The organism is Ensifer sp. ENS10 (genome assembly GCF_014852025.1).
GTDB lineage: Bacteria > Pseudomonadota > Alphaproteobacteria > Rhizobiales > Rhizobiaceae > Ensifer.
Genome location: NZ_JACVAS010000008.1, coordinates 57672 through 163171, shown reverse-complemented (window position 1 = coordinate 163171; position 105500 = coordinate 57672). Strand labels below are relative to the sequence as shown.

The following is a 105500-nucleotide window of genomic DNA, read 5'->3' as shown; positions in this document are numbered from 1 at the left end:
TACGGCGTTTTCGGTGTCTTTGCCATCATCGCGCTCGCCTTGAATATTGTCTTGATCCTTGCGACGCTTTCCGTGTCGGGGGCGACGCTGACCCTGCCGGGGATTGCCGGCATCATCCTGACGATCGGCGTCGCGGTCGATTCGAACGTGTTGATCTACGAGCGCCTTCGCGAGGAGGTTCGTGGTGGCGAGCCCTTGCTCCGCACGATCAACAACGCCTTCTCTCGCGTCTTCAGCAGCATTTTCGACGCCAACCTGACGATGCTGATCGCCAGCGCCATCCTGTTCTACCTCGGTTCCGGGCCAGTGCGCGGTTTCGCCGTCACTCTCGCGATCGGCAGCGTCACGACGCTTTTCACCGCCTATACGGTGACCCGTCTGATCGTGAAGCGTTGGCTTCGGCAGTGGAAGTCGGAACGCCTGCCGAAGGGCATTCGAACCGGGCGCTTCAGCGATCTGGACATCCGTTTTATGCGGATCCGTAATCCGGTGTTCATCCTGATGGCCGCCTTGTCGGCGGCCTCGGTGCTCCTGCTTGCGGGTATCGGGCTCAATCTGGGTGTGGACTTCAAGGGCGGCTCGATCATCGAGCTGCACTCCAAGGGCGGTCCCGTCGACGTTGCCGACCTCCGCACCCGCCTCGACGAGCTGAACTTTGGCGAGGTCCAGGTCCAGCAACTGGGCTCGGGCGAGGATGTGCTGGTGCGGGTTCCGTCTCAAGAAGCGGGCGACAATGCCGAGCAGACCGCAGCCAGCGTCATCAGGACGGAGCTGGCCGACGAATACGACTTCCGCCGCGTCGAAGTGGTTGGCCCGGTTGTTTCGAGCGAGCTGACGCGCGCGGGAACGCTTGGGCTCGCAATCTCCTTCGTGGCGATCCTGCTCTATGTCTGGCTGCGTTTCGAGTGGCGCTTTGCCGTCGGTGCGATTATCGCAACCGTGCACGACGTGCTGCTGACGATTGGGTTCCTGGTGCTGACGGGCATCGAGTTCAATCTCGGCAGTATCGCCGCCGTTCTCACCATCGTCGGCTACTCGTTGAACGATACAGTTGTGATCTACGATCGCATTCGCGAGAATCTCGGCCGCTATCGCCGCATGCCGCTTTCGGTGCTGATCGATACGTCGATCAACCAGACACTCTCGCGCACGATCCTGACGGCGCTGACGACCATTCTGGCGCTCGCCGCGCTCTATCTCTTCGGCGGCGGCCTCATTCGCTCATTCAGCATCACCATGCTGTTTGGTGTCGTCGCCGGGACGATCTCCTCTATCTATATCGCCGGCCCGATCCTCATCCTCTTCGGGAAGCGGACCGACCACATTCCGGGGGACGAAAACGCGTCCGGCGCGGATACGGGTGCTGCCGGCGCGGCAAAGGGTACAGTTTGAAATGCCCAAGGGTATTGAAATTCGCGAAGCGCATTTTCCGGGCCGCGCACCGATCGATGCCTATGGCAACGGCGGCTTTCGCTTTGCGGACATGTCGCATCGCGGCTCGATCCTGATGCTGCCCTCGGGCGTCTATGCGTGGGACGTGGCCGAAGGCGATCCCCTGGCCGTCGAGAAATTCCTCAGGGTCATCGATGAGGCGAAAGACATCGAAGTACTGCTGGTTGGCACCGGTAAGGACATCCGCCCGCTGCCCGCAGACCTGAAGGCCGCGCTGCGTGCCGTCAATGTATCGTCGGATCCGATGAGCACCGGGGCTGCGGTTCGCACCTACAATGTGATGCTGGCCGAATCGCGTGCTGTCGCCGTCGCGCTGATCGCTGTCTGATCGGGCATTCGGGGAAGACGACGTGCAAGATATTTCCGCTCAGATCCTGGCCGACCTCAGGGATACGGACCGCGACCGCTATCTCGCCTGCCTGCTTGCCCCCGCCGACAAGCAGCGCTCGCTCGCGGCACTCTATGCGTTCAACGCGGAAATCGCGCGAATTCGCGATCTCGTGCATGAGCCGATTCCAGGCGAAATCCGCATGCAGTGGTGGCGCGATCTCATCGGCAACGATGCAGCCTCCGGTGAGGGGCATCCGCTCGCCGAAGCGCTTCTGCAGTGCATTCGCGAGCACAGGCTGCCGGTCTCGGTCCTGCAGAACATGATCGATGCCCGGATCTTCGATCTCTATGACGACCCCTTGGAAGACCGCTCGGCGCTCGAAGGTTATGCCGGCGAGACCGCTTCGGCCTTGATCCAGCTCTCGTCGCTGGTGCTCGACCCGCAGAATGCGGCCAAATCGGCGGAAGCCGCTGGTCACGCCGGTGTGGCGCAGACTGTCGCCGGCCTCCTGATGCTGTTGCCGCTGCATCTGAGACGCGGCCAGGTCTATTTGCCGGCAGAACTGCTGCGCGCGACCGGCCTTGATCGGGAAACGCTTATTGCCGGCAAAGACAGCGACGGTATCGGCCGGGCGATTAGGGCATTTTCTGGGTTCGGGCGGGATCATCTGGCCAAGGCACGGGCTCAGATGGCGGCGATCTCGCCGTCGAATTTTCCGGCGTTCGTGCCGCTCGCGCTGGCCGAGCCGATCTTCGATCGCGCCGAGGCGGCTGGCGCTGGACTTTTAAAGACACCCATCCGGCCGGCGCAATGGCGGCGGCAATGGTGGATGTGGCGCGCCGCTCGGCGGCGTCGCTTCTAGGGCGGCAAAGCAGACGCGCTACTTGTTAAGAACCCGATGCGTTCCGCGTCGGCGCGCCCGACGGGACGCCAAATTGGCACAAGCCTCGTAGTCTATAGAAGCGGTTTATCGGCGTCATGCCGAGCGAAGGGGAGCGCCCGCGGATGCTTTGGTTATTGCTCATCGCCGTCATTGTTCTGGCCGGCGCATTCTACATGTGGATGAACGCTCGTGCCGAGCGGGATTGGGACAATCCCGATGCAGGTTCTGCGATGGTGGAATTCGGGCGCGCATTTCCGGATGAGGCGATCCGGGCACTGCATTCCACCGCGGATCGGAAGGCGATCTTCCTGAGGCTGCACGACGGCAAGGCGGGCTTCATCCAATCGCATGGCACGCACTATGTCTGCCACGTCATCCAGCCTGGAAAGGTCCGGGTGAACAGCTCTGAGACCGGCCGTGGGCTGATCGTGCATTTCCCCGACTTTGCCTATCTGGACAATGCCTTCGAGTTCCAGAACGCCGGCGAGGCGGCGGAAGTTTCTCTCTGGCTGCTCGGCAGTTTCAACCCGAAATCGGAATTCACGCAGCCCAACTCGGAACTGTCCCCTGCAGCGCAGTCGAGCGAGTAGCGACTTCACAGTTCCATTCAAAAGAAACGGCCCGCTGGCGGTATCACGAGCGGGCCGTTTCGTTGTTCTGGTCTCATATTCGCCGTCAGGCGGACTTGCCGAGCCATGCGGCGCAATCTGCGAGCGCACGCGACGCCGTTGCCTGCTTCTTGGCAGCGGCCTTTTCCTTGCCACGGAAGCGCTTGGCGCCCTCCGGCTTGGTGATTGCTCCCGGATCGAGCGGCGGGAACAGGCCGAAATTGACGTTCATCGGCTGGAACGAACGTTTGCCCGGCTCATCGTCGGAAACGATGTGCCCGCCGGTGATATGGTTCAGCAGCGCGCCGAAGGCGGTGGTCGCTGGCGGTGCGGCCAAAGTCGCGCCCTTGCGCTCAGCGGCGGCGAAGCGCCCGGCGAGCAGGCCGATGCTGGCGCTCTCCACGTATCCTTCGCAGCCGGTGATCTGACCGGCAAAGCGCAGGCCCGGGCGCGACTTCAGCGTCAGCGTTCGGTCGAGCAGCGTCGGCGAATTGATGTAGGTGTTGCGGTGCAGGCCGCCGAGGCGTGCAAATTCGGCATTCTCCAGGCCCGGGATCATCCGGAAGACTTCCGCCTGGGCGCCGTATTTCAGTTTCGTCTGGAAGCCGACCATGTTGTAGAGCGTGCCAAGCGCGTTGTCCTGGCGCAGCTGCACGACGGCATAGGGCTTGACCGTGGGGTTATGGGCATTGGTGAGGCCCATCGGCTTCATCGGCCCGTGACGCAGCGTCTCGCGGCCGCGTTCGGCCATGACCTCGATCGGCAGGCAGCCATCGAAATAGGGCGTACCTTCCCATTCCTTGAAGCCGGTCTTGTCGCCGGCGATCAGCGCGTCGACGAAGGCGTTGTACTGCTCCTCGGTCATCGGGCAGTTGATGTAGTCTTTGCCGGTGCCGCCGGGGCCGACCTTGTCGTAACGCGACTGGTACCAGCAGACGTCCATGTCGATCGTCTCGGTGTAGACGATCGGCGCGATGGCGTCGAAGAAAGCGAGCGCATCGGCGCCCGTTTCCGTGCGGATGGCTTCTGCAAGATCGGGTGCCGTCAAAGGGCCGGTCGCGATGACCGCGAGGTCCCATTCCCTCGGCGGTAGGCCGGTGATTTCTTCGCGCACGACCGTGATCAGCGGATGGGCCGCAATCGCAGCGCTGACGGCGTCAGAGAATCCATCGCGATCGACGGCGAGCGCGCCGCCGGCCGGAACCTGGTTGGCATCGGCGGACTTCATGATCAGCGAGCCGGCAAGGCGCATTTCCGCATGCAGAACGCCGACCGCATTGCTGGTCGCATCATCCGAGCGGAACGAGTTGGAACAGACGAGTTCGGCGAGACCGTCCGTCTTGTGCGCATCGGTGCCGCGCACGCCGCGCATCTCGTGCAGTATGACCGGGACTCCGGCCTCGGCGATCTGCCAGGCAGCCTCCGAACCGGCAAGGCCGCCGCCGACGACATGGATGGGAGAATGGGAAGAGGTGTCTTTGCTCATGGGCGGCTTCCTATCACGGCTCGGCCCTTCGTTCCAATGTCAATAAACGAAAACGGCGCCCGGAGGGCGCCGTTTTGGAAGTCAGTTCGAACCGTTGAGATTAACGGAAGGAACGGGCCGCAATGTTGCGGATATCGTAGCGGGTGATGCCGATATCACTGAGAGCGTGGTTCGACAGGTTGCCGAGCTCGCTGACGGTGCGGCGGTAGTTGATCCAGCTTTTTGCGATACGAATCGGGTTCATGACTTTTTCCTCAAGATCGGTTTGTCGCGACAGCCATCTGTCTGCGTCGTTGAGGTTCTTATACGCTTGTCTAATTAGAAGGTGGAGTGCAAAGAAAATGCAGCTGCTATGCATTTGTGCAGTGCATCGCCGCATAGATGGGCACCGCTTCAAAAGGTGGCATCAATTAACGATTGATTAAAATGCGGATCACTACGCTCTAGTGTTTTGTTTTTCATATGTTTTTGGAATTGGAGCGCGAGCGGTTGCAATGCGTGGCACGAGGGTGGTGCTCGCTGCTCGCCGGCGAGGTGGGCTACAGCATTTCGCACGTGCGAAAGGGCGGCGGTGACGCCAGAGCAAGAGGCAAAAGAAAACGCCCCCCGGAATGAACCGGAGGGCGTTTACTGGAGGTCGGTCGCGCTTGAAGCGCAGCCTGAATTACTTGATCGCCTGGCGAGCAACGTAGGGGATGTCGCCGCGGCCGATGCCGAGGTCGCTCAGCTCACGGTCGCTCATGCGGCCGAGTTCGTTGCAGGTCTGACGATACTTGCGCCAATTGTTGAAAGAACGTGCGAGGTTCATGATCCTATCCTTTCTAGGGTCGTGTGCCAGCGCTCATCTCTCTTGCTGGCCGTCATCTGATGGTCTGGAATATAATCGTTTTGAGCAGAAGTTACAGAGATAATGCTGCATCGCACCCATGCAGCACGTGCAAGCCTGAGCGCGGCGGACAGACGTCGGATGGCGTTCGAAACGCATCTGCAATCAGGTTCTGATGATTGAAGCTTTCGACCCAAATCGAGGGCCGGAAAACAAACAACGCCCGCTGGGGGAGGAGATCCAGCGAGCGTCGCTTTGTTCTGATCGGCAACCGGGAGGAGGAGTGTCGCCGATCCAAATCGAGGGGCGCTGGGAGGAGGAGTGCGCCGCCCCGATCGATGAGTTGAAGATAGTATGGAGTCGGGCGGAAGGGTAGCGCTGATCCAGAATGGCACCTATGCATCGAGTGCATGGCTGCGAGCGAATACAGAGAAAGTGTGCACGAATATTGTGCAATTGCGCAAAGTCGGAGATTTTCTTGCTGGGGGAGGGCTGAAAACAATAACGCCCGCTGGGGGAGGAGGTCCAGCGAGCGTCATTTGAAGTGATTGGCAACTGGGAGGAGGAGTGTTGCCAATCTGATCGGAGGAGCGTTGGGAGGAGGAGTACGCTCGACCGAATTCTCTCGGGTTTTGCCCGGGCCTTTCTCAGTAAACTGAGGCGGTTGGCCGCTTCCGCCGGCGACCGTCTGGCTTCATGCCGTCGTTCGCCTTTGATGATTTGAATATAGGGGCTTTAAATCGATTTGTGCAGTGCAATATCCGCATGGAAGATATGCGCATCGCGCAAGCCGTTCATCAGTCTCTTTCGGCTCGGGGCCTCAGTCGCGACAGAGCGATTGTGTTTCCGCGCCGATACGTGGTTAGCTGGTGACGCAACGGGATCATTTCAAGCATTGGATTCTTAGGGCTGGGGGCAGGATGTATCGCGCGCGTCTCGAGCGAGACTTCAAACACTGGATCGACAAGGGGCTGCTGCAGGAAGATGCCGCGCGCGCCATGCTTGCCGAGTATGACGGACGCGAGTCGACGTTCCGGGCAGGGCGCGTCCTGCTTATGCTGGCGGCCCTTCTGTTATGCGCATCGATCCTGTTGCTTGTTGCCGCCAATTGGGAGGAACTGCCGCGCCTCGCGCGCGTCGCCGGCATCGTCGCCTTGATCTGGGGCTTCCACTTCGCCGCTGCCTGGCTGATCCAGAATGGCAGGACGACATTTGCCGCCGCGGCGCTGGTTCTGGGCGCGGCGGCCTTTGGCGGCGGCATCGCGCTCATCGGGCAGATGTATCATTTGTCGGGCGATGCGGCGGATGCAGCGCTGCTCTGGTTCGTTGGCGCCTGCCTTTCGGCGCTCGCGTTTCGCTCTGCAGCGATGGCAACGGCCGCTGGCGGGCTCGCTTGGTTCTATTTCGGTACCATGTTGACGGAAAATGGTTTCAGCACGGCTTCTGACTGGCACTTGTGGTCCGTGCCGGTTCTGGCCGTGATCGTCGTTCTTCTGGTCCGCTTCACGGAGGCGGGCAGGGCCCGGCATCTGGCCTATCTGCTCGTCCTTTCCTGGCTCGGCTGGCTTTATCTGGATAGTCCGTCACTTGCTTTCGCGGTCGGCCTCGCAGTCCTCGGCCTTGCGGCCTTTCTGGCGGCGACCCTGCCGGGTTCGCCCGTGCGCCAACTTGCGCTCGAGGCGGGTTCAGCGCCCGCTTTCTATTCCTTCGCGCTCGCCCTGCTTGGTTTCACCGGACTTCAATACGAGGCGGTTGGGGTGACGACGGAGGTCGCGACCGGAACAGGCACGCTGTTGGTTGCGCTCCTGGGCATTGCGCTTGCCGGTGCGCAGAACGGGGCGGTGCGTTATCTCGGTTACATCGCCTTTGCCGGCGAGCTTCTCTATCTCGCCTTCGAAACCTTGGGATCGATGCTTGGCACATCGGGCTTCTTCCTGATTTCGGGCCTGGTCGTCGCGTGCATCGCCTGGCTGGTCATTCGGATCGAGGGGCATATGGCGCGAACGCGCCAGGCGGAGGTTTCTCAATGAACAGTGGTGCATCGACCAGACGTTGGCTGAACCCGCTGCTCGCCGCCCTGCTTGTGGCCGGCGTCCAGACGGCGGCGCTCGGTTACATGATCGAAAGCAGGGCTTCGATCCTCAGAAGCGGGCGGGATGTCCTTCTGAAGACCGTGCCCGTCGATCCGCGCGACCTGCTCAGAGGCGACTACGTGATACTGAGCTATGATATTTCAAGGTTGCAGCCGGAACTGTTCAAAGGTGGACTTCCGACACAATCGGGCGAGGTGATGCTCTATGTTCGGCTGGCGAAGCAGCCAGACGGGTTCTGGACGGCGACAGAAGCGTCGTTCCAGCCGCTGCCGGTGACCGGCGACAGCGTCGTGCTCCGCTCGCTTCCATTCTCCTACTATCCGTCGCCGTCGCCGTTACCCTTGACCGTGGACTATGGCATCGAGCGCTTCTACGTGCCGGAGGGCGAAGGGCGCACATTGGAAGAGGCGCGCAATGCCGAGGCGCTCTCCGTCAACATCCGCGTTGATGGCAAGGGCAGAGCACAGATCCGCGAGATCGCGGTCAATGGCAGCCCGGTCTATGAAGAGCCCCTTTATTGAAGCTCCGCGAACGCGCTCCGATCCGTCGTGGAATTCCGCATTTTCCCTTTGATCCCGTGAAAACGAGTGATATAGAGACGCCGCGCTCGGGAAAGCCCTGAACTTTCAGCATGCCCATTGTATCCGCGGTATTCCGCTGGTTGGACTTGCGGAAATACGGTCAGGCGGTGCGATTGTCTGAACGCGGGTATGGTGAAATTGGTAGACACGCCAGATTTAGGTTCTGGTGCCGCAAGGCGTGGGAGTTCAAGTCTCTCTACCCGCACCAGACAGCGATCGCGCCTAAAGTCCGGATTCTGCGAGGATGAAGGGGGCTGGAGTGCCATTTTGCTTGCAAAACGGTTGCAGAACTGCGTAAAGCCACTCCCGGCAAATGGATCGGCTCACGTGCTCGCCAGACCTTTCGAAGGGGAAGAGCACAGTCAACGTGAAATGAAGGTTTGAACATGCAGGTTATCGAAACGCTCGCTCAAGGGCTGAAGCGCGAACTCAAGGTCGTTATCCCGGCCAAGGACATGGAAGCTCGGATGAACGAGCGCCTGGCCGAAGTGAAGGACCGTGTGAAGATCAACGGCTTCCGTCCGGGCAAGGTGCCGGTTGCGCATCTGAAGAAGGTCTATGGCAAGTCGATCATGGCCGACCTCGTCAATGAGATCGTCCGCGAGAAGCCGACCGAGATCCTGTCGGGCCGCGGCGAGAAGTCGGCGACCCAGCCGGAAGTCGCGATGACCGAGGACGAGGCCGAAGCCGACAAGATCCTCAATGCGGAAGCTGACCTCGAGTTCACCGTTGCCTACGAAATCATCCCGGCGATCGAACTCAAGGACGTGAGCGGCATCAAGGTGACCCGCGAAGTCGTCGAGATCGCTGACGAAGAAGTCAACGAGCAGATCCTGAAGATCGCCGAAAGCGCCCGCAGCTACGAATCGAAGAAGGGCAAGGCCGCCAACGGCGACCGCGTCACGATCGATTACCTCGGCAAGGTCGACGGCGTAGCCTTCGACGGCGGCAAGGACGAAGACGCCGAGCTGGTTCTCGGCTCCAACCGCTTCATCCCGGGCTTCGAAGAGCAGCTCGTTGGCCTGAAGGCCGGCGACGAAAAGACCATCACTGTCAACTTCCCGGCTGACTACCCGGCCGCAAACCTCGCCGGCAAGGAAGCGACCTTCGACATCACCGTCAAGGACGTCGCTGCCGCCCAGGACATCGAAATCAACGACGAACTGGCCACCAAGCTCGGCCTCGAATCGGCTGACAAGCTGAAGGAAATCGTCCGCGGCCAGATCGAAAGCCAGTACGGCAACCTGACCCGTCAGAAGGTCAAGCGTCAGATCCTCGACCAGCTCGACGAACTCTACCAGTTCGAAACGCCGGAGCGCCTCGTCGAAGCCGAATTCGAAAACATCTGGCGCCAGATCAACACCGACCTGCAGCAGGCCGGCAAGACCTTCGCTGACGAAGAAACCACCGAAGAAGAAGCCCGCGCCGAATACCGCAAGCTCGCCGAGCGTCGCGTTCGCCTCGGCCTGGTTCTTTCGGAAATCGGCGAAAAGGCCGGCGTCCAGGTCAGCGACGACGAACTGCAGCGTTCGCTGTTCGAACAGCTCCGCCAGTTCCCGGGCCAGGAAAAGCAGATCCTCGACTACTTCAAGAACACCCCCGGTGCTGCCGCTTCGCTGCGCGCTCCGCTGTTCGAAGAAAAGGTCGTCGACCACCTGCTCGGCGAAATCTCGGTAACCGACAAGACGGTTTCCAAGGAAGAGCTGACGGCTGACGACGAAGAGGGCGAAGGCAAGGCTGCCAAGAAGGCTCCGGCCAAGAAGAAGGCCGCTGCCAAGGCTGAAGCCGCCGAAGGCGAAGAAGCCGCCGCTCCGAAGAAGAAGGCTCCGGCCAAGAAGAAGGCCGCTGACGACAGCGCCGAGTAATCGGACCGAAGCCTTAGGAATCAAAAAAGCCCTGCCGCTTGCGGCAGGGTTTTTTTCGTTTGAGGGGCGTCGGTGACGTCGCCGTCTCAGCGGCGTGGCGAAATGGCCCGGCCGATGTCCAGGAGGAGGGCGCGATGGTCGGAGACTTCCGGCCGTTCGACGACATCGAACCGGGCGACATCAACCTCGCCACTCACGAGCATGTAATCGGCAAAGCGGCCGCCCTTCAGATAGTGCGACGTCCGAGTATCCGTGTGGCCACGGGAAACGACCAGGTCAGTCAGCCCTAGCTCTGCGAGCACCTGAAAGGTCACGCTGTCCGGGAGCACGTTGAAGTCACCGCACACGACAAGCCGCTCATCGCCCGGCCAGACCTGACGGATGAGGTTTACCAGCGCGTCTGCCTGCGCGTGCCGTGCCGGTGTGTCGTTCTTGCCGCCGATCTCCCGTAGGCCATGCATCTGGGCGATGGTGATTGCCGTGCCGGCATCATGGTCGAACAGGCGGATGCAATGGGCATTGCGGGCACGTGGATGTGGCCCCCAGCCCTCGGATGAAAAGCTGCCATGCACGAAGCCGAGCGCCTGACCGATGACGGAATGGGAGCGTCGGACGAAGGTCGCGAGCCCAAATTCCGAGGCCACCGGCCTGTCGCCGTCAAAGAGCGTGCCGCGCGCCGTCGGGCAGAAGCAGCCATCATGCCAAGGAAGTGCTGCCGCGATCTCATCGAAGAGGTTGGCGCGCTGCGGCAGTTCGACATCTGTATCGCGATAGGTGAGCCATTCGGCGTCGGTCGTCGGCGACCGCGCGATCTCCTGCAGACACAGGACATCGGCGTCGACTTCCGCCAGATATCTCATCAATGGGGAATGGAGCTTGCCGCCCCAGGCATTGAGGGAAAGGATGCGCATGGCGTTCATGTCTCTTCATCAGGAGCGGCAAGGCTACCCGATTCGCTGGCATGGTGGCGTGCACGCAATCTTGAACGGCGCTCTGGGCGATAGGTGACAAAGCGGTATTGCTCGTCACCTATCGAATTGGATCCCTTTGACTGCCGTTGTCGTCGTTTGATGCGTGCTCAGATATGTCGCTAGCGGCTTACGCTTTCGGCAGTTCCTGCTTGATCTCGCCCATGCGGTTCCAGGCGTCGAGGCCGGCAATCTTGTAGGCTTCGGCAAGCGTCGGGTAGTTGAAGGTGTTCTCGACGAAATACTCGACCGTGCCCTTGAGGTTCAACACAGCCTGACCGATGTGGACCAGCTCGGTCGCGCCTTCGCCGATGATGTGCACGCCGAGGAGACGGCGGGTCTTCATCGAGAAGATCATCTTCAGAAGACCGGATTCGAGACCCATGATGTGACCGCGCGAGGTCTCGCGAAAACGGGCAATGCCGCATTCGTAAGGGATGCCGCGTTCCTTCACCTCTTCTTCCGAAAGGCCGCAGGTGGAGATTTCCGGCACCGCGTAGATGCCGTAGGGGAAATACTTCTGCGGTTCCATGGCAATCGCGCCGACAGCAACGCGAGCCGCAATGCGGCCCTGTTCCATAGAGGTCGAGGCAAGGCTCGGGAATCCGACGACGTCGCCGGCGGCATAGATGTTCGGGACCGATGTCTGGAACGTCTCCGGATTGACCTTGAGCCGCCCGCGGCTGTCTGCCTCGAGCCCGGCGGCCGGCAGGTTGAGCGTATCGGTTGCCCCCATGCGTCCGGCGGCGAAAAGCACCATGTCGGTGACGATCTTGCGGCCATTGTCGAGCGTCAGCAGGACCTTACCATCGTCGAGCCGCTCGACCGTCTCGGCCTTCTGTCCGAGATGCAGCTTCATGTTGCGATCGCGCAGCTGGTAGATGAAATCCTCGACGATCTCCTTGTCGATGAAGTCGAGCATCGTTGTCTTCGGGTCGATGACCGTCACGTGCGTGTCGAGCGCGCTGAAGATCGTCGCATATTCGATGCCGACGACGCCGGCGCCGATGACGACGAGCGAACGCGGCAGTTCTGCGATATCGAGCAGTTCGTCACTGTCGAGCACGCTCTTGCCGTCGAAGGGCATGTAGTCCGGACGGAAAGGCTTGGTGCCGACGGCAAGCATGATGCTGGTGCCTGAAACAAGCAGGGTCTCGCCGTCGTCCTTGACGACCTCGAGCGTGGTCGGATCGACGAAGCTTGCCTTGCCGCGCATCTGCTGCACGCGGTTACGGGCAAACTGGTGTTCGAGGACCTCGACCTCGTGATTGAGGGTGATGATCAGCCGTTGCCGGAGATCGTCGGCGCTGATCTCCTGCTTGACGCGATAGGCCCGCCCGTAGAAGCCCCGCTCGCGCCAGCCGGAAAGATTGAGCGCCGTCTCCCGCAGCGTCTTGGAGGGGATGGTGCCCGTGTGCACCGAAACGCCGCCGACGCGTTTTCCCTGTTCGATGACGAGGACCTTCTTGCCGAGCTTGGCGGCCTGGATGGCGCCGCGGCGGCCGGCGGGCCCGCTTCCGACGACGATGAGATCGAACTGAGTCATGGGCATTTCCGTTTGAAGGGAAGAATCGTTGTGCATCGCAAAAACTCTCGCTTGCAAGCGTCTATACCGTCAATGGCACGGTTTAATGAAGTGGTTTTCATAGCCGAAACAGCTGGATGAGAATATAAGGGAATGTGCGTATGCTTGGCTTCGTTACGACATGCCGGGCCCATCGGTGTCGTATTTGCCTGGGAGGGTGGCGATGGGATTGGAGCTGACGAACAGGGCGGTGCCGCAGCCTGACGACGAGGGCGTCATCCGGCAACCGGACCATCGGCCGGGTGTCGTTGCGGCGGCGGTCTATGAAAACGGCGTAAGGGTACGCGATATCGGCATCGAAGATGCCGGCAAATGGCGCTCGCGGCCGGGCGCGGTGGTCTGGATTGGGCTGCATGAGCCTGATGCGGAACTGCTGCGCCAGATACAGCAGGAGTTCGACCTGCACGACCTGGCGATTGAGGACGCCTGCAAGGCGCACCAGCGGCCAAAACTAGAGATCTATGGCGACTCGATCTTCGTCGTGGCGCGCACCGCCCACATGGTTGGTGACGAGATCGCCTTCGGCGAGACCCATCTCTTCGTCGGGCGAGGTTATGTCGTCTCGGTCAGGCACGGTGCGTCCACGTCCTACATGGCGGTGCGTCAGCGCTGCGAATCTTCCCCGGCAGCACTCGCCCATGGCGAAAACTATATCCTCTATTCGATCCTCGATTTCATCGTCGACAACTATATGCCGGTCATCGAGGCGATCCATGAGGAGGTGGAGGAACTGGAAGATCGGCTGTTGCGGGAGCGACTGGTCAAGGGTGACATCGAACGACTCTACCTGATGCGCCGCAATCTTCTCAGGTTGCGCAATGCCGTGGTGCCACTCGTCGATGTCTGCCGCCGGCACGAGCACATCGATCTGCCAGGCATGGATGCGGCGCTGCAGCCGCTGTTCCGTGACGTGACGGACCACGTGCGCCGGGTGCAGGAGGATATCGATGCGTTGCGCGAGGTGCTTGCCTTTACCTTCGAGGCGAGCCTGATGGTCGGGCAATCCGAACAGACGGAAATTTCGCGCAAGCTGGCGTCCTGGGCCGCGATCCTTGCCGTGCCGACGGCGATAGCCGGTATCTACGGCATGAACTTCGACGATATGCCGGAGTTGAAGTTCCGCTACGGCTACTTCGTCGTGCTGGCGGTGATCATCGGTTTGTGCCTGACGCTCTTTCGCTTCTTCCGTCGCGCGAAGTGGCTGTGAGAGCCGGCGCGCCGTTAGAACAGGCGTAGGCCCTTCAGGCTGACATGCCCATCCTTGCCGATGATGATGTGATCGTGCACGGCGATCCCCAGCGGTTTCGCCGTTTCGACGATGAGCTTGGTCATGTCAATATCGGCGCGCGACGGCGTCGGGTCCCCGGACGGATGGTTGTGCACGAGAATGATCGCGGTGGCGGAGAGTTCGAGTGCGCGTTTGACCACCTCGCGCGGATAGACAGGCGTGTGGTCGATCGTACCGGTCTGCTGCACCTCGTCGGCGATCAACGTGTTGCGCTTGTCGAGGAACAGGATCCGGAACTGCTCTTTGGTTTCGTAGGCCATTGCCGCGTGGCAATAATCGATGACGGCGCTCCAGGAAGAGAGAAGGTGCTTCTGGCGAAGCTCGCTTTTCAGGGTGCGATGGCCGATGGTGGAGATCAGCTTTAGGTCGAGGGCAACGGCCTCGCCGATGCCGTTCACCTCCTGCAATAGCGCAATCGGCGCGCCGAAGACGCCGGCAAGCGTCCCGAAACGGCTGATGAGCGCCTTGGCGATCGGCTTGGTATCCTTGCGCGGGATCAGCCGAAACAACAGCATTTCCAGGATCTCGTAGTCGGCCAGCGCCGCGTCGCCGTGCTCGCGGTAACGCGCGCGCAGCCGATCGCGATGGCCGTGATAATGCGCTTCGGGCGCCGGCGCCTTCTTGGCCGCCGGTCCGCCGTCCAACTGCAATTACGGGAAAAACGTCCTCTCGTCCGTCGATGGCGTTTCGTCGCCTTCAGGGGAGATCGGACGCTTCTTCATGCAGCGCCGACGTTGTTGGGACCCCGCTTGAACAGGCCGGCCGGCGACAGCGTGAAGATCTCGCACCCCTCGGCGGTCACGCCGACCGTGTGCTCGTACTGCGCCGAAAGCGACCGGTCGCGGGTAACGGCGGTCCAGCCATCCGAGAGCACCTTCACATGCGGACGGCCGAGATTGATCATCGGCTCGATGGTGAAGATCATGCCCTCGCGCAATTCGGGGCCCTCGTTGGCGCGGCCGTAGTGCAGGATGTTCGGCGCGTCGTGGAAAAGCTTGCCGACGCCGTGGCCGCAGAAATCGCGCACGACCGAGCAACGTTCCGCTTCGGCATAGGTCTGGATCGCCTCGCCGATGGCACCGGTGCGAGCACCCGGGCGTACAGCGGCAATGCCGCGCATCAGGCTTTCATGGGTGACATCGAGCAGCCGCTCGGCCGCGCGCTTGATCTCGCCGACCGGATACATGCGGCTCGAGTCGCCATGCCAGCCATCGACGACATAGGTAACGTCGATATTGACGATGTCGCCCTCGCGTAGCGGCTTGTCGTTGGGGATGCCGTGACAGACGACGTGATTGATCGAGGTACAGGAGGACTTCGTGTAGCCGCGGTAGTTCAGCGTCGCGGGCAGGGCGCCATTGTCCATGCCGAACTCGAAGACGAAGCGGTCGATCTCGTCGGTCGTGACGCCCGGCTGAACGCGCGAAACGAGTTCGTCGAGGCAGCGCGCCGTCACCTGGCAGGCCTTGCGCATGCCCTCAAAATCTTCCGGTGCGTAGAGCCGGATAACGCCGGTGTTTTTGTAGGGGGCCGACCCTGCCTCGATGTAAGTCACCATTCCAAAGCTTTCATTTGTTCCAAGTCGGATTTCATAGAGCAGCGAGGGCGCCTTCGTCCACTGCCATCAATCCGGTCGGACGGATTTGCGTCGGCGATACCTGACATTTGATCGCATAGGCCTCGACCCCACGCGCCATGGCGCGATCGAAGGCTTGCGCATAGGCCGGATCGAAATCGCGGCAGATTCTCAAACGGTCGCAGTCGCCGCGCTGCACAAGATAGATCATGACGGCGCGGTGACCGGCTGCGATCATGTCGCCGAGTTCGTCGAGATGTTTGGCGCCGCGTGCCGTCGGGCTATCTGGAAACTCCGCGAGACCGGGCGTGCGACTGAAATGCACGTTCTTCACCTCGACATAGGCAAGGCCTCGATCGGCGTCGCTGAGCAGGATATCGATCCGCGAATTGCGGCCGTATCTCTGTTCCCGCGCGAAGCCTTGATATGTATGCAGATCGGAAACGAGGCGCAGTCGAATGGCTTCTTCAGCGAGTCGGTTCGGCAAGCCGGTATTGATCCCGACCAGTGTGCCGTCGGCTTCGACGATTTCGAGCATGTGACGGTATTTCCGCGTCGGGCTGTCGTGTTCCGACATCCAGATGCGCGAGCCCGGCGTCGTCAGGCCTCGCATCGAGCCTGTGTTCGGGCAGGAGCCGGTCATGGCGGTACCGTCGGGCTGGATCGCATCGAAGAGAAAGCGCTTGTAGCGCTGCACGAGGGTTGCCTGTGCGAGCGGCGGGTCGAAGATCAAGACATGTCCTGCAACTGTTTCATGCCCGGGCGCGAACGTACGAGCCCGGCGCTTCCTCGAGCGAATTCAGCGGGCCGCCGGGCTTGCGGGCCGGAACGCGTCTCTTGTCGAGCTTCTCGATCCATTGGTGCCAATGCGGCCACCAGGATCCCGGCGTTTCCTTCGCAGCCTTGAACCAATCGTCAAACTCGCCCTTGGGCGCGCCTCCGGTCCAGAACTGATACTTGCCCTTGTCCGGCGGGTTGACGACGCCGGCAATGTGACCGGAGCCGGAAAGCACGTAGGTGACCTTGCCGCCGAAGGAAGAGCTGCCGAGGAAAACCGACCGCGGCGGGGCGATGTGGTCTTCCTTGGTGGCGAGATTGTAGATCGGGATTTTCACGTCGCCGAGCGACACCTGCCGGCCCGCCAGCATCATCTCGCCCTTCGAGAGTTTGTTCTCGAGGTAGCAATTGCGCAGATAGAAGGAGTGGTTGGCGGCCGGCATCCTTGTCGAATCGGAATTCCAGTAGAGCAGGTCGAAGGGCAGGGGATCCTGCCCCTTGAGGTAGTTGTTGACGAAGTAAGGCCAGATCAGCTCGGAGGCGCGCAGCATGTTGAAGGCGGTCGCCATCTTCGAGCCGTCGAGATAGCCCGTCACGCTCATGTTCTGTTCGATCTGGCGAATCTGCTCCTCGTCGACGAAGACCTTGAGATCGCCCGCATGGGTGAAATCGACTTGCGTGGTAAAGAGGGTCGCGGAGCGAATGCGATCGTCGCCTTCGGCGGCATGCAGCGCGAGGGTCGCCGCAAGCAAGGTGCCGCCGACGCAATAGCCGATAGCATCGACTTCGCGCTCGCCGGTCGCCTGCTCGACGGTATCGAGCGCAAAGCCGATGCCTTCGCGCGCATAGGCTTCCCAGTCCTTGGTTGCGTGCCGTTCATCCGGGTTCACCCAGGAGATCACGAACACCGTGTGCCCTTGGTCGACGGCCCATTTGATGAAGGATTTCTGCGGGTTGAGATCGAGAACGTAGAACTTGTTGATCCACGGCGGGCAGATCAGCAACGGTCGCTTCAGCACGGTCTCCGTCGTCGCTTCATACTGCAGCACCTGGCAGACGTCGCTTTGGGCGATGACCTTGCCTGGCGTGATCGCGATATTCTCGCCGATCGCGAACTTGCTGGTATCCGTCTGCCGCAGTTTGAGGTCGCCGCGGCCGGCGGCGACGTCCTCGGCGAACATCTGCATGCCCTTGACGAGGTTGGCGCCGTTCGATGCGACGGTTTCGCGATAGAGTTGCGGATTGGTGGTGACGAAGTTCGTGGGCGAGAGCGCGCTCGAAACCTGGCGTACGTAGAAAGCCGCCTTGTGCTTGGTGTGATCGTCGAGCCCTTCGGCGTCCTCGACCATGCGCTCGGCCCAATCCGACGTGACGAAATAGGCCTGCCGGATGAAATCGAAGAACGGGTTCTTCACCCAATCCTCGTCGGTAAAGCGCTTGTCAGTGCGCTGGAGAGCCGCAGGCTCCGGCATTCCGACGTCGCCGGACATGCGGTGGAGCGTCCGCGACCAGATCTCGAAGAAGCTGCCCATCAGGTGCGTCTGCGCTTCAAGCGTGCGCCGGGGATCGGAAAGCCAGTACTCGGAGACCTTGGAGAGCGTTTTCACCATGTCGGTGACGGGTTCGGAGAAGACGTCCGATTTCTGCCCCGATTCACGCGGCGCCAGCCAGGCGGAGGCTGCCTTGCCGAGTTGCTCCATGGCGCGGGCGAGGTTGACGGCGAGGCTTTCCGGGTCCTTGACGATATAAGGTTCGACGGATTTGGGGTCGAATCCCGTGAAGCCGTCCTTGCCAGCGGTGCCTTCCGTTTTCCTCTCTGCTGTCACCCGGCGTCCTCCACAGCATCTTGTTTGTTTTGTATTTTTACATTCTGCCCGAAAATGATTACAAGGGCTAGCGCATCGTCGCGTGTCAAAACAGAGGTCGTCTTCAGTATGCTTGCCGTCGGAAAACAGCGTTCCATCACCTGGCTTGCCGGGATCGTTCTGCTAGGTACGCTTGCAGGCTGCAACAGTCAGAAGACAAACTTCGAGAACTATCCTTCGGTCTATGGCCAGAAGCCGGCCGCAACGACGCAGATGACCAATGAGGAGGCGGCCGACATGCAGGCGCGCCTGACGTCGCTTGGCGCTGCGCGCAAGTCCGGCGCGATCTCGGAAGCCGAATATCAGCGGCGCCTGAAGGAAATGCGTGCACTCGCCGAACAGCACGGTACCGACACGCTGAAAGAGATCCAGAATTAGCGCTTGCCTTTCCGGTGATTTGGACGCAAAGCGTTCAATGGCCGCATGGACGGCCGTTCACCACAGCGCACGGTTTCCCAAGGCTTGAGCCGCTGGCGGGAGCGTGCGCCAAATGAGGTTTGGAGATGGAAGAGTTTCACAAAGTCCGGCGTTTGCCGCCCTATGTTTTCGAACAGGTCAACCGTTTGAAAGCAAGCGCGCGAGCGGCCGGTGCTGACATCATCGACCTCGGCATGGGCAATCCGGATCTTCCCACTCCGCAGTCGATTGTCGACAAGCTCTGCGAGGCCGTTCAGGACCCGCGCACGCATCGTTATTCGTCGTCGAAGGGCATTCCCGGGCTGCGTCGTGCCCAGGCCGCCTACTACGCCCGTCGCTTCGGCGTCAAGTTGAACCCGGATACGCAGGTCGTCGCCACCCTTGGCTCCAAGGAAGGCTTCGCCAACATGGCGCAGGCGATTACCGCGCCCGGCGACGTGATCCTGTGCCCCAACCCGACCTATCCGATCCACGCCTTCGGCTTCCTGATGGCGGGCGGCGTTATCCGTTCGATCTCGGTCGAACCCGACGAAACGTTCTTCGGGCCGCTGGAACGCGCCGTGCGGCACTCGATCCCGAAGCCGCTGGCGCTGATCCTCAACTATCCGTCGAACCCGACGGCGCAGGTGGCGACGCTCGACTTCTACAAGGACGTAATCGCGTTCGCGAAGAAGCACGACATTATCGTGCTTTCCGATCTCGCCTATTCGGAAATCTACTTCAACGACGCGCCGCCGCCGTCGGTCCTGGAAGTTCCGGGCGCGATCGACTGCACGGTCGAATTCACCTCGATGTCGAAGACATTTTCGATGCCCGGCTGGCGCATGGGCTTTGCCGTCGGCAACGAGCGGCTGATCGCGGCACTGACGCGGGTGAAGTCCTACCTCGACTATGGTGCGTTCACGCCGATCCAGGTTGCCGCCACACAGGCGCTCAACGGCGACGGCAGCGACATCGCCGAAGTCCGCAACATCTACAAGCGCCGTCGCGACGTGATGGTCGAAAGCTTCGGCAAGGCCGGCTTCGACGTGCCGCCGCCGGCAGCGACCATGTTTGCCTGGGCGAAGATCCCGGAAAAGTTCCGTCATCTCGGTTCGCTCGAGTTCTCGAAGCTCCTGGTCGAGAAGGCTGATGTGGCAGTTGCTCCGGGCATCGGCTTTGGCGAGCAGGGCGACGACTACGTGCGTCTCGCTCTCGTCGAGAACGAACACCGCATTCGCCAGGCGGCGCGCAACATCAAGAAATTCCTGTCGACCGCCGACGAGACGATGCACAACGTCATCTCGCTCAACGCGCACAGGTGATTGGAGCGGGATGAGGAAAAGTGTACTCGGTTTTCCGCCCGCATCCCGCTTAACTTATGATCCAAGACGGGCGGCGCGCTTCGTGTGCGCCTCCTTCCACGCCGGCACCGCGGTTCTCGCGGCTCGCCCTCTACATGTTAGGAAATGGCTATGGCAGATGCCCTCAAAATCGGCATTGCGGGCTTAGGTACCGTCGGTGCCTCGCTCGTGCGAATCCTCCAGGATCGTCACGAGATGCTTGCGACAACGTGCGGGCGGGCAATCGAGACCACGGCCGTAACCGCGCGCGACCGCAACAGGGATCGCGGCGTCGATCTTTCGAAGGCGACCTGGTTCGAAGATGCCGTTTCGCTGGCGCGGGACGCCGATATCGACGTCTTCGTCGAGCTGATGGGCGGCTCGGGCGATCCGGCCTATTCAGCCGTCAAGGCGGCGCTTGAGCGCGGCATTCATGTCGTGACCGCCAACAAGGCGCTGCTTGCTGCCCATGGCATCGAGCTCGCCAAGATCGCCGAGGAGAAGGGCGCGCTGCTTAACTACGAAGCGGCGGTTGCCGGCGGTATCCCGGTCATCAAGGCTCTGCGCGAGTCCATGACCGGCAACACGATCTCGCGCGTCTACGGGATCATGAACGGTACCTGCAATTACATCCTGACGAAGATGGAGAAGGAAGAGCTTTCCTTCGAAGCCTGCCTCAAGGAAGCGCAGCGCCTCGGCTATGCCGAAGCGGATCCCGCATTCGACATCGAGGGCAACGACACGGCGCACAAGCTGTCGATCCTCACGAGCCTTGCCTTCGGAACGGCGATTGCGGCCGACGACATCTATCTCGAAGGCATCACCAACATCTCGATCGACGACATCCATGCGGCAGCCGATCTCGGTTACCGGATCAAGCTTCTGGGCGTCGCACAGCGCACCGACAGCGGCATCGAGCAGCGCGTCCACCCGACGATGGTGCCCTATGATTCCGTCATCGCGCAGGTCGACGGCGTGACCAATGCGGTCGCAATCGAATCCGACATTCTCGGCGAATTGCTGATGGTCGGCCCCGGTGCCGGCGGCAATGCAACCGCCTCGGCGGTGCTCGGCGATATCGCCGACATTGCGAAGAGCCGTCCCGGCGCCCAGCACGTTCCGGCCTTCGGCCGCCCGACCCATGCGCTGCTTCCCTACAAGCGCGCGCAGATCCAGAGCCACGAAGGCGGCTACTTCATCCGCCTGAAGGTCGTCGACCGCACCGGCGTTTTCGCCAGCATCGCCACCCGCATGGCGGACAACGGCATCTCGCTGGAATCGATCATGCAGCACTCCAAGCAACTCATGGAAGGCGGCGAGCCGCAGACGATCATCCTGGTGACGCATGCGACCTCGGAGCATTCCGTTCGCGATGCCATCAAGGCGATCAAGGGCGAGGGTTATCTCGTCGGCGAACCGCAGGTCATCCGCATCGAACGCCCGAAGGCGAACTGAGGACGGCATAGACCTCAGGCAGCAAGGCAAGTCGGCGCGTAGCGCTGGATTGCCACCGATAGATTGGAAGCCTCGTCGTGCAAGCATGCCGGCGAGGCTTTCCTATTTGGGCATTTCAGGCGGGCGGTGCCGAAAACGGGCGAGGAACGTGGATCTCTGTGTATGCCGTTCCAAAAACGGTCACGATTTTCGGGGTTATGCGCTAAGAAGCGATAAGCGCAGGCGGGTGGACGAGCATGGATGAATTGGTGGATCCGGTACAGCGGGCCTTTCTCGGCGTCGAGCAGTCGATCAGCGGCCAGCGCTGGGTGTCGCGCCTTGATCAGGCCGGCCAGAACCGGGCGCTCGCCATCAGCCAGGTCCACGGCTATTCCGATCTGCTCGGTCGCGTGCTTGCCGGCCGCGGTGTCGTGCTTGACGACGCGGCGAGCTTCCTCGATCCGACGCTGCGGTCGCTGATGCCGGATCCCGATTCGCTCACCGATTGCCGCAAGGCCGCCGATCGCCTGGCAGTGGCCATCAAGCGGCGCGAAAAGGTCGTGGTCTTCGGCGATTACGACGTCGACGGTGCCGCCTCTTCGGCACTGATGACCCGCTTCCTCCGTCATTTCGGCATCGATGCGGAGATCTATATTCCCGATCGGATATTCGAGGGCTACGGGCCGAATCCCGCGGCCATCGAACAACTGATCGACAACGGCGCCGAACTTATCGTGACCGTCGACTGCGGCTCGACGAGCCATGAAGCGCTCGCGGTGGCGGCGAAACGCGGCATCGATGTGGTCGTCATCGACCACCACCAGGTTGGCTCAGCGCTGCCGGCCTGTCATGCGCTCGTCAATCCCAACCGGGAGGACGATCTTTCCGGACAAGGACATCTCTGCGCCGCCGGCGTCGTCTATCTCGTTCTCGTCAACACGCTGCGCGTTCTGCGCAATGCCGGCGATGTCCGTGTTGCATCCTTCGATCTGCTGGCCCAGCTCGATCTGGTGGCACTGGCGACCGTCTGCGATGTCGTGCCGCTCAAGGGGCTCAATCGGGCCTATGTCGTCAAGGGACTGATTGCCGCGCGGCACATGGGAAATGTTGGGCTCGCGGCGCTGCTGAGGAAGGCGGCGATCGGCGGTCCGGTCACGCCCTATCACCTGGGGTTTCTGGTGGGGCCACGAATCAATGCCGGTGGCCGCATCGGCGACGCAGCGCTCGGCAGCCGCCTTCTGGCGATGGACGATGCCGGAGCGGCGGAAAAGATCGCTGCGCAGCTTGATGAACTCAACCGCGAACGCCAGGCCATGGAAGCCGCCATGCTGGCCGAGGCCGAGGCCGAGGTTCTGGCGGAATACGGCACCGGCGAGGGCGCCTCGGTGATCGTTACAGCGCGCGAAAACTGGCACCCCGGCATCGTCGGGCTGCTCGCCGCCCGCATCAAGGAAAAATTCCGCCGGCCGACCTTTGCCATCGCCTTCGATCCGAATGGGCGCGGCACCGGCTCTGGCCGTTCGATCAATGGCTTCGACATGGGCAAGATGGTCCGGGCGGCCGTCGATGGGGGCCTGCTGGTCAAAGGGGGCGGTCATGCGATGGCCGCCGGCCTCACGGTGGAGCGTGCGAAGCTCGGCAAACTCCGGCAATTCTTCGAGGAGCGTGCGGAATCTGCGGTGCGCGATCTCGTCGCCATCCAGACGCTCAAGGTCGATGGCGCGCTCGCCGCCTCCGGCGCGACGCTGGAGCTTATCGATCTCCTGGAACAGGCCGGCCCCTATGGCTCGGCGCACCCGCAACCGGTCTTTGCCTTCCCGCAGCATCGGCTGCGCGACAGCCGGCAGGTGGGCGCTAACCACATCAAGGTGACGCTGGAGGGCCAGGACGGCAGCCGGCTCGACGGCATAGCGTTCCGGGCAACGGAGACGCCACTCGGCGATTTCCTGCTCGCGAGCCGCGGCACGTCTATTCATGTGGCAGGTTCGGTCTCGGCGGACCTTTGGCAAGGCCAGCGCCGCGTGCAGCTACGCGTCACGGATGCGGCGAGGGCCCTGTAACCTCGCCGAACAGGAATCGCTCAGATTTGAGCGGCGGCTGGTGCTCTTGCGAGCAGGGATTGGCACGCCCAACGGGACTCGAACCCGTGTTGCCGCCGTGAGAGGGCGGCGTCCTAACCGCTAGACGATGGGCGCCCATGCTTCTGACTGATGAACTTGCAACGCAGTCTTGCGGCCGTGAGCAATTCAGCTGCGGATATTATGCTTTTTCAGCGCAAACGACGACATAAATCCAACTGCATCGCTCCGGCGACAAGGTCGCGAGATTCGATCGAAAGTGAGCCGCAAGCGCAAGTTTGCTGCGTAGCTATATTGGAGATGTGGGGGAGAAATTCAACACAGTGGCACGCCCTAGGGGAGTCGAACCCCTCTTCCCAGAATGAAAATCTGGTGTCCTAACCGATAGACGAAGGGCGCACTCGCTGTGTGGGCGCCTTATAGCCAGCGACTCTGGATACCGCAAGCGTCAATCTCAGGTTTTTTGTGCTTTTCCTGTTAAAAAACGGCGAGAAAAATTCGGCGCCTGAAGGCCGGAATCGGAGACGTGTCCGAGGCAGGAAATCACCGTTTCAGACGAGGAAAATATCGATTTTCATGGGGGAGGAGATCAACACAGTGGCACGCCCTAGGGGAGTCGAACCCCTCTTCCCAGAATGAAAATCTGGTGTCCTAACCGATAGACGAAGGGCGCACTCGCTGTGTGGGCGCCTTATAGCCAGCGACTCTGGATACCGCAAGCGCCAATCTCAGGATTTTTGTGCTTTTCCTGTTCAAAACAACGAGAAAAATCCGCGGACTAAATGACCGGATTGGAAGACGTCGGCGACGGGAAAGATCGCTGTGTCAGGCGGGAAAATCAGTGATTTATGTGGGGGAGGAAGCTCAACACAGTGGCACGCCCTAGGGGAGTCGAACCCCTCTTCCCAGAATGAAAATCTGGTGTCCTAACCGATAGACGAAGGGCGCACTCGCTGTGTGGGCGCCTTATAGCCAGAGGATTTGAGAACCGCAAGCGGCAATCTTCATATTTCTGTAAAAATTCCACAGTCGCGAGCCGAAGGGTAGATTCCTTGGAATAATCCATGGAAACAAGCGGTTGGCTTCAGCCCTTGCCGCGCCGGCAGCGCCAGTTCCAATCTCGCTGAGCGCCGATGTCGATATGGACCGACTCCGTATGGCAATAGGTGCCGACGCCGCCGCGACCGGGAACGCTGCGCAGGAATTCGGCAAGATCCCACTTGCTGACGCCTTGGACCTGGATGTCTGCTGCCTCGCAGCGGGTATGCAGCGACTGCTTCGCCCGGTTGACCTTGATCGGCCTGAGGCCGGAGGTCACCATCACCTGCTTGCCGTAATGCGTTTCCACCTTCTTCAGCATCTGCATGAGCTCAGGCTTGAAGCAGCCGGCATCAACCTTCTCGGTCTGCAGGATCAACCCGCTCGGGGCCAGCCGTGCCAGGCCCGACAGGGATGCGACCTGAACCGGCGCGCCATCGTCGTCGTCGCCGAGATGTTCCTCGTGCTCGAAATTATAGAGCGAAGTCAGCTTGACGCCCGGAAGCGTGTAGGCGAGGGAGGCCGTCTGCGGCCGGCTCGCGTTGCTGGTGGTAATCGTCTTTTTTTCCGCTGGTTGCGCGGCGCGCAGTGCTTCCTGCTGTTTTTCCTTGCGTTTCCCGGCAAAGAGCGTTGCGAGTGTCCAGGTTTTCGGCGCTTCCTTGTCGCCGTCGCTTTCCTTTGCCTCCGCGGTCGCCTGCATCGGTTCCGCGATCGCCACTTCAGCCGCGGCTGGCGCAACCTCTGCATTGGCCACGGCCTGAGGTGCAGCCGATTTTTCGCCGCCGGCGGCCGCCTCGGCGCTGAGCGGTACGGGGACGGCTGCGGGAAGGGCGTCCGGCGCCGGAGCGGGAGCGTAGGCTGCGACCGCCGTGTCTGCCGGCGCAGCGGTGGCCTCGTTCGCGGCACCCTGTTGCGGCGTCATGATGGGCTGAGGCTGTCGCTGGGTGCCGCTGAACAAGCTGTTGGTGGTTGCGTTCATGGCGGGCTGGCCCGCCGGCAGCGGCACAGTTCCATTGGCCTGCGGCTGGGTATTCGGCATGCCCTGCGTCGCCGCTGCCTGTCCGTAGATGCTGGAAGAAGCGGCACGCAGGCCTGTGTTCTGCATCGTCAGGGACTGGGCTTGCCCGGAATCCTGCGTGGTGGCGGTCTGTTGCGCCTGCGGATCGCTGCCGAGCGCGGCCACCTGCGCATCCCGGACCGTGCCTTGCTCGGCCGATTCGGCCGCCTGGGCCGCTGTCTGTCCCTCAAGGCCCAGCCCGGCGGTGACGTCGTTGTCGGCAACGGCCGACACGCAGCCGCTGAGTGCCAGGAGTGAGACGGATAAAGCTGCCGCGCGCGCAATGGCAGCGAGCACTGCGCCCTTCGTATCCGGATGTTGCAACGTCCTATCCCCGCTCTCCGTGCATGACGGGCGAAACCTTCGCCTTGTCGTGCATTAAGTCTCAGTTCCGAAACATCGCTCAGAACAAACAAACTCATGTTTCTCGCGGCGGTCCGAAAGAACGCCACGGGAAAAGATCAGGCCAAGTACAAAGGGGGTCGCCGCCACGAGACATCGCGGATAGGACCCGGCATCAACGTTTCGCGCGAAAAAATACTCAACGACACGCGATTTGTAAACCGGCGCTAACCTTGAGCCCGCATGTTGCACACATGCAAAGGCCCGGATCGACCGGGCCTTGGATCATTCATTGCTGCTGCTGATCGGCGACTCGGCCATGCCAGCCGGTATGACCGGCCACATAGGGGCATCCTCGCCAGTCAGAATTGCGCGGGGCTTACCATGCGCCGGTATTGGCCATCGAAGCCCAGGGCTCCTGCGCCGGACGGTTCTCGCCCTTCTGCAGGATTTCGATCGAAATGCCATCTGGGGAACGTACGAAGGCCATATGGCCATCGCGCGGCGGGCGGTTGATGGTCACGCCATTGTCCATCAGATGCTGGCAGAAGCCGTAGATATCGTCGACCTCATAGGCGAGGTGACCGAAATTGCGCCCGCCGGTGTAATCTTCCGTATCCCAGTTGTAGGTGAGTTCGAGGCAGGGTGAGAGTTCTCCGCGTGCGCGATCGATGTCGCCGGGGGCCGCGAGGAAAACGAGCGTGAAGCGGCCTTTCTCGTTCTCGTAACGGCGGATTTCGGTCAGGCCGAAAAGCGTGCAGTAGAAGTTCAAGGCCTCGTCCAAATTCTTGACGCGAACCATCGTGTGCAGATAGCGCATTGCAATGTCCCTGTTTTGCAGAAGATGGCGTATACTGAGCCGCCAGCAAGCCAGAGGCAAGGCTGCGTCCGCATATTAGATCTCGGCCAAAATATGCCGAGGGTCTTGCGTATCCGCGGCGGGACGATGTTATTCTGGTCAATAAGAATCAGTTAACCGTATCGGTAGTCGCGCGTAAACGAGGGGCTGGGAGAGAATGGCGGATAGGACATCTTCAAAAGACGTCATGCATGGTGACGACTTTGGCAGTGACGCTCTCGACCTCATCGAAATCACGGGCGTGATCAAATGGTTCGACGTCGCCAAGGGCTTCGGGTTCATCGTGCCTGACAACGGCATGCAGGACGTGCTGGTCCACGTGACCTGCCTGAGGCGCGACGGTTACCAGACGGTTCTCGAGGGCGCGCGCGTCGTGGCTCTCATCCAGAAGCGCGATCGCGGCTACCAGGCGTTCCGCATCCTGTCGATGGATCAGTCGACCGCCGTACATCCGTCTCAGCTTCCGCCGGTGCGCACCCATGTGCAGGTGACGCCGACCAGCGGCCTCGAACGGGTCCTGGTCAAGTGGTTCAACCGCACCAAGGGCTTCGGCTTCCTGACGCGCGGCGAGGGGACCGAGGACATCTTCGTTCATATGGAGACCCTGCGGCGCTTCGGCCTCACGGAGCTTCGTCCGGGACAGGTTGTCCTGGTGCGCTTCGGCGATGGCGAAAAGGGCCTGATGGCCGCCGAGATCCATCCGGACGGCCCGTCGCCGACGAGCCGGTCGCACTGATGCTCGCGGTACGAGATCTTTCCGGAAAAAGCGCCCTGGTGGCGCTTTTTTTGTTGTTCGCCTTTGCCGCTGCGGCTTTGGCGGAGGTTGAGTTCACCACGGACAAGATGCGGCTCGTGACCGCCGACAGGAAGGTGCACGAACTGACCGTCGAGCTTGCCGTCGATCCCGACCAGCGTGAGCAGGGACTGATGTTCCGCCGGTCGATGGCGCCGGATCACGGCATGTTGTTCGATTTCGGTGAAACCCGCCGCGTGATGATGTGGATGAAGAACACCTATCTGCCGCTGGACATGCTGTTCATCGACAACAAGGGCGTGGTGCGGACGATCCGCCAGGGCGCCGTCCCATTTTCCGAAGCGATCATTGATTCCGGCGAGCCGGTCGCCTTCGTTCTCGAGCTCAATGCCGGCACTGTCAAACGCCTTGCTATTCGGGCCGGAGACCGTCTTGAAGGCGCTCGAATCCCGGGGCGATGATCCCGGGGGAGATGATCACAAATCGACAGCTGGCATCCGTTGGCCTTGTAGTTTGGGCATCAGCGCCTAAATCACCTGTATCGAGACGAATCGATCCTTTCGATGACGACTGCAAAGCCTTTTGGGCAGACTTCAACTTAATAAATTGCTAATATTCTGCCGAAGACGACAGGAGGCATCTGTGATGGTCCGGAGTGTGGTTGTTGCGATCGTGGCGGCCGCTGCGTTCGCGCAAAACACGATGGCGGCAGACCTGACGCCGGCGCTGGAGCCGGCGCCGGTTGTCGAAACGCCGCCCGTTTTCGTATGGACCGGCGGGTATGTCGGCCTTCAGGGCGGTGGCGGCTGGCTGAATGGCGATTTCAGCGCGCCCGGCGGCAGCGGTTCAGAAGATTTCAACGGCGGCTTGCTCGGTGCCTTTGCCGGTTTCAACTATCAGCAGGGTGATTGGGTCTACGGCATCGAGGGCGATGTCAACTACAACTGGAATGACAAGAGCGTCGATGTTGGCGGAACCTCCGCCGAAGTCGGCACCGATGTCTCCGGCGCGATACGCGGACGCGTCGGCTATGTGCTGAACGACAAAGCGCTGCTTTACGGGGCAGGAGGCTGGGCGGTCACCCGCGGCTTCGTCGATGTGCCCGGAGCCTCGAAGGAGAAAGAGACCTTCAACGGTTGGACGATCGGCGCCGGTGTGGATTATTCGTTCACCGACAACGTCTTCGGGCGCGCCGAGTATCGCTACAACGACTATGGCGACAAGGACATCGGCGGCGTCAACGTCGATCTCGATCAGCAGCAGTTCACCATCGGCGTCGGTGTAAAATTCTGACCAATGCGCAGGCAGCGCCAGCATCTGGCCGCCGCTTCCTTGATTCGTTCATGCAGGCTGCAATATTCCCCCTGCGCGATCGGCAATTTCGCCTCGATCGCCTTCGTCCGAGAGATCGAGAGCCACGCGGAGACCGTCCCGGATGGGCCGTTGCAACGCCTTGCGTGAGCCGGACAGCAGCGTCAGCCGTCCTGCTTCCTCAAGCCGGACGAGCCTGTTGCGCGACAGGCCGAGTTCCGCCGACAGCAGGCGATCCGCCCGCATACTGACTGCCAACGGCACCTCAAGGACGATCTCAAGATGGGTACAGACGTCCCGCGGTCGAGCGACGACGCGCCTTGTCACATGGCAAGCGGCGAATTCTTCGATCCTGTCGGTGCTTCGCCGAAGGCCCTCGACGTCGAACGAGACCCGGCGAATCCAGCGCGGGTCGTTGTTCTGAAGCGCATCGAGCGTTTCAGGTGCGATGTCGCGGACATACTGCCGCTCGAAGATCGGGCGATTCCAAGTGTCGTCGCAGTCGGCGCAGCGATAGATCAGCCAGGCATCCAGCCGCCGGCCGTTGGCGTTCAGCCGCGTCTTGCGGCTGCATTCGAATGGGCGCGCGCCGCGGCAACGGCTGCAGGCGAGCCAGGGGCGCGGCGCGGCGTGTGGTTCAATGGTCCACAGGACCGTCAATGTGTGAGACATGTCGTCTGGTTCTTCCAATAGGAAGTCCATCGAGACGACGGTTTGAGTACCCGTTCCGGGGACGCGGTCTGGCAGCGTTTGTAGGTGATGGTTCCGCCTGGTGGTGTTGCACCGGGCTTGAGATCGGCAATGCCATTCCGGTCTCGAATCGTCACCTCAACGAACGCATGAAATATCATACCGGTAGCGTCGGGCGCTATCGGGCGTACGGGGTGAAACTAGCGAGACCGGATTTTACAAAGGCAAAGCGAGACTCCAGGAGAGCGCGATTGTGGCTGCGTGCCCGTTCTACACCGCGGCGTGTGCCGCGCAAAGTGCGGAGTTGACATGCCTACGCGCCATGGTGGCTTTTTGCTCGGAATAGGTGAAATTTGGCCACAGGCAATTTCGCTCAATAGGAGTAGTATGAGGCATTACACCTCCAATCTGGAGCGGCCTCTGCATTGGGACGGCCGCTTCTTTTTTGGACGGCGTAGCCGTTCTTCCTCAGCCGACGCGGCCGAAACTCAGCTCCATTGACGTTGAAGCAGGAGCAGTCACTGAGGAAAATGACGTGACGCGGTTGCGACCGCCGCGCTTGGCTTCATAGAGCGCCGCGTCTGCCCTGTTGAACAAGTCCTCCCACGACCCTTCGTTGCCGCCGGCTGCGAGGCCCATGCTGACACTGAGCGCTATGTGTTGCTCGTTGCCGATCACCACGAGTTCTTCGACGGCGCGACGCAGGCGCTCGGCGATGAAAAGCGCCTGCGTTTCGCTGGTCTGCGGCAGGTAGAGGCCGAACTCTTCCCCGCCAAGGCGGGCGAAGCAATCGCCCTTTCTGAGGTTCTTCCTCATCAGATCGGCAAAGGCGATCAGCGCCTGGTCGCCGGCTTGGTGGCCATAGCGATCGTTGATGCGCTTGAAGAAGTCCAGATCCATGACGATGAGGCAGTCGCCATGCCAGTTTGATCCAGGCAGTTGCGTGAGAAACCAGCGTCGGTTGCGCGCGCCGGTCAAGGCATCGGTGTCGGCTGAACACCTGAGCTCGGCTTCGGCCCTCTCCTTGACGAGGACGAGCGCAAAAAGGGCGATCGCGAAGTGGCATATGATCGAGAGGAAAAAGGCGTAGGTGGTGGTGATCGGTATGACGCCCGGCTTCACAAGACCGATCACCACGGCAAGGCAGAGGCTGGCACCGACGGTCATGGCCGCCGCAAACAGCGCGCGTACCGGCAGCGGCTCCCTGTTGCGATCGGCGATGACGGCGAGGGCGGCGGCCGCCAGAAATGCAAAGGCGGTGGCATTGAACACACTGGCGCGGATGTAGTTGACCACATGGAAATGCGTGGCAAGACCGATTGCTGCGCCCGCGGCCGGTATCGAAAGTGCCAGCCAGTCCGCCTTGCGTCGCCGGCCAGCGCTCAAGCGGCGCACACCGATCCAGAACAGCGCATAACCGCCGATCCCGAGCGTGAAGCTCGAAAGCGTCCACAGATAGGCCGGCAGCAGCTGCTGTTCGCCGTAGCCGGCGAGCGTCGACGCAAGAGCTAGGAAGAAGAAGCCGCTCGCGAGAATTCCGAGACCTTCATCCCGCGGCGATTGCCAGCGGGCATAAAGAAAGCAGAACGCGCCGACGAGGAACGACGATTTGTGAAGCAGCAGAACGGTGGTGAGATCGAGTTGGGTGTTCATGGAATGATGCTCGGGCGGGCTTGGGAGGCTGGCGCGGTGCAGTTGTGCACCCTTGGCTCTAGCCGCAATGGATTTAGCGATTACTAAACTCGAATGACAGACCGACACTTTTGTCCCATTTCGGGACATTTCTGCCTGCCACGGACTGTGGGTGGGACGAATGCAGGTTTCATCAGTGTGGACGTCAACGAAATTACATGTTGCAGCCCAAGGGCGAAGCGTGTATCTCCGGCGCCGTTGGCACGGAGTGTAGCGCAGTCTGGTAGCGCATCTGGTTTGGGACCAGAGGGTCGGGAGTTCGAATCTCTCCACTCCGACCATCGTAACGCCGAAGGTGGCGTTCCTGATCTCCCTGCGTCTTTTCACTTCGTCAGATATTGCCTTTTGGGCACTTGTTGAACGGCGACTGCAGGGCCGTGTCAGCGGAACCTGTATCCCGCGCGGTCGTCTAGCCGAAAAGCCGAATTTATCCGGCCAAAAGTCATTCCGTTTTAAATCAATCTGCGTTATGGGATGACGGAATGCTGGCGCCCGTGAATGTTGCCAGCGAAAGTATGGAGCCGTTCGAAACCATGTCCGCAAAGATCTATCGTCCAGCAAAGACCGCCATGCAGTCTGGCAAGGCCAAGACGAATCTGTGGGTGCTGGAGTTTGATCAGGAAAAGCCGCGCACGATCGACCCGATCATGGGCTACACCAGTTCCGGCGACATGAAGCAGCAGCTGCGGCTGACCTTCGAAAACGCCGAGCAGGCCATCGCTTATGCGGAGCGCAACGGCATCGAATACCGCGTGATCGCGCCGAAGGAAGCGACGCGCAAGAGCGTGTCCTATCCGGACAACTTCCGTTTCAACCGGATGCAGCCCTGGACCCACTAAGTCCTCCGGTCGCATTCGACGGGCGAAGCCCGGGACGGCCCCTTAGCTCAGTTGGATAGAGCACCTGCCTTCTAAGCAGGTTGTCGCAGGTTCGAATCCTGCAGGGGTCGCCAAAAAATTCAAGCACTTAGCGGGTGTTTTTGAGGTTCTACTATGATTTCGCGGGTTTGGTTTGTCCCTGCGCTGACTGATTGGGTCATTTCGCTGGATTTGATTTGGGCATTTCTTCCCAACGCCTATTTTCTCAGGCAACTGGTTTAGCCTGATGGTAGCTACTTAACCCAAGTGAACGGTTTGAATCGAGCGGGTTTAGCCGCGGTCGCCGTCGGTTGGTATCCAGCTAAAATCGCCATGTGGTAGTTCAGCGCACTAACGAGGTTGAGGTCGGTATTCGCCGCTGAATTTCCAGCATCGTCTATCATCACCTGCCGGAAGCTATTCCTTATGGTGTAGATGCCATAACTGTTATCGGTTCTCATACCCATCGCGGCTAGCAAGGCGTCGGCCGAGCCCATTTCGACGAAGAGCTTTCGCGATACCCATACCTTTTTGTCTCTGTCCGAAGCGTGGATGAGCTTGAGCGTTTCTGTCGCTTCGAGTCTGGCAGGCTTGTGTGGGCGACCTGGACCCGTTTTAACTGCGATCTGCTCCGTCAGAAAACCTTCGGCGATCGCAGTGATTATGTCGTAATCTGTATAGGAATAGACCACGTTACCCGCCTGGGCCGTATCGTCTATTTCGATGAGAATGACACCGCCGCCTCTGCCGCATTCGACGGGGTCGCGAAAATACTTTTCGCCTACATCTACTGTTGGCCACAGCAGACCTGCGTTGATATCCCAGCTTGCCGTGGCGGCACTGGCGAGAACAGCCTTTGTCTGGAACCAACGAGAAACGTCCTCGTCTTCGACGACTATATCAAATCCATCGCGATCAACATCTGGCTCGTACAAGTGCAGATGGTATCCGTTTCGCGCCGCCGCGATCTTGATATCGAAAGACAAGCGACTGAAAAATATTCGCTCACGTGTGGTCTGATTGACGGGAGCGGCAAAAAAATCGCGAAGATTCTGGCTCTTGTCCAATTTAGTCTCCATCTTCCAGACGGCGCTCAAGCGGAAGCACGTGCGCTGTGGCGCTCAATTCGCCGTCCCGAACATGGCTTGCACAAACTTGTCTTTCTCTGCCGACTGGGCGGGCGAATTCCCTCTTGCAAAGACCAGTGTCCTCCAGGCGTCACGCCCTTTGACCGCGATGGTCACTTCAACAATGCTGTCGGTGTATTTTACCGATTTTCCTGTCGCCCTGAGCGCAGGCATACCTTGGACGGAGACTGACCTCCACTCCGTATCAATGCTCACATCCGAGGCGACTGCCGCCTTTATCGCGTCGGCATAAGCGGCGGCCTGCACCCCGTCAGACGGAAACCGCTCGTAGCCAAGGATTGCCTCAGCGAGCAATTCGTTGGAGGCAAAATAAAACGCCCGCCCGCTGTTTGTCTTCATCTCCTGTGCCTGCCAAGTCTTCCCTATGGTAGCCGTCTTATCCGTAACCGGGTTTAACCAGGCCTGCGTGGCGTTGAGATTCGTCTCCGCCTTCTGATCTTCAGCCCGCAAGATAACATTGCCCGTAAACAGAGCGCTCACGACGACGATGCTCGCGGCCAGACGCACTTTCGACGGATTGGCTATGATTTCAGGATTACCTTCGTCGTAGCTGGCAGCCTTGCCTGCTGCAAGCAGTCGGTATTGGCGGACTTGCGTGAAAAGCGCGACGAAAGGGATACCAAGCCCAAGTCCAGCGACCCAGACCTTGAACTCTCTCGAAAGATAGAACCCAATCCGACTATGACCTTGGGGGACAACAACGCGCACACCGACGACAGCCTTCCCAGGTGTGGTGCCGACAACAATCATGCACAGAGCTAGAAATAGCGCCACGAGCGGAAGCAGTAGAACGCCGAATAGAACGCCGTTCATCGTAACGATCTGCAGGTAAATGTCCGGAGCGTATAGGACAGCCCAAAGGCCTATTCCGAATCCGAACAGCGGGACGAAGATGAGGTTGTCGATGAACCTCGCCCAAAAACGTGGCCAGGGTCGTGAGGCGATTTCGACACCTGGCCTCACAACAGGTGGGTCAAAAATGGGTGATGGCAATTTCGGAGGTGATGCGACGGGTAGCGGCGGAGGTGTCGAGAATGCCTTTGACAGATCGGGGTGATCGGCTGCCCGTTGCCAAGCATCCATGCCCTCGTGCCAAACAAAAGTCTCTCTATTTATCTGGCCGCTTTTTATTAGCCCGCGTATTTCATCATCATCAACAGGGCCCTTTTGATCTTTTCCTGCCGCATAGTACCAAACGATCATATATTCCCCCATCCGCTAGGCAAAGACGTAGCAAGGTTAGAAAGCAGGGTAAAGTTGTACCAGGCACGCCAGCCGAATCTTGCGAGTAAAAAATCGCTTTGGCCGGGGCAAAACTATTTAAAATTGCGACGGTGCTCGGATTCGAGCGGGGGCGGCAAGCGGCTACAACTGGCTTCCTCCAGAATCATTGCACCGCACTTGACATTTCCAAATTTGTTCACTATCCGTTCTTTTTAGTAAGCCAGTGTTCGATTTTCCGCGAGGTTGTCATGCGTATCGCGAGACACATCATATCTGGCCACAGTTCCAGGCCGACGGCTTGGGGATGGGCCTCTTACATAATATGACGCCCTGGTCAGGGTCTTGAAGGAAGCGCCTATTCGCTGACCTAATTCGAGACTCCCTATTCCAATACCCCAACCCGTTAGTACTCCAGTTACCCTATCGCGCGAAGTGCACCAGATCGGTGCACTATTCGCCCAATTTCCCGCGCCGACCCCCTATGCAGCGCCGGCGGAATCTATATGAGCACGGTCACTGACCGCAAAGGAGCCCAGGCATGAACCGGATATGCATACAGACCAAGTAATTAGCTGGACCATTTAGTCCGCTGGTTGCCCACGTTTGTATGTGTCGTCTTGTTCCTAGCCAAGGAGGGCTCCATGCATTTCGCACGTCAGGTTTCCCGCCACATTAAGCTCGATCGCGCAGGCCTCGGTTTCCTGAGCTTGCCCGCCATCCGTCATCCGCGCACCTTCGGCCAGGCCAACCGCATGGCTGAGATCGGCTCGCCCGAAGCCGGGGACGGCGGAATAACGCGGAATCGTCGTAGGAACGACGACTAAGACGACCTTCTGGAACGAGCCGGTGGCCACGCATGCGGTACGCAAGCCGCCTGCGACGCACGCCAAGACGCTCCGCGGGTCATCGGTCTTCCGCAACACGGTCCTCTTTCACGAGAGCGATCTCGAGCGTCGAGTCTCCACGTACCTTCAGCTTCGCAAGGACCTGAAGGCGATCTACTCCCAGTATCCCGTGCTTCTCTACCGCGATGCCGATGGTGTCTGGTGCGAGCACATCTGCGACTACTGTGTCGTCTTCGAAGATGGCCACATGGTTGCGGTTCCAGTTAAGCACGCCCGCAAAACGGCGGCGATGCGGGACCTCATGGCGCGCATCAAGGCCGAAGGCTACCTCCGCAAGAACAAGAACGGCACCGTGACCGCGGGGGCCGTCCACGACATCCGTCTCATGACGGAGCGCGAGGCCACCTATGGTGCCTATGAGAACGCCATGCGCATCATGCGTGCCCGTCGTATGCGCGACGACGACGAGTATGAACGCGCCCTAGCGATTGTTCAGACCCTGAGCGGTTACTTCCGCTTCGGAGATTTGCTTCGCAACTGCCGCGATCACGCCGCCCGTCGCACAGCGATCCTTCTGCTGATCGACGACCGGGTCCTCGTACCTGAAACGCCGGGACCGATCGACGACCTGACCGTGATGGTCCGGCGGTAGCCCCAACCCAAGCCTTCCTTCCGTTGCCCTTAAAGGAGCCAGCCATGACGCACGCCTTCCCCCTTCCGCACGTCTTCAACTACGCCATCGTCAACATGGGTCGTGACGACCGCTACTCCGACCAAAACGTCAATTGGTTGCCCTTGCACCGTGACGCGGACGGCTACCGCTTCCGCAACGAAAACGACGGTGAACACGAGGTATTCATCCCCCATCGCGACATCTACGCGCGGCTTGCCAGCGGAGCCGCGAAGATTCGCTACAAGCACAACACCCCCGAGAGCCAGAAGCTCCGTGCGATCTTCGGTGAGCAGACCTTCGAGGACATCGTGGGCAAGCCGCGCGCCCTCGCGTTGTTCCGTGAAAAGCTCATCGAGCGGTTCGATGCGGAACGCCAAAAGCTGGGAAAGAAGCCGCGATGGTCGAAGGAAACGTTCGAGGCGAAGCTCCGCGGCTGGCGCAAGGAAATCCTGGCGGAAATGCTGGGCCTTGAGGAAGAAGACGAAACCCGCGCCGACCAGATGGTCGAGGTGAAGGCATTCCCGACGCCGTCGGTGAAAACCTTTCGCCGCGACTACAAGCGCTATCACGAGAGCGGCGAGCAGGTCCTCGGGATCGTTCACCGTCATCATGGGCCTGGCTTCCACCTGAGGGCCACGGACAATGAATCGCTCGCCTTTGCCTACGAAGCGGCGCGCGGCTACATTTCGCCGCTCAAGCCTTCCATGGCGCAGGTGTACCGCAACTACCAAGAGGCACTGGCGAAAGAAAACGCCGACCGCCCGCGCAAGCTTCTGAAGATCACGCGAAGCAAATTCGAGTCGATCATCTCCAAGTTCGATGCCTTCGATAAGTGGGACGGCCGCCATGGCCGCGCGTCGGCTCTCAAGCACTTCGGCATTGCCAAGAGGGGCATCAGCGCACTCCATGTCGGCGAGCGCATTGAGATCGACTTCTGGAACGTCGACCTCATGTCCCTCTTCGTCGAAACCGGCATGTGGGCGATGCTTCCGCCTGCGTATCGGGCAGCAATCGAAGGCAAGCGCATCTGGTTCGTGGCCGCGATCGATGTCGCCACCCGCTACATCCTTGCCTTCCGCGCCAGCTTGAACCCCAACGCGGTTTCCGCCGTCGCTGCGATCCGCATGATCATGACCGACAAGCGTCACATCTCGGAGTTTGTCGGCGCGGAGACGCCGTGGTTCGCGTTTGTCCAGCCGCGTGACGTCTTCAGCGACAACGGCAAGGAGTTTGCCAACGGACGGGTGGAATCCGTGATGCGATCCGGAGGGATCACGTTCAACCGTCCTCAGGCAGGCAATCCCAAGGCTCGCCCCTTCATCGAGAGCCTGTTCCACTCGATCGGCCCTTTGATCGCAAGCTACTTCGAAGGTCGGACGTTCGGTTCGATCGCCGAAAAGGGCGACTACAATCCCGAGCATCATATCAGCCTGCAGGCGGACGAGGTCGTCAGGCTGTTCACCTTCGCGATCTGCGACATCTACCACAACAAGCCGCATAGCGGTCTCGGAGGGGCTACCCCACACAACGCCTGGATTAGAGCGGTCCAGGAACACGGCATCGAATTCCCGAGCCAGGACCCTGAGCAGATGCTGCACATCTTCGGTGAGCGCTACGAGCGTCGCATCGGGGAGTACGGCATCCCCTTCATGGGAGTGCCTTACGGGAACGAGGAACTGCACCGCCAGCGCACGAAATACGGCCAGATGGCTTTCGAGATCAAGGTCGATCCCGAGAACCTCGAACACATTGCCGTTCGCGGCGACAAGGGGTGGTTCGTTGTTCGAAACATGGTCGGCCTCGACCGTTCCGTGTCGCTGGCTGAGTGGATTGCAGCCCGCCGCGATATCCGCCGTCAGAACGCTACAGAGGCGGAAGCCGGCTTGGAAGCGATGTACCGGGCCATCAACCGCCTGCGTAAGAGCGGGGAAGCCGCGGCGCTGCGGGCAAACCTGACCGCGCGGCACTTGGATGCGAGCCACTACGCGATCCTGGAAAATGATCTGTTCGGTTCCTGGGAGGCTGTTCGCTCGGCAAGCACGCCAGAACTGATCCAGGCATTCGAAACGCCGGAAGACCCGCTCCGCGACGGATCGGTCTCTGAATCCCGTGCCATCCCCGAATTCCACGCGGCCCGCGAACGGGACGCCAGGAAGAACAAGCGCCGCGAGGCAAAGGTCGTCGAGGAGACGCCTGCCGAGGTCGCATCGTCTGAACCTTCAACCGACAACTACTACGAGGAGTACTGAGTATGGAAAACGCTACGAACGTCATCGCATTCGACGCGATTGCAGACAAGAAGGCCGAGGTCTACAGCGGCTACATCGAACACGCGCGCGACACCCGGTTGGGCACGATGCTGCGCGACCTGGTCGACAACGTGGAGGCTTGCCGCCGCGGCGTAGGATCGCGTCGGCGCGCCCTGTTCCTCATCGGAGCCTCAGGCAGCGGTAAGTCTTTCGCACTCCGCCACCACTTCAGCCAAACGCCGGAGTTTCAGCCGCGGGTAAACGAATATGGTGAGACGGTGCGGCCGCTGCTGAGCATCGAGGCACCTAAGCCGTGCACGTCAAAAGACTTCGCTGTGGCGATCCTTGATGCAATCGGGGTGCCGTCGAAAGCCAAGATGACTGAGGGCCAGCTTTTCGCAACCGTGAAGACCCAGCTTCGCGAGCGCGGCATCGTCTATCTCCACGTAGACGAGGCCCAGCATTTGATCCGGCATCCCAGCGCTCGCGCGATCCTCGACGTCCAGGATCGCCTCAAAAGCCTGATGCAGATCGACGACTGGCCGTTGCATACGCTCTATTCCGGGATGCCGGAACTCGCCGAGCTCCTGACGGGCGATCAGCAGTTGGCCAACCGTTCGATGGTGATGCGCTTCATCCCGCTGAGCCTCCCCGGAGACAAGGCCAGCATCAAGCAGGTCTTGACGGACATCGTCGAAGGAAAGTGCGGCCTCAACCTCTCCGAGGAACTCCGCACCGATGACTTCCTCGGCCGTCTGTGCTCCGCCAACAGCGGCTGCTACGGGAAGATCATCGAGGCGGTCCAGGCGGCGTGCTTCCTCGTCATGCACAAGGGCAAGGGGACGGTTGATCGCCGCGCCTTCGCCCATAACTACCAGCGTGACAGCGGGTGCCTTCCGAGCGATAACGTCTTCACCGCCGCGCGCTGGAGTGAAATCGATCCCGGCAACGCGCTGGCCGACTTGGCCAGCGCTGGCAAGGGAGGCAAGTGATGGTTCTGCCCGTAACGCTTCCCTATCACCACGACGAAGCGGCGATCGATCTCGTCGCCCGTCTTGCCGCCGCTAACGGGTATTCGTCGCTGCGGGAGTTTCTCGCACATACGGATACCACGGCCAATGCCATCGTTCATGGCGAGACTGATGCCCTGTCGCTGGTCAGCGAGTGGTCTGGGGTGTCAGTCGCACGGCTAAGGCAACTATCCACGGTGGCAAACGGCCCTGGCGGCACATGGCGAATGGGCTGCGCGACGCTCAGCAAGGACATGCGGCCGGGGCGAGTACAGCGCTTCTGTGCCCACTGCGTGCTGGAGGACAGAGCAAACGGGACGGGACGCTTGGCGTCCCGCGCCTATCGCCGTGCATGGTGGTCGATCCGCGGTATCGAAGGATGTCCAGTTCACGGACGCGCGCTGACGGAAGTGGCTGTCGACGCCACCGGCGACGTCCACGACTTCCCTCAGTTCGTGAATGCCAATCTCGGATTGATCGAGGACGCCGCGGCGACTTCTGCCCCGAGCAGTCAGCCGCGATTGGATCGGTATCTTCGCGACCGGGTGTTCATGGAGGGCGGAGAGGGCTTCCTCGACGAGCTCGACGCACACGTCGCGGCCGAGTTCTCGCGCTATCTCGGTGACTTCTTGGCCCTCCGCGATGTCAGGGCCTGGATGCACGAGGGGAGCGATCTGCGTGAATGGGGCTTCAACCTCGCGGTAAAGGGGGAAGAGGAAATCCGACGCGTTTTTGCGGACGTGATCGATCACAAGCGGCCGACAACCCATTATGCCGAGTCGTTCGTGGGGCCGATGATCAAATGGCTCCGCCGCAACCTCGACAAGGGGGCATATGGACCAGTCATCGATCTCGTGCAGGACATCCTCGAGTGCAACATGCCGTTTGGAGAGGGGCAGACCATTCTCAAGCCGGTTAAAACCCGGCACATCCACAGTGTGAGCTCTGCGTACGCCGAGTTTGGTCTCACCGAAAATCGGATCAGAGCCTTGATGAAGGCAAATGATCCGGATTTTCGGGATGGTCTTTCTGACGCCTCCACGTACTTCGATGCCGCCGCTTTGCGGCCGATCCTTCAAGCGGCCCGCGACACGCTGAATAGCAGGGAGGCGGGAGAAGTCTTGGGCGTCAGCGAAGAAATGGTACACGGTCTTTTGGGTGTCGGCATCCTGGAGCAGGTCGAGGTGCGGGCCGACGGCGAGCGAGCCTTTGTCAGAATCCCAAAGCGTGCCTTGGACCAATTGATCCAAGCTCTGACAATGAAATCGGAAGGGGTGAGTAATGCGGAGGGATTGCTTTCGCTTTCCTCGGCGGTTCCTGTCGTTCGTCGTCCGTTTCACCGACTTGTCAAAATGGTCCTGGATGGAAATATCGACGCGTTCATCGTTTCTGGGGGCGGACCTATCTTTGAACGGGTCCATATTTCTACGCCCGCATCAATGCCTTCAAACGCCCGAAGAAAACAGAGAAACGGGAACGCCTTGTCCGGTGGAGACGACGAACTGATGCGGCTCAAGGAAGCCGAACTCGCGCTCGGGACAACGACCATCACAATCGCGGACTTGATCAAGCGCGGTTATCTTCGCCAACAGACCGTTCGCCGAGAAACTGGACATGTTGTGAAGTTCATTGAGCGGAAGTCCTTGGCAGAGTTCCATGCGGCGCATGCTTCCCTGACGGAGATCGCCAAATCTCGCCAAGGTTACAGGGCCACCATCAAGGTTGAATTGGAAGACGCCGGACTTTCTCCGATCTTCGAACCCGAAGGTTTCATCGCCCGCTTCTACAGAAGGTCAGACTTGGCTCGAGCCGGATACGAGGTCTGACGAAACCTGCCAAACAATCCCGTAAACCCGCTCCGGCGGGTTTTTCTTTGGCTTGCTTCCGAATGTGCCCAAATCAAATGCCGCGAGATGCCCAAGATGTTTCGGAGGGCCTGAAAATTATCCAATGATTTCAATGAATCATTTGGGAAAAGGGACAAACCAAGACCGCGCAATCATACTAGACCCCGTTTACAGCTTTCCCATAGCCGTTTACAGCATTCATTCACGTGATGTTCTTTTCCATCCGCAGAATGACCGCATCGCTGGTCTGCTGATCCGTCGCCAGATAGTGCTTCTCAAGCACTCTTCCTACCTCTGCAATCGAGTGCCCAGTGATCGACGCGATCTGTTCTGTCGTCGATCCTTCCCGCCGCCGTTCGGTGATGAACGTGCCGCGCAGGTCGTGAAACGTCACGCCCTCAATCTGGACACCATCGCTCTCCTTGTTCAGCCTGGCACACTCTTTCGCCCATGACGTTTTGAAGCCGTCCTTCGTCCATGGCCGGCCGCGAGAGTTGTTCATGATTCGCATCTTGTCCTTCGGCAGGGCGTCGATCATGGCTTTGAGCTTGCTGTGAACTTTCACGCGAACTCTCTTTTTCGTCTTCCCTTGCTGAAACGACAGGTGCGTGCCGTCGTATTGCTTCCATGTGAGGGATAGAAGATCACCTTGACGTTGCCCGGTGTGGATCGCCATTTCGAAGGCAAGGAGCATATGAGCCTTGGCCTTGGCCCGGAACAGCGCGATCAGTTCCGGCGTCCAGACGCTTTCCTTGCGAGATCCCGTGTAAAGCCGGTTGATTCCGGTGCATGGGTTCTTCTCGATCGTCTCTTCGTCAATCCCGAAGGTGAAGACCCGGGAGAGGGAGAATAGCATCTGGTCGGCTTTCCGCGGGTTGGCGGAAAAGGTGTGATGCCATTTGCGGATCATCGCCTTCATGCCGCGCTGCTGTGTGAGCTTCAGCGGCAGCTTCGGCCATTCCTTGCGGATTTCCTTGAACGAATGCTTGTGGGCGTCCTGGGTCTTCTCTGCCAGCGCGGAGAATGCAGGGCTCTTTTGGAAGGTGTCTATTAGGTCGTCGAGCGTCTTCACCTCTGCAGGGGCGCTCTCGGCGCGGTGCTTCAGTAGCTCTGCAGCGAACGATTCGGTGTTCGGTTCGGCCTCCATCTTCGGACCGCCGCGCCAGGCGTAGTAGTGGACGCGGACCTCTCCGCTCGCCAGCCGGCGCTTGACCTTATGAATTCCTTTGAGCTTCACGAGCACGTTCTCGATCTCTCCACGCCTGCCAATCCGCCAATGATGTGAAGTCATCAGGTTTCAGGTCAACCGTAGCAGGCTTGGAGGTATCTTGGATATCTGGTGAAACGCCGACGCGTTGGCCGTTGACCTCGATCCAAACCGTGACGCCCTTCGACTTGGCGACGTCGGCCATTCGCTTCAGGTCGGCCGCCTTGATTGCTGCTCTGGCCGTCATTCCTCGCCTCCTTGAGTATGGCGTTGGCGGGGCGCGCTCCACGGAACAAGAGGTGTAGCGTAGGCCAGCATCAAGGGATGGCGCGGCTGCCCGTCTAGCGCGATGCCCCAGCACATGGGCCGGGCTCCGGCCTTGGCCAGAACATCCGCGACAGCGAGCCAGCGATTGCGCAACGGCTTCGGAAGCTTCGAGAGCGGGCCCCACGCCACGATATGGATATCGGCGTCGGTTACGGCTTGTGCGATATAGGCATCATTCTCCGGGCCCACTGGGTCAGTAGCCGATCGAAGCGCTTTCACGTCCTTGTCTACGAAGGCGTACTTGTTCCAGACTTTGACCTTGCTGGCTCCTAGGCGGACGGCGAAGCCATCGACTTTGGTCATGGTCGAATCGTTGTTCTCGTCGTCGGCATTGGACGGGTTGACCATCCCGAGCGATATGACTGGGCCGCTGCCACCGAAGTCATGTTCAAGAAGGTAGCGATACAGGCCGCATTCGGAGAAAACCGCGCGCCTTGTCATGAGAAGGTCGCTCATCGAATGATTTCTCCCGTTCTGCGGTCAACGACCGTTCCATCCATGCAGCGCTTGAACCGCGGGTGGGACAGGCTGGATTTGGGTTTGGCGATGCCAAGGTGCTTCTTGCGGGTGCGGGCGATCTTGGATTTGACCTTCATCTCGACTGCCGTCTTTCGACGGTGCGGCTCTTTTTTGGCCGGAAAAAGATTGGTCTCGCGATGCTCGCCGCCGAGGATCAAGGCGACCTTGTGGTCTAGATCCCACTCGTCGCGCACAGGATCGATCTTCTCGCCGGTCAGGTGGCAGATGCCGCCCTCGCGGTCGAAGACGCGCTGGCGGACGCGGTCGGGCACCTTCTGGTCATCGTGTTTGGCAATCCATTCGGGGACGCTGCGCATCAGACAGCCTCCCCAAGCGGAACTTTACCGACGCCAGCCGGTTCACCTGGCAACCGGAAAGGAGCCAGATGATGAGCGAACCGAAACACGAAAATGCCACCGACGAACCGATGCCCGCACCCATCGAGAGGCCACGGCCGCCGGAAATGGATTTCGAACCGATTCCGTCTCCAGACTTGTCCGGAGCAGATGCCGACGAACGGCAGGCCGATCAGGGCCGGGTGCCGCCCGTTCCAAGCCGCGATGAAGCCAATATGGAACCGGATGAGGCCCTGCCGGAGGACACCGAAGAGGAGATCCTCGACGACGACCCGGGACGCGAAAAGACCCGCTTCGACGAAGAGGTGCCGAAAAGCAGCCGATAGGCGGTTTGCGGGACCGGAGAAGTGCATATGTCGGTCCGTCATGCTGCACCTGCCTTTGCCTTGGCGATCATGCGCTCAAGTGGTGACAGGTGATCCTCGACGGCCTTCGCCTTGAGCGGCGGTAGGCCGAACTTTTCGAGATACTTGCGCGAGTGCTTCGCCCAGACCTTCTTGCCCCAGCTCGTTTGGGCGAACAGACCAGGCCGAGCGGCGCGCAATGCCTTTTTGCGCGTGGCTAGATCAGCGTCAGGCGCAAGACTGCGGTGAACCTCGCCGATGACGTGAGAGGCGGTTTTCTGCCAATCGATCATGCTGCTGCCTTCGCTTTCGGTTCAGACCAAATCACGTGGTGACGGGCTCCAAAGGCGAAGATGATCTCGATCAGATCGGTCATCTCTTCCTTGGAGAGGTCAGATGAGGAGGTGCCTAGTGGGACAAAGCCGGTCCCGTCGGTATTCGGCACAAGGCGAAGCTGGTCATGTTTCTCGCGGCGCAACGCGTCCAACATGACGAGCTTCCAGTCCTCGGGGGTGAGTTGCTGGCCGTGCCAGGCAAGCTGCAGCGACAGGTCGGTGAGCATCGCCCACATGCGATCGTTCTGCGGCGTCGTGCGCTTCGGTCCCTTGAACTCGACGCGCGTGTCGACTGGCGCGCGCATGATCCAGTCGATCGCCTTGCGGCGGAACGTTTCGTTCGCCAAAACCAGAAGCGCGCGGCCCATGTCAGCCTCCGTTCAACGGTGCGAGTTGAGCGAGACGACGATCGCGGATAGCGAAGGCCGTATCGATCATGTCGGCGTGGCCGTTCGTTTCGAGCACGGCCGGCGCGTCGAAGTCGTTCCAGATCTCGGCGACGTCGGTTTCATCCTTGGCGCCGGCGAGACCAGTCTCGATCTGCTCGAGGAAGTCACCGAGGTTGAATTCTTGCTCCGTCGGCTCGGTGACCGGAGCGGTTTCGACCGTTTCGGTGGCCTTGGCTGGCGGGGCAGGAGGTGCCGGAGGCTTCGGCGGAAGTGCCGGCTTCTCTGGCGTGATGTCGCGCATCGTCTCGACTTCGTCGATCTCGCGGACCTCGAACTCGTCGCGGATACCGCCAAGGACGTCACCGAAGAGTTCGCGCAGGCAGTAGCCGGCGGCGCGCCAGGCAAGCATGCGCTGCGGAAAACGAGCCCAAGGCGTATCGTTGGGGACGTCCTTCCAGACTTGCTGGTTGTTCTCCCAGACCTTCCGCCGAACCGTCGGGCTCGACGGCCAAAGGCCAGCGCGAACGGCGTCATCCTGGCTGAACTCGACGCGCTTATCTTCTCCGGTGTCGAGACGCTTGGCCTCGCAGAAGCCAACCATCTTGCCATTGCGATCTTCGCAGCCGGTGCGCAGATACGCGACCTTGCCCGACATGCGGACGACGTTGATCAGGCCGTCGCCGTAAAGCGCCGGCTTGCCGTTGATCACCGTGAAACTGCGAAGGCTCACCATCGGCTTCAGGCCAAGCTCAGCGCCGGACATGATAGCGACGGCGACCGCCGCCGCTGCATCATCGCCCTCAAGCTTGCCGATCAGCGCCGCCGGAGCGAGGCCAGAGGCGACCACCGCTCGCGAGATCCGCATGGTCTCTTCGAAGGTCTGAGGCACGATGGCGAGGACATTGCCGCCGCCAGTCAGAGTTGGGACATGACTGTTCATGCCTTCTCTCCTTCGACTTCCGGCTCGACGACGCGGACGATCTTCTTCTGGGCCATTTCGGATTCGGCCTTGATCGCCATGACCTCGACGGTGGTTTCGCCGCGGGCCGTTTCGACGATGACCTTGTCGCCGACGTTGACGACGAGGCCTTCGGGGATGAAGTAGTCGTAGGTCTTCTCGTCCTTCTGCCATTTGAACTTCACGGCGGCGACGGCGGGCGAAATGGTGGTTGCGTCTGTCATCAGGCGGCCCTCTGCTCTTCGAAGCGCTCAACACCGTCGAGCTCGACGCCGGCGCGGATCGCGCGGTTGGCGAGCGTCTCGACGAGCGCTTTCATTTCGGGATGGTTGCTCAAGGCCTTGATGGCCTTGTCGTAGTCGACGATGCGAGCCGAGACGAAGGTCCGGAGCGAGACGCTCGCGCCGGTGCGGCCAGCCTTGGCGTTCTTCGGCTGCGCTGCGTGTTCCTGCCTCGCGGCTTCCTGCTGCAAGCGCTCTGCCTCGGCTTGCGCTGCGGTGTCGCTCACGTCTGCCTGGGCGGCGAGTGCTTCAGCCTCGCGACGCTTCCGTTCGGCTTCGTCGCGCTCGCGCTGCTGGCGCTCGTATTCAAGGCGCTGCTGCTCCTGCAGGAACGGCGTGACGTGCGCCTTCAGCTTCTTGGCGAGCGCGTCCGGATCTTCCTTGAGAGAGCGCCACTTGTTGTCGACCGAGCGTCCGGCGTCGAGGTGCGGTTGCTTCTCGACCTTGTGCAGGTTCTCGGCCTTCGTCTTGATGGCGGTGAGCCGCTTCGACCAGATCGCAGCCTTATCGGCTTGGTCCTGGGTCGTGATCGGCGTCTTCATGAACGCCTCGGCTTGCTCTTTCTCGGACAGAAATTCCAGCTTCAGTGCTTCGAACGGGTCGGCCGGCAGATTGTGGCCTGCGGCAGGTGCCGGCGGCTCGTCGTCCCAACCGGCGCCCTCGATGGCCTTCTGATAGGCCTCGTAGCTGACAGGGTGCGTGCGGCAGAAGTTCCAAGCCTCGCCAGCGTCGACCATGCGCTCGCCGCGCATCGCCAGCCAGGCGCCACCGTCGAGCCAGATTGCCACCGGTTCCCACTGGCCGCCCTTGAAGCGCGTACGGTAATAGCCCTGCTGGGGCTCGCCTTCGTGCATCGGGCCGACGTTGCCCGCCAGCGCGTTCTGCCACCAAGTCCAAATGCTTGTTTCTGCGGTCATTAGACGGTCCTCTCGGCTACGATTTTGCGGTGGATCTCCTCGGTGTTCGCAAAGCCGATCGCCATGAAGGCGAGGAGGGCGGCGAGGAGGATGATGAAGGTGGCGACGCCATAGGTGGCGCGGTTGAACTCTGCGAGCCCGTCCAGGTCGATGTTGCGGGCCGGCGGCAGCTGGCAGTGACCGCACTCGCAGTACCGATCAGCTTGCGAGCACGCGTATTGGATAGGGCGGCCGCTCATAGCCCGTCCCTCATCTCGCGACGGCGCTCGGCGGCGTCCTCGGCTGCCATGGCATCCTTGTCGGCCGCATCTTCGAGAAGGTGGTTCTTGAAGCCGTCGCTCTCGTAGATTTCGTGCTCAACCCAGCTGGGGAGAGGGAGCTCTAGAGATTCCAGCATCGCGCGGATCTGCTCGACCTCGACCGACCGCGGCTCCTCGGGCTGAGTGAGTGTCGCGGCGCGGTAACGGCTGATCGAGTATTCGACTTCAAGGTCCAACTCGATATCGAGGCCGGCGACTTGGATCAGGAGCGGGGTTTTGGTGTGATACTTCGTGCTCATGCCAGCGCCGCTCCGATAACGGGCGCGAACTCGCGAGCGAGGCGGCCACGGTTCTCGTATTCGCGCTGATCGACGTAAAAGCCTTCGCCGAAGCCGGAGGCGCGCAAGATCGACAGAGCATCGAGGATGGCTCGGTTATAGGCTTCGCCTTCCGGGTCGGTGTCTCCACCTCCGAGGGCTTCAATCTCGCGGTACAGTTCGTGCAGCTTCACGCGGCGGGGCTCGAAGGACATTACGCGGCCTCCTTCTCGATCGAGGGCGTTGCGGTGAAATCGGGGAAATCGGAGAGGCGCTGATAGGTCTCGACCGAGCAGCCGCGGCATTCCGGGTTCGTGGCCAACTCTTCGTTGGCCTCGTCTTCGTCCCAGAACTCGACTGCATCGGCGTCGTCGTAGGAGAAAAGGCCCTCAGCGGTCAGGAACCGGCCAACCTCGTCGGTGATGCTGTATCGGGTGACCATCGCCATTTGCTTCGTCCTCTCTCAGCGCCTTGCTGATGAAGAGATATTCGCGACAATCGCAAAATAAGTCAACAGGGAATTTTGCGACAGACGCAAAATCGCAAAATCGCGAAATTGGACGCAATAAAAAACCCGCCGGTTTGGGGCGGGTTCTTCAGGTCGTCTTTGACCGTCTGGTTAGGCGCAGGCCTTCACCTCAGCCGTATCGAGTCGGTAGCTTTCATTTCCACCGCACATCTGGGGCCGCCGACAGGTCGATCTGCCACCTGTTGTGGCAAGCGAATTATTTCTGAAAATCGACTCGACTCTCGGCTGCATTCCTGCTGTTTTGACGAGAACAAAAACGGAACATTGCAGGAGAGAGAAATGATGCGTAACGCTCCCGTAGATCACCCCGACGCCTTGCGGCTCGTCGTTGAACTAGCGAGCGTATATGTAGCTTGCGATGATTGCGGGCACTCCCGCATCCTTCGCCTCGATAACCTGACGAAGGTGGCAGAACTGGGCGTTCACAACTACATGCAGCTGTGCCGGAAGATCCGTTGCAGTGAATGCCCGAAGAAGCCGCCGGCCTTTAGAAACCTGACCATTCGCCCGACTTGGCGGTGCGATGAGGTGCTTCAGAGCATCGCGTGAAACACGACTTTGTGGACGCTAAAAACTTTGTCTGCGGGGAACTCGAGTTCGTGCTGTTCGCCTTCGCCCGGGTTGTACTGGTAAAGGCGTACGAGGTCGGTAGAGCGTGACTCGTAGCGCTTGAGGTAGCTGTAAACCTCGTCGTCTTCGACCACCTGCACAACCACATCGTCGCCTTGCCGCACTTTGAGATGCGGGTTCACCCAGGCTGTTTCGCCGTGGAAGAAGCGCGGCTCACCGGAGCGGCCGTCCACCTGCACCGCATAGGCGCCTTCGACGCCCTCAAGCCCGGGCGGGCAAAACACCTGGGCGATATCCTGCCCATTCATGATGAAGCGGCCATTCTTGCCGGCAGAGATGTGGCCCCGCAGCGGTATCGAGGTATCGCCGGGGAACGACTGCCAGCGAGGCGGGAAGCTCGCGTTCGGCTTCGGCATAGGCCGAGCGACCGGCGCGTTAGGCGAGGAGCCTTGCAGCCAGTTAGTCATCTGCTCGAAGCCAGGCGGTAGCTCCCCGAAGAACTTCGCCATTGCCTCGATCTCCTGCAGGGAGATCTGGCGGCGCTTCTTCGGATCGTCGCTATGCAGTTCCTTCGATCGCGTGATCTTGTCGTTGGACATGCCGGTTGCTTCGGCGAGCTTTGAAGCTACACCGCGAGCCGCGACTTTCTCCGCAAGCCATTGTTTCAGTTCATATTGTGGGTCACTCATGCGGCGATCCTCGCGGATTCCGCGAAAAACTCCATCGCGAATATCGCAAAATAATTGTTGCGACCCCATTGACTTCTTGTCGCGACAATCGCAAATTTCGCGACATGAGCGAAAAACATCTCGACCCCGCAAAATCCATCATCGGAAAGATCGGCATCGAAAAGGTGGCCGAGGTCACCGGTAAGCACGTCTCCCGGGTGTACCGCTGGATGTACCCGAAAGAGAAGGGTGGCACCGGTGGGCTAATCCCCCAGACCGACGCCCCAGCGATCCTGGCATACGCCAAGTCGAAGAGGATCCCGCTCAAGGAAAAAGACTTCTTCCCGGTACGGGAGGGCGCCCAATGAGCGCCGAAGGTCAGATCAAGGCATTCATCGACCGCATCCTCCGCCTCAAGGAAGAGCAGGACGTTATCGGCGACGACATCCGCGACATCTACGCGGAAGCCAAGGGCATGGGCTTCGACAAGACCGCAATGGGCAACGTCGTCGCTCATCTGCGCAAAGTCGCGAAGAAGGGTTCCGAGACGGTCGCCGAGCAGGGCGCCATCTTCGACATCTATCTCGCCGCTTACGAGGGTCATCCGCCTGCGCCCGCCCGCGTACGAGAAAACATTGAACAATTTGACCCGCTGACCGGCGAGTTCCTCGACGACAACCTTGACCCGAAGCTGGTCCAGACCATCGCCATGGGCGTCCAGACCGAGATCGGTCGCAAGGTCTTGACCGCAGCTGTCGACGTCATGATCGAGCAGGAAGAGGCGGAAGAAGAGACGCACCAGAGGCCCTCGACCAACGATGAGCCATCCCCAGAGGCAGGTCCGCAAGCCGAAGCCTCTCCTGCCGGGACTGGAACCGGGACGCTTGCGGATCGTGAGGGCCGCCATGACGGGGAGGTGGCTTCGGTCGACCTCCCCACCAATTCCGAAATCGCCTCGGCCTCTCAAGGCGAAGCCGAGGTCCCCAGCGCTGAGGCAGAACCTGGCGCCAAAGAAGGAGGCGAAAATGTAGATCGCAGCGCGAAGCGCGCAGGTCTCGAAGGAGGCCCCGTCAACCTTGAACCCTCTGGCCCGGAGGCTGAACGGGCAACCTCTTTCACCGCCAAGCCACCGTCCCCGTTGAGGCCGCATTGCCGGCAGCCGGAGGCATGCGGCGGCTATGGCCGGAACCACTGCCACACATGCGCGAAAGCGATGCGCGAACGCGAACCAGCGGAGGAACTTGCATGAGGAAGATTTCATCCGGCCTCGACGAGATGGTTCAGCGCTTCATTGAGGGCGAGGTCAGAGGCATTCGCTCCGGTCCAAACAGGTTCAAGGCCGCCGAGAGCCAGCAGCCTGAAGATCAAACCGAGAAGAGGGCTGCCTGATGTTCGTTGCTGCTGCGCTCGTCGCGACTGTCGTCGCCGCAATGCTGCTCCTCGGCGGTGTCGCTCTCTTTTCCGAACTCGAATTTCGCCGGAACGGCTTCCGGCCAAAGGATTGATCGCGGTTCTCCTCCTCCCTCGCGATCAACGAGAGCCCCAGTCTTCCTCCTCCCGGCTGGGGCTCTCAACTCGCAACCGGATCCGCTTGTTCGCCAGGCGCATGACCACGGCTTGAACAGCGGTTCCCAAAGGAATGGCCGGTGACGAGAGGGGATCGTCACCGGCGGCAGAGGCGGGATGCGGCGCCCGGATTCCTCTGCGGAAAGGAATGAGATTTTCGACCTCCGAATGAGCGCCGACCGTTGGCGCGGTCAGGCTCTCTTCGGACTGGTCAGTAAGGTTTCTGCTCATCTGCAGTGTCTCCTAGCAAAGACACTGTGTCATAGGCGGGAACCGAAAACATGGAAAAGAAATCCAGAATTCTGGACGAGACGAAGAACGGGAAATGCAAGAACATGAGCGACGTTGCGACTGCAAACTACCTCATTAGATCGATCGGCGGCGGTGGCCGTGTCAGCGATATGTTTTTCGAGGCTGCGGCAATCCTCCGAAAACTCTTCCCGCACAAGGGCGAACCCAAGAAGCAATGGACGGAACGCCGTCTCAAAGCTTGGTGGAACAACGAAACCGACGTCGTTCGCCACTGGCAGATGATGGAACTCTACGCGGCTGCAGAAGCCGCGAAGGAAGAACGAGAGCTGCTAAGCGCAGCAAAGAGGGATCATGCCGAATTCATCGAAAAGACCGCCCGTATTCGTGCGTTGGCTCAGCTTGAAGCAACGGCTGATCATCGCTGAGAAGCTGCGCGGTATCGGCTCCTCTCTCGCGGAATGGATCTGCCCGGAACTTACGGACGGGAGTGACCAGTGATGCAGCAGCTTAGCCTGTTCGACACGCTGCGCAGTCCGGCGATCCGGAAGCCAGTCGAGCCCCATGGAGGCGTTATCCAAGGTGATCCGGACGCCGTTTACCGGCTCAGGCACCCGCGACTGGCATGGGACCGTGCCAAGATCGAGTTGCACCAGCACACGGACGGCCTGTGGATGTGGTCGGCCAGCTTTCACTGCGACAACTTCGGCGGTGGTTATCGGGTCGGCCCCAAGTGGGGAAGGTTCGCCCAAACGCGCGACGACGCCCTGTTCTACGCCGCTTCGGAAATCGAGGAGAGGCTCAAAGACAAGCCCGGCAAAGAAGCCGCGCTCGTCCTCGCATGGATCGTAACTCTCAAAGAGAACCCAAAGGCGCTGTCATGAAAAACCGGCTGATCGACTTGAACAACCACCTGTTTTCGCAGCTCGAGCGTTTGAGCGACGAAAGCATGACCGCCGAGCAGATCGAAACCGAGGTGAAGCGCACCGACGCAATCGTTGCCGTTAGCGAGCAGCTTATCCGCAACTCCGACCTGTCTCTCAAGGCCGCGACCTTGGTCGCGAACCACGGCGACCGCTTCAAGCCGATGCTCCCGACGATTTTCCGCCAGCCCGAAACCCTCGACGGCAAGGCCATCACGGACGGTACCGAGAAATGAAGGGCAAGTGGATCAGCTACAGCGTCGCAGAGATGGAATGGCTCGAAGCCAACCGTACCCTGCCGATCGGCGACTATCACCGCGAGTTCTCCGCGATGTTTCAGCGCGATGACGTCTCCGCGGGAAACCTTCACGCGCTGCGCAAGGGCAAGGGTTGGAAGACGGGTCGGACCGGCTGCTTTGTGAAGGGCCAGGTCCCCGTCAACAAGGGTAAGCCGTGCCCGCCTGGGAAGGGTGGCCGACACCCGAACGCGCGCCGAACTCAGTTCAAGGTCGGCGGTCTGCCGCACAACACCAAATTCCTCGGCCACGAGCGCGTCAGCAAGGACGGTTACGTCGAGATCAGCGTTGACGAGCAAAATCCGCACACTGGGTACGAGCGCCGCTATGTCCTGAAGCATCTTCATCTTTGGGAGCAGATCAACGGTCCGCTTCCAGCAGGCATGTGCCTGAAGTGCGTTGACGGAGACAGGCTGAATACCGATCCGTCGAACTGGCTCATGATCCCTCGCGGGGTCTTGCCACGATTGAACGGCGGTCGCGCGACCCGCGTCATGGCCTACGACACGGCGCCCGATGAACTGAAGCCTGTCCTGATGACGCTTGCGCGCGTCGATCACAAGGCAGCCGAACTCCGCCGAAATCGTCAGGAGGCGGAATGACCGACCCCGCCGAAATGATCGCTTGGCTCGACCGCCGCATCGCCAGCGCTATGACCTGGCTCGAAGACCACGGCCACGGCTCTAAGAAGCCACGCCCCGAAAACGAGATCGCCACCAAGGAGTACGACATCGCCCGGTTCGATGAGATCAAGGCCGCGTACCTGAAGGCGCTTGAGCGGCGAGGGCAGGCAGCATGATTAAGTTCCTCACCTCGGGCCTATCGCAGGAGGCCGGCTTCTTTCGCGGCAGCTTCGAATGCCGCCCTGGCTTCCGTGCTTGGGACTTCTCCATTGGCTGCATCCAGGCAGATCTTTCGAGCTGTTGCGTAACTCTCGCTCTTCGTCTCGGGCCAGGATTTCATCAGGAATGCGACCGCCTCTCGGGCGTTCCTGATGACGTGAAAACGATCGTCTATCTTCAACTCGACGTTTGCATCCCAGATGCTGGCCATGGTGTCCTCCGTGGGTCAGGCTTCCCACAAACGTATATTAGAGAGAACTGTTCCAATGGGGCGGTGCTGGGTAGCACTACGGCAAGCTCAATCTCCCATCTTCGGCGGAATTATCGCGCCGGGGACGGGGGTGATGGCGGGCGCTTCGTCCGGACCGACGTCGGGCTCTGGCTCCTCGATCGGGGGCTCCGGCAGATCTGGTGGAACATCCGGCGGCAGGTCCGGCGGGAATACCGGATCCGGTGGCTGCGGAATTGGGGTCTTGGGCATGCTCGCCTCCTATTTGGTGGTGCAACCGCGACCAAGTGGTGTTTGTTCCAAAAGCTCGATCCGTTCGCTGCTCGCCGTGAGCGGGGAGGTGAGGCATGAGCTTCGAAACCCGCTCCATCCTCCACGGGCGCTGCACTATCCATGTTGGCGATTGCCTCGACGTTATGCGCGCCATGCCTTCGGGCTCGGTCGACTGTGTCGTCACCAGCCCGCCTTACTGGGGCCTGCGCGACTATGGCGTCGAAGGCCAGATCGGCCTTGAGCCGACACTCGGCCAGCACCTCGCCGTGATGGTCGAAGTGTTTGCCGAGGTCTGGCGGATCTTGAAACCGCAAGGCACGCTTTGGCTCAACTACGGCGACTGCTACGCAGCAGCTCCGAACGGGAAGAGCGCAGAAGCCTATAAAGCCGAGGGTTCTGACGACCGTACTTTCCGGGACAAGCCGTTCTCGACCGTGGGCCCGATCTACCAGGCCGACCGTCACGGCGACAGAGGTGTTCGAGGCAAATTTCATCGCCGCGCTGCTGGTGTCAGTTCACCTGGTGCCATCGTCGCTGGCGGCTACCTGAAACCCAAAGACCTCTGCATGATCCCGAACCGGTTGGCGATTGCCCTCCAAGAGGCGGGCTGGTGGGTTCGCTCAGAGATCATCTGGCACAAGCCCAACCCGATGCCGGAAAGCGTCTACGATCGCCCGACGACGGCGCACGAGAAGGTCTTCTTGCTCACGAAAGGCGAGGAGTATTTCTACGAACACGAGGCGATCCGTGAGCCGGTGACCGGCGGCTCGCATGCGCGGAAGCCTGGACCGAACAGTAGGCAGAACGTCGATCGGGTGCCCGTCTCGAGGAAGTTAAAAGTCCCCGGTGGATGGGACGTTGAGCCCGGGGCACATGGCACGATCAATCGGTCCGGCAGAACCTCATCCACCTACAAGATCGCGGATGAAGGCGACCCATACCGAAAGTCGAAGCAGTCTTTCCGCGACAGCACATCGGATCTCACCGAGACCCGCAACGCGCGCAACGTCTGGACCATCGCGCCGAAGGCTTTCCGCGAAGCTCATTTCGCCACGTTCCCGCCGGCGCTCGCCGAGCGCTGCATCAAGGCAGGCACCCCGAAGACCGTTTGCGGTTGCTGTGGCGTTGACCACGGCTGCGGTCCGATCTGCGAAACCTTCGATCGCGTGCCCGGTACCGTCTTCGATCCGTTCGGTGGCGCCGGCACGGTCGGCCTTGTCGCCGAGCAGCTCGGCCTTCGCAGCATCCTGATCGAACTCAATCCCGAATACGCGGACATCGCCGTCCGGCGCATCGAAGGCGCAGAGCGAAAGGACGCGGCATGATCAAGCTTCCATACCCAGCATCAGGCTATGACAAGAGAGGCCGCGAGCGCAGCCTCTCACTATCGAATGTCAGTCTACGGGGAGATTCGACCGCCGCCCGGCTTGGCTTTAATCATCCACGGCAGGACCGCGGGAGCCTTGACAAGTATGCCCTTCTTCTTCGCGAAGGAGCGGAGAGCGTCACGCGCCACCTGGACTGGCTTGTGGCCGTCATGTGCCAGGTAGCAAGTCTTCAGGGTCGCGTCGTGAATGATATCGCGATCCCCTTTGGACCATTCCTCAAGGAAATCGATCGCGTCGTCGAGGTTGGTGATTTCGAGGACCAGATCCTTCCTTTCACGCAGGTAAACTGGCCGGTCAAACATCTTCGGGTGCATTTCTACCTCACTGAATTCGTTGGTTTTCAACAAGGAAAGCGCTGTTCGTCAGCGCCCGCTGAAGATTTATTTTCGCGGCTGCGCGAGTTCAAGAGGATGACGCAGCGACTTGCACAAAAACACTTCTTCGGAGGTGCGGCATGAACGAGCGTTTGTCCGCCGCCCAGTACCAGGCCGCGATCGCCAAATCGAAGCGCGGGAACAAGTACAAGGCCCAGCGCACGCTTCTCGACGGCATCTGCTTCGATAGCAAAGCCGAGGCCGCATACTACGCCAGCCTGAAGCTCCGCCAGCGGGCGGGCGAGGTCGAAGACGTGGAAATGCAGCGCTCCTATGCGCTGACGATCAACGGCGTGCTGGTCTGCACCTACCGGGCCGATTTCGTCTTTTGGGACGTCGCCATGAAGCGCCGCCGCGTCATCGATGTGAAGGGCATGGTCACGCCCGTATTCCGCATCAAGCAGAAGCTCATGAAAGCCTGCCACGGCTTGGAAGTCGAGGTGGTCAAGTGAGCATTGCCGAACTGATCCGAAAGATGGCTGAAGCCGGTGCACCGCCGGAGGCAATAGCGCTCGCCGTCGAGGCGATCGAGGGCAAAGACGCTGAAATCGAGCGCCGTCGGCAGGTCGAGCGCGACCGCAAACGCCGTCAGCGGGCGGGACAGTCACGGGACAAGGACGGGACAGTCACGGGACCGTCCGGGGACAACCCCACCCCTGATAAAGAAAGGTCCCCCACACCCCCTAAAGAAATTAACCCCACCCCATCCTCGCTTCGCTCGGAAAACAAACGCGGGACGCGTTTGCCGGCTGGCTGGGCTCTCCCGGCAGCATGGGGCCAGTGGGCTATCGATCAGGGCCACTCCGAAGCAACGATCCGTTTCGAGGCCGACAAGTTCCGCGACTTCTGGGTCGGCAAGAGCGGCAAGGACGCCGCCAAGCTCGATTGGGAGGCCACCTGGCGCAACTGGATGCGGAACGTGGCGAAGCCGCGAGCCCAAGCTCAAGCGCCCCCGCGAGAAACCGAGAATGCCCGCCATCAGCGGGAGTTTCGAGAAGCCATCCAGCAGAAACTGAACGGGAATCCAGGCCATGACGAATTTGCCAGCACCGGCCCAGCTTTCGACCTTGAACCGGGAGATTACCACGCTCACCGAGCGACTGGCACCGGCTCGCGCTGATGCCATCGTTCGCAGCCTCGGCGTCATGCAGAGCGCTGGCATGAGCCTGCCCCAGGGTATCGACCCCCAGAAGTTTGACGTGATCTACGGTTACGCCCTCGACGGCGTGCCGAGTTGCGGTCTGACGATCGCGACCCAGAAGCTCATTAAGGGCGACTACGCCGGCAACCCGGATATCTTGCTCGGCATGATCCCGAAGCCGCCGATCCTCGCCGCGCTGGCGAAGCAGGAGGCGAGGGCGGCCCGCGAGGATCTTGCCCGCAAGCGCGAGATCGCGTCGGCGATGAAGGGTGTCGCTCCAGAGGTCGACCGCTCGCCGGAGGTCATGGCCCGCGTTCGCGCCCGGCTGGCCCAGTTCCGCCAGGACCACGAGCAGGCCAGGGCGAGGGAGCGAGGCGTCGTCGTTCACGAGCCCATGTCGCCGGAGAAGGCCGAGTACTGGGCCAAGATCCAGGAACTGCCCGACTGGTGGGAGATCGGCGCCGATCAGATGGCATTCCGCCGCAAGATCGAAGCGGAGGTCGCGGAGGCGCGGACCGATGACGAGGCCAGCCATGCAGCATAAGCCTCGCTCCCGCCCAGACGCCAACGATCATGTGATCGCATACCGCGTCCACCAGCTGCGCACGCTCGGCCACCTGACGCCCACAGACTATGTCCGGCTTCGTAGCCTCGAGCTCCGGATCCCGTCCAAGGTCATGCTGGGCCCGACTCAGCGCCGGAGCGTCACAGCGCACCGTCACCGGATCATGTGGGAGCTTCGCGAGCAAAGACGGATGTCGCTGCACGCCATCGCCCGCGTCTTCTCCCGTGACCACACGACCGTCGCCTACGCTTTGAACAAGATCGAAATGGAGAACGCCCAATGAGCTGGTACGCAATCAAGACCCGTCCCGGAACCCAGCGGCCGGCAACGCCGCGGATCGGCGAGGCCGAGGACCGCAAGGGCGAATTCATCATCGAGCGGAACCTCCGTGACGCCGACATCGAAATCTATATGCCGTCGTTCCGGAAGGACATCAAACACCACCGGACCAGGGAACTGATCGAGCGCCGGTTCGCCATGATTGTCGGATACTCGTTCGTGTACCTGCCGACAGGGGACTTTTACCGCCTATCCCGCGTTGACGGTGTGACGGCGATCCTCGGCGTTGCCGGCTACCCGCTGCGTATCTCAGACTTCGAGGTCGCGAGCATTCGCCAAGCCGAAGACATGGCTGGATCGGCCCTGCAGCGCGAGCGCGACGCCCGGAAGAAGCGTAGCCGCAAGCAGTTGCAGGACGAGTTCCCGAAGGACGTCACCATCCGGATCGCGCCAGAACATCGCCTGGTTGGTGGGATGCTGGCCACCGTTCTCGACGTCACAGGCCGAAACACGGTCAAAGCTGTGGTCGAGATGCTCGGCGGCCTCGTTCACGTCGATCTTCCGCTTGAACTAATCGACAAAGTCGCTTAGTGTGCCTGCAATCATTGGTGATTTGCAGGCTGTTCTGATTGCGGACCTCGATTAGAGGGAACACTCGCCGGGCCTTAGGGAGGACGTCACCGCCTCCCGCCATAGCCGCATATTGCCGAAATTTCAGAATGGTCAGCGCCCTAAGGCAATCTGCTCGTCGACGACCCCGATGAGCATCTCATAGCTCTCCATCGCGCGCTTGTAATCTGCGCGTATCTCATCAGTGATTTCGTCTGCCGGATCACCCATCACTGATCGGTAGTGCCGGATCTTGTATTCGTCCATATGGCGGAGCAGTTCAGCGAATTTGTCCCGCTCCCGTTGGAACTCGTCTCGATGCGCTTGCCAGTTCCTCTTTTTCGTCATCTGCGTCTCCATGGTTGAGCAGACGACTAAAGAGCCGTTGTTCTTCTGAATCGCGCAAGTGCGCCGTATTTCTGTCCCCAGATGCGGGGTCATCAATCGCATAGGGAGATCCAGCGCCGCGCCAATGGCGACCTTTGCCTCCCGCCGGAGAGGTGTCTGGTCACAAATCACGCGCGACGGGATGCGCGCCCTCTGAAAAGCAGGAATAGAAACAAGAGGCTCAGCGCGGTGAGATACAAAGCGACGCCGCCGCCCAGGAGCATGAGCAAGTAGAATTCGAAAACATCGTCCTGGGCAGACGCGATTACCGAGCCTCGATGTCGGATTTCACCGGCAATCAATGCTTCGATCACTCCATACATAGTTGCGGGGCCAAATCCCGCGAGGCCTATTGCTGCTGCAACAGTTTTGAGGCGGGGAAACCGCTCTTGCATCTGTGACACGTCGGGCTCGCTCATGACTATGTACTCGCGGTTGAGATCAATGCCCTTACCACGAAGGCGCTTAGGCGCGGTTAACCTCAAGTTGGCCGAGCGCGGCCATCCCATAACTGCCGTCTACGATATTTTGTTCGTCCGGGGGGGACTGTTAAACGCCGTTCAATTACAATTTTCAGGTAGACGTAAAGCAGAGGCCGCGATGACTGAAGACAAGCCCCCAATTAGCGGTCGGCCAGTATCGGCCCTTAAGGTCGCGTGGTCAGTATCGATCATGACGGCGGCGACTGCCATAGGCGCCTACTATGGTTGGGAGAGCCACGGGATAGTCGGAGCGTTGGCGTTGGGTTTTGTGGGCCTCGTAGCTGGCTGTTTCCTCAGTTCACCATCGCTCCTCTTTCAGTTGCTAACATAAAGCTCACGTCGGAGTAGAGCAGCCCGGTAGCTCGCCAGCCTCATAAGCTGGAGGTCGCAGGTTCGAATCCTGTCTCCGCAACCAAATCCCAGAGGGCCCGTAACGAACACGCCGGAGAGCCCGGCCGCTGCCGCAGCGACAGCGAAATAGGTTCGGGGCCCGCCCACCAGAAGCCGTTCGCCGGTTAGGCTGCGTAGCCGGAAGGAAGACAAGCGGGAAGCCAACCGCATGTCGAGGCACCAGGAGCACCCAAGCCCGCTGAAAGCTCTCGGGGCGCAAACGAGAGGCGGAGGTCTGCAAGCCTCCACAACCATCAACTTCACGCCGGTTCGAGGTACATCCTATACAACACGAGTGCGATGAGCATCGTTACGAAGGCGATAACCGTGCGTTCAGTCCAGCGCATAGCTTTCGATTTCGAGCGATTGCCCGACACCAGATTGCCCAAGATATCTCCAAGAAACTGAAGCAAACCGTCCATCTCTTTGCCCCCGATGTCTCAACTTGTGCCTTCAGGAGGGGTAGAGGCGGAAAGGATCAGATGACGAAAACCACGCAGCCTTGGCCAGCAGCAGCAATTCTCGAAGCTACATCCGGCATCATAATCGTCATGTTGCGGAAGGTGATCGTCGGCTTCTTGCCACTGGCTGCCGCGGCCCTAGCGATTGCGATCATTGTTTCGGGGAGGAGAATTCTCTCCGAGCAGTCGATATCGAGCCCGCCGCCATTCGACGCAATCTCGATGAGGGAGTTGGGTAGGAACGGTATAGCCATGCTGGACGATCTCCGATTGAATTCCGTTGATCGTACTCAAACAGGGATGGCGTCAGCAAGGTGCTTGCGCTGATGAGACCGCAGCCTCCACAGTCATTCTTTGAAGATTTCAGTGGATGCGCCTTCGTGGCCGCTCCTGAACTCGAAGCCTGGGCCAGAGACACGTTCATCGATCCAGACGGTGACATGTTCAACCCGGATCACGCTCACCTCATCCCGGCGTCGATCGGCATGCTGTGGACCTCAGTGAGCAACTCGAAGAGGGGCCGAACCGTCATCGGCCAAGCCGAGATGGGGCGGCCTGCCGGCATGATGGGCAAGTGGGCTCGGGCCAGGGCAGAGGCGCAGGTCCTCGGTTGGTTCGGCTTGGTCCCCGACTTCATCATCACCATTGATGCCAACTTCTGGGTATCGGCCAGTGATGCGCAAGCCTGCGCTCTGATCGAGCACGAGCTCTATCACGCCGCCCAGGACGTCGATGCATTCGGCGCCCCGAAGTTCAGTAAGTCGACCGGGCGCCCGGTCTTCGTGATCCGTGGGCACGATGTCGAAGAGTTCGTCGGAGTGGTCAGACGCTATGGGGCAGATGCTGCCGGCGTCCGTGCCATGGTCGATGCAGCCAACCAGAAGCCCGAGATCGCCAGAGTGCAGATCGCACATGCATGCGGCACCTGCCAGCTTAGGGTCGCCTAGAGTATCTCGTTCACCTCGAACAGCGGCAGGGCCAAGCAGACCGACAGGACGTGCCAGGTTTCGCCCTCGATCGTGGCGCCGTCGTCGGCAGCTATCAGGGTGAGGTTAGGCGCGAGATCATCTCGTGCCTGTTCTAGCAGGGCGTGGCCCTCTTCAGCAGTCATGCCGTCCGGGTAGCGGACGATGTACCTTCGATGCTGGTGGTCTGCTTCAATGGTCATTTTGACGGGACTTTGACACAGCCATGGCGAAAGCGAAACTCTCCGATGAGGTCAAAACTTACATCGTGCAGGCCCTGGCGTGTTTCGATAGCCCTTCAGTGGTATCTGCGGCAGTCAAGAAGGAATACGGCCTCGATGTGAGCCGGCAACTGGTCGAGAGCCACGACCCGAACAAGAAAGCAGCTTCCGGCCTGGCGCCCAAGTGGCGCGTGCTGTTCGAAGAGACCCGCAAGACCTTCCTTGAGGATACAGCCTCGATCGCGATCAGCCATCGCGCCGTTCGTCTGCGCGCTCTTCAGCGCATGGCAGACAAGGCAGAGACCCAGGGCAACATGGTGTTGGCCGCCGACCTGCTTGAGCAGGCCGCGAAAGAGGTGGGCGACAGCTACACCAATCGCCAAAAGCACGATCACACCTCAAGCGATGGGAGCATGAGCCCGAAGCCGGCATCCTTCGACCTTGCCACAATGACGGACGAAGAGCTTGAAGCGTATCGAACTCTCGCTACCGCCGCTGACAGAAATCGAAAGGGAGATTGAGCGGAGGGCCTGCGCGCGGTCACTCGCCGAGTTCGCCAGACGGGCGTGGCATATCCTTGAGCCGGCAACCCCGCTGAAATGGGGTTGGGCGCTGGACGCGATCTGCGCCCACCTGGAAGCAGTCAGCCGAGGGGAAGTTAAACTCCTCCTCATGAACGTGCCGCCTGGCACGATGAAGTCGCTTCTCACTGGCGTTATTTGGCCGGCATGGGAGTGGGGTCCGCTCGGTCAGCCTGAAAAGCGCTTCCTCTCGACGGCGCATAAGCAGGATCTAGCGATCCGCGACAACCTGAAATGCCGCCGGCTCATTCAGTCGGAATGGTATCAGGATCGTTGGCCGATCGCCCTGACCACCGACCAGAACGCCAAGACGAAGTTCGAGAACGATCGGACCGGCTTTCGCGAGGCGATGGCCTTCCAGAGCATGACCGGCTCTCGCGGCGATCGAGTGATCCTCGATGACCCGCTGTCGGCTGACGATGCGAATAGTGATGCCGAATTGCTCGCCGCGGAGCGCACGTTCCTTGAAGCGCTGCCAACGCGCGTCAACAACGACGAATCGGCGATCGTCGTCATTATGCAGCGGCTACACGAGCGGGATACGTCCGGGCTGATCCTCTCGAAGGGACTGCCGTACGTCCATCTCATGCTTCCGATGCGGTTTGAGCCTGAACGGCGATGCGTGACGCCCTATTTCGCGGACCCGCGAACGAAGGCCGGGGAACTGCTCTTTCCGGAGCGCTTCCCGAAGGAGCAGGTTGATCTGCTCGAACGCACGCTTGGAAGCTATGCCTCTGCCGGCCAGTTGCAGCAGCGGCCGGTCCCGCGTGGCGGCGGCCTCTTCAAGCGGTCATGGTTCGGCACGGTGAAGGCGCTTCCGACCGGATGCCGTTTCGTCCGCGGTTGGGACTTGGCGGCGACAGAAGACGAGGAGGCTGCAGCCACGGCCGGCTGCTTGATGGCGCTGGCGCCGGACGGGCGGTTCATCATCGCCAACATGGTGCGGGAGCAAGTCGGACCGATGGCGGTGGAGAAGCTCCTCCGCAACACCGCCGATCAAGACAGGGCAGAGCACGGCCAAGTGCGTGGCTCGATCCCGCAGGACCCAGGGCAAGCGGGTAAGGCACAAGCGCAGCACATGCTGCGTCACGTCCTCGTCGGGCATGACTACCACGCCAGCCCTGAGACGGGGGACAAGGAAACACGTGCTCTTCCGCTCGCGGCGCAAGCCGAGGCGGGGAACGTCTTCCTTTTGCAGGGGGCGTGGAATGAGGCGTTCCTGACCGAAGCAGAGAGCTTCCCGACCGGGAAATGGAAAGACCAGATCGACGCGGCCTCTCGCGCGTTCACCGAACTGACGACGAAGCGTCAGCCAAGCAGCACTACAACGGCGGTCCAGGGGCTTTTCTGATGCAAGATGATGTGAAGACCACGCACCCGGACATCACGCCCGATCGGGTCGCCGACTGGTGCCTGATGCGGGACACGATGCGGGGCCAGCGCTCGGTTAAGCATGCTGGTATTCGCTACCTGCCGATGCCTTCGGGGTTCAAGTCTATGCCCGATGGCGGGGAAGAAGCATACAACAAGGCCTACAAGCTGCGCGCGATCGTGCCGGAACTGCTCGCGCCGTCGGTCGCGGCCATGATTGGCATCATTCACGCCAAGGAAACACAGATCACCATCCCCGATGCCCTGTCGTCGATCTGGGAGAATGCGGACGGAGAGGGGATGAGCCTTGAGGCTTTCCATCGCCGGATTACCCGATATCTACTGTGGCTCGGCCGTTATGGCGTGCTGACGACTGCGCCGATGGAAGGTGGCGAGCCATTCCTTGCCGGCTACGCCGGCGATAGCATCATCAATTGGGACCGCGATTTCTTTGTACTGGACGAGAGCGGCAAGAAGCGTTCCGGCTTCGAATGGAAGGACAACCCGAAATTCCGCGTTCTTGAACTCGTCGACGGCCTCTATGTCTCGACGGTCTACGAGGGCGAGAGCCTGGATACGGTCACGGTCACCGGCCCGGTTGCCCTCGGCGGCCAGCGTCTCGACTTCGTTCCGTTCTATGTTGGCAATGCCCGAGATGTCGTTTCTGCCATTGAGACGCCGCCGCTGATCGGCATCGCGAACGCCATCATCAATGCCTACCAGCTTTCAGCTGACTGGCGATGGCAGCTGTTCATGTCCGGACAGGAGACCCTTGTCGCGATAAACGGCGAAGCCCCGAAGACTGTCGGCGCCGGCGTCGTGCACCAGATGATGGGCAACGATACCGTGACCCCGGACCTGAAATACGTTTCCCCGACGTGCTCCGGTATCGAGGCTCACGAAGCCGCGATCGAGAAGCAGGTCGAAGCCGCAGTGATGGCAGGCGCGCGGATGTTTGAGCAGGAGAAGTCGACGCAAGAGAGCGGCGAGGCTCGGCGGCTCAGGTTCGCCAGCGAGACCGCCAACCTTCAGAGCATATCGCAAGTCTCGGCCGCATTGCTCGAGCGTGGCTTGAAGGCAGCGGCGCGAATGAAGGGGCTCGATGACAGCGACATCGTCGTTACGCCACCCAAGGATCTGCTCGACAGCACCATGTCGGCGGCAGACTTCGCGCAGCTATTCACCGTCTACACCCAGGGCGGCATGTCCTGGGAAACCTTCTACGAACGCGGCCAGGCTGGCGGGATCTTCTCGCCAGAGCGTGACGCGGACGAAGAATACGCCCTCATCGATCCCGAGGGCACCGAAGACGAGCAGCGCGCAGCTCTCGTCTAGCTCAGGCCGGAACCCGGCCATAACCACCACCCACAGGAGATAAGGCCAATGGCCCTGAAACTCGTTCTGGACTCGCTCGACAACGTCGACGAGGCCCTGAAGCCCATTTATGTCGCGCATTCCGATGGCAAGTTCCATCTTGATACCGACGCCGACAGCGTCCGCGGCCACCGCGACGTTCTTCCCCTCGCCAATGCCTACGAGCGTACCAAGACCGACCTCGCCACCGTCAAGGGCGAGCTCGCCGACGCGAAGAAAAAGGCAGCCCCCGACGATTTCGACGCGGAAACGTGGAAAAAGCTCAAGGACGGCAAGACTGACGACGCCGCGCACCAGCGCCAGCTCGTCGAACTGCGCAAGACCCTTGAGGGCGAGCGCGACGACTGGAAGGGCAAGTTCGAAGGCGAGGTCACCAAGGGCAAGAAGGCCAAGATCAACGCCGAACTCACCGACGCGCTCTCTGCCTCGGGCATCACCAATCCGTCGTTCGTCAAGGCCGCTCGCGCGCTCCTGGAGCCGCGTGTCGCCATGGACACCGACGACGCCTCGATGGATATCGGCCTCGGCCCGATGGGCATCGCAGAAGCGGTGAAGCGCTGGGCGGCCGGCGACGAGGGCAAATCCTTCGTCGCTCCTGCCAAGGGTGACAATGCCAAGGGTAACGACGGCGGCCATCAGCAGCAGACGACCAAGGGCGATTTCGGCGGTGATACCAAGGCACGCACCGCGGCAATCGCGGCGAAGTTCCCGGAGCTTGAGGCTTAGCCTCTCCTGACCAATCCGCGCCACTCCGGCGCAAACCCGTGATCTCAACGAGGTGACGGGCATCTGGGCAATGCCCGCATCCACCTCTCAACCAAAATCACGGAAACAGAAAGGATCAGGCCATGTCTCTCGCGCAGATGCAGGTCTTCAATAAGTACTTCATGCCCGCCACCATCGAGACGCTCGCGCAGATGGTCGAAAAGTTCAACGCGGCTTCCGGCGGCGCTATCCGCCTGACCACGGAGGGTTTCGAAGGCGACTTCCTTCAGGAATCGTTCTACGCCGCCATTCACTCGGCGCAGCGTCGCGTCGATCGGTACGCTGCACAGGCCAGCGCTTCGGCCACCGACCTGACGCAGCTCAAGCATTCGTCGGTCAAGGTCGCCGGCGGCTTCGGCCCGGTTCGCTACGAGCCGTCGCAAATGACCTGGCTGGACAAGCCGACCGCCGAAGGCATCGAGGTTGCGTCCCGCAACTTCGCCGAGGCGCTGCTTCGGGACCAGCTCAACACCGCTGTTTCGGCTCTCGTAGCTGCCATCAGCAATCAGGCCGGCGCCACGAATGACGTATCGGCCACCGCCGGCGTCAGCTACGTGACCATGAACGACGCCCACGCGAAGTTCGGCGACCACTCCGGCAACCTCGTCGCCCAGGTGATGAACGGCACGGCCTATCACAAGCTGATCGGTCTCAACCTCGCCAACGCGCAGCAGCTTTTCCAGGCTGCCAACGTTCGCGTCGTCGACATCCTCGGCAAGATGGTCATCGTCACCGATGCGCCGGCTTTGTACGAGGCAGGCACGCCCAACAAGCTCAAGGTGCTCTCGCTGGTGACCAACGCTGCCACCGTCTCGGACAGCCGCGACATCATCTCGAACATCGAGACGAAGAACGGCCAGACCCGCATCGAGACCACGCTGCAGGTCGACTATTCGTTCGGCCTCGGCCTCAAGGGCTACACCTGGGACGAGGGCAACGGCGGCAAGTCGCCGACCGACGCGGAACTCGCCACCGGCTCGAACTGGGACAAGGTCGCGACCGACATCAAGCACACTGCTGGCGTCATCACCATCGGCGACGCGACCAAGTAAACTGAAGCGGGGCGGGCTTTGACCCGCCTCGTCTCCATTCTCCGTTGAGGAACAGAGACATGACCAAACAACGTGAAGTCGTTTATGAGCCACACCCAGTCACGATCGAGCGCAAGCGCGAGCTGCTGGCCTCCGGTTACAAGATCCTGGACGCGCGGTTTGACCCGGCGCGGCAGGAAGAAACTGCCGAGGACGGCGAAAGCAGCAAGCACCGCGGCTCCAAGCCCGCTGACGGCGACCACCTCAGCAGCGCTCGCGCCCGATACCTCAAAGTGTTCGGCAAGCGCCCGTTCAACGGCTGGGATCTCGAAACGCTCAATGCGAAGTTCGCCGAAGCCACCCAGGAAGAAACGGCCACAAATGGTCTGACCCGTCGCCAGATCTCTGCCGACCTCGAAGCGATGCAGGTTGAGTTCGACGTGAACGATGGCATCGAAGATCTAGCTGCGCTGCGCGACCTGGCTCGCGAGGAGCGCAACAAGTAATGCCCGATCACGAGAACATCGACGTCGACCTCTACGACGATCGAGAAGAGGCTGTTTGGGCGGCGCTTGAAGCTGCCCAGGCAGGAGACACCATTATCATTTGCCGTGGCGACTGGGCGAAATGCCCGGACGGCGAAATCTGCCCGATGTGCGCCCGTGTGGAAGTTGTAGCCGGCATGACGGCGGGTGACGCCTTGGCACGGGCGACCGCTCCTCAGGCTTAGATTAGGGAACTGATTGATGGCGTTCTACGGCACCCTGGCTGGCGCACAGGCCTATCATGAAGCACGTGGCAACATGGCGTGGAATGCCGGCACGGGCACCGACCCGCAGCGCGAGGCGGCGCTCCTCAGAGCCTCGGAAGCTTTGGACGGCATCTACGGCCCGCGCTTCCCCGGCAAGAAGGCAACCCGCACGCAGGAGCGGGCATGGCCGCGTGTGGGCGCCGTCGACCACTGCGCCGATGAACCGATCCCGGAAAACGAAACACCGCCCGAGGTCGAGACGGCAACTTATGCGCTCGGGCTCGCCGAGTTGGTGACCCCCGGCTCCTCTACGCCGACGCTCACTCTCGGCAGGTCCGTCAAGAGGCAGAAGGTCGGGAACATCGAGCGCGAGTTCTTCAGCCCGGAAGAGGGCGTATCGATCACCCTTGAAAGCCTGCGCCCGGTGCTGACGGCGGTTGAGGACGCGCTTCGCTGCATTCTCACGCCCGATACCAGGAAGGGCGGCACGTTCACGCTGGATCGTTTCTGATGACGTTCTACACCGAAATGCAGGCCATGGCGCACGAGCTCATCGAGGAGTTCGGCCAGGTAGGCGTCGTCACGCGCGTGACCCCGCCCGATCCCGTCCTCGGCGGCGAGCCGGTGTCTACGCCATACCCGGCAACGCTGGTCCCTATGGCATACGAGGCCCGCTACATCGACGGAACGGTGATTTTGGCAGGAGATGTCCAGATTTATATCAGTTCGGTCGGCTTGCCGATCACTCCCACAGTCGGTGATACCGTCACGGCGAATGGCATCACGTACCAGATAATTCGCACCGACCCGAACGTCTACGACTCTCAAACATCAGTCGTTCACATCTGCCAAGCGAGAGCATGACGCATGCAGTTCCCCGTCGGGCGGGGGTAACGCAGACGTGCACCGGACGCGCTCATAAATGCGTGTGATTTTAAAACTGGCGGCTGTATCGCTGACAGCGCTAGCCGCGAACGCGGCTAACTACGTTAGTTATGGCGGTTTCCCCAAACTCGATAAAGGGCGCGCTCTCGCTGACGATCAGCGATCTTACGCTTGCCGACGCATCAACTGGAAGCCCGTCACCCCGCAAGTGCTTCGTCAAGGTCTCGGCTATCCTACTCTGGAATTTATCAAGGTATTCGTGACCGTGTAAGGCAACGAGATCACGAAGCGCTTCCTCGAGCGCGTGATCTAAATACAGATTGGTGCCCCCGAGTTTGGTGACATAGTCCTTACTTACGCTGACTGGATTGAGATCAATCATTTACTCGCTCCCTGGTTGCCAACCTTATTTAAGCAGACACTCAACCAAGAGTCGAGTCGACCCGAGCTTAGGAGCCCCCATGGAAATCCTTTCTATTCCGGTCGACAGCCCCTCTGTCGGCTATTCGGATCGTCGGCAACCTCGTTTAGTGCGCTCCGCATGATGAACTTTGACACGATCCTGGCCACCTTCGAGCCGAGGCTTGCTACCGCGTTCCGTGAGGCCTTCGACGAGATCCGTTCAAACATCGTCCTGGCTCGCGTCATCGAACGGCTTGAGCGTGGCGACATCAGCGGAGCGATCGAGGCTATGCAGATCGAACCGGAAGCCTTCTCGGCTCTCGAAATCGCTTTGCAAGAGGCTTTCAACGCTGGCGGCACGAACGCCGTCGCAGAACTGCCGAAGGTGACCGACCCGCAAGGCAACCGTGTTATCTGGCGCTTCGGTGTTCGCAACCCGGCTGCCGAGGCGATCCTGCGCGAGTTGTCGTCGACGATGGTCACACACATCACCGACGATCAGCGACAGGGCATCCGCCAGGCGCTGGAAGCGGGCCTCGCCAGAGGTGCGAACCCACGATCGACGGCGCTCGACGTCGTCGGCCGCGTCAACAGGGCGAGCAAGCAGCGCGAGGGCGGGGTGATCGGCCTTACCCGCCACCAAATCGCGTTCATCGAGCGGGCGCGTGCCAATCTCGCTTCCGGCGACCCGGAGTTGATGAAGCAGTACTTCGAGCTCAAGACCCGCGATAAGCGGTTCGATCGTACGATTGCGGCCGCCATGCGGGAGGGGAAGCCGATTACCGGCGACGCGCTCTTGAAGGTCATCGGTAGGCTGCGCGACAAGAACCTGCTTCTCCGCGGCGAGATGTTGGCGCGCACCGAAACGATGATGGCGCTCGGCTCGGCCCGCGATGAAGCGATCCGCCAGCAGATTGAAGGCGGTAAAGTCCAAGCGCAGGACGTGACCAAGACATGGCGAGACGCCGGTGACAAACGCGTCCGCCACACGCACCGCGTCTTGAACGGCGCTTCGGTCGGCATCGACGAGGTGTTTCAAAGCCCGTCTGGCGCGCTTCTGCGCTACCCGGGCGACCCGCGCGCGCCGGTCAGCGAGATTTCGGGCTGCCGTTGCAGGGTGGAGTATAAGATCGACTACATCGGCGCCGTCGCGCGTCGTTTCCGTGCCGAGGCCGTCTGATGGCGACGCTCTCATTCAGCGCGGCGGTCGCGCAATGGGCAGACAAGGTTGAGGGCGCAGTCGAGGCCGTGTTCAAAGAGGCCACGCAAGAGGTCGTCGAGGATATGCAGAAGCCCGCCGGGCATGGCGGACGGATGCGCGTTGATACCGGCTTTCTGCGCGCCTCCCTGCTTGCTTCGTCGACATCGATGCCGGCGATCAATGCCTCGTCCAAGCCAACTGAGGGCAGGGCATACAGTCCCGACTTCGCGCAGGTAGAGGCGGTGATTGCAGGCGCCGACATCGGCGACACGCTCTACTTTGGCTACACGGCGGCATATGCCGGCCATCGCGAATATGGATCAAACGGCCAGCCCGCCGACGGCTTCGTTCGTATGGCCGCACAGAACTGGCCGATCATTGTTGATCGGAAGGCGGCAGAATTGAAGGCTCGCCTGGGACTTTGATCGCGGCGTTCTCCGCCGTTCCCTTCTCAATGGAAACCAATAAGCCAAGCTGCAGCACGGTCAGCGCCTTGCGCGCCGCTTTGAATGTGGTGTCGCCTCGCACTGTCGCGCCGTCGCCGCGTCCCAACGCCAGCAGCGCGGCATGGATGCGCTCATAGACTTCATCGTCGCTGAGAGGCGGCTTTTCGGACATAGGCAAGCGATACATGGCTGTTGGTACCGACGCAATCATCTTCAAGGCGCTGACCGATCGGTTGCGGGCCATTCCGCAGGTCTTGCCGATAGCCGGCCCGAATGTCGTCTTTCCGGCCGCGGGGCAGCCGATGCCGGCAAAGTATCTGCGTCTCTCCTTCATGCCCAACCGGACACGCCAGATCACCATGGGCGATGATCCTCAGCAGAAACGAGGCCTTCTGCAAGTCTCGGTCGTCTGGCCGGTCGGGCAGGGCATCATCGACGCGCTCGAAGTCGTCGATCAGGTCATCGACCACTTTAAGAACCAGACCCTCTTCGCATCTGGCGTGAGGATCACGATCAGCAGCGAGCCCTGGGCGGCTGGCCCACTCCAAGAGGATGACCGGGTGCAGATCCCTGTCTCCATTCCCTACCACGCCTTCGAACCGGAGAACTGACATGGCAAACAAGGCAACGAAGAAGGGCAGCAAGGTCTATGTTTGCTCGCTCGCCCAGAATACCGATCTCATACAGTCCGCTTATGTGGCGCTGACCTGGGTGCAGGTCGGGAAGGTCGGCAACGTCGGTGATTTCGGCGCCGACAGCACAATGAACAGCTACAACACGCTCGACGAGCCGGTTACCCAGAAACAGAAGGGCACCGCCAATGCGGGCGACCCGCAGATCGAAGTCGCTTCCGTTTTCGACGACGCCGGCCAGATTATCCTGCGCACCTTTGGCGACCCGCTCAACCTCGACAACATGGCCATCAAGATCGAGCGCAACGACGGCGGCGCCGGCAAGACGAACACGATCTTCTACAGCCGGGGCGTTGTTTCCGGCCCGCTCTACCCGGGCGGCGGCTCCGACGACTTCGAGCTCGAACGCTTCACTATCGGCCTCAACCAGCTGCCGATCCGCGTTAACCCGACCACCATCCCGTAATCTGAAGGTGAACCATGGACATTTCCAAGCTCGTCAATTCCGAACAGCTCTACGAACTGAAGCTCACCGGCCCGGACACCGAAGAGCCGATCGGCATCCGCTTCATGATCCGCTCGACCGAGAGCGATGCGGTCAAGCGCATCGCGCGGCAGCACAGCGATAAGTTCCTCGCCAGCCGGAAGAAGAAGCTGACGGCATCCAAGGTCGAGGCAGAGTACCTGGACCGGGCGGCGGCCGCGATCGCCTCCTGGGACTGGGGCGATCACGACTGGAAAGGTGAGAAGCCCGAGTGCAACTTCGAGAAGGCACGAGAGGTCCTGGAAGAAGCGGGGTGGATCTATGACCAGGTCGCTTCCGCCGCGGAGGACCGCGCAAATTTTACCAAGAGCTCGGCGAGGCCTTAGCTGAGGCTGTCGCGGTCATTGCTCGCTACGACAGCGTCCGTGACAAGGATGGCGAGACCAGGCGCGAACGAAACGAAGCCTTTGAGACGGAAAGCCCGGAAGCGGACGTGCCCGAGAACGGCGCCTTCATCTGGGATTGGTTCTGGGAACTCCGGCAGTCACAGCCGCCGGGGTTCTCAGGACCGGTCCCGATCTCGAACCTAGATCTTGTCGCTTGGGTTCAACTCTTCGGAAATGTCGTGACAAGGGAAGAGGTGAGTACCCTTCGGGCGATGGATATCCGATTCTGCTTGGAAATTGAGAAGGAGAGCGAGGCGATTAGGACTCGTGAGGCAGATGGCTAGGCATCAATACCGATTACTCACCTGGCCGTCCCCGACGAACCTACGTAAAGAGTTTATCAACTCGAAGGACCTCCCCACTATCTGAGAACTTTGACGCGCAAGTCCCTCATTTAGAAAGCGTGTTTCGGAGTCGGTAAGCTCGCGGAGAAACTCAGGCACGTCGTAACGGCCAACGCCCACAGCTATATCGGCTGAGATCGGAAGCCACATTTCCGTCCGGGGGTCCGACAAGTGCGGGTTGTCTTTAAATCCCCACCGAACTACGGGGCGGCTGGCCAGAATGATTGACTTGTGGGGGTTCTTGACGCGTAAGAATGCTAGGCCTCGCGATCCAAGCAAGTCCAATGCCTCCTCGCTCTCCTCCAGTAAGGTCGTTGCAAAGACGTTTCCTCGCATGCGCTTCAGTTCGGATTTCTGAAGCAATCTTTGTCGCTCCTCCGCCGACACCGGTCGAAGGACGGTGTCGAACTCGTCAAGCAATTCCATTACATCTTTCTTGAACTGTTCACTTGGAAGTAGGCTTTCGAAAAGGTCTGGCACTCTTCGCCACTGCTGAAGGAAAAATCGATCCCAGGTAGTTCGCTCAGAGAGATTTAGATGCGGTAGCCGTTTCGCTCGTACCGACGCGACCATCTTATCAACTATTGGAGCGGCTTCGCTTTCGAGTCGACTGAACCACGATTCCAACTCGGCATTCTGAGAACCGTCGGCCTCTTTTACGGTGTAGAGTTGTCCTTCGAGGAGAGCGTCGTTGGGGTACGTCGAGTAGGGGGCCCCGCTCGGGCTCCGACGGTCAAACGCCCACAGCTTTCCGTCGTTATTGACAAAACGTTTCTGCAATAGTTGCGGGACGAAGTGGTGGCGCTTGGGTTTCGACATCGTCCACTCAATTTAGGTTGTGAAAGAACGACCGCAGTTTGGTAGCGCCGCCCTCGGTGGACATCGTCCCGACGCCTAGGAAGAGTTCCGCATCGGGACCTCCTCTGACGCGAATTCCGAACGCATCGGAGCATGCGACCTGCTCAGCTTCCTGCTTCGTCAGATCTGAAGATATGTTCGTATAAATTCCTTCGACAGCCCGTGCACATCGGGCAGACAGGTCGATGATTGTGTGTTCGGTTTCACCGATGACCAATTCGACAAGCGGAAACTCTGTTAGTTCCTTTTCACGGCCCTGCGACTCGATGACAGCATGAATGAAGAACCCGGCTGGTTTGGCGAATCCGAGAAGCATCTTGTGATGGCCGTACAAGTTGTCGCGCTCGCCGCGTACATAAAGGACGTTGTCAATTGCTTGGATGGACCATTCCACGGGAGTTTGTCCCCCAGTGACAACGCGAAGATCCAGGAGAGTTTCCTCGGGAACGATATCGATGGCATTGCTTAATGTGGCGGATGAAAGCTCAAGGAACTCGGAGCTAACACCCATATCGCTGACATATCGTGCGATTTTTGCTGAGAGTATCTGCGATCGCACTACGTGGTCTGGGGTAGGATTGCGAAACGAGAATTGGTGCACGCCGAACTTCGCATCGTCAGCTAGGTAACGCAGTCGCCCACCCAAGAAGACCAATGTTGCAGCGCTCATGCATTGTCCGCTCAGCAACAGCCGCTTCTTGATGAATTCGCCATCTGCGTTGTGGTCCAGTACATACTGGCCGATGTGTGTGGAGAACCAGTGATCTCGGATTGTTCTGCCGATGGTCATGGCCGCTTCGACGTCGCCACCGGGCGAATCGATGTAGACACTTGTCCGCGGTGGGACCTGGGTGCGAGAAAGAAATTCGAGAAAACGCTCGTCATCTCCGGCTTGGATGGGACCGAATGCGTTGATGCAGCGGAAGCCGCCCAAGGCTTGCTCGATGGAGGTTTGCGGAGGAGTGTACTCGAACTGCACGATCAGGTCCTGGACTATCGAACTAGAGAAGGCGGCCTACTTGAACTCTTCCTTGGTGCCGTCTTCGTAGACGACGCCGTGAACGCAAGTAGATGCCACGACTTCATCGTGCCGTAGCTTCAAAAGACGCTCAAAGGTCATCGGCCAGTTCTTAGTGGCTGTGACGGATGCACTAGCTGGTATCGTTATGTCGCGGTCGAACGTATCGGCTGCGACGTGTCCGCCAAGAGCATCTTTGAAGCCAAAGTCGGCGGAAAGCATTCGGATTGGTTTCTGCGCGAGTGATTTAACGGTGATCCTGACCTCAATGTTTTGATCATCGAGGCGCCGCGCCGACCAGTCTTCGACCGATAGAAGGTTTGCGTTACAGGCTCCGAACGCTGGGCCGCCTATCAAAACAGCGGCAAGAGCCAAACTAGCAACAGAGCGCATGAATCATCCTCCGATTGAAACGGCGGGACGATAGCGCACGTTCTCCGAAAAGGAAAAGCCATGGCAGACATTGCCCAACTCGGTATCCAGGTTAAAACGGATGGGACCGAGCGCGCCACGACGGAACTGAACAAGGTATCCGGCGCGGCCGCACGCGCGCAGGCGGAGGTTGAAGGACTGACCACCGCAAATCGTGGTGTGACTGGCGCGGCGTCCGCTGCCGCGAAGGCATATGCCGCCGAGGGCGCCGCTGCTGCGGCAGCATCGAAGCAAATCCATTTGATGAATGTGGCGGCGAACCAGAACAGTCACAACGCGGGGGGGAGGGGCAATCTCGCCAACATCGCCGCTCAGTTCCAGGACATTGCCGTTTCCGCCCAGATGGGCATGGGGCCGATGCAGATTGCCTTGCAGCAGGGAACTCAGCTCGCCGCTGTGTTATCGACGATGGAGAACCCAGTGCGGGGGCTCGGTGAAGCCTTCCTGTCGGTCATTTCGCCGGTAAGCCTGGTCACGATTGGTCTGATCGCCCTTGCGGCGGCACTTCTGCAATTCGTGGATTGGGCAAAACTTGCCCAGTCTGTGCTTATCGCTCTGGCTGACGTGTTGGAGCCAATCGCCCCGTTTGCGGTTGGAGCGGCAGCCGCTTTGACCCTGTTATATGCCCCGACGATCATCGGCGGGATCATCTCCTTGATCGCGCTGCTCGGTCGTCTTGTCGTTCAGCTGGGTATCGTTGCCGCTGCGTTCGCGTTGGCAAACCCTGCCATCGCTTTCGTTGCTGGGATCACTGCGGCAGTCGCGGCGGCAATCGTCTTCCGCGACGAGCTGAAGGAGATCTTCGGGCGCGACATCGTCGCCGACGCGAAGAATGGCACCAATGCCGTTATCGGAGCGTTCGTCGGCGGCTACGAGGCCATCAAGGCGGTATGGGGGAAGCTGCCAGCGGCGATCTCGGACTTCGTCTATTCGACTGCCAAAAGGGTGATCGATGGTATTGAAAGCATGGTGCAGAAAGCTGTCGATGGGCTCAACAACCTGATCAACAAGTATGCCCTCTGGATGGCATCGATCGGGCAACCCCTCAGCCCCGAAACATACAACAGCATGATCATTCCTCCTGTGAAATTCGGCCATCCAGAGAACCCCAACCCGGGAGCAGCCGGGGCAGCGATGAGGGCAGCTAGCGACGCCTACAACTCTGCTCAGGGCAAAGACTACGTCGGCGGCGTTGTCGATGCGATCGGTCGCGGCGCGTCGGCCGCATCTGACAAGCTCCGCGAGCTCGCCAAGGGCCTGACCGACGTCGACGAGAAATCGAAGAAGCGGGCCGGCAAGAGCGAACAGGAGAAATATGCCGACATTGTCGCCGGGGCGGAGCGTCAAATCGCAATGCTCGAGGCGGAGCGGGACGCAATGGGCCTGACAGAACGGGCCGCGGCCGCGCTCCGATATGAGCAGCAGTTCCTGAACGAAGCGCAGCAGCGCGGCATCTCGCTCACTGACGCCCAGAGGAGCGAACTGGCTGGCCTCGCCGAGACCATGGCGACGATCGAGGAAGAGACCCGGCTGTTGGGCCAGGCGCTCGACTTCGGCAAGATGCTGACCCAAGGGTTTTTCGACGACTTCTTCTCGGGTCTCGAACGTGGAAAATCCGTCTGGAGATCTTTCGGTGATGCAGCGCTCGGTGTTCTCGATCGCATCGCCGACAAGCTACTGACCGATGTCATCAACGCGGTATTCACCGTCAGCAACGCGGGGAAGGGTGGCGGTGGTCTGCTGGGACTTCTCGGCGGTATCTTCGGCGGCTCGTCTGCTGCTGATCCCTGGGCAGGCCTGCGCGGTTACGCGACCGGTACGCCTTCGGCTCGTCCTGGCGTTGCCTGGGTCGGGGAAAAGGGGCCCGAGCTCGTGCGCTTTAAGGGCGGCGAAGAAGTGATACCGAACCACCGCCTGTATCGCCCGGCGAACACCAATGCTTCCGCTCAGTCGGGCTCGACCTCGCAACCGCAGCCGACGCAGGTCGTCCTTCGCGTCATCGGTGAAGAAGGACCGATGTTCCGGCCGACAATCCGATCGGAGAGCGAGAACGTGACCATCGAGAACATCCGCGCCTACGATCAGGGCAAGCGAAACGAGTACGACAACGGCGGTGAGGTCTACTGATGCCGGATCCAGTCCCTCTTCCGAAATTCACCGACGGACGGAAGGATTGGGCCGAATGCAGGTTCGACCCAATCCAGCTTCGCAATAGTGATCAGATGGAAGGCCGCCGAACCGAAAGCCAGACGTTCGGAACGCCCTATTGGGTCGCCAGCTACGTGACCCGTCCGCTGCTTCGTCCTGAGTTTGGCGTCATGGATGCTTTCATGATGCAGCTTGATGACAATGGGCAAACGTTCTTGGCTCATGATGTCTTCCGGCCCCGACCTCTAGCTCACGACACGGGTCTCCCGCTTTCCGGCACCAAAGCCGGGGGTGGGGCATTCAACGGCGATGCCGTCCTTCAAGCAATCACGAACCCGACCACGATCGTAGTTTCCGGGCTTCCTGCTGGGTTCCGTCTGTCGGCCGGGGACTACGCCGAGATCAGGAAGAGCCAGCTTGTGCGGTCCCTGCATCGGATCATCGCGCCGGCGACCGCAAACGGAAGCGGCGTCGCGACGCTGACGATCCGATACGGCCTGGATACCGGCGTCTTCAACACAACTTGCACCGTTCATTTCGAGAAGCCGTCGTGCACCATGCAAATCGATCCCGGCAGTTACGACGGGAAGAAATCATGGGCAAACCGCTCTCCCTCGTTCACGGCAACTGAGGTTTTCTACTCATGAGCATTCTTGATCCCGCCGTCGTCGCTGCGCTTGAGAGCAGGCATATTTCACGTATCGACCTGATCTGCTTCGATCTGCCGGGCAAGAGGGTCGGCTATCATCGGGGCGGTCGGCTCTACACTTACAATGGGCTGACCTACCTGCCGAACCGGTTCATTCAGCCGGGGGAGATGCGCAGCGCGCTCGGGGTCTCGGTCACCAGCCGAACGGTGCGCTTCTCGAACATCCCGGTCACGGATCCCGAGGATGCGATTGCGCAGCTTGAACTTTATGACTACCCCAACTCTCCGGTCATCATCACGCATCTCGCCGGCGTGCCGAACAGCGACCAGGTGCTCGGCATCCTTGCCTCCAGTATCTATGAGATTGACAACGTCCGCTACGAGAAGGGCGCTGTCGATGACAACGGCACTCGCACGCTCTCGGTCACAATCGAGCTTCAGCCGCCCGGTCGGTCGGCGCGAGGTCAGACGCTGGTGAAGCGATCTCAGGCCGAGCAACAATTTGACAATGACGAAACCGACACGGGGCTCGAATATGTCGCCACAGTCGGAACGATCCCAGAAGAATGGGGACAGGTTTCACGCTAAGGAAGTCTATGGTTGGCCGTAGCGCACACGTTTTAGCACGTCGCGAGGATTGATCGTGACGTCGGAATTGTAGAACCGCGATCCTATGATCGTGGTGCCATCGTCTCGCAGACGGAGGTGAAGGTCTTTGGAACCGCCGCAGCCAGATGAGTCGACCATTGCGAGAACCTGTATCACTTCGTCGGGCGTCTTTTCATCCAACCTGACCATGGCTGGGAACAAAGGAGCGCAGCTCGCGCCGTTGTCGCGAACGAGCTGGCCTTGCCAATCGAAGAGGTAGGTGAAGCGTGCGCGGTCGCGCTTGTGCGATCCACGATGGGCATCCCCCCACATGCCGTAGAGATACGGGGCTACGGTGATGACCGACCCGAGATCATTTGACGGGCCCAGCGCCTCAAGCTCGAGAACCACAGAGTAGAGACGGCTTCCGCTTAAGGGCGAAGCCAACGCAAGCGAATAGGACCGGCGGACACCTTCTCGTTCGTCCACATGGGTGATGTGTATTGTCTGCAGGTAGGGCGCCTTGGCAAACGTCGGAAGTTTCGGGTCTTTTCGGTTGTTCAAGCTTCGTGTTGTCTCGGAGCGTTTCCAACCCCTGAAATCCCTAGCCAGTAGTGCTTCGAGCTCACCGATTGGCATCCCAAGTTTGAAAACTGAGCTCGGTACCAAGTCTGCAGGCGTCACTGACTGCCTGTCAGCAATCATGCTGGATGGAGCCGCTGCCGGCGACCCGGGCTGCAACGAAATTGCGACTACGGCGAGCGCCGCAGCAATGAAGCGAAGCACAACGGATCCTCTTGTTTCGAACGGTCACAGCAATCGCGCGCCGTGCCGATTGTCTAATTGCAATTCATAGTCGTGTCATCGAGAGATTTCATGGAACGTTTCCGTATTGGATCGGCCACGCTCACGCGTGAGCTGTCGACCCCCTATGCCTATGGCTTGGCCGATTGCTTTCACCTCGGCTGCGCCATGGCGGACGCGTTGCACGGCACATCGCTCGTCGAGAAATATCGCAGCGCCTACAAGACCTTGAAGGGCGCGCATATCGCGTTGCGCCGGCGCGGGTTTTCGAGCCTTGTCGATTTCTGGTCGGCTGAACTCGGTCAGGAACCGGAAGGCGCCGCGTCGGCGCAATACTTCGACCTGGTCATTCTGCGTCTTGCCGATGGCGCCGAGCATGTCGGCGTCTGCAACGGCCTTCGCTTCACCACCAAAACCGAGAGAGGCCGTTCCGATCATGGCCTTTCCGACGTCATCGCGACCTTTCATCTCGGATAGTTCCTAAATGGCAATTTTCTCTTCAATCGGCACGCTGCTGGCGGGCACGGCGACGCTGTCGCTGTTCGGCGCGTCCATCTCTGTAGCGAAGCTGATTGGTGGGGCGCTGGCCTTCGGTACCAAATTCGCCTTCTCGAATGCGAACCAGCCGAAGAAGCAGAAGTTCACTGCCGTTCAAGGGCAGGTGCAGATGGGCGGCGACGTTCCTGCCGGCTCGCTTTTCGGCACTGGCAAGACGAAGGGACATCGCGCCTACTACGCCAAGTGGGACAAAGGCAACAAGATGAATGCCGACGTCTTCATTCTGGCCAACGGCTGGTGCGATGGGCTGGAGCCGTACGTCTATATGTTTGGCGCGAAGGCTAATCTTGTTGCGAAGCCTGTGGTTGGCGGGGAAGCCGCTCGCTACTTCGTCGAAGGCTACATTGATGGCGACGGCAACAGCTCGATCGATATTCGCTTTTATGACGGTCGACCGGGGCAGGTGGCTGATGCCGAGCTTGTCTCAAAGACTGCCGCTCTGGGCAATTCGTGGAAAGCGACAAGCCGTCTGAGTGGCCTCTGCTACGTCGTCGTCTACCGTTACTATCATCTCAAGTTCTTCCGTGATGCTGGCAGGGGGCGCCCGGACTTTGAATGGGTGTTACGCGGCCTTCGCGAATACGATCCGACGAAAGATTCCACGGTCGCGGGCGGCAACGGCCCGCAGCGTCTCAACGATCCTTCGACCCATGTGCACACGCTCAATCCGGCGATCCATCGCCTCAACTATCAGCTTGGGCTCCGAGGTCTGCGCTCTGGCCGCACGATTGTGGGCGAGGGCAAGAGCCTCGGCCAGCTCGATCTCGCGTCCTATTTCACGGCCATCAACTATTGCCGCACGCTGAGGAAGGGAAAGCCGGTCTATCAGTGTTCGCTTTGGGTGGACGGCGATACCGACCATACCGAAGCGCTGTCTGCCTTCGATGACGCGATGGCGGGTTATGGCGTCAACAGGCGCGGCCTTTCCGGCGTCATCGTCGGCGCGCCGCAGATCCCTGTTCTCGACATCACGCCGCAGGACATACCGGCGAAGCGCGCTAAGCAGAAGCAGCTCCGCAAGTCGGCCTTTGCGCTCTACAACCATCTATCCGGCCAGTTCACCTCTCCGGATGCTATGTGGAATCCGGAAAGTCTGAAGACAGTGGTCGTCAATGCGGACGTTGCCGCCGACAAGCGCCCGCGGCAAACGTCCAACGACTTCCTTCAGGTGCACGACGCCGACGTCGCTCAATATCTGCTCAACATCCGCTATCGCCAGAACCGCAAGGGTGGCACGGCGACGGTTCCCGTCAGCCGTCGCGTGGGCTTTGCAGTGCAGGAAGGTGAATGGGTCACCTACGAAGGCAAGACCTGGATGGTCGCGGAATGGCGGCTCTCGGAGCAATTCGAAGGCACACTCGAACTCACCGAGGCGGGCGCCGACATCTATGACGACGCCGACATCGCGCCGGGTCCGATCGTCATTCCGCCCGTAGCGCCGATCAATCCTTCGCAACTCTTCACGGTGCAGAATTTCAATGTCCTCGGGGGCATGATCCAAGGCGGAAACGGCTATGACGTGCCGGCGCTCGAATTCGTCTGGGACCCGCCGGATGATCCGACCATCACTGACGTCCTGTTTGTGTATCGCGTCGACGGGACGATTGAAGAGTTCACCGACCAGTGTGCGGAGCCGGAAACCGGTCGGTACCGGACCACGAAGAACGTCCTATCGGACAAGGTCTATGTGGCCCGGGCGACAATCAAGACCAATCCCGATCGCTTGCGGACTTTCACGCCATGGCGGACCACGGCAACCGCCACGGGGTCGATTAGCGTTCAGGTCGGGCTCGGTCAGGTTCGCGACGATGTGAAGAACCGATTTGAAGAGCTTCAGGGCGAGTTTGATGGTGTCTGGCGAAAGTTCGAGGATCTGACGACCGCTTTCTCTCTCGAAGGCGCGGTCGGAGAGATCAAGCGGCAGGAGTTGAAAGCCGCAGTCGGCGATGCCTTCGCGCAGATTATCGAAGAAAGGCGCGTGCGTGCTTCTGACGACGAGGCGATGGCGCAGCTTTACAACGCCCTAACCGCCACAGTTGGTAGCAATCTGGCGCGGTTGATTACCGAAGAGACGGCGCGCGCCACTGCCGATAGTGCGTTGGCGAGTTCGATCACCTCGCTCACCGCTCAGGTCGACACCAACCTCGCGCGTCTGGTTACCGAGGAAAGCACCCGAGCGACCGCGGATAGCGCATTGAGCACTTCCGTCACTCAGCTCGACGCCACGGTTGGCAACAACCTGGCGCGGCTCATCACCGAGGAGCAGACGCGCGCCAATGCCGATAGCGCATTGTCGACCAGCATCAATGGCGTGAGCGCTGATGTGAACGGTCGTTTCGCCGGCGGTCTGGTGAAGTTTGAGGCGGCGGCCGACCAGTCGGGCGTGAATGCCCGGTTCTCGGTGATGCTTCGGGCGACCCTCGCCGCCGCCTTCAAGGACAGTGGCTTTTACATCGAGATCTACACTGAGGGGGGCGTGCTCAAATCGCGCTTTGCGGTGAAGGCGGATCAGTTCGTCGTCTGGAACGGTGGCAGCAACGCCTTCCTGCCGATCGTCATCGAGAACGGTGAGCTGAAACTCAATATTGCCAATGCGGGCTTGATCCGCTCGGGAAGGCTTCTGGCTCTGAACAACAAAGTCGACTTTAACCTCAATGCCGGCACTCTGGAGTTTTACAGCTGATGGTCCGCACTATGATTGGCATCGACTCCACGGGTGCTGCCTGTATCAAAATCATGAAGAACAGCGCTGACGATCCGCGTAGTACACCGGACAGCCAGCGGTGGAAGTTCCTCTACAACAGCAAACTCGGCATTCAAGCGAACTTGTGTGACATCTGGGTCGTGAACACGTTCCAAGCCGGCAACGGCGTCACCTACTATCCACCGGGAAGCAATTCCGCGACGTGCACATACATGTCGCTCACCGTTGCGCAGGGAACGCTTTGGGGCTTTCGCAACACGGCGTTCCCGACACTCCGCTACAACGTCCCGCTGTTTGATGTGAAGGCAAAAAAAGGGGGCGGCAGCAACCGCTACAATCAACAGATGGTCGCCTGGACCGACAGCGGTGAATATTACCGTGGTCAGGGCGGCTATTACGCCGTGGGGAATTACGCCCAAATGGGTTGGGCGGAGAACATGGTTCTCAACAACAATCTCGGCAACTTCGCCTATGGGATGCCGATCATCGTCACGCAGAGTGACGGAATTGATGCTTTCAACAGATTCCGATCGCGCGACAAGCGTCTGAACGTTTGGAACTTGCCGGGGAACAATGTCGCGCCGGATGACGCTCCGGTCTTGGCTCCGAATGGGACCAAGACCATCAAGATATCATCGACCGAGTTGAAGATCGCCAAGCCGGGCTACAATGTCGATACCGCGACCGTTCAGCAGATGGCTTTCGACGCCTCAAAATTGCCGGTGAAGGTCATTGCTGCCGCTGACATCGCGCTTCCCGCCGGCGTGAGCTACTACGAGACCGGCATTCCACTGCCAGACACGGTCGCGCTAGATGTTCACTTCTACGACAGCGCGACGATCATGTATCCGTCCAACCCGCAGGTACTCGATTTCGGAGCGGAGTACTGGTTCGACGGAAGCCTGATCGGCTTCGAGGCCTCAAAGGCAATGCGGGCGCGTTTCATGCTCTACATGGAGGATATCAGCGGCCCAACAGGCGGATCCAACAAGGTACTTCGGCAGTTCGAGGATGGCGGGCGTGTCGTGCAGTTCCTGCGACCGGGTTCCGCAGATCCTCCGGGCTGGGCAGATATCGTCATCGATACCCGTTGGCCGCAGGTGCAAATCCTCAAGGAAGGCTATTTCGCCTTCGGCGCCGGCAATGGTGTCATCACGGACATTCCCTTTGATGGGACGGGCATGTTCCCGATGGTGAAATACCTTACACACCACGGCGCAGGCAACGGTGCGAGCCTCGGGCAGAACAACCTTCCGATGTCGTGGAGCGCAATGTGGCGGCTGCCGTTCGTGAAGCGTCTGAAATATCCCTACAGCGGCCAGGCTCATGCCGGGGAAAGCACCTTCTGTGAACTGACGGCGAATAATGCCCGGTTCTACACCTTCGCCGGCAACGTCGGCGATTACTACAATCGCGGCGACAGCCCCGGAACCTGGCAAACTTCCGGCGCCTACGCACCTGGCGGCATTCGCTACTACATCTTCGGCATTCCAGCTTAGGAAGCTCCCAACATGACTACTCCTTACACGACAGGGACAATCACCCTGACGAACGGCAGTGCTGTGGTTACCGGCGTAGGCACGGCCTGGCAGACGGCGCTTATCGCCGGGGGCACGATCTTCGTCGATGCCAGCGGCAACTCGTTGCCGATCCTTTCGGTCGACAGCAACATCGCGATCACCGCGGCCGTCAAATGGCGGGGTGCGACCGGCACCTATTCCTATGCGATTGTGCGAGATACCGCGTACGGCGAGCAAACGGTCGCCAATGCGCAGGCGCTAGCGACCTACCTTCAGCGACTGGACAATGCCTCGCTGTCGGCGATCGCCTCTCTCGTGCCGGCGGCCGACCGGTTGCCATATTTCACTGGGGCTGGCGCGTCAGCGCTTACGATCTTTACGGCGTTCGCTCGGCAGCTCGTCGGCGCGACAAATGGTTCGGGCGCATACAACGTGCTTGGAGAAATCCCCAACAACCAGCTCCCGCAGCGGTTATGGACCGGCGCGCAAACGATCACGGACTGGGACACCGCGATTGATTCCGGTTTCTATAACTCCGCGAGCGGCTCTGCGAACGGTCCCAACACTGCCTTTCTGTGCGGGGTGGTGTTCACCAGAGGCAACACCCACGCCGTGCAAATCGTTGCCGATTTTACCAACAAGTGGATCTTCGTAAGAACGCGTGCGAGCGGGGTGTTTTCCGCCTGGCGAAAACTTTGGACCGGCTACGATGTCTTGCAGGCGGTATCGCAGGATGCCGGCGTGCCGACTGGCGGCCTCATGGATAGGGGCTCAAACGCCAACGGTTGGTACTTTAGGTACGCCAACGGCATCATGATTTGCATTTCCAATAATATTCCGCTGGCGTGCGATACGGCAGCGGGGCCGATCTTTGCATCTCCCGACACGCCTTGGAACCTTCCCGGCGCTTTCATTGACGCGAATTTCTCCGTCAACTTGTCCATCAAGACCGGGCAGCGCTGGACCTCCGGGCGTCCCACATCAACAGTTCAAGCGTATGTCAGGCATTGGGCGCACTTGACGCAAAGCACCGTCGTCGACGGTTACGCGATGGCTATAGGAAGGTGGTTCTAATGAAAATTGCACTTTCACCAACCCGGAGCGATGACACGCTGACCGTCGTCAAGGCCGGCGACGTCCTGACGATCAACGGCGCAGCTTTCGACTTTTCGGCCCTGCCAGACGGCGCAACGATCCCGGCAGGCGAGATCCCGTGCGAATGGATCATCGGGCCGGTCGAGCGAGTGGCCGGCCGTCTTCATCTCACGTTGATCCTGCCGCACGGCGCCAATCCCTCGGAAGCGGTCGCCTTTCCGGCTGCGCTCGACAATCCTCCGGACGGGCCGCTTGCCCTGCCATTCGATCCGCCACCCGTTGAACAATTGATTGAAGAGGAACCAGCCGATGTGGACGCCTGATCCCGCCAAAATCATCACCGCCGAGCAAAAGGCGGCCGAGGCGATGGCCACTCTGCGGACCGCATTTACTGCCGCGATCCAGCGCCACCTCGACACCAAGGCTAACGAGCGGCACTACGACAACATCCATACGGCGATCGGCTATCGTGACGATCCTAACGAGGGCTTTGCGGCCGAGGCCGAGGCTCTGTTCGTTTGGCGCTCCGCTGTCTGGACCTTCTCGACGTCCGAGCTTGCCAAGGTGTTGGCCGCCCAGCGCATACGGCCGAGCGTAGAAGAGTTCCTGATCGAACTTGATGCGGCGTGCCCGTTCGTCTGGCCGATGGAGCGGGCTGCCATGATAGGCGGGAAACTGCCCGACTAGCCGAACCTCTGGTACGTTATAGCCAGATCATAAACCCGCCTATCGAGAGCAGCGCGCCCCCTGGCCAACCCGGCAATGTCGCGAGCCATTCTAGGAACTGACTACGGGCTTCCCTTTGCTCAGCAGGAAGATGTCGCGACTGATCGGCGTTGCGTAGGGCACTTTCAGCTAAGGGGACTCTCGCCAGCCAAGACAGCCCTGCTATCAATACGACCGCACCCACAGCATCCATTGTCTGTTTCTCTCCGAAAAGCGTCACTCGCGTATGTAAAGGCTGGATTTGTAAAGGCCTTGACTAGATTGCTCGCGTCACGACCTCGGATGCGACAGAAATCAGTAACGCGGCAAGCGCGACGGCCGTCCCATACCGCGCAATCTTCATCCGGCGCCCGCGAGCGCCATTCCAATCATAGCCCATCATGTTCCCCAGCCGGCATCATGCCGTCCTTGGATGGTGGCGCGCATTCTCTAACAAAGCCTCAAAGGACATCGCTATGAAATACCGCCTACCGCTGGAATGGCTCCAGCCGGTGAAGATGTCGCGTATCATCGCGCATTGGAGTGCCGGCGCCTATCGAGCATCCGAGCTCGACAAGGAGCACTATCACTTCATCGTCGAAGGATCGGGCAACGTGGTCCGCGGCGATCACACGATTGCCGACAACGTAAGCACGTCCGACGACGACTATGCGGCCCACACGCGGGGCTGCAACACCGGCTCGATCGGCGTTTCGCTCGCATGCATGGCCGGCGCGATCGAAAGTCCGTTCCATGCCGGCAAGTTCCCGATAACGGAAACCCAGTGGCACCGCGCCATGGAGGTCATCGCGCACCTGGCCGAGTTCTACAAAATCCCGGTCACGCCGAAGACGATCCTTTCCCATGCCGAGGTTCAGCCGAACCTGGGCATCAAGCAGGCCGGCAAGTGGGATTTCACCCGGCTCCCGTTCGCGCCGAACGTCATCGGCGCCAAAGCATGCGGCGACAAGATGCGCGCCGAAGTCAAAGCACGCCTCTAACCAACCTCCCAACATCGAAGGAAATCAAATGCGTTCGCTGATCATCGTATCGGCGGCGGCCTTTGTGCTGTCCGCTTGCACCACCACCGGCTCGATCGACACCACGATCAAGAACAACCTGCCGAAGACATGCGCTCTGCTCGAAACGGCTCATGCCGCGTTCATCGCGGCCTCGGTCTCCGGCAACATCAAGCCTTCGACCATCGCCAAGGAAAAGGCCGCCTACGACGGCGTTCGCGTCATCTGCACCGATCCGGGCAGCGTCACGGCTGCCAACGCGCTCGTCGTCGCTGCGACCGCCTACGCCACCGTTTCTCTCGCCCTCAAAGAAGCCCGCGCGGCTCAGTAGAAAGGAAACATCATGCAGAATGTCTCGAAAGCCATCGCCGCCGCTGTCGGCGGGGCAGGGGTCGGCACTGTCGGCATCCCCTTCATGCCGGAAGGCACGCCCTGGTATGGCTATCTCGCGCTTTACGCGCTCACAATCGGCCTGCCGGCAGTCCTGACCTATCTGGCGCCGAAGAACCAGCAGTAAAGCATCCGCGGGCTCTCAACCTCGGGGGCCCGCCATCATTTTCAGCACGAGCGGCATTGAAGACAACGAGGGGCATAATGGGGCTTGAGGATCAACCGATGGAACTCCCGAAGCGCGCACAGAAACTCGAATGGAATCTGAACACGATCATCCAGCTCGTGACCCTCTTCGGCATGTGTGTTGGCGGCGTCACGATCTGGGTGAACAAGGGGCGGGACATCGAGGAGCTTCAGAAGTGGCGCAGCGCAATGGAAGCCCGGAGCGAAGAGCGGTTCCGTGCACTCGAATCCGAAGTGCGGAAGATCGACAACCTCGCCTATCGCGTTGCGTCGACCGAACAGTCGTCGACGTCGACAGCCGCTGCGATCAAGGATCTGCAAACGCTGGTCAGCCAGCAGTCCGGCGATCTGAAGGTGATCAAGGAGATTTTGCAGCGGGTCGAAGGCGGGCAGTTGAGGAGATAAACGACGCACGAAATTATGGCGCTAGAGCGAGGACAACCAGCCAAGCTGCCAAGGCGATCAAAAGCCAAACCCGAGCGTGCCTAAACCGTTGCCGTCTGGAGCTTTCCCAATCGTAGGACATGTGCTGCCTCCTTTCGGTGGCGCACAATGTCAGATTGTGGCTGGCGGAGGAAGATGTTCTCCCAGCGCACGCACAGAAAAGTGCAATGGTGGCCGGCGGCGTCGCCTTCGTGATGAAGAGGGGCTTTCACATGTCGACCCTTCGCCTAAGCGGACCCCAGAGCGCGCAGTGCTTGGGGCGGGTCGTGCTCTGGGGGCCTAGCGTCAATGGTGTGATGACGCTCAACCAGTAATGGCGGCTCACCTTCTATTTGACAATGACAGAAATCAATCTTTCCGTGCAGGGAAAGAAATGGCCCGATGGGGCGGGGCCAAAAAGAGAGAGATACTGTTCCAACGAGCCCTAGTACACTTAATCACCTGAATCTAATGCCGGAACGTCGTGGCCTCACACGATCTGGGGCTTCACCGACGGGACGGAGCCGGGCGCGCCTGCCTCGTCATCCACATCAGATGGCAACTGGCCGTTCGGAGTGAGATCGTCAACGGCCGTCGGAAGTTCGCGGCTCAAACGGCTTAGAATTTCCGCGGGGGGCAGGCCTGTGCGTGCCGAGAGGTCGTTGAGCACCTCTGGGCCAAGCACCTCGGACAGCTCGCGATCGCCGACTGGCTTATTCTCCCCGGGGCGAACCCATGAGTTAGCCGTTTCGCCGTGCCCCTTCTGTTCAAACTGCCGGAGCAACTCGCCAAGACTTCCACCGAGCCCACCTCCTGAGGCAGCGCCCCCAAACAGGCCACCAAGACCTCCGAGACCACCCATGCCCGTTTGGCTGCCGCCCGCCAGTCCTCCGAGAAGATCGCCCAATCCTCCGCCCGCTTGCGGTTGACCATCAGGTCCGAGTTGTGCCGGGTTTCTGAGCCCCTTCAACAACTCGCCAATTTTATCCCGGTTCTGGTAGCCGGCGACCGCCAGAACCCCCAGAAGCGCCTTCAATGCGTTGCTAACCATTGCTCGTCTCCCTGACGTGTTGTTGTTTGATGATCGCTGCGGCTCTTTCGGGTCGCCGCTGTGGGTCGCATAACCGTCAACGTCCCGGCACCTTCCAGGTTCCGTTGAAATCGCCAGATGCAAGGCGAAATCGGCCCGCGCTGTTCACCACACAAACAGGTGGTTGCAGCCTGCCAGAGTAATGGGTCCTGAGCCTAGTGCTTCGGTGGGCGCTAATGCCGCGTGCCTTCTGAGGCAATCTCTATGTATCGCCCGATCGACCAGAGGTAGGCGACAATCTCCAGCTTCAGGCTATCGCGGTCGCCGTACTTTTCGGTTATGCGGTCGAGTTCGTCTCTTGCTCGATGCTGTTCCTCGATATCGCCAAGCACGTACTTGTCGTGGCCTATGGCGGTGATCTCCCAGCCGGCCGCAATCAGCTCAGACACGAAATCTGGTATTTCGCTCGGCTTCATCATTCGCCGCTTGCTTTGGGCCATCTCAATCCTCCTTTGATCCAGCAGGAAGGGTAGGGCGGCACTAAGTAGATCCGCTAGGCGCAGAAATGGTTCCTAAAATTTGGGGGTAGAGAGCCGGACCCCAGAGCGCGCAGTGCTTGGGGCTGGGACGCGCTCCGGGGTCACTCGCGCCAAGTGCGGTTGACGCTCAACTAGGAATGGCAACGCGAATGAGATTCGGCAATGCGGGTAGGACCTTTGCGGGGGAGTTATCAGACCTAAGTCCGAGGCGGTGACCGAATGACGGGGGTGGAGTTGGGCCATCCGCGTCGCGTCCTCCTTTTTGCTTCCGAAGGCACCTTTGTGCGGCCATATGGGGGGAAGTCCCATGGCGGAACCTTTTCCTCCCCCCTACGTTTTATAATGCTCTCGATCCTCAACCCGGTCGATCGAGGCGCCTCTAGGCCCCGCTGCCATTAGCGTCCCCGCAAGGTGTGGGGCCTACTGAGGCATTGATGCTCGCGTTCTCGACCGGCTAGCAAAAGCCGGGCGCTGGTTCGCCTCAGGTCCCGTTCAGCGGGGTCTTTTTTTATCCAGCCAACTCCGCAGATGGGGAGGCGCGACTACTACCACCTGTTGCGCAATTTTCGCTCCGATGGCCAGACTTCGGTCTCCGGGTTCCGAACCTTTATCCAGTGGACCGTTCGGAAATGGTCCGACGGGACACCCGACCCGTACGACAACCCGATCGGCGCCCGCTATATCCTCAGCAACCCTGCGGATAAACTCGTCCGCGCCGGCGGCACTTACTTGGCCCTCGATCACGACGCTGTTTCCGAGCGCTCTAAAGCAGAGGCCTTGCGTATCAAATGGAGCTTCGGCTGCCAGCGCATATTTTAGGGAGGCGATAAGTCCCGAGGGATCAGACCCCTCGCCGGCGCGACAGCCAAATTCAGGTGGGATTAGGATCATCGGCAGAACTCCTTATTGGAGTTCCAACCCGTCCGTACGAGCATTGTTCCCAGCCGCGTGCGCTTCCCTTCGCCTATGGAGACTGCGCAAAGAAATGGCCTCGTCGGGGTGACGAGGCCAGAGGCTGCTTCGGACTTCACTCCGGGGATTTGGTGAAGCCGGCCTGTGACCCCGAGGGGGAGGTCGGGGCCAGGACACGCCCGAAACGCACATACGGCGAAAAGGTTCCCAGGCAGGGAGCGAGCCAAAAAGAATGGCCCCGAAACGCGTCGCCCGGGGCCAGAAGGAAGGGTGGCAGAGCCCCGGAAGAAACGGAGCCCGCTCTAATAACGCACGCTCATCAAAGTCGTTCCGCGCCGTTGTTTTCGTCAACGACACGACGGATAGGACGATGGCCCCATGCCGCGATTCTCAGGCTGAAAGAACGTGCATTCGAAACGGCTGGTCAGGGCCGTTAGCAGCGCATGTGTGATCGCCGCCTTAGCATCGTCCCGTTTGCTGGCATCAACGCCGACGAAATCCTTAGCTATCGCCTCGGGCACCTTCCAAAGTTCGTCCGCCAGTAGTTCGACGATTTCTGCTTCGTCTATTGCCACACCGTCCCGCTCGATACGGTGATTGCCGCGGATGCCGGTGACGATGGACTGAGCAATCCAATGAGCGCTCGATTTCTCGCGCCGCCGTGATCGGCCAGTGCCGGCGAACGCTCGCTTTATTGGCTCCCGTGTGGTCACGAGGCGGATGTAGATGCCTTGATCGAGGCTCCGGTGATCGGTCATGGGATCATGCTTGCTTCGAAGGCGACCAGACCGCCGGCCGGTGCTCGAAACAGAACCAGTTGGACGGGCCCTTGCCGATGGCAAAGCCGAAGCCGCCCCATTGCTTGCAGCCAGGGTGCTCGCAGACGTGCGCCTTGGGGCCTTCGGTTGACTTCTTTGCGGCGGATGGATCGTCGCTCACAGTAGGCCTCCCTCCCCAAATTTGGGGAATTCGAATGCTAAAGATTGTTCTTCTTTTGTTCTTATATTATTTCAACCTTATGGTCGAGACAATCGGTGAAGCCTTCAGCCTCGGATGGCGCCTCAAGGCGCGCTGCGCGTATGGCAAGCGCGAGGGCCTGAAGTCTATCCGGGAATGCACATGGACCTATGATCTCGATATGCTGACGCTCGTCACGACGCGCGGCCGCGACTTTCCCCTCGCAATACTTGCTTCCCGGCTCCGGTGCCCCCGCTGCGGGTCGCGCCTGGTGTCGGTGGTCTTTATCCCGCCGGCGGATGGAGATCTGAGGAGGGGCGCGGCCTAGCCCTCAATGCACCGCTGCTGGCTTTGCTTTGCGAATGAGCACGCCGGCGGCCTCGTCGAACATGCGGTCCTTGGCGTCCAGCGCGAACCAATGATTATGTGCTAGCTCGATCAGCGCGTCGGCGACCTCTCGCTCAGACCAGCCAACGGCCTGCGCTTCCTCGGCCACTGCCCGGAACACTTCCTCCATCGCCATTTGGCAATCCAGATCCCGATCGGGATAGGCTTCACCGCGCTTGGGAGCTGAAAATATCGGCTGTTTCGGCATGGCGTTCCTCCTCGTGCGGCAGCTTAGACGTTTTCGCTGGTTCGTGCGTTAATGCGTCATGGCTAAAACACCTCGGAGATCAACTCCCACACCGCTGTCCGAGCCGATGCCGCGGCGGGTCGATCCCTGCGTCGCAACCCTCGTCGACAAGCCGCCGAAGGGTCCGGAATGGGCCTTCGAGGTGAAGTGGGACGGGTACCGACTGGCGGTGCACGTCGAGCCTGGCGAGGTGAGGGCGATCACGCGCGGCGGATATGATTGGTCCAAGAAGTTCGGCTCGATCGTCGCAGAGGCGCGCGAGCTGGGGCACTCCTCCATGATCCTCGATGGCGAGGCCGTCGTTCTCGACGACCAGGGCCGTTCTGATTTCGGTCTGCTGCAGCGCGCGGTGGGCAGGCGTCCTAGCCTGCATGATGCCGCCGAGATCCTCTTCTTCGCCTTCGATCTTCTCTATCTCGACGGCCAAGACCTCCGGATGATGCCGCTTGCCGAACGCCGGCAACTGCTCGAACCGATCGTCTCTGGAAGGACTGGCGCGATCCGCTTCTCTGAGGAGGTGCACGCCGACGGCGCCGAGTTCTTCCGCGTCGCGTGCGAGCATGGTCTCGAAGGCATCATCGCCAAGCGACGGGATAAGCCCTATCACTCAGGCCGCCGGCCGGAATGGCTGAAGATCAAATGCGCGCGGCGCGACTGGTTCGTGATCGTCGGCTATGAGCCTTCGACCATGCCAGGCGCAATTGGCCGGCTGCTCCTGGCCGCGAGGAAGGGTGATGATCTCATCTACGTCGGAGGGTGCGGCACTGGGTGGAGCAATCAGGAATCCGTCGCGCTTCGCGAATTGCTCAACGCAATCCCAGCGGAGAAGCCGCCGGTAGGATTGAAGCGCAAGGGGGCGGTTTTCGCCCGTCCGCTCTTGGTAGCCGAAGTCGAGTATCGCGCGTGGACGCAAGATGGAAAGCTTCGGCATCCTTCCTTCAAAGGCGTGCGAGAGATGGAAGGACCATCCGATGTCTACGAGATCAATGCGCAGCCAATGCGAACTGCAGTGCAGTGAACCTGCCTCGTTGCAGGCTTTCCAAACCAATTGCCAATTATGCGCGCGGCGAAAGAGGCAGATCTACCGTCAGTTTTCTGCGAACCGACTTAAGAACATCCCAGTGAAGAACATACCTAGCATCATCATGTACATGGCCCCAAAGAGGATGCGGAAGAAATTTGCGAGTGGTGGAAGATGCAATCGATAAAGCTGCTTAACAGGCACACCACGCGGTTTCGTTATCAGCAGGCCCACATAGCTAAAGAACACAGCCACCCCAAACTCAATGAGATAGATGTCCATCCAGTCCGGGACTCTTATGCGCCTGGTAAGAGTGAACGCGAATGCTTGATTGGCCGAAAGCAACGTTAAGCAAGCACAGAACCAGACTAGTTTTCCGTATTTCCTGATCATTGCGCAGCCCGCCCGAGACGTTCAACAGCGACCAGGCTCTCGGCATATATCTGCGCGCTAAAGCTCTCTCGCACCGCGTTCGTATGATTGCGGATCATCCCGGGGATGAGAAACAGGTCGACTAGCAGCCATACACCCAAGGCGACAATAAACAGAGCCCCGATTCCAACGCCCGCGGTGACGAGGCCAATCACGAGCAAAGCGATCATTGCAATCCCGCTTCCGGTGCGCCCGATATAAAACCTGTGCGCTCCGAAGCCACCAAGGAAGATCCATAGCAGGTAGGCGACACCCACGGATTTCGCCTCGTTCGTCACGCGCTGCTCAACCAGTATCTGCTCGGCAGTGGAAAGATTCATGATTTTGCCCCCAACGCACTACAACCATGAGGTCGAATGGTCCCACAATACAAGTTACAGTCAAGTCTTATTTAGGCTTCTCTAAATTTTAACGTGTGTTATCGTCCGGCGCAGGGGAATACAAAAAGCGCGGATCTGCAGTTTTGGTTTGAGGGAACCAGATGTGCGCGAGCCATACCAGTTAAGTCGCCGTGCTTTGGTAGCGTCCGGCCTGGCGGTCGACTGGATCGCGTCCGAGGGGCGCTATAGCAGCGCGGTTTGGCGCGGAGCGAATGAAGAAAGCCAATACGTCCGATTTCGGGTGCAAGACTTGGTCGAACGGATCGGCCTGTAGTCCGGCGCATCCATGGCGATCTACTGGGACAGCATGAAACTGCTTTGGGATTGGCTCCTCTCGATTTCGAAAATCTCGCGCTTCAGACGCGCAATGTGCTCATACGAATACTGCGCATCCTCCAACAGCATATAGGCTTGGTCTTCCGCGTATTTCGCATGGCGGCGATGATTGTCGATCTGCGCCAGCTTTTGTTTGATCCGAGCATCGTCCCTGTGCATTCCAGCCTCCTGGAAAGCCCCGCCTAAGCTGGGTTTGATCTTCAGAGTTAAAATAGCAGCCACTGAAATTCAGCGCCAGTTGCTCACGTGAGCTACGCCAAAGGCAGGAGTAATCGGGCGGCGTGACCTCTCACGTACTCCCATCTCGTTTCGCTCCTCTTGTTTAACCGCGTCACGCAAAAGGGGGCTATAAATACGGCCGCAAGCTACGGGACGTGTATCGCAATGGGCAATCCCTCGGCGCCCAACTCGTTGACGAAGGATTGGCACATCGATGGGTTGGCTTCAAACAGCCGTGGTGCGGCTAGGCGGCGTGACGATGGCACAATTTTGGTCTATGAATTCGAGACGTGAGGCGCCAGTCCCGTTTACATCGACCTCGGATTATTCAATGAAAAGCGGGGCGGTGATTGTAAACCGTTTCGCTGCACTGCCTGGAAACCCTCAGTTCGCTTTCTGCCTTCTAAGCAGGTTGTCGCAGGTTCGAATCCTGCAGGGGTCGCCAAGTTTCTAACGATCTGTTTCTTCGATAGAATTTGTGGATCCTGTCACGAGGTGCGCAGGGCGGCCTATGTGGCGTTCCGCTTCAGCGCCTCCACGAAGTGGATAACCTCGCTTACCGTATTGTCGTTCCAGATGTCGTTGTGGCCGGCGCGCTCGTCGATCTGCATCTGCTTGGGTTCAGGCGCAATGCGATAGAGCGCCTCGCCCGACGACAGGGGAATGCTGTCGTCCAACCGCCCGTGAATGAAAAGCTTTGGTTGCTTCACCGTCGTTATTTTGAGGTCGGAGCGGAAGGGATCCTTGATGAGAAGCGCGACCGGCAGGAACGGATAGCGCGCTTCGGCGGCCGACAGAACCGACAGATATGGGGAGATAAGGATCACGCCGGAGACTGGCCTTTGTGCCGCCGTGTTCACGGCGACGCCGGTGCCGAGCGAGCGGCCGAGCACGACGATGCCCCCTTTGTTGCGATGCGCCAGCCAGTCGAACGCCGCGATGCCGTCGGTCAGCAAGCCGTCCTCGCTTGGTGAGCCGGTCGATCCCGGATAGCCGCGATAGGAAATCGCAAGCAATCCAATGTCCCGCGCAGCCAATGCCTGTGCGAGAAACCCATAGTTGTCTGTTCGATCTCCATTCCCGAAAAAGAGCAGCACACCGGGTTTGTCGGGCTTACCGTGACTATAAAGCCCGTGCAGCGTCTCACCATCCGGTGTTTTGACGGAGACGTTCTCACCCCAACTCGCTGGGTTCGGTGCGGCAGTGGCGTCGGCACCGGGATAGAGAAGGGTGCGTTGCGAAAAATAGATGAGGCCGAGAAGAACGAGATAGGTCAGCACCGCCACCAGCGGCAAGATGAGTAGAAATCTTGTGATGCTCATGACGCCACATCCAGCTACAGGGAGAGAAGAGTCTCCGTCAAAAAAAACGACATCGATCGAAATATCCGAAAATATTGATGCTGAGTACTGCAGTGTCAGCGGATGGTGCGAAACGTCCGGAGCCAGTGGCGGATATGTTCGCTAACATCCGGTAGAAGTTGTAATTGGTCTGTATTTTGCTCACGCCGTGCCGATCCTCGACGTCCGCACGAAGACTGGACCAGGTGAGCCTGGTCGACAATGTCTGTGACGGCCGCCTGCGGCCCTTCCTCTTGTGATGACACATAAAAAAACGGGCCGGTGGATGGCTCCAACCGGCCCGTTCCGGCAAAAGGCGGAAAGGGGAACGTCTCTGCGCGGGGCTGCAGCGCCGCGCGTAGGGAGATCGATACGGACTGATAATGCCCGAACGCCATTTCCGGAATTGACATTTATCGCTCAAAAATTGACATTTCCCGCATGCCCTCCGATGGACGCCCACAATCTGTGATCGAAGTTTCTGTTGTCATCCTGCCGGAGTCGTCGATCATGTCGCTCGCCTCGGTGCTGGATCCAATGCGCGCTGCCAACCGCATCTGCGGTCGCGATGTATTTCGCTGGCGGTTGCTCTCGGCGGATGGAAAGGCGGTGACGTTGACCTGCGGCGTGCCGATCGTGGTCGATGGCACCTTTGCCCAGCCGCTCGCCGGCGACGCGCTGCTGGTGATTGGCGGTTTCAATCTCGACCGGCATGTGGGAAAAAAATTCATCGGGATCCTGCAGGAGTCCTCCCGGCATTTCGACATCGTCGCCGGCATCGAGTCAGGCTGTTGGCTGCTCGGGCGAACCGGCTTGCTCAATGGCCGGCGGGCGACCGCCCACTGGGAAGAGCTCGAAGATTTCAGCCAGGCTTTTCCGGCCTTGACCGTGCTTGGCGACCGCTTCGTCGCCGACGGCAAGTTCTGGACATCGGGCGGCGCATCGCCGACCTTCGACATGATGCTGCACTGGATCACGCAGAGATTGGGTTCGGCGCTGGCACTCGATGTCGCCAGCATCTTCGTCTACGACCAAACGCACAACGCGACCGACGTTCAGCCATTCGTTTCGCTTGGGCGCATCGAGACGCGCGACCCGGAGCTCGCCGAGGCGATTCGGCTGATGGAGCGCACCCTTGAGCGTCCGTTGACGATCGCGGCTTTAACGAAGCGGCTGTCGATTTCGCAGCGCAAGCTGGAGTTACTTTTTGCGCGGGGACTGTCGACCAGTCCCGGCGCCTACTATCTGCGCCTTCGCCTTCAGGTCGCACACCGTCTGGTTCGCGATTCTGGCAGCCCGATTCGCGAGATTGCACTCCGCTGCGGCTTCGACAGCCTGTCGGCTTTCTCGCGTGCCTATAGCCGCGAATACGGCATGAGCCCACTGAAGATGCGGCTGGCGCGGCGAGCGGCTGCGGCTTAGCGTTGGCAAAGGCCAAACGCGCCTGCTGCATGTTTTTGTCCTTTAATCGTACCCGATTAAAGGACAAAAAAATGCAGCAATTCAAAGTGCTACAGCGACCTTTGCGCGTCTGATAAGACGCGCGGCGCTGTAGACATCTCAGATATTCAGATCAGGACTAGGGGTCAGTGGACCGTCTGCGGCGGTTCGTCGGTAAACGCCTGGATGCCGTCTCGCCGCACGGTCGCAATGAACTCCTCAAAGGCTTCGCGATCGGTGGGGAAGGGTTCCTCCCACGTGGTGGAAAAACCTTCCTCATCGATAACCTCGAGGACCCAATCGAGATTCGAGCCCGCTGGCCGATAAATGCGCAATTCGACGACGACGCCGTCGTCACTGAACTGGCCGGAAAATTCTGAATACTCGTACGTCTGCTCTTCGTCAGTCATTTCCGCAGTCTAACACGCTTGATAAAGGACGTCTCATGCTGTTCGGCAGTTATCGCTGCTCCAGCGGGCATCGATGCTAGTCGTCACCGCCATCTTGTACTTGGCACCGAGAAGCTGGTGCCGGCATGGCTTGGCCCCATCCAAAAACATGGCCCGACCGCCCAGGCGCTACGCGTGGCGGCTAGGTTGTTGGCGATGGGAAGGCCGCTGGCCAGATTCGAAGCTACGGAGCGTCGAAATTGACACCCCGTCCGCTCCGAATGTTGCTGTTATCGGCAGCGTGCTTCGTATCGCCGACCGTAGCGATCACGATAGATGCAATAGCCGGCGCGCTCTTGCGAACGACCGATCAGGTTGCCTATGACGCCGCCGGCGACAGCGCCGATTGCCGCGCCGCCCCAGCTATCGCTCACGGCGCCCCCGATGATGGCACCGGTGCCAGCGCCAATCGCCGTCCCTTTCTCGGTCTGCGTGCAGGACGCAAGCGTACCAATCATTCCAATCGCAATGATAAGCTTTTTCATGCTTTCACCCCTTTGCTACAAATCAACCTGGGAGTTCACCACTCTGCATCCTCAGCGCGAGCTTAAGCATCTACGCAACGCGCGCAATTGTCGATAGTGGTGTTTTGCTGGGAGCAAGGAATCTCTGACGGTCAGGCATTGCTCGCTCGAGGCCCACAGCCGGCGGTCCACCAACCGGCGGTAGATCATCTAAGCGCAGGGGCAACTATCGCCAGTAGCTTTGCCCGCTGGCGACCGACGATCGGCCCATGACGTAGCCAATCGCAAACGCAAGCAAGCCGACGGCAAGCGCTAGTCCGGCTGCAGTGTACGGGTGATCTGCGGCCCCGACCGCCGCGGCGTTTGCCTCACGGCTCACGGCGTCGGCGGCTGTCTTTGCGACCTTGCGGGCGCCTGTAGGTGGTTCGATGGGTTTTCCGGTGAAGCCCGCTTTCAGATCTTTCGCCACGATGTTTCTCCTTGTGGTGGTCAGGGAAGGAACTGTCGATTCGACAGGAAGTTCCGGAACTGCACGCCTGCGCCGCCGCCATACCGCTCGCGGGGACGGCTCCGATGGTGCCAGACCACTCGGCCCGTGCGGGGTCCATTGTTCATCGGAGGTTCAGGCTGATCAGCCCACAGTAATTGGCAGATAGGAGGAGTTACGATGAAAAAGCTCTTATCCGCCTTCGCAGCGATTGGCTTGGCTGCGTCTTTCGCGTTGCCGCTAAGCGCCGCTCCGATTTTCGCGCCGAAACCCGTCCAAGTGCAGACGGACACTGTCGAACTGGTTAAGCACCGGAGTCATCGTCATTGGCGCGCGGATCGCCGGTGGGATCGTCGGTGGGATAGGCGGTACGCCTGCGGTTACTATGGCAGGTGCTACCCCCGCCATTACGGTTACTATGGTGGCTACCGTGACCGCGGCTACTATGGCTACCGCGACTATTACCGCTACCAGCGTCGATCCGGCGTTACGGTCTACTTCGATTTTTAGCGGGAATCGCGTGAGGACATTCAGCAGGTCGATGAGGTCGTCGGCTTGCGCTCGGGCATGACCCCCTCATAGTGGCGAGAATGCACAATGTAAGCTGCCAACGCGCCTCACATTATTGCAGATCAGATAGCCTGCTGGTGATCTTGAACTTAAGTCCAGTGTGATATCCCGAAACGGAGCTAGGCATCCGGGCGATATCGAGCGGCGTCGGAATTCTGCTCCCGCCACATGGCGTCGCCGAACAGTGCGGCCTCGTCGCTCAGTCCCTCGCGGAATTGATCGGTGATGTACCGGGCCAGTAAATCGGCGCGTTTTCCATGACGCGGGATACTGCACCAGATGCACACCCGGTCGAACGTCCGTTGAAGCATGTCTAGTTCGTCCGGGGTGATCCGGCTGTTTAGGCCTCCCGCAATCTCCTCCATCGAGACCTCTTGGTTGCCCTGCCGAAGAGTGTCCGCGTTCGGATCCAACGCAGCGGATTTGTAGAATCCGATCATGTGTTTCAGAGCGCCGCTCTCACGAACGCCGCCTTGGTAGCAATTGATAATGCGGCTTGCGATCGCCTCAGCGGCCTCACTATTCCGCGACAGGCCGAGCCCACGCAGGACGTCCTTAAAAATCTGGTCTATCTGGTCGATTTCGTGCGGGAGAAGCATCTTCGAATTGGTCGTCGGAGACATCGCGCGACCTCCTATACTGGGGCGAAAGCGTGATGATCTTCCAGCCGCCGAGGCCCTCATCTACGCCCGGCGATGGCGCGATTATGAGCCGACACTGCGGCAATGCAACTAGACGGAAGTTGCGGGCCTCGGGGTGACCGTCGCCAAAAAGGCGCGCTACGGATTTCTCGTTGTGACAAAGCTAGTGCAAATGTGTGCCAAAGCCGCCGCCGCGCCACATCCAAGTGGCAACTTCCGGGCGCATGCAAGGGTCTCTGGAGCCGACGGCTCTGAAGGCGTTCCGCCCTCATGTTTTCGTGAGACCATTTTGATACCGGGAAGGGCGGGAAGCGCCTAAAAAAGCCCGGAGAATAAGGGAAAGCATGTTATTGCTGGGGCGCATGAAAAAGGGGCTAGGAATGGCCCTAACCCCTTGAATTCGTTGGTGAGCGCGCAGGGATTCGAACCCTGGACCTACTGATTAAAAGTCAGTTGCTCTACCGGCTGAGCTACGCGCTCCCTGGCCGCGGCTGTGAAGCCCGGCGGAAGTGGGCGGACATATGCACGCGTGTTTCCTGTCGGTCAACCGAAAAATTGCGGCTTTTGTGAAGAAACGGTGCATGGCGCAATGATCGCCAAAAGGTGATTGGTATCATCATGATCCTGCGGCTAAGGAATGGCCCAAATGCCGCATGCCGGAGTTCTTGCCGTTGTCGATCGCCGATATTTCCATCTGGACCGCCATTCTTGCCGGCGCCCTCTCGTTCCTTTCCCCTTGTGTTCTGCCACTCGTGCCGCCCTATCTTTGTTACATGGCGGGCGTTTCGGTCGACCAGTTTCGTAGCGGCGATGCGGCGACGGTCGGAAGCACCCGGCGTGCGGTCCTGCCGGCGGCGCTGTTGTTCACGCTCGGGTTCGCAACTGTCTTTGTGGCCCTTGGGGCAGGGGCCTCGTCGATCGGCATGCTGCTCAGGCAGCATATGGATCTCCTGTCGCGCATCGGCGGCGTGATCATCATCATCATGGGCCTGCATTTCCTCGGCGTGTTCAAGATCGGGCTGCTGGCGCGCGAGGCACGCTTCCAGGGCGGCGGCAAGCCGGCGACGCTCTCCGGCGCCTATATCATGGGGCTAGCCTTCGCCTTCGGCTGGACGCCCTGCATCGGTCCGGTACTCGGCACGATCCTCGGTGTCGCCGCTGCTCGTGACACGGTGTCCGACGGCGCCATGCTGCTGGCCGTCTATTCGCTCGGGCTTGCCATTCCGTTCTGGATCGCGGCTGGCTTCTCTGGCGCCTTCATGCGCTTCCTGTTGCGCTTCCGCCGTCATCTCGGCCTGGTCGAGAAGCTGATGGGCGGCCTGTTGGTGCTGGCGGGCCTCGCTTTCCTCTTCGGTTTCATCAGTTCCGTCGCCATCTGGTTCCAGACGACCTTCCCGATCCTGATGAAAATCGGCTAGGGCATACCCTCGTATTTCGGAATCACTTTTCCTAAGGGCCGGCCTAATCGTCAGGCCGGTTCATGGGCTAGGCGTGCGAAGGCTACTGCATGTTTCCTTTAATCGTACCCGATTAAAGTACAAAAACATGCTGCAATTCAAAGTGCTGCAGCGACCTTTGCGCGTCTGGTAAGACGCGCGGCGCTGTAGGTGCCGGCGCGGGGAAGTGAAAGATGCGAGGGGAAAGATGACGGAAATCGCGGGCCTGGTGATGCCGTTCTTCGGCCTGATCTTTCTCGGCTATCTGACGGCGCGTTTCGTCCAGCATCCAGGCGAGGCAATGGGGTGGCTCAACACTTTCATCATCTATCTCGCCCTGCCAGCGCTGTTCTTCAAGCTCGTCTCACGCACGCCGATCGAGCAGCTGGCGCGCGCCGACTTCATCCTGACGACGGTCGGGGCGACTTATATCGTGTTCTCGCTGATCTTTCTCATCGGCGTCTATATCAGGCGCAACTCCATTGCCGAGGCGACGATCCAGGGCTTCGGCGCCGCCTATGGCAATATCGGCTACATGGGTCCCGGCCTGGCGCTTCTTGCGTTGGGTGATGCGGCCGCGGTGCCGGTGGCGCTGATCTTCAGTTTCGAGAATGCAGCCCATTTCGCCGTCGCGCCGGCGATGATGGCGATATCAGGCGGCCGACAGGAAAAACCGCTGGTGTTTGCCGCAAGTGTCGCGCGCAAGATCATCCTGCACCCGTTCATCCTTGCGACGCTCGCCGGCGTCGTCGCCGCCTTCTTCGCGGTGCAGCCGCCGGTGCCGGTTCAGCGGCTCATCGATTATCTCGCGCAGTGTGCAGCACCTTGCGCGCTCTTTGCCATGGGCGTGACACTGGCGCTGCGCCCGATCAAGCGCATTCCCGTCGAGATCGGCTACATCGTTCCGGCCAAGCTGCTTTTACATCCGCTCGTCATGTTCACGGCCATGAGCCTGACGGGCAACTATGATCCGATCTGGGTGCAGACCGCGGTGCTGCTGGCAGCACTACCGACGGCAACGAACGTCTTCGTCATCGGCCACCAGTATGGCGTATGGCAGGAGCGGGCCTCGGCGACGATCTTGATCACAACGACGCTGTCGGTCGCAACCGTCACCGGCCTGCTTTACCTGATCCGCTCAGGCGCTCTTCCGCCCGATCTTTTCCCGTAGGCTATCCCTAAAGGCGTGAAGCGCGCTGCCGGGATGAACGCCTTCGCGCATCAGGAGGCTGCGGAGCGGCCCGACGGCGGAAAGCACGTGCAGCCCGAGGGCGCGTAGCGCCTGCACCGGCAGGAAGCCGGAAAGCAGCGAGCGATTGAGCAGATCCACGCTCGCCGTGCGGCTGATGATGTCCGGCCGGCGGCGGCTATCGAAACGATCGCCGATATCGCCGGCGAGCGTTTCTCCACTGGCCGTACCGATGATATCGACGAGCGTCATCACATCGCGCAGGCTGAGGTTCAGGCCTTGGGCACCGATCGGCGGAAAGGCGTGCGCCGCCTCGCCGAGGAGCACGACACGCCCCTTGCCGAAGCGCCGCGCGGTCATGCCCGAAAGCGGGAAGGATTGCGGCGTGCCCTCGACCGTCACCTTGCCGAGAATCGATTGCATCCGGTCCTCGACCGCGCGGGAGAGTGCAGCAAGATCCAACGTCAGCGTCTGTGCGGCATCGTCGGGTTTGCGTACCCAGACGAGGCTGGAGCGGTTGCCGGGCAGGGGAACCTGGGTGAAGGGGCCGCTTTCGGTGTGGAACTCGGTCGAGATGTTCTGGTGCGGCAGTTCGTGCGCAAAGTTCAAAACGACCGCCGTCTGCGGATAGGACCAGGTGCTGACGGAGATCTTTGCCGCTTCGCGCACCGGCGAGCGGCGGCCATCGGCGCCGACGAGCAGATGCGCACTGCATTGGCTGCCGTTTGCCAGCTCGATCGTCGCGACAGTATCCGAAAGGTCGAAGCCGATTGCGGAGGCGGTGATGCGCGTCAGCTTCGGGCTCTCTTCGGCCCGCTGGCGGAGAATGTCGATGAAAGGCGCGTTCGGGATGTTGTAACCAAAGGCGTCGAGCCCGACTTCCGAGGCGCGAAAATTGACCGGCGGCGCACGCAGCAGCCGGTTGGTTCCGTCGAGAATGCGCATGGTCGAGAGCGTTGCCGTCAGCGGCTCGACCTTTTCCCAAAGGTTGAGCTTTTTGAGATACTCGATCGATTGGTCCATCAGCGCCGTGGTGCGTCCGTCGGCGACCGTCGGCTCCGGACCGATCAAGGCGACGTGGTAACCGGCGTCGGCAAGCGCGATGGCCGCGAGCGATCCCGCGAGACCTGCACCGATGATGGCGATATCGTAGTGATCCATGAGGCAACCAACCTTTCACGCACGCTGCGAGGCGTCTTGGCCGAGCCTCGATCATACCTCTAGTCGCGGGCGAGAGCGAAATAAATGGGTAGAATCAGCGCAGAAGCAATTTGCAGGTGTCCACAGGACAATGGGGCTGCAGGAAGCGACCGAGCTTGAATTTTAGTGGCGATGCGTTGCAAAGGGTGCATATTACGCCCAATGCGCCGCAGAGCGGTTGAGGCGGGCTTCCGGGTCCGTACGGGGAAAACAGCAGGGGTGGGCGGCGTCCGCAGATGAAGTTCTTTAACTACAAACGAGTTCCCTACGCCGAGATTCGCGCCTTTTCCGTGCATATCTTGACCGCCTCGGGATCGTTTCTTGCTTTCCTCGGCGTCGTTGCGGCGGCCGAGCACCGCTTCGTCGATATGTTCTGGTGGCTGGGCCTGGCGCTGCTCGTCGATGGTATCGATGGGCCGATCGCCCGCAAGGTCCGCGTCAAGGAAGTGCTGCCCAACTGGTCGGGCGACACGCTCGACAACGTCATCGACTACGTGACCTATGTCCTGCTGCCGGCCTTTGCGCTCTATCAGAGTGGCATGATCGGCGAGCCATGGTCCTTCGTGGCGGCGGGTGCGATCGTCGTCTCGAGCGCGATCTACTATGCCGACATGGGCATGAAAACGGATGAATACTTTTTCTCTGGCTTCCCCGTCGTCTGGAACATGGTGGTCTTCACGCTGTTCGTCATCCAGGCGAGCGAGGTGACGGCGTCGGTCGTCGTCTTCGTCTCCGTGGTGCTGACCTTCCTGCCGATCAATTTCCTTCACCCGGTCCGCGTCCAGCGTTTGCGGCCGCTGAACCTCGGCGTCTTCCTGATCTGGTCGGCGCTGGGTGTCTATGCGCTGCTCCTGCATTTCGCGACGCCGGCTTGGGTCGTGACCGGTTTTGTCGTGACAGGCATCTATCTCTACGTAATTGGCTTCGTGCTGCAGATTTTTCCAAGTCTCGGCCAGAAATAGGAGCAGGCAATGGCACAGGCGATTGTGGTACGCGAACTCGGTGGACCGGAGGTCCTGAAACTCGAAGGCGTCACGCTCTCGCCGCCGGGTCCGGGCGAGGTGCAGATCCGCCAGGTTGCTGTTGGCCTCAACTTCATCGACGTCTATTTCCGCACCGGCCTCTATAAATCCGCCTCTGGCCTGCCTTTCGTGCCGGGCAAGGAGGGCGCAGGCATCGTCACGGCGGTTGGCGATGGCGTCAGCCTCTTCTCCGTTGGTGATCGCGTCGCCTATGCGTCGGCCGACGGCGCCTATGCCAGTGAGCGCAATGTCGACGCCTCGCAACTGGTGAATGTGCCAGACGGCATCAGCCTCGAGACCGCGGCGGCGATGATGTTGAAGGGCATGACGGCGCAATATCTGCTCAACCAGACATATCAGGTGGGCCCCGGCGCGACGATCCTGTTCCATGCGGCCGCCGGCGGCGTCGGTCTAATCGCTGGGCAGTGGGCAAAGGCGCTTGGCGCAACCGTGATCGGCACCGCGGGCTCGCAGGGCAAGATCGATCTGGCGCTGGCGCACGGCTACGACCACGTCATCAACTACAGCACCGACAATTTTGTCGCGCGGGTGAAGGAATTGACCGATGGCCGCGGTGTTGATGTCGTCTACGATTCCGTCGGGCGCGATACCTATCCGGCGTCGCTGGACTGCCTGAAGCCGCGCGGTCTCTGGGTCAGCTTCGGCAATTCGTCCGGTCCGGTGGACGCGTTTAGCATCGGCATTCTGGCGCAGAAGGGATCGATTTTCGCGACCCGTCCGACACTCTTCGGTTACGTTGCCACGCGGCCTGCGCTGGAAGCGTGTGCAAATTCCCTGTTTGATATTGTGCAAAGCAACAAAGTGCGTATCAATATAAATCAGACTTATCCGCTCGCCGATGCAGGGCGGGCGCATACGGATCTCGAGACAAGAAAAACAAGTGGAACAACACTGCTGATTCCGTGATCGAAGCCTTAAGGCGGACGCGGATCAACAGAGGGGAAAGAGGGCAGCGTGCCTGTTGAGGGAGTAGCGGCGAACGGTCACCTATTGGCTGTGAGCAACCTGACGAAATTGTTTGGCAGCTTCGCGGCCTGCAATGGGATCAATCTGCAGATTGAACAGGGCGAAATCCACGCCCTTCTCGGCGAAAACGGTGCCGGAAAATCGACCCTGGTGAAGATGCTGTTCGGCGTATTGGCGCCGACGGCAGGAGAGATCCTTTGGCAGGGCCAGAGCGTGCGCATCGCCAATCCCGCCGCCGCGCGCAAACTCGGCATCGGCATGGTTTTCCAGCATTTTTCGCTGTTCGAGGCGCTGACCGTCGCGGAAAACATTGCGCTCTCCATGGATGCGAACATCTCGCTCGCGAAGGTGGCGGAAGAGGCTTCGCGCCTATCGCATGCCTACGGCTTGCCGCTCGACCCCAAGGCGCATGTGGCCGATCTTTCCGTGGGCGAGCGCCAGCGGATCGAGATCGTGCGCGCGCTGCTGCAGAACCCGCGCCTCATCATTCTCGACGAGCCGACTTCGGTTCTGACTCCGCAGGAAGCCGATCGCCTGTTCGAAACGCTCTACAAGCTGAAGGCGGAGGGCCGCTCGGTTCTCTATATCAGCCACCGGCTCGAAGAGGTCCAACGCATCTGCGACCGCGCAACGGTGCTGCGTCACGGCAAGGTGACGGGCGCTTGCGATCCGAAGGCGGAGACCCCGTCGTCGCTGGCGCGCATGATGGTTGGAAGTGACGTCGCGGCGGTGACGGCCGAAGGCACGAGCGCCAAGGGCCAGGTGCAGCTCGAGGCGCGGCATCTGACGGTTCCGGCCCGCACACCCTTTGCCGTTTCGCTGAAGAACATCTGTCTAAAGGTCCACGCCGGCGAGGTGCTGGCAATCTCCGGTGTCGCCGGCAATGGCCAGGGCGAACTCTTCGATGCGCTGTCGGGCGAGTATCCGGTCGTTGACGAGAATGCCGTGCAGATCCGGCAGAAGCCGGTCGGCAACAGGAACATCAATGCCCGCCGCCTGATGGGCGCGGGCTTCGTTCCCGAAGAGCGCCACGGCCATGCCGCCGTATCGGCGCTGCCGCTCTCGGACAATCTCGTGCTTGCCCGCAGCCGTTCGGACGCCAAGGCATTCCTTGGTGGCGGTTTCCTCAAGATCATCCGCCGCGATGCGGTGACGAGCGCCACGAAGCGCATTTCCGAGGCGATGGACGTGCGCAAGAGCGGCGAGGACCCGCCGGCGGGCTCGCTGTCGGGCGGCAACCTGCAGAAGTTCATCGTCGGCCGTGAGCTCGACCGGCAGCCGAGCGTGCTCGTCGTCAATCAACCGACCTGGGGTGTCGATGCCGGCGCCGCCAGCCGTATTCGCCAGGCGCTCGTTG

At 60.3% G+C, this 105500-nt stretch carries 129 protein-coding genes, 9 tRNA genes and 1 pseudogene (2 of these 139 cut by a window edge); 77 read left to right on the top strand and 62 right to left on the bottom strand.

The window, feature by feature from the left end; genetic code table 11:
- The 4 genes from secDF to IB265_RS25245 all read left to right on the top strand — a co-directional run.
- Window positions 1-1392, top strand: partial view of a protein translocase subunit SecDF gene (gene secDF, locus IB265_RS25260; protein ID WP_057255836.1) — the 3' portion only. It extends 1179 nt beyond the left edge of the window; 1392 of the gene's 2571 nt are visible here — the last part of the coding sequence; its start codon lies beyond the left edge, outside the window; the stop codon is at window positions 1390-1392.
- Window position 1393: 1 nt separating this feature from the next.
- Window positions 1394-1780 carry an Mth938-like domain-containing protein gene (locus tag IB265_RS25255; RefSeq protein WP_057255838.1) on the top strand — a complete coding sequence of 129 codons (387 nt, stop codon included), beginning with the start codon at window positions 1394-1396 and terminating at the stop codon, window positions 1778-1780.
- 22 nt (window positions 1781-1802) lie between these two features.
- Window positions 1803-2645 carry a phytoene/squalene synthase family protein gene (locus IB265_RS25250; RefSeq protein WP_057255840.1) on the top strand — a complete coding sequence of 281 codons (843 nt, stop codon included), beginning with the start codon at window positions 1803-1805 and terminating at the stop codon, window positions 2643-2645.
- Window positions 2646-2788: 143 nt separating this feature from the next.
- Window positions 2789-3256 (top strand): hypothetical protein, encoded by a 468-nt coding sequence (locus IB265_RS25245; protein WP_057255841.1) that lies wholly within the window; start codon window positions 2789-2791, stop codon window positions 3254-3256.
- A gap of 85 nt (window positions 3257-3341) precedes the next feature.
- On the opposite strand, the gene trmFO is transcribed toward IB265_RS25245, so the two are convergent.
- The 3 genes from trmFO to IB265_RS25230 form a co-directional block, all read right to left on the bottom strand.
- Entirely contained in the window at window positions 3342-4760 is a 1419-nt protein-coding gene (trmFO, locus tag IB265_RS25240) for a methylenetetrahydrofolate--tRNA-(uracil(54)-C(5))-methyltransferase (FADH(2)-oxidizing) TrmFO (protein ID WP_057255843.1), read from the bottom strand.
- Window positions 4761-4860: 100 nt separating this feature from the next.
- Complete coding sequence (locus tag IB265_RS25235) at window positions 4861-5004, bottom strand: DUF1127 domain-containing protein (RefSeq protein WP_082616298.1); 144 nt, start codon at window positions 5002-5004, stop codon at window positions 4861-4863.
- A 420-nt stretch (window positions 5005-5424) separates the two neighbouring features.
- On the bottom strand, window positions 5425-5568 hold the full coding sequence (locus IB265_RS25230) for a DUF1127 domain-containing protein (RefSeq protein ID WP_065376908.1): 144 nt from the start codon (window positions 5566-5568) through the stop codon (window positions 5425-5427).
- A 938-nt stretch (window positions 5569-6506) separates the two neighbouring features.
- Between IB265_RS25230 and IB265_RS25225 the strand changes: the two genes are divergently transcribed.
- The 4 genes from IB265_RS25225 to tig all read left to right on the top strand — a co-directional run bounded on the left by IB265_RS25225 (window position 6507) and on the right by tig (window position 10125).
- The gene (locus IB265_RS25225; RefSeq protein WP_192495277.1) at window positions 6507-7616 is read left to right on the top strand and encodes a DUF2157 domain-containing protein; all 1110 of its coding nucleotides are present in this window, start codon (window positions 6507-6509) and stop codon (window positions 7614-7616) included.
- A complete protein-coding gene (locus IB265_RS25220) occupies window positions 7613-8200 on the top strand; it encodes a GDYXXLXY domain-containing protein (RefSeq protein ID WP_057255847.1) in 588 nt (195 codons plus the stop codon). Before IB265_RS25225 ends, IB265_RS25220 begins: the two co-directional genes overlap by 4 nt.
- A gap of 183 nt (window positions 8201-8383) precedes the next feature.
- A tRNA-Leu gene (locus IB265_RS25215) sits at window positions 8384-8468 on the top strand.
- Window positions 8469-8646: 178 nt separating this feature from the next.
- Window positions 8647-10125, top strand: coding sequence for a trigger factor (gene tig / locus IB265_RS25210; RefSeq protein ID WP_057255849.1), 1479 nt, complete (start codon window positions 8647-8649; stop codon window positions 10123-10125).
- 86 nt (window positions 10126-10211) lie between these two features.
- Here tig and IB265_RS25205 read toward each other — a convergent pair whose 3' ends face one another.
- Window positions 10212-11036, bottom strand: coding sequence for an endonuclease/exonuclease/phosphatase family protein (locus tag IB265_RS25205; protein WP_057256075.1), 825 nt, complete (start codon window positions 11034-11036; stop codon window positions 10212-10214).
- Window positions 11037-11223: 187 nt separating this feature from the next.
- Complete coding sequence (gene sthA / locus IB265_RS25200) at window positions 11224-12639, bottom strand: Si-specific NAD(P)(+) transhydrogenase (RefSeq protein WP_057255851.1); 1416 nt, start codon at window positions 12637-12639, stop codon at window positions 11224-11226.
- A 202-nt stretch (window positions 12640-12841) separates the two neighbouring features.
- Between sthA and IB265_RS25195 the strand changes: the two genes are divergently transcribed.
- Window positions 12842-13885 carry a magnesium and cobalt transport protein CorA gene (locus IB265_RS25195; RefSeq protein ID WP_082616300.1) on the top strand — a complete coding sequence of 348 codons (1044 nt, stop codon included), beginning with the start codon at window positions 12842-12844 and terminating at the stop codon, window positions 13883-13885.
- A gap of 14 nt (window positions 13886-13899) precedes the next feature.
- Here the strand turns inward: IB265_RS25195 and radC are convergent.
- The 4 genes and pseudogenes from radC to phaC form a co-directional block, all read right to left on the bottom strand.
- Window positions 13900-14688 (bottom strand): annotated as a pseudogene (gene radC / locus IB265_RS25190) (DNA repair protein RadC).
- Entirely contained in the window at window positions 14685-15524 is an 840-nt protein-coding gene (map, locus tag IB265_RS25185) for a type I methionyl aminopeptidase (protein WP_057255853.1), read from the bottom strand. Before map ends, radC begins: the two are co-directional and overlap by 4 nt.
- Before the next feature lie 31 nt (window positions 15525-15555).
- Window positions 15556-16275, bottom strand: coding sequence for a DNA/RNA nuclease SfsA (gene sfsA, locus IB265_RS25180; protein WP_057255854.1), 720 nt, complete (start codon window positions 16273-16275; stop codon window positions 15556-15558).
- 19 nt (window positions 16276-16294) lie between these two features.
- Window positions 16295-18145 (bottom strand): poly(3-hydroxyalkanoate) polymerase subunit PhaC, encoded by a 1851-nt coding sequence (gene phaC / locus IB265_RS25175; RefSeq protein ID WP_057255856.1) that lies wholly within the window; start codon window positions 18143-18145, stop codon window positions 16295-16297.
- Between the two features lie 108 nt (window positions 18146-18253).
- Here phaC and IB265_RS25170 point away from each other — a divergent pair, with 108 nt between their 5' ends.
- The 4 genes from IB265_RS25170 (at window position 18254) to recJ (ending at window position 23417) form a co-directional block, all read left to right on the top strand.
- A complete protein-coding gene (locus tag IB265_RS25170; protein WP_057255859.1) occupies window positions 18254-18562 on the top strand; it encodes a hypothetical protein in 309 nt (102 codons plus the stop codon).
- A gap of 125 nt (window positions 18563-18687) precedes the next feature.
- The gene (locus IB265_RS25165) at window positions 18688-19905 is read left to right on the top strand and encodes an LL-diaminopimelate aminotransferase (RefSeq protein WP_057255861.1); all 1218 of its coding nucleotides are present in this window, start codon (window positions 18688-18690) and stop codon (window positions 19903-19905) included.
- A gap of 150 nt (window positions 19906-20055) precedes the next feature.
- On the top strand, window positions 20056-21378 hold the full coding sequence (locus IB265_RS25160; RefSeq protein WP_057255863.1) for a homoserine dehydrogenase: 1323 nt from the start codon (window positions 20056-20058) through the stop codon (window positions 21376-21378).
- A 236-nt stretch (window positions 21379-21614) separates the two neighbouring features.
- Window positions 21615-23417, top strand: a complete 1803-nt coding sequence (recJ, locus tag IB265_RS25155; RefSeq protein WP_057255864.1) for a single-stranded-DNA-specific exonuclease RecJ — start codon at window positions 21615-21617, stop codon at window positions 23415-23417.
- Window positions 23418-23477: 60 nt separating this feature from the next.
- Here recJ and IB265_RS25150 read toward each other — a convergent pair.
- From IB265_RS25150 to IB265_RS25125, 6 genes are all read right to left on the bottom strand, one after another.
- Window positions 23478-23552 (bottom strand) — tRNA-Glu (locus tag IB265_RS25150).
- A gap of 207 nt (window positions 23553-23759) precedes the next feature.
- A tRNA-Glu gene (locus tag IB265_RS25145) sits at window positions 23760-23834 on the bottom strand.
- Window positions 23835-24033: 199 nt separating this feature from the next.
- Window positions 24034-24108: transfer RNA gene (locus IB265_RS25140), tRNA-Glu, on the bottom strand.
- Window positions 24109-24308: 200 nt separating this feature from the next.
- Window positions 24309-24383: transfer RNA gene (locus tag IB265_RS25135), tRNA-Glu, on the bottom strand.
- A gap of 136 nt (window positions 24384-24519) precedes the next feature.
- Window positions 24520-25854 (bottom strand): YcbK family protein, encoded by a 1335-nt coding sequence (locus IB265_RS25130; protein ID WP_057255866.1) that lies wholly within the window; start codon window positions 25852-25854, stop codon window positions 24520-24522.
- Window positions 25855-26251: 397 nt separating this feature from the next.
- Window positions 26252-26692, bottom strand: a complete 441-nt coding sequence (locus IB265_RS25125; RefSeq protein ID WP_057255868.1) for a VOC family protein — start codon at window positions 26690-26692, stop codon at window positions 26252-26254.
- 196 nt (window positions 26693-26888) lie between these two features.
- On the opposite strand from IB265_RS25125, the gene IB265_RS25120 reads away from it, so the two are divergent.
- The 3 genes from IB265_RS25120 to IB265_RS25110 all read left to right on the top strand — a co-directional run bounded on the left by IB265_RS25120 (window position 26889) and on the right by IB265_RS25110 (window position 28778).
- Window positions 26889-27467 carry a cold-shock protein gene (locus IB265_RS25120; RefSeq protein ID WP_043623636.1) on the top strand — a complete coding sequence of 193 codons (579 nt, stop codon included), beginning with the start codon at window positions 26889-26891 and terminating at the stop codon, window positions 27465-27467.
- Window positions 27467-27946: a DUF192 domain-containing protein gene (locus tag IB265_RS25115; RefSeq protein WP_057255869.1), complete on the top strand. Its 480-nt coding sequence runs from the start codon at window positions 27467-27469 to the stop codon at window positions 27944-27946. The genes IB265_RS25120 and IB265_RS25115 overlap by 1 nt, the downstream gene beginning before the upstream one ends.
- 184 nt (window positions 27947-28130) lie before the next feature.
- Window positions 28131-28778, top strand: coding sequence for an outer membrane protein (locus IB265_RS25110; protein ID WP_057255871.1), 648 nt, complete (start codon window positions 28131-28133; stop codon window positions 28776-28778).
- A 48-nt stretch (window positions 28779-28826) separates the two neighbouring features.
- Here IB265_RS25110 and IB265_RS25105 read toward each other — a convergent pair whose 3' ends face one another.
- Together IB265_RS25105 and IB265_RS25100 are read right to left on the bottom strand one after the other, a co-directional pair.
- Entirely contained in the window at window positions 28827-29468 is a 642-nt protein-coding gene (locus IB265_RS25105) for a DUF1062 domain-containing protein (RefSeq protein ID WP_057255873.1), read from the bottom strand.
- Window positions 29469-29954: 486 nt separating this feature from the next.
- Window positions 29955-31139 (bottom strand): GGDEF domain-containing protein, encoded by a 1185-nt coding sequence (locus tag IB265_RS25100; RefSeq protein WP_057255875.1) that lies wholly within the window; start codon window positions 31137-31139, stop codon window positions 29955-29957.
- A 243-nt stretch (window positions 31140-31382) separates the two neighbouring features.
- Here IB265_RS25100 and IB265_RS25095 point away from each other — a divergent pair.
- From IB265_RS25095 to IB265_RS25085, 3 genes are all read left to right on the top strand, one after another.
- Window positions 31383-31459, top strand: a tRNA-Pro gene (locus IB265_RS25095).
- 252 nt (window positions 31460-31711) lie between these two features.
- Window positions 31712-32017 (top strand): ETC complex I subunit, encoded by a 306-nt coding sequence (locus IB265_RS25090; RefSeq protein WP_034791376.1) that lies wholly within the window; start codon window positions 31712-31714, stop codon window positions 32015-32017.
- Between the two features lie 36 nt (window positions 32018-32053).
- Window positions 32054-32130, top strand: a tRNA-Arg gene (locus tag IB265_RS25085).
- 159 nt (window positions 32131-32289) lie between these two features.
- Here the strand turns inward: IB265_RS25085 and IB265_RS25080 are convergent.
- A complete protein-coding gene (locus IB265_RS25080) occupies window positions 32290-33102 on the bottom strand; it encodes a hypothetical protein (RefSeq protein WP_192495276.1) in 813 nt (270 codons plus the stop codon).
- A gap of 54 nt (window positions 33103-33156) precedes the next feature.
- Entirely contained in the window at window positions 33157-34386 is a 1230-nt protein-coding gene (locus IB265_RS25075; protein WP_192495275.1) for a DUF4339 domain-containing protein, read from the bottom strand.
- 662 nt (window positions 34387-35048) lie between these two features.
- Here IB265_RS25075 and IB265_RS25070 point away from each other — a divergent pair.
- The 5 genes from IB265_RS25070 to IB265_RS25050 are packed head-to-tail and all read left to right on the top strand — an operon-like array spanning window position 35049 to window position 41010.
- On the top strand, window positions 35049-35231 hold the full coding sequence (locus IB265_RS25070) for a hypothetical protein (RefSeq protein WP_192495274.1): 183 nt from the start codon (window positions 35049-35051) through the stop codon (window positions 35229-35231).
- A 22-nt stretch (window positions 35232-35253) separates the two neighbouring features.
- Window positions 35254-35904 (top strand): hypothetical protein, encoded by a 651-nt coding sequence (locus tag IB265_RS25065; protein WP_192495273.1) that lies wholly within the window; start codon window positions 35254-35256, stop codon window positions 35902-35904.
- Between the two features lie 44 nt (window positions 35905-35948).
- On the top strand, window positions 35949-38174 hold the full coding sequence (locus tag IB265_RS25060; protein ID WP_192495272.1) for a Mu transposase C-terminal domain-containing protein: 2226 nt from the start codon (window positions 35949-35951) through the stop codon (window positions 38172-38174).
- Between the two features lie 2 nt (window positions 38175-38176).
- The gene (locus tag IB265_RS25055) at window positions 38177-39166 is read left to right on the top strand and encodes an ATP-binding protein (RefSeq protein ID WP_192495271.1); all 990 of its coding nucleotides are present in this window, start codon (window positions 38177-38179) and stop codon (window positions 39164-39166) included.
- Complete coding sequence (locus IB265_RS25050; protein WP_192495270.1) at window positions 39166-41010, top strand: TniQ family protein; 1845 nt, start codon at window positions 39166-39168, stop codon at window positions 41008-41010. The genes IB265_RS25055 and IB265_RS25050 overlap by 1 nt, the downstream gene beginning before the upstream one ends.
- Window positions 41011-41233: 223 nt before the next feature.
- On the opposite strand, the gene IB265_RS25045 is transcribed toward IB265_RS25050, so the two are convergent.
- The 4 genes from IB265_RS25045 to IB265_RS25030 are packed head-to-tail and all read right to left on the bottom strand — an operon-like array spanning window position 41234 to window position 43401.
- Window positions 41234-42274 carry a tyrosine-type recombinase/integrase gene (locus IB265_RS25045; RefSeq protein WP_113737820.1) on the bottom strand — a complete coding sequence of 347 codons (1041 nt, stop codon included), beginning with the start codon at window positions 42272-42274 and terminating at the stop codon, window positions 41234-41236.
- Window positions 42246-42485 carry a hypothetical protein gene (locus tag IB265_RS25040; protein WP_162771028.1) on the bottom strand — a complete coding sequence of 80 codons (240 nt, stop codon included), beginning with the start codon at window positions 42483-42485 and terminating at the stop codon, window positions 42246-42248. Before IB265_RS25040 ends, IB265_RS25045 begins: the two co-directional genes overlap by 29 nt.
- Window positions 42482-43021, bottom strand: coding sequence for a DUF1643 domain-containing protein (locus tag IB265_RS25035; RefSeq protein ID WP_113737794.1), 540 nt, complete (start codon window positions 43019-43021; stop codon window positions 42482-42484). The genes IB265_RS25040 and IB265_RS25035 overlap by 4 nt, the downstream gene beginning before the upstream one ends.
- Window positions 43018-43401, bottom strand: coding sequence for an HNH endonuclease (locus IB265_RS25030; RefSeq protein WP_113737795.1), 384 nt, complete (start codon window positions 43399-43401; stop codon window positions 43018-43020). The genes IB265_RS25035 and IB265_RS25030 overlap by 4 nt, the downstream gene beginning before the upstream one ends.
- A 71-nt stretch (window positions 43402-43472) precedes the next feature.
- Between IB265_RS25030 and IB265_RS25025 the strand changes: the two genes are divergently transcribed.
- Window positions 43473-43766, top strand: a complete 294-nt coding sequence (locus IB265_RS25025) for a hypothetical protein (RefSeq protein ID WP_246806035.1) — start codon at window positions 43473-43475, stop codon at window positions 43764-43766.
- 38 nt (window positions 43767-43804) lie between these two features.
- Here IB265_RS25025 and IB265_RS25020 read toward each other — a convergent pair whose 3' ends face one another.
- From IB265_RS25020 to IB265_RS24975, 10 genes are all read right to left on the bottom strand, one after another.
- A complete protein-coding gene (locus IB265_RS25020) occupies window positions 43805-44077 on the bottom strand; it encodes a hypothetical protein (protein WP_192495269.1) in 273 nt (90 codons plus the stop codon).
- A complete protein-coding gene (locus IB265_RS25015) occupies window positions 44074-44487 on the bottom strand; it encodes a recombination protein NinB (RefSeq protein WP_113737801.1) in 414 nt (137 codons plus the stop codon). The genes IB265_RS25020 and IB265_RS25015 overlap by 4 nt, the downstream gene beginning before the upstream one ends.
- A gap of 1 nt (window position 44488) precedes the next feature.
- Window positions 44489-45448 carry a hypothetical protein gene (locus IB265_RS25010; protein WP_192495268.1) on the bottom strand — a complete coding sequence of 320 codons (960 nt, stop codon included), beginning with the start codon at window positions 45446-45448 and terminating at the stop codon, window positions 44489-44491.
- Window positions 45445-45690 carry a hypothetical protein gene (locus IB265_RS25005; RefSeq protein WP_192495267.1) on the bottom strand — a complete coding sequence of 82 codons (246 nt, stop codon included), beginning with the start codon at window positions 45688-45690 and terminating at the stop codon, window positions 45445-45447. The genes IB265_RS25010 and IB265_RS25005 overlap by 4 nt, the downstream gene beginning before the upstream one ends.
- On the bottom strand, window positions 45690-46664 hold the full coding sequence (locus IB265_RS25000; RefSeq protein ID WP_113737805.1) for a hypothetical protein: 975 nt from the start codon (window positions 46662-46664) through the stop codon (window positions 45690-45692). The genes IB265_RS25005 and IB265_RS25000 overlap by 1 nt, the downstream gene beginning before the upstream one ends.
- The gene (locus tag IB265_RS24995) at window positions 46664-46903 is read right to left on the bottom strand and encodes a hypothetical protein (RefSeq protein ID WP_113737806.1); all 240 of its coding nucleotides are present in this window, start codon (window positions 46901-46903) and stop codon (window positions 46664-46666) included. The genes IB265_RS25000 and IB265_RS24995 overlap by 1 nt, the downstream gene beginning before the upstream one ends.
- A complete protein-coding gene (locus IB265_RS24990) occupies window positions 46900-47223 on the bottom strand; it encodes a hypothetical protein (protein ID WP_113737808.1) in 324 nt (107 codons plus the stop codon). Before IB265_RS24990 ends, IB265_RS24995 begins: the two co-directional genes overlap by 4 nt.
- Window positions 47220-47456 carry a hypothetical protein gene (locus IB265_RS24985; RefSeq protein ID WP_192495266.1) on the bottom strand — a complete coding sequence of 79 codons (237 nt, stop codon included), beginning with the start codon at window positions 47454-47456 and terminating at the stop codon, window positions 47220-47222. Before IB265_RS24985 ends, IB265_RS24990 begins: the two co-directional genes overlap by 4 nt.
- On the bottom strand, window positions 47456-47689 hold the full coding sequence (locus IB265_RS24980; protein WP_113737809.1) for a hypothetical protein: 234 nt from the start codon (window positions 47687-47689) through the stop codon (window positions 47456-47458). Before IB265_RS24980 ends, IB265_RS24985 begins: the two co-directional genes overlap by 1 nt.
- 614 nt (window positions 47690-48303) lie before the next feature.
- Window positions 48304-49029, bottom strand: a complete 726-nt coding sequence (locus IB265_RS24975) for a S24 family peptidase (protein WP_113737811.1) — start codon at window positions 49027-49029, stop codon at window positions 48304-48306.
- A gap of 104 nt (window positions 49030-49133) precedes the next feature.
- Here IB265_RS24975 and IB265_RS24970 point away from each other — a divergent pair, with 104 nt between their 5' ends.
- Genes IB265_RS24970 through IB265_RS24960 form a run of 3 tightly spaced genes read left to right on the top strand, consistent with a single transcriptional unit; the run spans window position 49134 to window position 50397 of the window.
- The gene (locus IB265_RS24970) at window positions 49134-49376 is read left to right on the top strand and encodes a hypothetical protein (protein WP_077961669.1); all 243 of its coding nucleotides are present in this window, start codon (window positions 49134-49136) and stop codon (window positions 49374-49376) included.
- Window positions 49373-50257, top strand: a complete 885-nt coding sequence (locus tag IB265_RS24965) for a GapR family DNA-binding domain-containing protein (protein WP_192495265.1) — start codon at window positions 49373-49375, stop codon at window positions 50255-50257. The genes IB265_RS24970 and IB265_RS24965 overlap by 4 nt, the downstream gene beginning before the upstream one ends.
- Window positions 50254-50397 (top strand): hypothetical protein, encoded by a 144-nt coding sequence (locus IB265_RS24960; protein WP_192495264.1) that lies wholly within the window; start codon window positions 50254-50256, stop codon window positions 50395-50397. The genes IB265_RS24965 and IB265_RS24960 overlap by 4 nt, the downstream gene beginning before the upstream one ends.
- Window positions 50398-50538: 141 nt before the next feature.
- Here the strand turns inward: IB265_RS24960 and IB265_RS24955 are convergent, their stop codons facing one another.
- Window positions 50539-50805 (bottom strand): hypothetical protein, encoded by a 267-nt coding sequence (locus IB265_RS24955; protein WP_113737816.1) that lies wholly within the window; start codon window positions 50803-50805, stop codon window positions 50539-50541.
- 50 nt (window positions 50806-50855) lie between these two features.
- Here IB265_RS24955 and IB265_RS24950 point away from each other — a divergent pair, with 50 nt between their 5' ends.
- From IB265_RS24950 to IB265_RS24930, 5 genes are all read left to right on the top strand, one after another.
- Window positions 50856-51251 (top strand): hypothetical protein, encoded by a 396-nt coding sequence (locus tag IB265_RS24950; protein ID WP_246806034.1) that lies wholly within the window; start codon window positions 50856-50858, stop codon window positions 51249-51251.
- 72 nt (window positions 51252-51323) lie between these two features.
- Window positions 51324-51707: a hypothetical protein gene (locus IB265_RS24945; protein ID WP_192495263.1), complete on the top strand. Its 384-nt coding sequence runs from the start codon at window positions 51324-51326 to the stop codon at window positions 51705-51707.
- On the top strand, window positions 51704-51982 hold the full coding sequence (locus IB265_RS24940) for a hypothetical protein (protein ID WP_192495262.1): 279 nt from the start codon (window positions 51704-51706) through the stop codon (window positions 51980-51982). The genes IB265_RS24945 and IB265_RS24940 overlap by 4 nt, the downstream gene beginning before the upstream one ends.
- Window positions 51979-52644 (top strand): HNH endonuclease, encoded by a 666-nt coding sequence (locus tag IB265_RS24935; RefSeq protein WP_192495261.1) that lies wholly within the window; start codon window positions 51979-51981, stop codon window positions 52642-52644. The genes IB265_RS24940 and IB265_RS24935 overlap by 4 nt, the downstream gene beginning before the upstream one ends.
- Entirely contained in the window at window positions 52641-52841 is a 201-nt protein-coding gene (locus IB265_RS24930; protein ID WP_113738030.1) for a hypothetical protein, read from the top strand. The genes IB265_RS24935 and IB265_RS24930 overlap by 4 nt, the downstream gene beginning before the upstream one ends.
- 20 nt (window positions 52842-52861) lie before the next feature.
- On the opposite strand, the gene IB265_RS24925 is transcribed toward IB265_RS24930, so the two are convergent.
- Both IB265_RS24925 and IB265_RS24920 read right to left on the bottom strand, forming a co-directional pair.
- Window positions 52862-53095, bottom strand: coding sequence for a DUF982 domain-containing protein (locus IB265_RS24925; RefSeq protein ID WP_192495260.1), 234 nt, complete (start codon window positions 53093-53095; stop codon window positions 52862-52864).
- Between the two features lie 87 nt (window positions 53096-53182).
- A complete protein-coding gene (locus IB265_RS24920; RefSeq protein WP_082615953.1) occupies window positions 53183-53365 on the bottom strand; it encodes a hypothetical protein in 183 nt (60 codons plus the stop codon).
- 95 nt (window positions 53366-53460) lie between these two features.
- On the opposite strand from IB265_RS24920, the gene IB265_RS24915 reads away from it, so the two are divergent.
- Entirely contained in the window at window positions 53461-54711 is a 1251-nt protein-coding gene (locus IB265_RS24915) for a site-specific DNA-methyltransferase (RefSeq protein WP_192495259.1), read from the top strand.
- 74 nt (window positions 54712-54785) lie between these two features.
- On the opposite strand, the gene IB265_RS24910 is transcribed toward IB265_RS24915, so the two are convergent.
- A complete protein-coding gene (locus tag IB265_RS24910; protein WP_057252503.1) occupies window positions 54786-55088 on the bottom strand; it encodes a DUF982 domain-containing protein in 303 nt (100 codons plus the stop codon).
- Window positions 55089-55228: 140 nt separating this feature from the next.
- Here IB265_RS24910 and IB265_RS24905 point away from each other — a divergent pair, with 140 nt between their 5' ends.
- The 5 genes from IB265_RS24905 to IB265_RS24885 are packed head-to-tail and all read left to right on the top strand — an operon-like array spanning window position 55229 to window position 57724.
- Complete coding sequence (locus IB265_RS24905; protein WP_192495258.1) at window positions 55229-55600, top strand: DUF1064 domain-containing protein; 372 nt, start codon at window positions 55229-55231, stop codon at window positions 55598-55600.
- A 23-nt stretch (window positions 55601-55623) separates the two neighbouring features.
- Window positions 55624-56268 (top strand): hypothetical protein, encoded by a 645-nt coding sequence (locus IB265_RS36900; RefSeq protein ID WP_246806033.1) that lies wholly within the window; start codon window positions 55624-55626, stop codon window positions 56266-56268.
- Window positions 56180-56833, top strand: coding sequence for a hypothetical protein (locus IB265_RS24895; protein ID WP_246806032.1), 654 nt, complete (start codon window positions 56180-56182; stop codon window positions 56831-56833). The genes IB265_RS36900 and IB265_RS24895 overlap by 89 nt, the downstream gene beginning before the upstream one ends.
- Window positions 56823-57137, top strand: coding sequence for a helix-turn-helix domain-containing protein (locus tag IB265_RS24890; RefSeq protein ID WP_192495257.1), 315 nt, complete (start codon window positions 56823-56825; stop codon window positions 57135-57137). Before IB265_RS24895 ends, IB265_RS24890 begins: the two co-directional genes overlap by 11 nt.
- Complete coding sequence (locus IB265_RS24885; protein WP_192495256.1) at window positions 57134-57724, top strand: transcription termination/antitermination protein NusG; 591 nt, start codon at window positions 57134-57136, stop codon at window positions 57722-57724. Before IB265_RS24890 ends, IB265_RS24885 begins: the two co-directional genes overlap by 4 nt.
- A 132-nt stretch (window positions 57725-57856) precedes the next feature.
- On the opposite strand, the gene IB265_RS24880 is transcribed toward IB265_RS24885, so the two are convergent.
- Window positions 57857-58090, bottom strand: a complete 234-nt coding sequence (locus tag IB265_RS24880; protein WP_192495255.1) for a hypothetical protein — start codon at window positions 58088-58090, stop codon at window positions 57857-57859.
- A gap of 167 nt (window positions 58091-58257) precedes the next feature.
- A complete protein-coding gene (locus tag IB265_RS24875) occupies window positions 58258-58548 on the bottom strand; it encodes a hypothetical protein (protein ID WP_192495254.1) in 291 nt (96 codons plus the stop codon).
- 400 nt (window positions 58549-58948) lie between these two features.
- Between IB265_RS24875 and IB265_RS24870 the strand changes: the two genes are divergently transcribed.
- A tRNA-Met gene (locus IB265_RS24870) sits at window positions 58949-59026 on the top strand.
- Window positions 59027-59479: 453 nt separating this feature from the next.
- Here IB265_RS24870 and IB265_RS24865 read toward each other — a convergent pair.
- On the bottom strand, window positions 59480-59716 hold the full coding sequence (locus tag IB265_RS24865; protein WP_192495253.1) for a hypothetical protein: 237 nt from the start codon (window positions 59714-59716) through the stop codon (window positions 59480-59482).
- Window positions 59717-59842: 126 nt separating this feature from the next.
- Between IB265_RS24865 and IB265_RS24860 the strand changes: the two genes are divergently transcribed.
- Window positions 59843-60409: a putative metallopeptidase gene (locus tag IB265_RS24860; RefSeq protein WP_309140459.1), complete on the top strand. Its 567-nt coding sequence runs from the start codon at window positions 59843-59845 to the stop codon at window positions 60407-60409.
- On the opposite strand, the gene IB265_RS24855 is transcribed toward IB265_RS24860, so the two are convergent.
- Complete coding sequence (locus tag IB265_RS24855; protein WP_057252489.1) at window positions 60406-60630, bottom strand: hypothetical protein; 225 nt, start codon at window positions 60628-60630, stop codon at window positions 60406-60408. The genes IB265_RS24860 and IB265_RS24855 overlap by 4 nt on opposite strands.
- A 23-nt stretch (window positions 60631-60653) precedes the next feature.
- Between IB265_RS24855 and IB265_RS24850 the strand changes: the two genes are divergently transcribed.
- The 9 genes from IB265_RS24850 to IB265_RS24810 all read left to right on the top strand — a co-directional run bounded on the left by IB265_RS24850 (window position 60654) and on the right by IB265_RS24810 (window position 67385).
- Window positions 60654-61169, top strand: a complete 516-nt coding sequence (locus tag IB265_RS24850) for a DUF2280 domain-containing protein (RefSeq protein WP_192495251.1) — start codon at window positions 60654-60656, stop codon at window positions 61167-61169.
- Entirely contained in the window at window positions 61114-62580 is a 1467-nt protein-coding gene (gene terL, locus IB265_RS24845) for a phage terminase large subunit (protein WP_210334581.1), read from the top strand. Before IB265_RS24850 ends, terL begins: the two co-directional genes overlap by 56 nt.
- The gene (locus IB265_RS24840) at window positions 62580-63935 is read left to right on the top strand and encodes a DUF4055 domain-containing protein (protein ID WP_192495250.1); all 1356 of its coding nucleotides are present in this window, start codon (window positions 62580-62582) and stop codon (window positions 63933-63935) included. Before terL ends, IB265_RS24840 begins: the two co-directional genes overlap by 1 nt.
- A gap of 48 nt (window positions 63936-63983) precedes the next feature.
- Window positions 63984-64700: a hypothetical protein gene (locus IB265_RS36895; RefSeq protein WP_246806031.1), complete on the top strand. Its 717-nt coding sequence runs from the start codon at window positions 63984-63986 to the stop codon at window positions 64698-64700.
- A 122-nt stretch (window positions 64701-64822) separates the two neighbouring features.
- Window positions 64823-65791, top strand: a complete 969-nt coding sequence (locus tag IB265_RS24830) for a major capsid protein (protein WP_192495249.1) — start codon at window positions 64823-64825, stop codon at window positions 65789-65791.
- A gap of 59 nt (window positions 65792-65850) precedes the next feature.
- Window positions 65851-66276, top strand: a complete 426-nt coding sequence (locus IB265_RS24825) for a hypothetical protein (protein WP_192495248.1) — start codon at window positions 65851-65853, stop codon at window positions 66274-66276.
- Window positions 66276-66500 carry a hypothetical protein gene (locus IB265_RS24820; RefSeq protein WP_192495247.1) on the top strand — a complete coding sequence of 75 codons (225 nt, stop codon included), beginning with the start codon at window positions 66276-66278 and terminating at the stop codon, window positions 66498-66500. The genes IB265_RS24825 and IB265_RS24820 overlap by 1 nt, the downstream gene beginning before the upstream one ends.
- Window positions 66501-66516: 16 nt before the next feature.
- Window positions 66517-67032, top strand: coding sequence for a DnaT-like ssDNA-binding protein (locus IB265_RS24815; RefSeq protein ID WP_192495246.1), 516 nt, complete (start codon window positions 66517-66519; stop codon window positions 67030-67032).
- Window positions 67032-67385: a hypothetical protein gene (locus tag IB265_RS24810; RefSeq protein WP_192495245.1), complete on the top strand. Its 354-nt coding sequence runs from the start codon at window positions 67032-67034 to the stop codon at window positions 67383-67385. Before IB265_RS24815 ends, IB265_RS24810 begins: the two co-directional genes overlap by 1 nt.
- A gap of 100 nt (window positions 67386-67485) precedes the next feature.
- Here IB265_RS24810 and IB265_RS24805 read toward each other — a convergent pair whose 3' ends face one another.
- Complete coding sequence (locus IB265_RS24805; RefSeq protein ID WP_192495244.1) at window positions 67486-67788, bottom strand: hypothetical protein; 303 nt, start codon at window positions 67786-67788, stop codon at window positions 67486-67488.
- Between the two features lie 162 nt (window positions 67789-67950).
- On the opposite strand from IB265_RS24805, the gene IB265_RS24800 reads away from it, so the two are divergent.
- Both IB265_RS24800 and IB265_RS24795 read left to right on the top strand, forming a co-directional pair.
- Window positions 67951-68988 carry a phage minor head protein gene (locus IB265_RS24800; protein ID WP_192495297.1) on the top strand — a complete coding sequence of 346 codons (1038 nt, stop codon included), beginning with the start codon at window positions 67951-67953 and terminating at the stop codon, window positions 68986-68988.
- Complete coding sequence (locus IB265_RS24795) at window positions 68988-69434, top strand: HK97 gp10 family phage protein (protein ID WP_192495243.1); 447 nt, start codon at window positions 68988-68990, stop codon at window positions 69432-69434. The genes IB265_RS24800 and IB265_RS24795 overlap by 1 nt, the downstream gene beginning before the upstream one ends.
- Here IB265_RS24795 and IB265_RS24790 read toward each other — a convergent pair.
- Window positions 69385-69642: a hypothetical protein gene (locus IB265_RS24790; protein ID WP_192495242.1), complete on the bottom strand. Its 258-nt coding sequence runs from the start codon at window positions 69640-69642 to the stop codon at window positions 69385-69387. The genes IB265_RS24795 and IB265_RS24790 overlap by 50 nt on opposite strands.
- On the opposite strand from IB265_RS24790, the gene IB265_RS24785 reads away from it, so the two are divergent.
- Genes IB265_RS24785 through IB265_RS24775 form a run of 3 tightly spaced genes read left to right on the top strand, consistent with a single transcriptional unit; the run spans window position 69641 to window position 70957 of the window.
- Entirely contained in the window at window positions 69641-70066 is a 426-nt protein-coding gene (locus IB265_RS24785) for a phage tail terminator-like protein (protein WP_192495241.1), read from the top strand. The genes IB265_RS24790 and IB265_RS24785 overlap by 2 nt on opposite strands.
- 1 nt (window position 70067) lies before the next feature.
- Window positions 70068-70553 (top strand): hypothetical protein, encoded by a 486-nt coding sequence (locus IB265_RS24780; protein WP_192495240.1) that lies wholly within the window; start codon window positions 70068-70070, stop codon window positions 70551-70553.
- Window positions 70554-70567: 14 nt separating this feature from the next.
- Window positions 70568-70957 (top strand): hypothetical protein, encoded by a 390-nt coding sequence (locus tag IB265_RS24775; protein WP_192495239.1) that lies wholly within the window; start codon window positions 70568-70570, stop codon window positions 70955-70957.
- A gap of 347 nt (window positions 70958-71304) precedes the next feature.
- On the opposite strand, the gene IB265_RS24770 is transcribed toward IB265_RS24775, so the two are convergent.
- The 3 genes from IB265_RS24770 to IB265_RS24760 are packed head-to-tail and all read right to left on the bottom strand — an operon-like array spanning window position 71305 to window position 73630.
- Window positions 71305-72180 (bottom strand): DUF4238 domain-containing protein, encoded by an 876-nt coding sequence (locus IB265_RS24770; RefSeq protein ID WP_192495238.1) that lies wholly within the window; start codon window positions 72178-72180, stop codon window positions 71305-71307.
- A 7-nt stretch (window positions 72181-72187) separates the two neighbouring features.
- Window positions 72188-73198 carry a hypothetical protein gene (locus IB265_RS24765; RefSeq protein WP_309140455.1) on the bottom strand — a complete coding sequence of 337 codons (1011 nt, stop codon included), beginning with the start codon at window positions 73196-73198 and terminating at the stop codon, window positions 72188-72190.
- A gap of 36 nt (window positions 73199-73234) precedes the next feature.
- Window positions 73235-73630, bottom strand: a complete 396-nt coding sequence (locus IB265_RS24760; protein WP_210334580.1) for a hypothetical protein — start codon at window positions 73628-73630, stop codon at window positions 73235-73237.
- Window positions 73631-73690: 60 nt separating this feature from the next.
- Here IB265_RS24760 and IB265_RS24755 point away from each other — a divergent pair, with 60 nt between their 5' ends.
- From IB265_RS24755 to IB265_RS24745, 3 genes are read left to right on the top strand one after another with little or no spacing between them, the layout of a single operon-like run.
- On the top strand, window positions 73691-75796 hold the full coding sequence (locus tag IB265_RS24755) for a phage tail length tape measure family protein (RefSeq protein ID WP_192495237.1): 2106 nt from the start codon (window positions 73691-73693) through the stop codon (window positions 75794-75796).
- Window positions 75796-76464: a hypothetical protein gene (locus IB265_RS24750; RefSeq protein ID WP_192495236.1), complete on the top strand. Its 669-nt coding sequence runs from the start codon at window positions 75796-75798 to the stop codon at window positions 76462-76464. The genes IB265_RS24755 and IB265_RS24750 overlap by 1 nt, the downstream gene beginning before the upstream one ends.
- A complete protein-coding gene (locus IB265_RS24745; protein ID WP_192495235.1) occupies window positions 76461-77054 on the top strand; it encodes a DUF2163 domain-containing protein in 594 nt (197 codons plus the stop codon). The genes IB265_RS24750 and IB265_RS24745 overlap by 4 nt, the downstream gene beginning before the upstream one ends.
- Before the next feature lie 6 nt (window positions 77055-77060).
- Here the strand turns inward: IB265_RS24745 and IB265_RS24740 are convergent, their stop codons facing one another.
- Window positions 77061-77618: a hypothetical protein gene (locus tag IB265_RS24740; protein ID WP_210334579.1), complete on the bottom strand. Its 558-nt coding sequence runs from the start codon at window positions 77616-77618 to the stop codon at window positions 77061-77063.
- A 312-nt stretch (window positions 77619-77930) separates the two neighbouring features.
- On the opposite strand from IB265_RS24740, the gene IB265_RS24735 reads away from it, so the two are divergent.
- From IB265_RS24735 to IB265_RS24690, 10 genes are all read left to right on the top strand, one after another.
- Complete coding sequence (locus tag IB265_RS24735; RefSeq protein ID WP_192495233.1) at window positions 77931-78335, top strand: DUF6950 family protein; 405 nt, start codon at window positions 77931-77933, stop codon at window positions 78333-78335.
- Between the two features lie 7 nt (window positions 78336-78342).
- Window positions 78343-81099: a DUF1983 domain-containing protein gene (locus IB265_RS24730; RefSeq protein ID WP_192495232.1), complete on the top strand. Its 2757-nt coding sequence runs from the start codon at window positions 78343-78345 to the stop codon at window positions 81097-81099.
- Window positions 81099-82619: a hypothetical protein gene (locus IB265_RS24725; RefSeq protein WP_192495231.1), complete on the top strand. Its 1521-nt coding sequence runs from the start codon at window positions 81099-81101 to the stop codon at window positions 82617-82619. The genes IB265_RS24730 and IB265_RS24725 overlap by 1 nt, the downstream gene beginning before the upstream one ends.
- A gap of 12 nt (window positions 82620-82631) precedes the next feature.
- A complete protein-coding gene (locus tag IB265_RS24720) occupies window positions 82632-83714 on the top strand; it encodes a pyocin knob domain-containing protein (RefSeq protein WP_192495230.1) in 1083 nt (360 codons plus the stop codon).
- A complete protein-coding gene (locus IB265_RS24715; protein ID WP_192495229.1) occupies window positions 83714-84058 on the top strand; it encodes a hypothetical protein in 345 nt (114 codons plus the stop codon). Before IB265_RS24720 ends, IB265_RS24715 begins: the two co-directional genes overlap by 1 nt.
- Window positions 84045-84422, top strand: coding sequence for a hypothetical protein (locus IB265_RS24710; RefSeq protein ID WP_192495228.1), 378 nt, complete (start codon window positions 84045-84047; stop codon window positions 84420-84422). Before IB265_RS24715 ends, IB265_RS24710 begins: the two co-directional genes overlap by 14 nt.
- A gap of 494 nt (window positions 84423-84916) precedes the next feature.
- Complete coding sequence (locus tag IB265_RS24705; RefSeq protein WP_192495227.1) at window positions 84917-85441, top strand: N-acetylmuramoyl-L-alanine amidase; 525 nt, start codon at window positions 84917-84919, stop codon at window positions 85439-85441.
- Between the two features lie 28 nt (window positions 85442-85469).
- Complete coding sequence (locus tag IB265_RS24700; protein ID WP_192495226.1) at window positions 85470-85790, top strand: cell wall anchor protein; 321 nt, start codon at window positions 85470-85472, stop codon at window positions 85788-85790.
- A gap of 12 nt (window positions 85791-85802) precedes the next feature.
- Complete coding sequence (locus IB265_RS24695; protein WP_192495225.1) at window positions 85803-85976, top strand: hypothetical protein; 174 nt, start codon at window positions 85803-85805, stop codon at window positions 85974-85976.
- A gap of 98 nt (window positions 85977-86074) precedes the next feature.
- Window positions 86075-86440, top strand: a complete 366-nt coding sequence (locus tag IB265_RS24690; RefSeq protein ID WP_057252426.1) for a hypothetical protein — start codon at window positions 86075-86077, stop codon at window positions 86438-86440.
- A 508-nt stretch (window positions 86441-86948) separates the two neighbouring features.
- Here IB265_RS24690 and IB265_RS24685 read toward each other — a convergent pair.
- The 4 genes from IB265_RS24685 to IB265_RS24670 form a co-directional block, all read right to left on the bottom strand.
- Complete coding sequence (locus tag IB265_RS24685) at window positions 86949-87509, bottom strand: YidB family protein (protein WP_057252422.1); 561 nt, start codon at window positions 87507-87509, stop codon at window positions 86949-86951.
- 212 nt (window positions 87510-87721) lie between these two features.
- Entirely contained in the window at window positions 87722-87988 is a 267-nt protein-coding gene (locus IB265_RS24680; protein WP_113737951.1) for a hypothetical protein, read from the bottom strand.
- A 1298-nt stretch (window positions 87989-89286) separates the two neighbouring features.
- The gene (locus tag IB265_RS24675) at window positions 89287-89697 is read right to left on the bottom strand and encodes a hypothetical protein (protein ID WP_192495224.1); all 411 of its coding nucleotides are present in this window, start codon (window positions 89695-89697) and stop codon (window positions 89287-89289) included.
- Window positions 89698-89701: 4 nt separating this feature from the next.
- Window positions 89702-89878: a hypothetical protein gene (locus IB265_RS24670; protein ID WP_192495223.1), complete on the bottom strand. Its 177-nt coding sequence runs from the start codon at window positions 89876-89878 to the stop codon at window positions 89702-89704.
- 34 nt (window positions 89879-89912) lie between these two features.
- Between IB265_RS24670 and IB265_RS36525 the strand changes: the two genes are divergently transcribed.
- Window positions 89913-90224: a hypothetical protein gene (locus IB265_RS36525; RefSeq protein WP_246806030.1), complete on the top strand. Its 312-nt coding sequence runs from the start codon at window positions 89913-89915 to the stop codon at window positions 90222-90224.
- Between the two features lie 3 nt (window positions 90225-90227).
- On the opposite strand, the gene IB265_RS24665 is transcribed toward IB265_RS36525, so the two are convergent.
- Window positions 90228-90491 carry a hypothetical protein gene (locus tag IB265_RS24665; protein ID WP_113737557.1) on the bottom strand — a complete coding sequence of 88 codons (264 nt, stop codon included), beginning with the start codon at window positions 90489-90491 and terminating at the stop codon, window positions 90228-90230.
- A 58-nt stretch (window positions 90492-90549) separates the two neighbouring features.
- Here IB265_RS24665 and ligD point away from each other — a divergent pair, with 58 nt between their 5' ends.
- Window positions 90550-91548: a non-homologous end-joining DNA ligase gene (gene ligD / locus IB265_RS24660; RefSeq protein ID WP_246806029.1), complete on the top strand. Its 999-nt coding sequence runs from the start codon at window positions 90550-90552 to the stop codon at window positions 91546-91548.
- Between the two features lie 69 nt (window positions 91549-91617).
- Here the strand turns inward: ligD and IB265_RS24655 are convergent, their stop codons facing one another.
- From IB265_RS24655 to IB265_RS24640, 4 genes are all read right to left on the bottom strand, one after another.
- The gene (locus IB265_RS24655; RefSeq protein ID WP_162770991.1) at window positions 91618-91833 is read right to left on the bottom strand and encodes a hypothetical protein; all 216 of its coding nucleotides are present in this window, start codon (window positions 91831-91833) and stop codon (window positions 91618-91620) included.
- Window positions 91834-91940: 107 nt separating this feature from the next.
- Window positions 91941-92303 (bottom strand): TM2 domain-containing protein, encoded by a 363-nt coding sequence (locus IB265_RS24650; protein ID WP_113737541.1) that lies wholly within the window; start codon window positions 92301-92303, stop codon window positions 91941-91943.
- Window positions 92304-92657: 354 nt separating this feature from the next.
- Window positions 92658-92858 (bottom strand): hypothetical protein, encoded by a 201-nt coding sequence (locus tag IB265_RS24645; RefSeq protein WP_113737540.1) that lies wholly within the window; start codon window positions 92856-92858, stop codon window positions 92658-92660.
- 569 nt (window positions 92859-93427) lie between these two features.
- The gene (locus tag IB265_RS24640) at window positions 93428-94240 is read right to left on the bottom strand and encodes an alpha/beta hydrolase (protein WP_057255877.1); all 813 of its coding nucleotides are present in this window, start codon (window positions 94238-94240) and stop codon (window positions 93428-93430) included.
- Window positions 94241-94699: 459 nt separating this feature from the next.
- On the opposite strand from IB265_RS24640, the gene IB265_RS24635 reads away from it, so the two are divergent.
- Complete coding sequence (locus IB265_RS24635; RefSeq protein ID WP_057255879.1) at window positions 94700-95680, top strand: GlxA family transcriptional regulator; 981 nt, start codon at window positions 94700-94702, stop codon at window positions 95678-95680.
- 164 nt (window positions 95681-95844) lie between these two features.
- Here IB265_RS24635 and IB265_RS24630 read toward each other — a convergent pair whose 3' ends face one another.
- The 3 genes from IB265_RS24630 to IB265_RS24620 all read right to left on the bottom strand — a co-directional run bounded on the left by IB265_RS24630 (window position 95845) and on the right by IB265_RS24620 (window position 97080).
- The gene (locus IB265_RS24630; RefSeq protein ID WP_057255881.1) at window positions 95845-96108 is read right to left on the bottom strand and encodes a hypothetical protein; all 264 of its coding nucleotides are present in this window, start codon (window positions 96106-96108) and stop codon (window positions 95845-95847) included.
- Window positions 96109-96377: 269 nt separating this feature from the next.
- Window positions 96378-96632, bottom strand: coding sequence for a YMGG-like glycine zipper-containing protein (locus tag IB265_RS24625; RefSeq protein ID WP_057255883.1), 255 nt, complete (start codon window positions 96630-96632; stop codon window positions 96378-96380).
- A gap of 205 nt (window positions 96633-96837) precedes the next feature.
- Entirely contained in the window at window positions 96838-97080 is a 243-nt protein-coding gene (locus IB265_RS24620) for a hypothetical protein (RefSeq protein ID WP_057255885.1), read from the bottom strand.
- Between the two features lie 198 nt (window positions 97081-97278).
- Here IB265_RS24620 and IB265_RS36885 point away from each other — a divergent pair, with 198 nt between their 5' ends.
- On the top strand, window positions 97279-97608 hold the full coding sequence (locus tag IB265_RS36885) for a hypothetical protein (RefSeq protein WP_057255887.1): 330 nt from the start codon (window positions 97279-97281) through the stop codon (window positions 97606-97608).
- A gap of 179 nt (window positions 97609-97787) precedes the next feature.
- On the opposite strand, the gene IB265_RS24615 is transcribed toward IB265_RS36885, so the two are convergent.
- Both IB265_RS24615 and IB265_RS24610 read right to left on the bottom strand, forming a co-directional pair.
- Complete coding sequence (locus IB265_RS24615; RefSeq protein ID WP_057255889.1) at window positions 97788-98291, bottom strand: hypothetical protein; 504 nt, start codon at window positions 98289-98291, stop codon at window positions 97788-97790.
- Between the two features lie 422 nt (window positions 98292-98713).
- A tRNA-Lys gene (locus IB265_RS24610) sits at window positions 98714-98789 on the bottom strand.
- 191 nt (window positions 98790-98980) lie between these two features.
- On the opposite strand from IB265_RS24610, the gene IB265_RS24605 reads away from it, so the two are divergent.
- Window positions 98981-99727: a cytochrome c biogenesis CcdA family protein gene (locus IB265_RS24605; protein ID WP_057256079.1), complete on the top strand. Its 747-nt coding sequence runs from the start codon at window positions 98981-98983 to the stop codon at window positions 99725-99727.
- Between the two features lie 226 nt (window positions 99728-99953).
- A complete protein-coding gene (locus IB265_RS24600) occupies window positions 99954-100916 on the top strand; it encodes an AEC family transporter (protein WP_057255892.1) in 963 nt (320 codons plus the stop codon).
- Here IB265_RS24600 and IB265_RS24595 read toward each other — a convergent pair.
- Window positions 100884-102095, bottom strand: coding sequence for a UbiH/UbiF family hydroxylase (locus IB265_RS24595; protein ID WP_057255894.1), 1212 nt, complete (start codon window positions 102093-102095; stop codon window positions 100884-100886). The two genes, IB265_RS24600 and IB265_RS24595, sit on opposite strands and share 33 nt — an antisense overlap.
- Window positions 102096-102370: 275 nt before the next feature.
- On the opposite strand from IB265_RS24595, the gene pcsA reads away from it, so the two are divergent.
- The 3 genes in view from pcsA to IB265_RS24580 are tightly spaced (at most 48 nt apart) and all read left to right on the top strand, a layout consistent with a single transcriptional unit that may run on beyond the window.
- Window positions 102371-103096: a phosphatidylcholine synthase gene (gene pcsA / locus IB265_RS24590; RefSeq protein WP_057255896.1), complete on the top strand. Its 726-nt coding sequence runs from the start codon at window positions 102371-102373 to the stop codon at window positions 103094-103096.
- A gap of 9 nt (window positions 103097-103105) precedes the next feature.
- Window positions 103106-104083, top strand: a complete 978-nt coding sequence (locus tag IB265_RS24585) for a quinone oxidoreductase (RefSeq protein WP_057255898.1) — start codon at window positions 103106-103108, stop codon at window positions 104081-104083.
- A gap of 48 nt (window positions 104084-104131) precedes the next feature.
- Window positions 104132-105500: the 5' portion of an ABC transporter ATP-binding protein gene (locus tag IB265_RS24580; RefSeq protein ID WP_057255900.1), read on the top strand. The gene runs 206 nt beyond the window's last position; the window shows 1369 of its 1575 coding nt (coding positions 1-1369); it begins with the start codon at window positions 104132-104134; the stop codon falls past the right edge of the window.

What these genes read in the sequence shown, in the direction of transcription:
- IB265_RS25255 (WP_057255838.1), top strand. Translation starts at nt 1,394, where the DNA reads ATGCCCAAGGGTATTGAAATTCGCGAAGCGCATTTTCCGGGCCGCGCA.
- IB265_RS25245 (WP_057255841.1), top strand. Translation starts at nt 2,789, where the DNA reads ATGCTTTGGTTATTGCTCATCGCCGTCATTGTTCTGGCCGGCGCATTC.
- trmFO (WP_057255843.1), bottom strand. Translation starts at nt 4,760, where the DNA reads ATGAGCAAAGACACCTCTTCCCATTCTCCCATCCATGTCGTCGGCGGC.
- IB265_RS25235 (WP_082616298.1), bottom strand. Translation starts at nt 5,004, where the DNA reads ATGAACCCGATTCGTATCGCAAAAAGCTGGATCAACTACCGCCGCACC.
- IB265_RS25230 (WP_065376908.1), bottom strand. Translation starts at nt 5,568, where the DNA reads ATGAACCTCGCACGTTCTTTCAACAATTGGCGCAAGTATCGTCAGACC.
- IB265_RS25225 (WP_192495277.1), top strand. Translation starts at nt 6,507, where the DNA reads ATGTATCGCGCGCGTCTCGAGCGAGACTTCAAACACTGGATCGACAAG.
- IB265_RS25220 (WP_057255847.1), top strand. Translation starts at nt 7,613, where the DNA reads ATGAACAGTGGTGCATCGACCAGACGTTGGCTGAACCCGCTGCTCGCC.
- tig (WP_057255849.1), top strand. Translation starts at nt 8,647, where the DNA reads ATGCAGGTTATCGAAACGCTCGCTCAAGGGCTGAAGCGCGAACTCAAG.
- IB265_RS25205 (WP_057256075.1), bottom strand. Translation starts at nt 11,036, where the DNA reads ATGCGCATCCTTTCCCTCAATGCCTGGGGCGGCAAGCTCCATTCCCCA.
- sthA (WP_057255851.1), bottom strand. Translation starts at nt 12,639, where the DNA reads ATGACTCAGTTCGATCTCATCGTCGTCGGAAGCGGGCCCGCCGGCCGC.
- IB265_RS25195 (WP_082616300.1), top strand. Translation starts at nt 12,842, where the DNA reads ATGGGATTGGAGCTGACGAACAGGGCGGTGCCGCAGCCTGACGACGAG.
- map (WP_057255853.1), bottom strand. Translation starts at nt 15,524, where the DNA reads ATGGTGACTTACATCGAGGCAGGGTCGGCCCCCTACAAAAACACCGGC.
- IB265_RS25170 (WP_057255859.1), top strand. Translation starts at nt 18,254, where the DNA reads ATGCTTGCCGTCGGAAAACAGCGTTCCATCACCTGGCTTGCCGGGATC.
- IB265_RS25165 (WP_057255861.1), top strand. Translation starts at nt 18,688, where the DNA reads ATGGAAGAGTTTCACAAAGTCCGGCGTTTGCCGCCCTATGTTTTCGAA.
- IB265_RS25160 (WP_057255863.1), top strand. Translation starts at nt 20,056, where the DNA reads ATGGCAGATGCCCTCAAAATCGGCATTGCGGGCTTAGGTACCGTCGGT.
- recJ (WP_057255864.1), top strand. Translation starts at nt 21,615, where the DNA reads ATGGATGAATTGGTGGATCCGGTACAGCGGGCCTTTCTCGGCGTCGAG.
- IB265_RS25125 (WP_057255868.1), bottom strand. Translation starts at nt 26,692, where the DNA reads ATGCGCTATCTGCACACGATGGTTCGCGTCAAGAATTTGGACGAGGCC.
- IB265_RS25120 (WP_043623636.1), top strand. Translation starts at nt 26,889, where the DNA reads ATGGCGGATAGGACATCTTCAAAAGACGTCATGCATGGTGACGACTTT.
- IB265_RS25115 (WP_057255869.1), top strand. Translation starts at nt 27,467, where the DNA reads ATGCTCGCGGTACGAGATCTTTCCGGAAAAAGCGCCCTGGTGGCGCTT.
- IB265_RS25110 (WP_057255871.1), top strand. Translation starts at nt 28,131, where the DNA reads ATGGTCCGGAGTGTGGTTGTTGCGATCGTGGCGGCCGCTGCGTTCGCG.
- IB265_RS25105 (WP_057255873.1), bottom strand. Translation starts at nt 29,468, where the DNA reads ATGTCTCACACATTGACGGTCCTGTGGACCATTGAACCACACGCCGCG.
- IB265_RS25100 (WP_057255875.1), bottom strand. Translation starts at nt 31,139, where the DNA reads ATGAACACCCAACTCGATCTCACCACCGTTCTGCTGCTTCACAAATCG.
- IB265_RS25090 (WP_034791376.1), top strand. Translation starts at nt 31,712, where the DNA reads ATGTCCGCAAAGATCTATCGTCCAGCAAAGACCGCCATGCAGTCTGGC.
- IB265_RS25075 (WP_192495275.1), bottom strand. Translation starts at nt 34,386, where the DNA reads ATGATCGTTTGGTACTATGCGGCAGGAAAAGATCAAAAGGGCCCTGTT.
- IB265_RS25070 (WP_192495274.1), top strand. Translation starts at nt 35,049, where the DNA reads ATGCATTTCGCACGTCAGGTTTCCCGCCACATTAAGCTCGATCGCGCA.
- IB265_RS25060 (WP_192495272.1), top strand. Translation starts at nt 35,949, where the DNA reads ATGACGCACGCCTTCCCCCTTCCGCACGTCTTCAACTACGCCATCGTC.
- IB265_RS25055 (WP_192495271.1), top strand. Translation starts at nt 38,177, where the DNA reads ATGGAAAACGCTACGAACGTCATCGCATTCGACGCGATTGCAGACAAG.
- IB265_RS25050 (WP_192495270.1), top strand. Translation starts at nt 39,166, where the DNA reads ATGGTTCTGCCCGTAACGCTTCCCTATCACCACGACGAAGCGGCGATC.
- IB265_RS25040 (WP_162771028.1), bottom strand. Translation starts at nt 42,485, where the DNA reads ATGACGGCCAGAGCAGCAATCAAGGCGGCCGACCTGAAGCGAATGGCC.
- IB265_RS25035 (WP_113737794.1), bottom strand. Translation starts at nt 43,021, where the DNA reads ATGAGCGACCTTCTCATGACAAGGCGCGCGGTTTTCTCCGAATGCGGC.
- IB265_RS25030 (WP_113737795.1), bottom strand. Translation starts at nt 43,401, where the DNA reads ATGCGCAGCGTCCCCGAATGGATTGCCAAACACGATGACCAGAAGGTG.
- IB265_RS25025 (WP_246806035.1), top strand. Translation starts at nt 43,473, where the DNA reads ATGAGCGAACCGAAACACGAAAATGCCACCGACGAACCGATGCCCGCA.
- IB265_RS25020 (WP_192495269.1), bottom strand. Translation starts at nt 44,077, where the DNA reads ATGATCGATTGGCAGAAAACCGCCTCTCACGTCATCGGCGAGGTTCAC.
- IB265_RS25015 (WP_113737801.1), bottom strand. Translation starts at nt 44,487, where the DNA reads ATGGGCCGCGCGCTTCTGGTTTTGGCGAACGAAACGTTCCGCCGCAAG.
- IB265_RS25010 (WP_192495268.1), bottom strand. Translation starts at nt 45,448, where the DNA reads ATGAACAGTCATGTCCCAACTCTGACTGGCGGCGGCAATGTCCTCGCC.
- IB265_RS25005 (WP_192495267.1), bottom strand. Translation starts at nt 45,690, where the DNA reads ATGACAGACGCAACCACCATTTCGCCCGCCGTCGCCGCCGTGAAGTTC.
- IB265_RS25000 (WP_113737805.1), bottom strand. Translation starts at nt 46,664, where the DNA reads ATGACCGCAGAAACAAGCATTTGGACTTGGTGGCAGAACGCGCTGGCG.
- IB265_RS24995 (WP_113737806.1), bottom strand. Translation starts at nt 46,903, where the DNA reads ATGAGCGGCCGCCCTATCCAATACGCGTGCTCGCAAGCTGATCGGTAC.
- IB265_RS24990 (WP_113737808.1), bottom strand. Translation starts at nt 47,223, where the DNA reads ATGAGCACGAAGTATCACACCAAAACCCCGCTCCTGATCCAAGTCGCC.
- IB265_RS24985 (WP_192495266.1), bottom strand. Translation starts at nt 47,456, where the DNA reads ATGTCCTTCGAGCCCCGCCGCGTGAAGCTGCACGAACTGTACCGCGAG.
- IB265_RS24980 (WP_113737809.1), bottom strand. Translation starts at nt 47,689, where the DNA reads ATGGCGATGGTCACCCGATACAGCATCACCGACGAGGTTGGCCGGTTC.
- IB265_RS24975 (WP_113737811.1), bottom strand. Translation starts at nt 49,029, where the DNA reads ATGAGTGACCCACAATATGAACTGAAACAATGGCTTGCGGAGAAAGTC.
- IB265_RS24970 (WP_077961669.1), top strand. Translation starts at nt 49,134, where the DNA reads ATGAGCGAAAAACATCTCGACCCCGCAAAATCCATCATCGGAAAGATC.
- IB265_RS24965 (WP_192495265.1), top strand. Translation starts at nt 49,373, where the DNA reads ATGAGCGCCGAAGGTCAGATCAAGGCATTCATCGACCGCATCCTCCGC.
- IB265_RS24960 (WP_192495264.1), top strand. Translation starts at nt 50,254, where the DNA reads ATGAGGAAGATTTCATCCGGCCTCGACGAGATGGTTCAGCGCTTCATT.
- IB265_RS24955 (WP_113737816.1), bottom strand. Translation starts at nt 50,805, where the DNA reads ATGAGCAGAAACCTTACTGACCAGTCCGAAGAGAGCCTGACCGCGCCA.
- IB265_RS24950 (WP_246806034.1), top strand. Translation starts at nt 50,856, where the DNA reads ATGGAAAAGAAATCCAGAATTCTGGACGAGACGAAGAACGGGAAATGC.
- IB265_RS24945 (WP_192495263.1), top strand. Translation starts at nt 51,324, where the DNA reads ATGCAGCAGCTTAGCCTGTTCGACACGCTGCGCAGTCCGGCGATCCGG.
- IB265_RS24940 (WP_192495262.1), top strand. Translation starts at nt 51,704, where the DNA reads ATGAAAAACCGGCTGATCGACTTGAACAACCACCTGTTTTCGCAGCTC.
- IB265_RS24935 (WP_192495261.1), top strand. Translation starts at nt 51,979, where the DNA reads ATGAAGGGCAAGTGGATCAGCTACAGCGTCGCAGAGATGGAATGGCTC.
- IB265_RS24930 (WP_113738030.1), top strand. Translation starts at nt 52,641, where the DNA reads ATGACCGACCCCGCCGAAATGATCGCTTGGCTCGACCGCCGCATCGCC.
- IB265_RS24925 (WP_192495260.1), bottom strand. Translation starts at nt 53,095, where the DNA reads ATGGCCAGCATCTGGGATGCAAACGTCGAGTTGAAGATAGACGATCGT.
- IB265_RS24920 (WP_082615953.1), bottom strand. Translation starts at nt 53,365, where the DNA reads ATGCCCAAGACCCCAATTCCGCAGCCACCGGATCCGGTATTCCCGCCG.
- IB265_RS24915 (WP_192495259.1), top strand. Translation starts at nt 53,461, where the DNA reads ATGAGCTTCGAAACCCGCTCCATCCTCCACGGGCGCTGCACTATCCAT.
- IB265_RS24910 (WP_057252503.1), bottom strand. Translation starts at nt 55,088, where the DNA reads ATGCACCCGAAGATGTTTGACCGGCCAGTTTACCTGCGTGAAAGGAAG.
- IB265_RS24905 (WP_192495258.1), top strand. Translation starts at nt 55,229, where the DNA reads ATGAACGAGCGTTTGTCCGCCGCCCAGTACCAGGCCGCGATCGCCAAA.
- IB265_RS36900 (WP_246806033.1), top strand. Translation starts at nt 55,624, where the DNA reads ATGGCTGAAGCCGGTGCACCGCCGGAGGCAATAGCGCTCGCCGTCGAG.
- IB265_RS24895 (WP_246806032.1), top strand. Translation starts at nt 56,180, where the DNA reads ATGACGAATTTGCCAGCACCGGCCCAGCTTTCGACCTTGAACCGGGAG.
- IB265_RS24890 (WP_192495257.1), top strand. Translation starts at nt 56,823, where the DNA reads ATGCAGCATAAGCCTCGCTCCCGCCCAGACGCCAACGATCATGTGATC.
- IB265_RS24885 (WP_192495256.1), top strand. Translation starts at nt 57,134, where the DNA reads ATGAGCTGGTACGCAATCAAGACCCGTCCCGGAACCCAGCGGCCGGCA.
- IB265_RS24880 (WP_192495255.1), bottom strand. Translation starts at nt 58,090, where the DNA reads ATGACGAAAAAGAGGAACTGGCAAGCGCATCGAGACGAGTTCCAACGG.
- IB265_RS24875 (WP_192495254.1), bottom strand. Translation starts at nt 58,548, where the DNA reads ATGAGCGAGCCCGACGTGTCACAGATGCAAGAGCGGTTTCCCCGCCTC.
- IB265_RS24865 (WP_192495253.1), bottom strand. Translation starts at nt 59,716, where the DNA reads ATGGCTATACCGTTCCTACCCAACTCCCTCATCGAGATTGCGTCGAAT.
- IB265_RS24855 (WP_057252489.1), bottom strand. Translation starts at nt 60,630, where the DNA reads ATGACCATTGAAGCAGACCACCAGCATCGAAGGTACATCGTCCGCTAC.
- IB265_RS24850 (WP_192495251.1), top strand. Translation starts at nt 60,654, where the DNA reads ATGGCGAAAGCGAAACTCTCCGATGAGGTCAAAACTTACATCGTGCAG.
- IB265_RS24840 (WP_192495250.1), top strand. Translation starts at nt 62,580, where the DNA reads ATGCAAGATGATGTGAAGACCACGCACCCGGACATCACGCCCGATCGG.
- IB265_RS36895 (WP_246806031.1), top strand. Translation starts at nt 63,984, where the DNA reads ATGGCCCTGAAACTCGTTCTGGACTCGCTCGACAACGTCGACGAGGCC.
- IB265_RS24830 (WP_192495249.1), top strand. Translation starts at nt 64,823, where the DNA reads ATGTCTCTCGCGCAGATGCAGGTCTTCAATAAGTACTTCATGCCCGCC.
- IB265_RS24825 (WP_192495248.1), top strand. Translation starts at nt 65,851, where the DNA reads ATGACCAAACAACGTGAAGTCGTTTATGAGCCACACCCAGTCACGATC.
- IB265_RS24820 (WP_192495247.1), top strand. Translation starts at nt 66,276, where the DNA reads ATGCCCGATCACGAGAACATCGACGTCGACCTCTACGACGATCGAGAA.
- IB265_RS24815 (WP_192495246.1), top strand. Translation starts at nt 66,517, where the DNA reads ATGGCGTTCTACGGCACCCTGGCTGGCGCACAGGCCTATCATGAAGCA.
- IB265_RS24810 (WP_192495245.1), top strand. Translation starts at nt 67,032, where the DNA reads ATGACGTTCTACACCGAAATGCAGGCCATGGCGCACGAGCTCATCGAG.
- IB265_RS24805 (WP_192495244.1), bottom strand. Translation starts at nt 67,788, where the DNA reads ATGATTGATCTCAATCCAGTCAGCGTAAGTAAGGACTATGTCACCAAA.
- IB265_RS24800 (WP_192495297.1), top strand. Translation starts at nt 67,951, where the DNA reads ATGAACTTTGACACGATCCTGGCCACCTTCGAGCCGAGGCTTGCTACC.
- IB265_RS24795 (WP_192495243.1), top strand. Translation starts at nt 68,988, where the DNA reads ATGGCGACGCTCTCATTCAGCGCGGCGGTCGCGCAATGGGCAGACAAG.
- IB265_RS24785 (WP_192495241.1), top strand. Translation starts at nt 69,641, where the DNA reads ATGGCTGTTGGTACCGACGCAATCATCTTCAAGGCGCTGACCGATCGG.
- IB265_RS24790 (WP_192495242.1), bottom strand. Translation starts at nt 69,642, where the DNA reads ATGTATCGCTTGCCTATGTCCGAAAAGCCGCCTCTCAGCGACGATGAA.
- IB265_RS24780 (WP_192495240.1), top strand. Translation starts at nt 70,068, where the DNA reads ATGGCAAACAAGGCAACGAAGAAGGGCAGCAAGGTCTATGTTTGCTCG.
- IB265_RS24775 (WP_192495239.1), top strand. Translation starts at nt 70,568, where the DNA reads ATGGACATTTCCAAGCTCGTCAATTCCGAACAGCTCTACGAACTGAAG.
- IB265_RS24770 (WP_192495238.1), bottom strand. Translation starts at nt 72,180, where the DNA reads ATGTCGAAACCCAAGCGCCACCACTTCGTCCCGCAACTATTGCAGAAA.
- IB265_RS24760 (WP_210334580.1), bottom strand. Translation starts at nt 73,630, where the DNA reads ATGCGCTCTGTTGCTAGTTTGGCTCTTGCCGCTGTTTTGATAGGCGGC.
- IB265_RS24755 (WP_192495237.1), top strand. Translation starts at nt 73,691, where the DNA reads ATGGCAGACATTGCCCAACTCGGTATCCAGGTTAAAACGGATGGGACC.
- IB265_RS24750 (WP_192495236.1), top strand. Translation starts at nt 75,796, where the DNA reads ATGCCGGATCCAGTCCCTCTTCCGAAATTCACCGACGGACGGAAGGAT.
- IB265_RS24745 (WP_192495235.1), top strand. Translation starts at nt 76,461, where the DNA reads ATGAGCATTCTTGATCCCGCCGTCGTCGCTGCGCTTGAGAGCAGGCAT.
- IB265_RS24735 (WP_192495233.1), top strand. Translation starts at nt 77,931, where the DNA reads ATGGAACGTTTCCGTATTGGATCGGCCACGCTCACGCGTGAGCTGTCG.
- IB265_RS24730 (WP_192495232.1), top strand. Translation starts at nt 78,343, where the DNA reads ATGGCAATTTTCTCTTCAATCGGCACGCTGCTGGCGGGCACGGCGACG.
- IB265_RS24725 (WP_192495231.1), top strand. Translation starts at nt 81,099, where the DNA reads ATGGTCCGCACTATGATTGGCATCGACTCCACGGGTGCTGCCTGTATC.
- IB265_RS24720 (WP_192495230.1), top strand. Translation starts at nt 82,632, where the DNA reads ATGACTACTCCTTACACGACAGGGACAATCACCCTGACGAACGGCAGT.
- IB265_RS24715 (WP_192495229.1), top strand. Translation starts at nt 83,714, where the DNA reads ATGAAAATTGCACTTTCACCAACCCGGAGCGATGACACGCTGACCGTC.
- IB265_RS24710 (WP_192495228.1), top strand. Translation starts at nt 84,045, where the DNA reads ATGTGGACGCCTGATCCCGCCAAAATCATCACCGCCGAGCAAAAGGCG.
- IB265_RS24705 (WP_192495227.1), top strand. Translation starts at nt 84,917, where the DNA reads ATGAAATACCGCCTACCGCTGGAATGGCTCCAGCCGGTGAAGATGTCG.
- IB265_RS24700 (WP_192495226.1), top strand. Translation starts at nt 85,470, where the DNA reads ATGCGTTCGCTGATCATCGTATCGGCGGCGGCCTTTGTGCTGTCCGCT.
- IB265_RS24695 (WP_192495225.1), top strand. Translation starts at nt 85,803, where the DNA reads ATGCAGAATGTCTCGAAAGCCATCGCCGCCGCTGTCGGCGGGGCAGGG.
- IB265_RS24690 (WP_057252426.1), top strand. Translation starts at nt 86,075, where the DNA reads ATGGAACTCCCGAAGCGCGCACAGAAACTCGAATGGAATCTGAACACG.
- IB265_RS24685 (WP_057252422.1), bottom strand. Translation starts at nt 87,509, where the DNA reads ATGGTTAGCAACGCATTGAAGGCGCTTCTGGGGGTTCTGGCGGTCGCC.
- IB265_RS24680 (WP_113737951.1), bottom strand. Translation starts at nt 87,988, where the DNA reads ATGGCCCAAAGCAAGCGGCGAATGATGAAGCCGAGCGAAATACCAGAT.
- IB265_RS24675 (WP_192495224.1), bottom strand. Translation starts at nt 89,697, where the DNA reads ATGACCGATCACCGGAGCCTCGATCAAGGCATCTACATCCGCCTCGTG.
- IB265_RS36525 (WP_246806030.1), top strand. Translation starts at nt 89,913, where the DNA reads ATGCTAAAGATTGTTCTTCTTTTGTTCTTATATTATTTCAACCTTATG.
- IB265_RS24665 (WP_113737557.1), bottom strand. Translation starts at nt 90,491, where the DNA reads ATGCCGAAACAGCCGATATTTTCAGCTCCCAAGCGCGGTGAAGCCTAT.
- ligD (WP_246806029.1), top strand. Translation starts at nt 90,550, where the DNA reads ATGGCTAAAACACCTCGGAGATCAACTCCCACACCGCTGTCCGAGCCG.
- IB265_RS24655 (WP_162770991.1), bottom strand. Translation starts at nt 91,833, where the DNA reads ATGGACATCTATCTCATTGAGTTTGGGGTGGCTGTGTTCTTTAGCTAT.
- IB265_RS24650 (WP_113737541.1), bottom strand. Translation starts at nt 92,303, where the DNA reads ATGAATCTTTCCACTGCCGAGCAGATACTGGTTGAGCAGCGCGTGACG.
- IB265_RS24645 (WP_113737540.1), bottom strand. Translation starts at nt 92,858, where the DNA reads ATGCACAGGGACGATGCTCGGATCAAACAAAAGCTGGCGCAGATCGAC.
- IB265_RS24640 (WP_057255877.1), bottom strand. Translation starts at nt 94,240, where the DNA reads ATGAGCATCACAAGATTTCTACTCATCTTGCCGCTGGTGGCGGTGCTG.
- IB265_RS24635 (WP_057255879.1), top strand. Translation starts at nt 94,700, where the DNA reads ATGCCCTCCGATGGACGCCCACAATCTGTGATCGAAGTTTCTGTTGTC.
- IB265_RS24630 (WP_057255881.1), bottom strand. Translation starts at nt 96,108, where the DNA reads ATGACTGACGAAGAGCAGACGTACGAGTATTCAGAATTTTCCGGCCAG.
- IB265_RS24625 (WP_057255883.1), bottom strand. Translation starts at nt 96,632, where the DNA reads ATGAAAAAGCTTATCATTGCGATTGGAATGATTGGTACGCTTGCGTCC.
- IB265_RS36885 (WP_057255887.1), top strand. Translation starts at nt 97,279, where the DNA reads ATGAAAAAGCTCTTATCCGCCTTCGCAGCGATTGGCTTGGCTGCGTCT.
- IB265_RS24615 (WP_057255889.1), bottom strand. Translation starts at nt 98,291, where the DNA reads ATGTCTCCGACGACCAATTCGAAGATGCTTCTCCCGCACGAAATCGAC.
- IB265_RS24600 (WP_057255892.1), top strand. Translation starts at nt 99,954, where the DNA reads ATGACGGAAATCGCGGGCCTGGTGATGCCGTTCTTCGGCCTGATCTTT.
- IB265_RS24595 (WP_057255894.1), bottom strand. Translation starts at nt 102,095, where the DNA reads ATGGATCACTACGATATCGCCATCATCGGTGCAGGTCTCGCGGGATCG.
- pcsA (WP_057255896.1), top strand. Translation starts at nt 102,371, where the DNA reads ATGAAGTTCTTTAACTACAAACGAGTTCCCTACGCCGAGATTCGCGCC.
- IB265_RS24585 (WP_057255898.1), top strand. Translation starts at nt 103,106, where the DNA reads ATGGCACAGGCGATTGTGGTACGCGAACTCGGTGGACCGGAGGTCCTG.